Source organism: Zestomonas carbonaria (assembly GCF_904061905.1).
GTDB lineage: Bacteria > Pseudomonadota > Gammaproteobacteria > Pseudomonadales > Pseudomonadaceae > Aquipseudomonas > Aquipseudomonas carbonaria.
Genome location: NZ_CAJFCI010000025.1, coordinates 19,969 through 114,273, shown reverse-complemented (window position 1 = coordinate 114,273; position 94,305 = coordinate 19,969). Strand labels below are relative to the sequence as shown.

Annotated in this window: 77 protein-coding genes and 2 CRISPR repeat arrays; of the genes, 42 read left to right on the top strand and 35 right to left on the bottom strand. The window is 67.2% G+C overall.

Translation table 11 applies throughout. From position 1 onward, the window contains the following. Positions 1–275: 275 nt before the first annotated feature. Positions 276–1,901, bottom strand: a complete 1,626-nt coding sequence (locus tag PSEWESI4_RS05240) for an AMP-binding protein (RefSeq protein ID WP_187670129.1) — start codon at positions 1,899–1,901, stop codon at positions 276–278. A gap of 157 nt (positions 1,902–2,058) precedes the next feature. Between PSEWESI4_RS05240 and PSEWESI4_RS05235 the strand changes: the two genes are divergently transcribed. The 3 genes from PSEWESI4_RS05235 to PSEWESI4_RS05225 all read left to right on the top strand — a co-directional run bounded on the left by PSEWESI4_RS05235 (position 2,059) and on the right by PSEWESI4_RS05225 (position 4,926). Further along, on the top strand, positions 2,059–2,841 hold the full coding sequence (locus tag PSEWESI4_RS05235; protein ID WP_187670128.1) for an IclR family transcriptional regulator: 783 nt from the start codon (positions 2,059–2,061) through the stop codon (positions 2,839–2,841). 136 nt (positions 2,842–2,977) lie between these two features. Further along, positions 2,978–4,336: a spinster family MFS transporter gene (locus PSEWESI4_RS05230; protein ID WP_187670127.1), complete on the top strand. Its 1,359-nt coding sequence runs from the start codon at positions 2,978–2,980 to the stop codon at positions 4,334–4,336. A gap of 140 nt (positions 4,337–4,476) precedes the next feature. Continuing rightward, a complete protein-coding gene (locus PSEWESI4_RS05225; protein ID WP_187670126.1) occupies positions 4,477–4,926 on the top strand; it encodes an SRPBCC family protein in 450 nt (149 codons plus the stop codon). A 256-nt stretch (positions 4,927–5,182) separates the two neighbouring features. On the opposite strand, the gene PSEWESI4_RS05220 is transcribed toward PSEWESI4_RS05225, so the two are convergent. The 7 genes from PSEWESI4_RS05220 to PSEWESI4_RS05190 all read right to left on the bottom strand — a co-directional run bounded on the left by PSEWESI4_RS05220 (position 5,183) and on the right by PSEWESI4_RS05190 (position 17,115). Continuing rightward, the gene (locus tag PSEWESI4_RS05220; RefSeq protein WP_187670125.1) at positions 5,183–6,325 is read right to left on the bottom strand and encodes an acyl-CoA dehydrogenase family protein; all 1,143 of its coding nucleotides are present in this window, start codon (positions 6,323–6,325) and stop codon (positions 5,183–5,185) included. Between the two features lie 126 nt (positions 6,326–6,451). Beyond that, positions 6,452–7,648, bottom strand: a complete 1,197-nt coding sequence (locus PSEWESI4_RS05215; protein ID WP_187670124.1) for an acyl-CoA dehydrogenase family protein — start codon at positions 7,646–7,648, stop codon at positions 6,452–6,454. A 9-nt stretch (positions 7,649–7,657) separates the two neighbouring features. Beyond that, entirely contained in the window at positions 7,658–8,839 is a 1,182-nt protein-coding gene (locus tag PSEWESI4_RS05210) for an acetyl-CoA C-acyltransferase (protein ID WP_187670123.1), read from the bottom strand. Next, the gene (locus PSEWESI4_RS05205; protein WP_187670122.1) at positions 8,836–10,938 is read right to left on the bottom strand and encodes a 3-hydroxyacyl-CoA dehydrogenase NAD-binding domain-containing protein; all 2,103 of its coding nucleotides are present in this window, start codon (positions 10,936–10,938) and stop codon (positions 8,836–8,838) included. Before PSEWESI4_RS05205 ends, PSEWESI4_RS05210 begins: the two co-directional genes overlap by 4 nt. Before the next feature lie 272 nt (positions 10,939–11,210). Then, a complete protein-coding gene (locus tag PSEWESI4_RS05200; protein ID WP_187670121.1) occupies positions 11,211–13,781 on the bottom strand; it encodes a LuxR C-terminal-related transcriptional regulator in 2,571 nt (856 codons plus the stop codon). 111 nt (positions 13,782–13,892) lie between these two features. Continuing rightward, positions 13,893–15,257: a DUF1329 domain-containing protein gene (locus tag PSEWESI4_RS05195; protein WP_187670120.1), complete on the bottom strand. Its 1,365-nt coding sequence runs from the start codon at positions 15,255–15,257 to the stop codon at positions 13,893–13,895. Positions 15,258–15,282: 25 nt separating this feature from the next. Continuing rightward, entirely contained in the window at positions 15,283–17,115 is a 1,833-nt protein-coding gene (locus PSEWESI4_RS05190) for a DUF1302 domain-containing protein (RefSeq protein WP_187670119.1), read from the bottom strand. A gap of 258 nt (positions 17,116–17,373) precedes the next feature. Between PSEWESI4_RS05190 and PSEWESI4_RS05185 the strand changes: the two genes are divergently transcribed. Next, positions 17,374–18,261 carry a lysophospholipid acyltransferase gene (locus PSEWESI4_RS05185; protein ID WP_187670118.1) on the top strand — a complete coding sequence of 296 codons (888 nt, stop codon included), beginning with the start codon at positions 17,374–17,376 and terminating at the stop codon, positions 18,259–18,261. A 125-nt stretch (positions 18,262–18,386) separates the two neighbouring features. Then, a complete protein-coding gene (locus tag PSEWESI4_RS05180) occupies positions 18,387–18,677 on the top strand; it encodes a PilZ domain-containing protein (RefSeq protein WP_187670117.1) in 291 nt (96 codons plus the stop codon). On the opposite strand, the gene PSEWESI4_RS05175 is transcribed toward PSEWESI4_RS05180, so the two are convergent. The 5 genes from PSEWESI4_RS05175 to def form a co-directional block, all read right to left on the bottom strand. After that, the gene (locus PSEWESI4_RS05175) at positions 18,678–18,998 is read right to left on the bottom strand and encodes a tetratricopeptide repeat protein (protein WP_187670116.1); all 321 of its coding nucleotides are present in this window, start codon (positions 18,996–18,998) and stop codon (positions 18,678–18,680) included. Positions 18,999–19,143: 145 nt separating this feature from the next. Further along, positions 19,144–20,517 (bottom strand): Trk system potassium transporter TrkA, encoded by a 1,374-nt coding sequence (trkA, locus tag PSEWESI4_RS05170; protein ID WP_187670115.1) that lies wholly within the window; start codon positions 20,515–20,517, stop codon positions 19,144–19,146. A gap of 279 nt (positions 20,518–20,796) precedes the next feature. Beyond that, positions 20,797–22,110 (bottom strand): 16S rRNA (cytosine(967)-C(5))-methyltransferase RsmB, encoded by a 1,314-nt coding sequence (rsmB, locus tag PSEWESI4_RS05165; RefSeq protein ID WP_187670114.1) that lies wholly within the window; start codon positions 22,108–22,110, stop codon positions 20,797–20,799. Beyond that, positions 22,107–23,051 carry a methionyl-tRNA formyltransferase gene (gene fmt / locus PSEWESI4_RS05160; protein WP_187670113.1) on the bottom strand — a complete coding sequence of 315 codons (945 nt, stop codon included), beginning with the start codon at positions 23,049–23,051 and terminating at the stop codon, positions 22,107–22,109. The genes rsmB and fmt overlap by 4 nt, the downstream gene beginning before the upstream one ends. A gap of 58 nt (positions 23,052–23,109) precedes the next feature. Next, the gene (def, locus tag PSEWESI4_RS05155; RefSeq protein ID WP_187670112.1) at positions 23,110–23,616 is read right to left on the bottom strand and encodes a peptide deformylase; all 507 of its coding nucleotides are present in this window, start codon (positions 23,614–23,616) and stop codon (positions 23,110–23,112) included. A gap of 149 nt (positions 23,617–23,765) precedes the next feature. Between def and PSEWESI4_RS05150 the strand changes: the two genes are divergently transcribed. The 3 genes from PSEWESI4_RS05150 to PSEWESI4_RS05140 all read left to right on the top strand — a co-directional run bounded on the left by PSEWESI4_RS05150 (position 23,766) and on the right by PSEWESI4_RS05140 (position 26,633). Continuing rightward, positions 23,766–24,791 carry a LysM peptidoglycan-binding domain-containing protein gene (locus tag PSEWESI4_RS05150; protein WP_187670111.1) on the top strand — a complete coding sequence of 342 codons (1,026 nt, stop codon included), beginning with the start codon at positions 23,766–23,768 and terminating at the stop codon, positions 24,789–24,791. Between the two features lie 67 nt (positions 24,792–24,858). Beyond that, positions 24,859–25,965: a DNA-processing protein DprA gene (gene dprA, locus PSEWESI4_RS05145; protein WP_187670110.1), complete on the top strand. Its 1,107-nt coding sequence runs from the start codon at positions 24,859–24,861 to the stop codon at positions 25,963–25,965. A gap of 110 nt (positions 25,966–26,075) precedes the next feature. After that, positions 26,076–26,633, top strand: a complete 558-nt coding sequence (locus PSEWESI4_RS05140; RefSeq protein WP_187670109.1) for an L-threonylcarbamoyladenylate synthase — start codon at positions 26,076–26,078, stop codon at positions 26,631–26,633. Positions 26,634–27,067: 434 nt separating this feature from the next. Here PSEWESI4_RS05140 and PSEWESI4_RS05135 read toward each other — a convergent pair whose 3' ends face one another. Further along, the gene (locus PSEWESI4_RS05135) at positions 27,068–28,045 is read right to left on the bottom strand and encodes an NADPH:quinone reductase (protein ID WP_187670108.1); all 978 of its coding nucleotides are present in this window, start codon (positions 28,043–28,045) and stop codon (positions 27,068–27,070) included. Positions 28,046–28,173: 128 nt separating this feature from the next. Here PSEWESI4_RS05135 and hemF point away from each other — a divergent pair, with 128 nt between their 5' ends. The 3 genes from hemF to pbpG all read left to right on the top strand — a co-directional run bounded on the left by hemF (position 28,174) and on the right by pbpG (position 31,175). After that, entirely contained in the window at positions 28,174–29,100 is a 927-nt protein-coding gene (hemF, locus tag PSEWESI4_RS05130; RefSeq protein WP_187670107.1) for an oxygen-dependent coproporphyrinogen oxidase, read from the top strand. Between the two features lie 64 nt (positions 29,101–29,164). After that, positions 29,165–29,983: a shikimate dehydrogenase gene (gene aroE / locus PSEWESI4_RS05125; protein WP_187670106.1), complete on the top strand. Its 819-nt coding sequence runs from the start codon at positions 29,165–29,167 to the stop codon at positions 29,981–29,983. A gap of 271 nt (positions 29,984–30,254) precedes the next feature. Further along, positions 30,255–31,175 carry a D-alanyl-D-alanine endopeptidase gene (pbpG, locus tag PSEWESI4_RS05120; RefSeq protein ID WP_268960744.1) on the top strand — a complete coding sequence of 307 codons (921 nt, stop codon included), beginning with the start codon at positions 30,255–30,257 and terminating at the stop codon, positions 31,173–31,175. Positions 31,176–31,663: 488 nt separating this feature from the next. On the opposite strand, the gene PSEWESI4_RS05115 is transcribed toward pbpG, so the two are convergent. From PSEWESI4_RS05115 to betC, 7 genes are all read right to left on the bottom strand, one after another. Then, positions 31,664–33,016: a glutamine synthetase family protein gene (locus PSEWESI4_RS05115; protein ID WP_187670105.1), complete on the bottom strand. Its 1,353-nt coding sequence runs from the start codon at positions 33,014–33,016 to the stop codon at positions 31,664–31,666. 14 nt (positions 33,017–33,030) lie between these two features. Then, entirely contained in the window at positions 33,031–33,588 is a 558-nt protein-coding gene (locus PSEWESI4_RS05110; protein WP_187670104.1) for a helix-turn-helix domain-containing protein, read from the bottom strand. Positions 33,589–33,678: 90 nt separating this feature from the next. Continuing rightward, positions 33,679–34,968, bottom strand: a complete 1,290-nt coding sequence (locus PSEWESI4_RS05105; protein WP_187670103.1) for an NAD(P)/FAD-dependent oxidoreductase — start codon at positions 34,966–34,968, stop codon at positions 33,679–33,681. Positions 34,969–35,356: 388 nt separating this feature from the next. Next, positions 35,357–36,244 (bottom strand): LysR substrate-binding domain-containing protein, encoded by an 888-nt coding sequence (locus PSEWESI4_RS05100; protein WP_187670102.1) that lies wholly within the window; start codon positions 36,242–36,244, stop codon positions 35,357–35,359. A gap of 174 nt (positions 36,245–36,418) precedes the next feature. Next, positions 36,419–37,978 carry a SulP family inorganic anion transporter gene (locus PSEWESI4_RS05095; protein ID WP_187670101.1) on the bottom strand — a complete coding sequence of 520 codons (1,560 nt, stop codon included), beginning with the start codon at positions 37,976–37,978 and terminating at the stop codon, positions 36,419–36,421. 236 nt (positions 37,979–38,214) lie between these two features. Further along, positions 38,215–39,141 carry a choline ABC transporter substrate-binding protein gene (gene choX, locus PSEWESI4_RS05090; protein ID WP_408004275.1) on the bottom strand — a complete coding sequence of 309 codons (927 nt, stop codon included), beginning with the start codon at positions 39,139–39,141 and terminating at the stop codon, positions 38,215–38,217. A 25-nt stretch (positions 39,142–39,166) separates the two neighbouring features. Beyond that, positions 39,167–40,672 carry a choline-sulfatase gene (gene betC, locus PSEWESI4_RS05085; protein ID WP_187670100.1) on the bottom strand — a complete coding sequence of 502 codons (1,506 nt, stop codon included), beginning with the start codon at positions 40,670–40,672 and terminating at the stop codon, positions 39,167–39,169. Positions 40,673–40,783: 111 nt separating this feature from the next. Here betC and PSEWESI4_RS05080 point away from each other — a divergent pair, with 111 nt between their 5' ends. Both PSEWESI4_RS05080 and PSEWESI4_RS05075 read left to right on the top strand, forming a co-directional pair. Further along, complete coding sequence (locus PSEWESI4_RS05080; protein WP_187670099.1) at positions 40,784–41,737, top strand: choline sulfate utilization transcriptional regulator; 954 nt, start codon at positions 40,784–40,786, stop codon at positions 41,735–41,737. Beyond that, complete coding sequence (locus tag PSEWESI4_RS05075; protein WP_187670098.1) at positions 41,734–42,102, top strand: DOPA 4,5-dioxygenase family protein; 369 nt, start codon at positions 41,734–41,736, stop codon at positions 42,100–42,102. Before PSEWESI4_RS05080 ends, PSEWESI4_RS05075 begins: the two co-directional genes overlap by 4 nt. Positions 42,103–42,361: 259 nt before the next feature. Here the strand turns inward: PSEWESI4_RS05075 and PSEWESI4_RS05070 are convergent, their stop codons facing one another. Further along, a complete protein-coding gene (locus PSEWESI4_RS05070; protein ID WP_187670097.1) occupies positions 42,362–43,105 on the bottom strand; it encodes an SDR family oxidoreductase in 744 nt (247 codons plus the stop codon). Positions 43,106–43,168: 63 nt separating this feature from the next. Next, on the bottom strand, positions 43,169–44,272 hold the full coding sequence (locus PSEWESI4_RS05065; protein WP_187670096.1) for a TRAP transporter substrate-binding protein: 1,104 nt from the start codon (positions 44,270–44,272) through the stop codon (positions 43,169–43,171). A gap of 316 nt (positions 44,273–44,588) precedes the next feature. Between PSEWESI4_RS05065 and PSEWESI4_RS05060 the strand changes: the two genes are divergently transcribed. Further along, complete coding sequence (locus tag PSEWESI4_RS05060) at positions 44,589–45,128, top strand: TRAP transporter small permease subunit (protein WP_187670095.1); 540 nt, start codon at positions 44,589–44,591, stop codon at positions 45,126–45,128. Then, entirely contained in the window at positions 45,121–46,494 is a 1,374-nt protein-coding gene (locus PSEWESI4_RS05055; RefSeq protein WP_187670094.1) for a TRAP transporter large permease, read from the top strand. Before PSEWESI4_RS05060 ends, PSEWESI4_RS05055 begins: the two co-directional genes overlap by 8 nt. A gap of 54 nt (positions 46,495–46,548) precedes the next feature. Here PSEWESI4_RS05055 and PSEWESI4_RS05050 read toward each other — a convergent pair whose 3' ends face one another. The 3 genes from PSEWESI4_RS05050 to trpB all read right to left on the bottom strand — a co-directional run bounded on the left by PSEWESI4_RS05050 (position 46,549) and on the right by trpB (position 50,208). Continuing rightward, the gene (locus PSEWESI4_RS05050; RefSeq protein WP_187670093.1) at positions 46,549–47,961 is read right to left on the bottom strand and encodes a GGDEF domain-containing protein; all 1,413 of its coding nucleotides are present in this window, start codon (positions 47,959–47,961) and stop codon (positions 46,549–46,551) included. A gap of 229 nt (positions 47,962–48,190) precedes the next feature. After that, positions 48,191–49,000, bottom strand: coding sequence for a tryptophan synthase subunit alpha (trpA, locus tag PSEWESI4_RS05045; protein WP_187670092.1), 810 nt, complete (start codon positions 48,998–49,000; stop codon positions 48,191–48,193). Beyond that, the gene (gene trpB / locus PSEWESI4_RS05040) at positions 48,997–50,208 is read right to left on the bottom strand and encodes a tryptophan synthase subunit beta (protein WP_187670091.1); all 1,212 of its coding nucleotides are present in this window, start codon (positions 50,206–50,208) and stop codon (positions 48,997–48,999) included. The genes trpA and trpB overlap by 4 nt, the downstream gene beginning before the upstream one ends. Positions 50,209–50,363: 155 nt before the next feature. Between trpB and PSEWESI4_RS05035 the strand changes: the two genes are divergently transcribed. Next, the gene (locus tag PSEWESI4_RS05035) at positions 50,364–51,263 is read left to right on the top strand and encodes a LysR family transcriptional regulator (protein ID WP_187670090.1); all 900 of its coding nucleotides are present in this window, start codon (positions 50,364–50,366) and stop codon (positions 51,261–51,263) included. 257 nt (positions 51,264–51,520) lie between these two features. On the opposite strand, the gene PSEWESI4_RS05030 is transcribed toward PSEWESI4_RS05035, so the two are convergent. Beyond that, positions 51,521–51,844 (bottom strand): DUF883 family protein, encoded by a 324-nt coding sequence (locus PSEWESI4_RS05030; RefSeq protein ID WP_187670089.1) that lies wholly within the window; start codon positions 51,842–51,844, stop codon positions 51,521–51,523. Between the two features lie 148 nt (positions 51,845–51,992). Between PSEWESI4_RS05030 and PSEWESI4_RS05025 the strand changes: the two genes are divergently transcribed. The 3 genes from PSEWESI4_RS05025 to PSEWESI4_RS05015 all read left to right on the top strand — a co-directional run bounded on the left by PSEWESI4_RS05025 (position 51,993) and on the right by PSEWESI4_RS05015 (position 53,855). Next, the gene (locus PSEWESI4_RS05025; RefSeq protein WP_187670088.1) at positions 51,993–52,208 is read left to right on the top strand and encodes a dodecin; all 216 of its coding nucleotides are present in this window, start codon (positions 51,993–51,995) and stop codon (positions 52,206–52,208) included. Between the two features lie 125 nt (positions 52,209–52,333). Then, complete coding sequence (locus PSEWESI4_RS05020; protein WP_187670087.1) at positions 52,334–53,335, top strand: LLM class flavin-dependent oxidoreductase; 1,002 nt, start codon at positions 52,334–52,336, stop codon at positions 53,333–53,335. Positions 53,336–53,429: 94 nt separating this feature from the next. Continuing rightward, complete coding sequence (locus PSEWESI4_RS05015) at positions 53,430–53,855, top strand: OsmC family protein (protein WP_328821784.1); 426 nt, start codon at positions 53,430–53,432, stop codon at positions 53,853–53,855. A gap of 46 nt (positions 53,856–53,901) precedes the next feature. On the opposite strand, the gene PSEWESI4_RS05010 is transcribed toward PSEWESI4_RS05015, so the two are convergent. Then, on the bottom strand, positions 53,902–54,330 hold the full coding sequence (locus PSEWESI4_RS05010) for a PA0061/PA0062 family lipoprotein (RefSeq protein WP_187670085.1): 429 nt from the start codon (positions 54,328–54,330) through the stop codon (positions 53,902–53,904). Positions 54,331–54,531: 201 nt separating this feature from the next. Further along, on the bottom strand, positions 54,532–54,945 hold the full coding sequence (locus PSEWESI4_RS05005; protein WP_187670084.1) for a PA0061/PA0062 family lipoprotein: 414 nt from the start codon (positions 54,943–54,945) through the stop codon (positions 54,532–54,534). 94 nt (positions 54,946–55,039) lie between these two features. Here PSEWESI4_RS05005 and PSEWESI4_RS05000 point away from each other — a divergent pair, with 94 nt between their 5' ends. Together PSEWESI4_RS05000 and PSEWESI4_RS04995 are read left to right on the top strand one after the other, a co-directional pair. Continuing rightward, positions 55,040–56,134, top strand: a complete 1,095-nt coding sequence (locus PSEWESI4_RS05000) for an aminopeptidase (RefSeq protein ID WP_187670083.1) — start codon at positions 55,040–55,042, stop codon at positions 56,132–56,134. Positions 56,135–56,158: 24 nt separating this feature from the next. Further along, positions 56,159–56,392, top strand: a complete 234-nt coding sequence (locus PSEWESI4_RS04995; RefSeq protein ID WP_187670082.1) for a DUF1161 domain-containing protein — start codon at positions 56,159–56,161, stop codon at positions 56,390–56,392. Positions 56,393–56,741: 349 nt separating this feature from the next. Here the strand turns inward: PSEWESI4_RS04995 and PSEWESI4_RS04990 are convergent, their stop codons facing one another. Further along, the gene (locus tag PSEWESI4_RS04990) at positions 56,742–57,386 is read right to left on the bottom strand and encodes an HAD family hydrolase (RefSeq protein ID WP_187670081.1); all 645 of its coding nucleotides are present in this window, start codon (positions 57,384–57,386) and stop codon (positions 56,742–56,744) included. Between the two features lie 232 nt (positions 57,387–57,618). Here PSEWESI4_RS04990 and PSEWESI4_RS04985 point away from each other — a divergent pair, with 232 nt between their 5' ends. From PSEWESI4_RS04985 to cas3f, 8 genes are all read left to right on the top strand, one after another. Beyond that, the gene (locus tag PSEWESI4_RS04985; RefSeq protein ID WP_187670080.1) at positions 57,619–57,915 is read left to right on the top strand and encodes a DUF3649 domain-containing protein; all 297 of its coding nucleotides are present in this window, start codon (positions 57,619–57,621) and stop codon (positions 57,913–57,915) included. Further along, positions 57,912–59,552, top strand: coding sequence for a PepSY-associated TM helix domain-containing protein (locus PSEWESI4_RS04980; RefSeq protein ID WP_187670079.1), 1,641 nt, complete (start codon positions 57,912–57,914; stop codon positions 59,550–59,552). The genes PSEWESI4_RS04985 and PSEWESI4_RS04980 overlap by 4 nt, the downstream gene beginning before the upstream one ends. Further along, positions 59,552–59,887 (top strand): DUF3325 domain-containing protein, encoded by a 336-nt coding sequence (locus PSEWESI4_RS04975; protein WP_408004274.1) that lies wholly within the window; start codon positions 59,552–59,554, stop codon positions 59,885–59,887. Before PSEWESI4_RS04980 ends, PSEWESI4_RS04975 begins: the two co-directional genes overlap by 1 nt. A 22-nt stretch (positions 59,888–59,909) precedes the next feature. Continuing rightward, entirely contained in the window at positions 59,910–61,082 is a 1,173-nt protein-coding gene (locus PSEWESI4_RS04970) for an efflux RND transporter periplasmic adaptor subunit (protein WP_187670078.1), read from the top strand. Next, positions 61,079–63,031 carry an ABC transporter permease gene (locus PSEWESI4_RS04965; RefSeq protein ID WP_210768829.1) on the top strand — a complete coding sequence of 651 codons (1,953 nt, stop codon included), beginning with the start codon at positions 61,079–61,081 and terminating at the stop codon, positions 63,029–63,031. The genes PSEWESI4_RS04970 and PSEWESI4_RS04965 overlap by 4 nt, the downstream gene beginning before the upstream one ends. A gap of 173 nt (positions 63,032–63,204) precedes the next feature. Further along, entirely contained in the window at positions 63,205–64,620 is a 1,416-nt protein-coding gene (locus PSEWESI4_RS04960) for an efflux transporter outer membrane subunit (protein WP_328821778.1), read from the top strand. 34 nt (positions 64,621–64,654) lie between these two features. Next, positions 64,655–65,402: direct repeats of the CRISPR family, unit length 28 nt; unit sequence TTTCTTAGCTGCCTATACGGCAGTGAAG. 206 nt (positions 65,403–65,608) lie between these two features. Beyond that, positions 65,609–66,577, top strand: a complete 969-nt coding sequence (gene cas1f, locus PSEWESI4_RS04955) for a type I-F CRISPR-associated endonuclease Cas1f (RefSeq protein WP_187670076.1) — start codon at positions 65,609–65,611, stop codon at positions 66,575–66,577. Then, the gene (gene cas3f / locus PSEWESI4_RS04950) at positions 66,574–69,801 is read left to right on the top strand and encodes a type I-F CRISPR-associated helicase Cas3f (protein ID WP_187670075.1); all 3,228 of its coding nucleotides are present in this window, start codon (positions 66,574–66,576) and stop codon (positions 69,799–69,801) included. Before cas1f ends, cas3f begins: the two co-directional genes overlap by 4 nt. Before the next feature lie 195 nt (positions 69,802–69,996). Here cas3f and PSEWESI4_RS04945 read toward each other — a convergent pair whose 3' ends face one another. Next, complete coding sequence (locus PSEWESI4_RS04945; RefSeq protein ID WP_187670074.1) at positions 69,997–71,079, bottom strand: Fic family protein; 1,083 nt, start codon at positions 71,077–71,079, stop codon at positions 69,997–69,999. 279 nt (positions 71,080–71,358) lie between these two features. Between PSEWESI4_RS04945 and csy1 the strand changes: the two genes are divergently transcribed. Genes csy1 through cas6f form a run of 4 tightly spaced genes read left to right on the top strand, consistent with a single transcriptional unit; the run spans position 71,359 to position 75,225 of the window. After that, positions 71,359–72,678: a type I-F CRISPR-associated protein Csy1 gene (gene csy1, locus PSEWESI4_RS04940; protein WP_187670073.1), complete on the top strand. Its 1,320-nt coding sequence runs from the start codon at positions 71,359–71,361 to the stop codon at positions 72,676–72,678. After that, positions 72,665–73,615, top strand: coding sequence for a type I-F CRISPR-associated protein Csy2 (gene csy2 / locus PSEWESI4_RS04935; protein ID WP_187670072.1), 951 nt, complete (start codon positions 72,665–72,667; stop codon positions 73,613–73,615). Before csy1 ends, csy2 begins: the two co-directional genes overlap by 14 nt. A 12-nt stretch (positions 73,616–73,627) precedes the next feature. After that, positions 73,628–74,659, top strand: a complete 1,032-nt coding sequence (gene csy3 / locus PSEWESI4_RS04930) for a type I-F CRISPR-associated protein Csy3 (RefSeq protein ID WP_187670071.1) — start codon at positions 73,628–73,630, stop codon at positions 74,657–74,659. A 2-nt stretch (positions 74,660–74,661) separates the two neighbouring features. Beyond that, a complete protein-coding gene (gene cas6f, locus PSEWESI4_RS04925) occupies positions 74,662–75,225 on the top strand; it encodes a type I-F CRISPR-associated endoribonuclease Cas6/Csy4 (protein WP_187670070.1) in 564 nt (187 codons plus the stop codon). A gap of 130 nt (positions 75,226–75,355) precedes the next feature. Next, a CRISPR array of direct repeats spans positions 75,356–77,063; the repeat unit is 28 nt; unit sequence CTGCACTGCCGTATAGGCAGCTAAGAAA. Between the two features lie 30 nt (positions 77,064–77,093). Here the strand turns inward: cas6f and PSEWESI4_RS04920 are convergent. Then, positions 77,094–77,642, bottom strand: coding sequence for a gamma carbonic anhydrase family protein (locus PSEWESI4_RS04920; protein WP_187670069.1), 549 nt, complete (start codon positions 77,640–77,642; stop codon positions 77,094–77,096). Between the two features lie 102 nt (positions 77,643–77,744). Here PSEWESI4_RS04920 and prlC point away from each other — a divergent pair, with 102 nt between their 5' ends. From prlC to PSEWESI4_RS04905, 3 genes are all read left to right on the top strand, one after another. Then, positions 77,745–79,793: an oligopeptidase A gene (prlC, locus tag PSEWESI4_RS04915; protein WP_187670068.1), complete on the top strand. Its 2,049-nt coding sequence runs from the start codon at positions 77,745–77,747 to the stop codon at positions 79,791–79,793. Next, complete coding sequence (locus tag PSEWESI4_RS04910; RefSeq protein ID WP_187670067.1) at positions 79,790–80,056, top strand: YheV family putative zinc ribbon protein; 267 nt, start codon at positions 79,790–79,792, stop codon at positions 80,054–80,056. Before prlC ends, PSEWESI4_RS04910 begins: the two co-directional genes overlap by 4 nt. A gap of 318 nt (positions 80,057–80,374) precedes the next feature. After that, a complete protein-coding gene (locus tag PSEWESI4_RS04905; RefSeq protein WP_408004276.1) occupies positions 80,375–81,976 on the top strand; it encodes an inorganic phosphate transporter in 1,602 nt (533 codons plus the stop codon). Positions 81,977–82,130: 154 nt separating this feature from the next. Here the strand turns inward: PSEWESI4_RS04905 and PSEWESI4_RS04900 are convergent, their stop codons facing one another. Further along, positions 82,131–82,922 carry an AraC family transcriptional regulator gene (locus tag PSEWESI4_RS04900; protein WP_187670065.1) on the bottom strand — a complete coding sequence of 264 codons (792 nt, stop codon included), beginning with the start codon at positions 82,920–82,922 and terminating at the stop codon, positions 82,131–82,133. Between the two features lie 82 nt (positions 82,923–83,004). Between PSEWESI4_RS04900 and PSEWESI4_RS04895 the strand changes: the two genes are divergently transcribed. From PSEWESI4_RS04895 to PSEWESI4_RS04885, 3 genes are all read left to right on the top strand, one after another. After that, entirely contained in the window at positions 83,005–83,994 is a 990-nt protein-coding gene (locus PSEWESI4_RS04895; protein WP_187670064.1) for a bile acid:sodium symporter family protein, read from the top strand. A 165-nt stretch (positions 83,995–84,159) separates the two neighbouring features. Further along, positions 84,160–85,071 carry an SDR family oxidoreductase gene (locus tag PSEWESI4_RS04890; protein WP_187670063.1) on the top strand — a complete coding sequence of 304 codons (912 nt, stop codon included), beginning with the start codon at positions 84,160–84,162 and terminating at the stop codon, positions 85,069–85,071. A 102-nt stretch (positions 85,072–85,173) separates the two neighbouring features. Continuing rightward, positions 85,174–85,947, top strand: a complete 774-nt coding sequence (locus tag PSEWESI4_RS04885) for a crotonase/enoyl-CoA hydratase family protein (RefSeq protein WP_187670062.1) — start codon at positions 85,174–85,176, stop codon at positions 85,945–85,947. Between the two features lie 2 nt (positions 85,948–85,949). Here the strand turns inward: PSEWESI4_RS04885 and PSEWESI4_RS04880 are convergent, their stop codons facing one another. Together PSEWESI4_RS04880 and PSEWESI4_RS04875 are read right to left on the bottom strand one after the other, a co-directional pair. Beyond that, positions 85,950–86,261: a hypothetical protein gene (locus tag PSEWESI4_RS04880; RefSeq protein WP_187670061.1), complete on the bottom strand. Its 312-nt coding sequence runs from the start codon at positions 86,259–86,261 to the stop codon at positions 85,950–85,952. 553 nt (positions 86,262–86,814) lie between these two features. Continuing rightward, a complete protein-coding gene (locus PSEWESI4_RS04875; protein ID WP_187670060.1) occupies positions 86,815–87,384 on the bottom strand; it encodes a hypothetical protein in 570 nt (189 codons plus the stop codon). A 332-nt stretch (positions 87,385–87,716) separates the two neighbouring features. Here PSEWESI4_RS04875 and PSEWESI4_RS04870 point away from each other — a divergent pair, with 332 nt between their 5' ends. The 3 genes from PSEWESI4_RS04870 to PSEWESI4_RS25310 all read left to right on the top strand — a co-directional run bounded on the left by PSEWESI4_RS04870 (position 87,717) and on the right by PSEWESI4_RS25310 (position 93,641). Then, positions 87,717–89,510 carry a DUF1302 domain-containing protein gene (locus PSEWESI4_RS04870; protein ID WP_187670059.1) on the top strand — a complete coding sequence of 598 codons (1,794 nt, stop codon included), beginning with the start codon at positions 87,717–87,719 and terminating at the stop codon, positions 89,508–89,510. A gap of 14 nt (positions 89,511–89,524) precedes the next feature. Next, positions 89,525–90,898, top strand: coding sequence for a DUF1329 domain-containing protein (locus PSEWESI4_RS04865; RefSeq protein WP_187670058.1), 1,374 nt, complete (start codon positions 89,525–89,527; stop codon positions 90,896–90,898). A 145-nt stretch (positions 90,899–91,043) separates the two neighbouring features. After that, complete coding sequence (locus PSEWESI4_RS25310) at positions 91,044–93,641, top strand: LuxR C-terminal-related transcriptional regulator (protein WP_187670057.1); 2,598 nt, start codon at positions 91,044–91,046, stop codon at positions 93,639–93,641. The last annotated feature ends 664 nt before the right edge of the window (positions 93,642–94,305 follow it).

Below are 94,305 nucleotides of genomic sequence, written 5' to 3'. Positions count from 1 at the left end.
TCGTGCTGCTCCTGCAAGTTATCTACTGCTGAATAGGTTCAGATCCTGGATGGATGCCACGTCTCACCCGGACCAGTCCCCTCTCCCTCCGGGAGAGGGGAGTCATTTGCTCGATGCCTCGTGCTGCTCCTGCAAGCTATCTATTGCTGAATAGGTTCAGATCCTGAATGGATGCCACGTCTCACCCGGACCAGTCCCCTCTCCCTCCGGGAGAGGGTTAGGGTGAGGGACGGACTCAATAACAACGCTAAGCTCTCCCCTGGTCCCTCAACCATTCACCCCACCTCCGCCCGCGCCCTGTCACGCAGCTCGCGACGCAGCAGTTTCCCCACCGAGCTCTTCGGCAGGTCGTCGAGGACTTCTACGAAGCTCGGCACCTTGTAGCCGGTCAGGAACTGCCGGCAGTGGGCGATCAGCGCCTCGGCGTCGAGCGCGGTGTCCTTGAGGCTGACGTAGAGCTTCACCGCCTCGCCCTTGCGCGCGTCCGGCACGCCGATCGCCACGCATTCGCGCACGCCGGGGTGGCACATCACCGTGTCTTCGATCTCGTTGGGGTACACGTTGAAACCGGAGACCAGGATCATGTCCTTCTTGCGGTCGACGATCTTCACGAAGCCCTCGGCGTCGAGCACGGCGATGTCGCCGGTCTTCAGCCAGCCGTCGGCGGTCAGCGCCTGGGCGCTGTCTTCCGGGCGTTGCCAGTAGCCCTGCATCACCTGCGGGCCGCGCACCCACAGTTCGCCGGGCTGTTCCGGAGCCACGTCGTGGCCGTCGTCGTCGACGGTGCGCAGCTCGGTCTCGATCAGCGGCAGGCCGATGTAGCCGTCGCGGTGCGGGCTGATGCTGGTGGAGGTGGTGACCACCGGCGAGGTTTCGGTCAGGCCGAAGCCTTCGCGAATCGGCGCGCCGGTGAGTTGCTTCCAGCGCCGCGCCACTTCGTCGTTGAGCGCCGCGCCGCCGGCGGTCACCCATTTCAGGTGGGAGAAGTCCACCTCGCCGAAGCGAGGGTGGTTCATCAGGCCGACGAACAGGGTGTTGATGCCGGTCAGCAGGGTGAACGGGTGGCGCAGCATGGCCTCGATGATCTCGTCGAGGTTGCGGCCGTCGCGGATCAGCACCGTGTGCAGGCCCATGCCCACCGAGCCCAGGCAGTTCGTGGCGAAGGCCATGATGTGGTAGAGCGGCAGCGGGGCGATGCGCACGTCGGTGGCCGGCTCCAGCAGGCCCGGCTTACCGAACAGTTCGAGGGTCTGGATGATGTTGGCCAGCAGGTTGTAGTGGCTGAGCATGGCGCCCTTGGACACCCCGGTGGTGCCGCCGGTGTATTGCAGCAGCGCCAGGCGCTCCAGGCCCGCGACCGGCTCCACCGGCGGCAGTTCGGCACCGATGCGCAGCGCCTGCATGAAACGCTGGGTGCCGGGTTCATCGCCGTCGTATCGCGGGTTCTCCATATCGTCGACGCTGGTCAGCAGGATGTGCTCGATGGCGGTGTCGGCCTGTACGGCGCGTACCAGCGGCAGCAGGCGGTCGAGCACCAGGATCGCCCTGGCGCCGGAGTCGCGGAACTGGTGGCGGGCTTCGGCGGCGGTGTACTGCGGGTTGGTGTTGACCAGCACCAGCCCGGCCTGCAACGCGGCGAAGGTGGCGATCGGGTATTGCAGGGAGTTCGGCAGTTGCAGGGCCAGGCGGTCGCCGGGTTGCAGGCCCAGGCCATGGCGCAGGTAGCGGGCGAGGGCGTCGGCCTGGCGGGCCAGTTCGGCGAAGCTCAGGTGGCTGTCGCCGCAGGAAAAGGCCATCCGCTCGGGGTGGCTGGCACAGGCCCTGACCAGCAGGTCGTAGGTATTCTGGAAATCGTTGCGGGCCAGTTCGGAGGCTATGTAGCCCTGGTTGGAGGTCGCCATGCCATTTCTCCAGTCGGTTTGTTATTCTGCTGTGCGAAACTAACTACCGATATTAGAGGTTAGCCCCATATCCTGCAATCGACACCTGTCGGAGCGCTGCTCGACTCGACGCTATCTGCTATGGTGCGCACGCTCTCCCATGCCAGGCGGAACGTACATGAGCGACCTAGAAGACAACTCCACAGCGAAAGACCGTAAGTTCGTCGAGGCGCTGGCCCGCGGCCTGGACGTGCTGCGCGCCTTCACCCATGGCTCGGTGGTGCTGGGCAACCAGGACATCGCCAGGCTGACCGGGCTGCCCAAGCCCACCGTGTCGCGCATGACCTACACCCTGACCAAGCTCGGCTACCTCAGCTATGCGCCGCAACTGGAGAAGTACCAGCTCGACTCCGGCGTGCTCGCCCTGGGCTACGCCTACGTCTCCAACCTGCGCGTGCGCCAGTTGGCCAAGCCCTACATGGACGAGTTCGCCCGGCGCACCAACACCACGGTGGGACTGACCTGCCGCGACCGGCTGTCGATGATCTACGTGGAGAACTGCCGCCCGGCGGAGGTGACCACCCTGCGCATGGACGCCGGCGTGCGCCTGCCGCTGGCCACCACTGCCGCTGGCCGCGCCTACCTGGCGGCCACCCCGGTGCTGGCCCGGGAGCACCTGATGGCCGCGCTGGAAGCCAAGTACGCCGAGGCCTGGCCGGAGATGAAGGCGTCGCTGCAGGAGTCCTTCGCCGAGTACCAGGAGCACGGTTTCTGTTTCTCCCTGGGCGACTGGGACCGCAACGTGATCGCCGCCGGCGTGCCGCTGCGCCTGTCCGACGGCAACATCATGGCGCTGACCTGCGGCGGGCCGCAGTACCAGGTCAGCGAGGAAGACCTCAAGGGTTCGCTGGCGCAGCAGCTTGCCTCGCTGGCGCGGGACATCGAGAGCCTGGGGGTTTGATCTCGACAATGTTTCGCACAGCGGAACATAAGTAATAAATTTTGAAATATTAGGATCATTTTAACTTGATGCCTGAGTGGTTCTGGGGGAAAGTCGTGGCTCCGCGGCAGCGCCGCCCTCACCCGGAGCCATTCCAATGCATAACAACGGCTACCCTTCGAGTACCCGAGCCTGGCTGACGGTCGGCATCCTGATGCTGGCCTACGTGCTGTCCTTCATCGACCGGCAGATCCTCAACCTGCTGGTCGAACCGATCCGCCGCGACCTGGATATCACCGACACCCACATGAGCCTGCTCATGGGCCTGTCCTTCGCGCTGTTCTACACCATCTGCGGCATCCCCCTCGGGCGCCTGGCCGACCGCAAGAGCCGGCGCGGGCTGATCGCCATCGGCGTGCTGCTGTGGAGCCTGATGACCGCGCTGTGCGGCACGGCGAAGAATTTCTGGCAGTTCCTCACCTTCCGCATCGGCGTCGGCGTCGGCGAGGCGGCGCTGTCGCCCTCGGCCTACTCGCTGATCGCGGACAGCTTCCCGCCGCGCCTGCGCGCCACGGCGATGAGCGTCTATTCCATGGGCATCTACATCGGCTCGGGCCTGGCCTTCTTGCTCGGCGGGCTGGTGGTCAAGTTCGCCTCGGCCCAGGGCGACGTGACCCTGCCGCTGCTCGGCGAGGTTCGTCACTGGCAACTGATCTTCCTGATCCTCGGCGCCGCCGGCGCGCTGTTCACCCTGGTGCTGCTGGCGATCAAGGAACCGCAGCGGCAGGGCATCGGCGCCGGCGTCGAGGTGCCCCTGGCGGAAGTGGCCGGCTACCTCAAGGCCAACCGCCGCACCGTGCTGTGCCACAACTTCGGCTTCGCCTGCCTGGCCTTCGCCGCCTACGGCGGTTCCGCCTGGATTCCCACCTTCTTCATCCGCACCTACGGCTGGTCGGCCAGCGAGGTGGGCGTGCTCTACGGCGCGGTGGTGGCGCTGGCCGGCTCGCTGGGCATCGTGGCTGGCGGGCGCCTGTCCGACCTGCTGCACCGTCGCGGCTACCGCGATGCGCCGCTGCGCGTGGCGATCGTCTCGGCGGTCCTGACCCTGCCGCTCAACCTCGCCTACCTGGCGGCCACCGGCGAGCTGGCGCTGGGGCTGATCGCCCTGCACGTGTTCACCATCGCCATGCCCTTCGGCGTCGGCCCGGCGGCGATCCAGGAGATCATGCCCAACTCCATGCGCGGCCAGGCGTCGGCGATCTACCTGTTCATCATCACCCTGATCGGCCTTGGCGTCGGCCCCACCGCCGTGGCACTGGTCACCGACTTCGTGTTCGCCGACGACCTGGCGCTGCGCTACTCGCTGCTGATCGTCACCGGTGTGGCGCTGGTGGGCGCCATCGTGCTGCTGGGAATGGGCCTGAAGCACTACCGGGACAGCCTCGACCGCCTGCAGCAGTGGCGGCCGAAGGGTGCCGGCGAGGCATCGGTGGAAGCCGGACAGCAACCGGCGTGACGCCCGCTCCTCCCCTCGCCCGTTCTGGGGCGAGGGGAGGACCTGCGTGGATGGGCGATCGGGGCCGGTGTCGAAATCGCGCCCGCCCGTTCGACCATGGAGTGCCAGTCCCGGCATTCGTCAGTCGCAGGAGTTTCATCATGCCCAGCACCATTCGCCTTCACCGTGTTCTGCGCGCCGCGCCCGAGCGGGTCTACCGGGCCTTTCTCGACCCGGACGCCAAGGCCAAGTGGCTGCCGCCGCACGGCTTCACCGGCAAGGTCCATCACCTGGATGCCCGCGTCGGCGGCACCTACAAGATGTCGTTCAGCAATTTCAACACCGGTACCAGCCACGCCTTTTCCGGCACCTACCTGGAGCTGGTGGCGCATGAGCTGATTCGCTACACCGATGTCTTCGACGACCCGAACCTGCCCGGCACGATCCAGGTGACCGTCGCGCTCAAGGCGGTGTCCTGCGGGACCGAGCTCGACATCACCCAGGAGGGCGTGCCCGACGCCATTCCCGCCGAGGCCTGTTACCTGGGCTGGCAGGAGTCGTTGCTGCAATTGGCGCAGTTGGTCGAGCCGGAGATTCCGGACGGGGAGTGAGCGAAATCTCGCCGTGCCCATGCGGGCTCGCGATTCGTAGGTCGTAGGATGGGTTAGGCGCCAGGCATCGTTGTACTGGTCTTGGCTGGGATGTCTGGCGCCGTAACCCATCATCGGCATGTCCGGCGCCTCCCATGATGGGTTATGCGGCGCATCGAGTACGAGTGGGTGGACGGAATGGCGGCCGTGCGCCACTCAGCCATCCTACGCTCTACGATTCGGGAAGATGGCCGGGCTTGGCCGGCCGTTCTCCCGCTTATGCCACTTCGAGCAGGCTCGCATACACCTTCAGGTGATGATCGTCGTCGCCGAACTGGTGGCCGAGCATCACCAGGCGCTTGGCGTGGTGGGCGAGGACGTATTCCCAGGTCATGCCGATGCCGCCGTGCAACTGGATCGCCTGCTCGGCGATGAAGCGGCCGGCGCGGGTGCAGGTGAACTTGGCGTTGGCGAGGATGCGCGAACGCTCGGCGCTGTCCGGCTGGTCGGCGACGCAGGCGGCGAGGATGGCCATGGAGGTGGCCTGTTCCAGCTCGGTGCGCATGTCGACCATGCGGTGCTGGAGGACCTGGAACTTGCCGATCGGCGCGCCGAACTGCCTGCGGGTCTTCAGGTAGTCGAGGGTCAGGTCGCAGGCTTCCTGCATGTTGCCCAGCGACTCGGCGCACTGCGCGGCGATGGCGCGGCCCTGCTGGTAGCGGATCGCCGGCAGGGCGTTGCCGGGCTCGCCGAGCAACTGGTCGGCGGGCACGAAGACGCCGTCGAGGAACAGGTCGCAGGCCTTGGGACCGTCGATGTTCGGGTAGCTGCGGCGGCTGACGCCGGCGGCGCCGGGGTCGACCAGGAACAGGCTGATGCCGGCCTCGTCGCGGTCGGCACCGCCGGTGCGGGCGCTGACCAGGATGCGTCCGGCGCTGTGGCCGCCAATCACCACGGCCTTGCGGCCGGAGAGCTTCCAGCCGCCGTCCACCGCTTCGGCGCGGGTCCGCACGTCGTTCAGGTTGTAGTGGCTCTGCGGCTCTTCGAAGGCCACCGCCAACTGCACCTGGGCACTGGCCACGTCGCCGAGCAGGGCGTCCTTCTGCGCCGGGCTGCCGAGCTGTTCGAGCAGGCCGCCGGCGAAGATCACCGAGTGCAGGTAGGGCTCCAGGCACAGGCCGCGTCCCAGCTCGGTCATGATCAGCAGGGTTTCCACGCCGCTGCCGCCGAAGCCGCCGGCCTCCTCGCCGAACGGCACGGCGGTCAGGCCCAGCTCGCCGAGCTGCTGCCAGAATTCGGCCGAGTAGCCCAGCTCGGTCTTCGCGTGCTTTTCGCGCGCTTCGAAGCTGTAGGCGTCGCGCACCAGGCGCGCCGCGGTGTCTTGCAGCATCTGCTGCTCTTCGGTCAGTTTGAAGTCCATCGATGTCTCCTTGAGACTGGCCGCGTGCTGCGCGTCCAGGCTATCCGAATAGGGTGGCGATCTGGGTGGGGCCTACCGCAGGCCCTCCCCCGGCCCCTCTCCCACGAGTGGGAGAGGGAGCAGGCGTTACAGCTCGAGCATCATCTTGGAAACGATGTTTTTCTGGATTTCGTTGGAGCCGCCGAAGATCGACAGCTTGCGCAGGTTGAAGTACTGGCCGGCCAGCGCCGCGCTGTAGTCGGCGTGCAGCCACTCGCCGGCATGTTCCAGCTCCAGTTCTTCTTCGAGCAGCGGCAGGGCGTAGGGGCCGATGACCTTGCGCAGCAGGTTGCTGATCGCCTGGCGCACCTCGGTGCCCTTGACCTTGAGGATCGAGCTTTCGGTGCCCGGCACGCCGCCGTGGGCGGCCGCCGCGCAGATGCGCAGGGTGCTGATCTCGATGGCGCGCAGTTGCATCTCCACCTCGGCGATCTGCGCGCGCAGCAGCGGGTCGTCGAGCAGCGGTTTGCCGTCGCACAGTTCCCTGGCGGCGATGCGCTTGAGGTGGCGCAGCGCGGCCTTGGAGGCGCCGATGCCGGCCAGCCCGGTGCGCTCGTGGGTGAGCAGGTACTTGGCGCAGGTCCAGCCTTCGTTCTCGCGGCCGACCAGGTTCTCCACCGGTACGCGGACGTTGTCGAAGAACACCTCGTTGACCTCGTGGTCGCCGTCGAGGGTGATGATCGGCCGCACGCTGATGCCGGGCGTGTCCATGTCGATCAGCAGGAAGCTGATGCCGCGCTGCTGCTGCGCCTCGGGGTCGGTGCGCACCAGGCAGAAGATCATGTTGGCGTGCTGGCCGAGGGTGGTCCAGGTCTTCTGGCCATTGACCACGTAGTGGTCGCCGTCGCGCACCGCGCGGGTCTTCAGCGATGCCAGGTCGGAGCCGGCACCCGGCTCGGAGTAGCCCTGGCACCACCAGTCCTCGCCGGAGAGGATGCGCGGCAGGTAGTGGTCCTTCTGGGCCTGGGTGCCGAACTTGATGATCACCGGGGCGACCATGTTGACGCCGAACGGCACCAGGCGCGGGGCGCCGGCGGCGGCGCATTCCTCGTCGAAGATGTGCTTCTCGACGGCGCCCCATTCGGTGCCGCCGTATTCCACCGGCCAGCCCGGCGCGTACCAGCCCTTGGCGGCGAGGATCTTCTGCCAGCGCTGGTGGTCGTTTTTCTTCAGGCGCTTGCCGAGGCGCACCTTGGCAGCGATGTCGGCGGGCAGCTCGGCGGCCAGGAAGGCCCGGACTTCGTCACGGAAGGCCAGTTCTTCGGCGGTGTAGTCGATGTTCATGGGATGTCCTCAGGCGATTTCGAACAGGCCGGCGGCGCCCATGCCGCCAGCGATGCACATGGTCACGACGACATAGCGCACGCCACGGCGCCTGCCTTCGAGCAGCGCGTGGCCAACCAGGCGCGCGCCGGTCATGCCGTAGGGGTGGCCGATGGCGATGGAGCCGCCGTCGACGTTGAGTTTTTCGGGGTCGATGCCGAGGCGGTCGCGGCAGTGGATCACCTGCGAGGCGAACGCCTCGTTGAGCTCCCACAGGCCGATGTCGTCCACGCTCAGGCCGTGGCGCTTGAGCAACCTGGGCACCGCGAACACCGGGCCGATGCCCATCTCGTCGGGCTCGCAGCCGGCCACCGCGAAGCCCCGGAAGATGCCCAGCACCGGCAGGTCATGCCGCGTGGCGAGGCGCCCGTCGACCAGCACACAGGCGCTGGCGCCGTCGGATAGCTGGCTGGCGTTGCCGGCGGTGACGAAGTGGCCGGCGCCGCGCACCGGCTCCAGCGCGGCCAGGCCGGCGGGCGTGGTGTCGGCGCGGTTGCACTCGTCGCGTTCGAGGCGCACGCGCTCCTCGCTGAGCGCGCCGCTGTGCTTGTCCTTGACCAGCCGGACGGACTCCAGCGGCACGATCTCGGCATCGAAGCGCCCGGCGGCCTGGGCCGCGGCGGTGCGCCGCTGGCTCTCCAGGGCCAGTTCGTCCTGCACCTCGCGGCTGACGCCGTAGCGTCGGGCGACGATGTCGGCGGTGTCGATCATCGGCAGCCACAGGTCGGGCCTGGCCTGGAACAGCCCGGCCTCCTGGATGTGGTTCTGGTTGAGGCTCGGCTGCACCAGGCTGATCGACTCGACGCCGCCGGCGATCATCGCCGGGATGCCCTCGGCCCTGATCAGGTGCGCGGCCTGGGCGATGGCCTGCAGGCCCGAGCCGCAGAAGCGGTTGACCGTGGCGCCGGCGATGCCGATCGGCAGGCCGGCCTGGACCACCGCCAGGCGCGCGACGTTCTTGCCGGTGGCGCCTTCCGGCAGGCCGCAGCCGAGCACGCAGTCTTCGATCAGTGCCGGGTCGATCCCGGCACGGGCCACCGCGTGGCGCACCACGTGGCCGGCGAGCACGGCGCCGTGGGTGTTGTTGAAGGCACCGCGAAACGCCTTGCCGATCGGCGTGCGCGCGGTGGAGACGATCACGGCATCGGTCATTGGCCGGCCTCCCAGTCACTGAACTGGCGACCTTCGGCGGCCAGCCTTTCGAGCAGCGGCGCCGGCTGCCACCAGGCGCCGTGTTCGGCGTGGAATTCGCGGATACGGGCCAGCACCTTGTCCAGGCCGAGCTGGTCGGCGTGGAACATGGGGCCGCCACGGTGGGCAGGGAAACCGTAGCCGTTGAGGTAGATCAGGTCGATGTCGCTGGCGCGCTGGGCGATGCCCTCTTCGAGGATCTTCGCCCCTTCGTTGACCAGGGCGAAGAGGCAGCGCTCGACGATGTACCGGTCGTCCAGGCTGCGCCGGGCGATGCCGCGTTCGCGCGAAGCGGCCTCCAGCAGCGGCGCCAGCGCCGGGTTGGGCTGTGGTGTGCGCGAGCCTTCCGGGTAGCGGTAGAAACCGGCGCCGCTCTTCTGGCCGAGCAGGCCGGCTTCGCACAGCTTGTCGAGCACCCGTGGCAGCGGGAACTGCGGCGGCAGGCTCTGGCGCTGGCGGTTGCGGATCGCCAGGCCGATGTCCAGGCCGGACAGGTCGCGCATGGCGCAGGGCCCCATGGCCATGCCGAAGGCGCGCAGGGCGCCGTCCACCTGTTCCGGGGTGGCGCCCTCCTCCAGCAGGAACTCGGATTCGCGGCCGTACTGGAACACCATGCGGTTGCCGACGAAGCCGTCGCACACGCCGACCACCACGGCGACCTTCTTCAGGCGCTTGCCCAGGGCCATGGCGGTGGCCAGCACCGTGTCGGAGGTCTGCGCGCCGCGCACCACTTCCAGCAGGCGCATGACGTTGGCCGGGCTGAAGAAGTGCAGGCCGACCACGTCCTGCGGGCGCGCCGTGAAGGCGGCGATGGCGTCGAGGTCCAGCGAGGAGGTGTTGGAAGCGAGGATGGCGCCGGGTTTGCACACCGCGTCCAGACGCTCGAACACCTGGCGCTTGACCTCCAGGTTCTCGAACACCGCCTCGACCACCACATCCGCCTCGGCCAGCGCGGCGTAGTCGGTGACGCCGTCGAGCAGCGCCAGGCGCCGCGCCATGTCCGCCTCGGACAGGCTGCCGCGCTTGACGCTGGCGGCGTAGGTGTCGCGGGCGCGTTGCAGGGCACGCTCCAGGGCGGTCTGGTCGATCTCCAGCAGTTTCACCGGGATGCCGGCGTTGGCGAAGCACAGGGCGATGCCCACGCCCATGGTGCCGCCGCCGATCACCGCGGCGCTGGCGATGGCGCGGGTCGGGGTGTCCGCCGCCAGGCCGACGACCTTGCCGGCCTGGCGCTCGGCGAAGAAGGCATGTACCAGCGCCGCGCGCTGCGGCGAGGCCAGGCATTCCCGGAACAGCTCGCGCTCGCGCTCGAGGCCTTCGGCCAGCGGCAATTGCACGGCGGCCTCCAGCGCCGCCACGCAGCGCAGCGGCGAGAACAGGCCGGGCATGCGCTGGTGGATTTCCGCGCGCTTGGCGTCGAGCAGTGCCGCCGCCTCGCCGGCGTCGGCGACCGGCTGCTCGCCGCTGCGCCGCACGCCACGGCCCTCGGCCAGCAGGCGCTGGGCGAAGGCGCTGCCGGCCGCGAGCAGGTCGCCGTCGAACAGCTCGTCGAGGATGCCGTGCCGCTGTGCCTCGGTGGCGCTGATCGGAGCGCCGCCGACGATCATCTCCAGGGCCTTGGCCACCCCGGCCAGGCGCGGCAGGCGCTGGGTGCCGCCGGCGCCCGGCAGCAGGCCGAGCTTGACCTCCGGCAGGCCGACCCTGGCGTCGTTGCGGGCAATGCGGTAGTGGCAGGCCAGCGCGACTTCCAGGCCGCCGCCCAGGGCGCTGCCGTGGATCACCGCCACGCTGGGCTTGGCGCAGGCTTCGATGGCATTGACCACCTCGGGCAGGCTCGGCGCCTGCGGTGGCTTGCCGAACTCCTTGATATCGGCGCCGGCCATGAAGGTGCTTCCGGTACAGAGCAGCACCACGGCCTCGACCTGGGCGTCCGCCTCGGCGGCGCGGAAGGCTTCCAGCAGACCTTCGCGGACCGACTGGCCGAGGGCGTTGACCGGCGGATTGTTCACGGTAACCAGCGCCAGGTTGCCCCGTCGCTCGAAGAGTACGCTAGCTGACATCGCAATGTTCTCCTTGTTTTTCGGAAATATATTTCGCTGTGCGGAATATGTGAAGTGTTTTTGCGATGTCATGGCGAAAAGCGATGAACCGTTCGGATGAGAACGGAGATATGCCGGGAAACGGGGGTACCGGTTTCCTCTGACTGCCCCTCTCCCTCTGGGAGAGGGCTGGGGTGAGGGGCTGACGTGTCGCAGCAAGATGGAACCAGGATGGTTCACCGTCGATGGCACATCCGAAAAGTGCCTGCGCTCGACGACTTTTCGATCAGAACCTAGCTCAGCCAGCCCTGCGCCTTGGCATGAGCCACGGCCTGGGTGCGGCGTTCGACGCCGAGCTTGGCGTTGATGTGGCGGGCGTGGCTTTTCACCGTGTGCAGGGAGACGCACAACAGTTCGGCGATCTGCTGGTTGGACAGGCCCTGGGCGATCAGCTTCAGCACCGCCGCTTCGCGGCGGGTCAGCGGGGAGCGTTCCGGCGAGGGTTCGAGCAGGCTCAGGCAGCCCTGGCGCTCGGCCGGCGCCGGCAGGCGGGACTCCAGCCAGGCGCGCTGGCGGGCCAGCAGGCCGCGCAGCGGCGGCAGCAGGTTGAGCCGCTGCGCCTCGTCGAGCGCCTGGTCCAGCAGGCCGTTGGCCGTCTTGCTGCGCCCGGCGAGCAGCCGCGCTTCGGCCAGGACCAGCAGGCACTCGCAGGCCAGGCTGCGCAGGCCGGCTTCGCGGCATTCCCGTTCGAGCGCCTGCAAGGCGGTGGCCGCCTTGTCGATCTGGCCCAGGGCCAGATCGGCCTGGGCCAGGCCGAGCCGGTTGCGCAGCGGCAGGTCGTAGAAGCCGGAGGGCGCCAGCAGGTCGAACACCCGCAGGTTGTGGCTCACCTGCCGGAAGCATTCCCGGGCCTTGTCCGCTTCGCCCTGGTACAGCCAGAGCAGGCCCTGGACATGCTGTAGCGCCTCGCGATAGCGCACCTCCTGCACCTTCAGCCAGTGCATCTGCCGCTCGGCCTTGCGCAGCAGTTGCTGGGCGCGGTCGAACTCGCCGTTCTCGGCCGCCAGTTCGGCGAGCCCCAGGTAGGCGTACAGCAGGTAGGCATCCTGGCAGCGTTCGCCCTCCTCCAGGGCGGCACGCAGGGCATGACCGGCCTCGACGCTGGCGCCGCGCGCGGCCAGCAGCTTGCCGCGCAGCAACAGCAGGCGTACCAGCACCGGCCCGTGGCGGCCGTCCTCCTGCATGTCCTGCAGGGACTGCTCGACCTGGTCCAGGGCGCGCTCGCCCTCGCCCTGCATGGCCAGCAGGTGGACGCGTTCGAGGCTGAGCAGCGATTCGAAGGGCAGGTTGCCGCGCTGGCGGGCGAGGCGCAGGCCCTCGTGGTTGTAGTGCCGGGCGGCGTTCAGGTCGCTTTCCGCCAGGGCCTGCTGGGTCAGCATCTGGTAGCACAGCACCCGCTGCGTCCAGGCCGTCGGCGCGAGGATTTCGAGGGCTTCCAGGCTGTGCTGGCGGGCAGCGCGCTGGCCGAGCTGGCGCTGCAACACGCCCTGGATGCTCTGGTACTGGGCCAGCAACTGTTGCTGGCGGCGCGCGTCCGGCTGCGGCAGGAAGCGGGCGAGGTCATCGAGGCAGGTGTCCACTTCGTCGAGCCGCGCGCAGATGATCAGCGCCCAGGCTTGCAGGGTGATCAGTCGCGGGGTGCTGGTGAACAGGCCGGCCGGCAACTCGTCGCGCCAGGCCAGGAACTGCGCGCCGTTGCGGCTGAGCAACAGCATGTCCTCGCCATAGCGTTGCAGGTGGCTGGCCGCCACGTCCGGGCGCTCGGCGCGGAGCGCGTGCTCCACGGCTTCGCGCACCCGGCCCTGCTGGGAAAACCACTGGCAGGCCCGCTCGTGGGCGTGGAGCGGTTCGTGGGGGCCATGGAGCTGCTTGAGGATGGTCGCCAGCGGTCGCTCCAGGCGGAACCATTCGCCGTAGCCATCGAGGTCGTGGAGGAACAACTGGCGCTGGCGCAATTCGTCGAACAGCCGGGCGCCGCCCTCGTCCTCCAGCACCTGGGCGCACAGCGCGGCGCAGAACCTCGGCATGTAGGCCTGCAGGGTCAGCCCATGCCGCAGGGGGCCGGGCAGGTCGGCGAGCACTTCGCGGCTGACGTATTCCTGCAGTAGCGGCGGGCCGGCGGCCAGGCGCTCGGCGAGGTTCTGGGGGTCGCCCTGGAGCAGCAGCAGGCAGATGGCGGCCAGCCAGCCGTCGCTGTGTTCCAGCAGCAGCGCGCGTTGTTCGGCGGGTAGCTGTACCTGATGCTTGCCGAGCAGGGCGTCGAGCTCCTGCTGGTCGAGGGCCAGGTCGCGCGCGCCCAGTTCCAGCAGGTCGCCTTGCAGCAGCAGGCGCGGCAGGCTCCAGTCCGGGCGGCGGCGCCCGCCGATCCACCAGCGCAGGGTGTGCGGGGCGCGTTCGAGCAGGCGGCCGAGGCAGGCGTCCAGTTCGGCGCAGGGTTGCCGGGGATAATCGTCGAGGACGATCCACAACGGTTGTTCGAGATGGCCGAGCAGTTGGGCCAGCTCCATTTCGGGATCGCCGCCGCCGGGCTTCGCTTGCAGGGCGGCGGCCAGGCGCGCGAGCAGTTCGGCGGGCTCCAGCGGGTGGCCGAGCAGGTCGAGCCAGACCAGCCGGGTACCGGCCGGCACCCGGCGCACGCATTCGCCCAGCAGCACGCTCTTGCCGTAGCCGGCCGGGGCGCAGACCAGGGTCAGCCGGCATTCATGGCCGAGCAGCCGCTGGCTTAGCCGCGGCCGTGGCACATGGGCGGCCGGCAGGCGCGGCAGGGCGCTGGCTACGTGGATGCTGGGAACCTCGTTGGGCATGACGGCGACTCTTGGTTGGCGCTGCTCGGCTGGCCCGCATTATGCCCTCGGGGCGAATGAAAAAAAGGCGACCCCGTGGGGTCGCCCATGCACCAGAAGCAGCGTCTTGGCTCAGCGAACGCCGGCGTTGCGCAGGGCCGCGGGGGTGAAGTCCTTGATCGAGGCCGGTACGCCGAACTCGATGGAGCGTTTCTCCTCGTTCTTCAGGCCGGAAGCCACGTAGCGGCCGGCGAGCAGGTCGTAGAGCGCCTCGAAGGCGTTGGCCGGGGTTTCGACCGCATAGTTCTGCAGCAGCATGCTCTGGCCGACGCGCCACAACTGGCCGCGACCGTCGTAGTGCTCGGACACGGCGATCTGCCAGGAATCCTCGTCGATGAAGAAGCGGCGCTTGGCGTAGATGTTGCGCTCGCCGCTCTTCAGCGTGGCTTCCACTTCCCAGACGCGGTGCAGCTCGTAGCGTGCCAGGTCCTGGTTGGTGTGGCCGGCCTGGAGGATGTCGGCGTACTTCAACTGCGGCGAATCGAGGCGGTAGTTGTTGTAGGGGATGTACAGCTCGCGCTTGCCGACCAGCTTCCAGTCGTAGCGGTCCGGCGCGCCGTTGAACATGTCCAGGTTGTCCGAGGTGCGCAGGCCGTCGGCGGCGGTACCCGGGCCGTCGTAGGCGACCTGCGGGGCGCGACGCACGCGACGCTGGCCGGCGTTGTACAGCCAGGCCATGCGCGGTTCGGCCACCTGGTCGATGGAGTCGTGGACCAGCAGCACGTTGCCGGCCAGGCGCGCCGGCGCGGTGACCCGCTGCTTGAAGAACAGCAGCGCGTTGGCCGCCTTGTCCGCCGGCAGGTCGGCGATGCCCAGGGGGACGGCCACGTCTTCCTGGAAATGCACCGGCGTGAAGGAGCCGTTGGTCTGCGGCGTGGCCTGCACGGTGTTGCGCCGCTGGTTGCCGCCGCGATAGCGGGTCATGTGGTTCCACACCACTTCCAGGCCGTTCTGCGGGATCGGGAAGGGATAGTAGCGGCTGTCGGCGAAGCCCTTCAGGCCGTTGCCGCCATCCAGCAGGGTGGTCTTCACCGCGCTGATCTTCGCCGCCTCGTAGATCGCCTGCGGCACCGCCGCCGTACGGTGGGTGGTGTACACCGGCATCTTGTAGGTGTCCGGGTAGCGCTTGAACATCGCCACCTGGCCCGTGGACAGCTTGTCCTGGTGCTGGTCGAGGTTCTGCGCGGTGATGACGAACAGCGGTTGTTCGCCGGCGAACGGATCGCCGAGGAAGCCGCGCGGGTCCACCGCCGCCGCGCCCTTGCCGAGCCCGCCGGTCCAGGCCGGGATGCTGCCGTCGGCGTTGCCGGCCTTCTCGGCGCCCAGCGGGGTCAGGCTGGTGCCGAGCCTGGCGGCATCCTCCGGCGAGACCGCCGCGAGGACGCCGCCCGCCAGCAGGGACAGGGTGAGTGCGGTGATGAGCTTGTGTGCTTGCATGATGCTGGTTCTCCGTGGGCCCCGGTTAGAAGTTCACGCCGAAGCTGAGGGCGATGAAGTCGCGGTCGACCTGGGTGTTGTAATCGCCGCCGAAGAAGTCGGTGTAGGACAGGCTGGCGGTGTAGGTGTTGCGGTACTCGGCGTCGATGCCGAGGCTGATGGCCTTGGCGCCTTCGTTGAACACCGGGCCGTAGCCGTCCACGTCGTGGGACCAGGCGATGTTCGGCTTGAGGTTGATGCCGGCGATCACGTTGCTGTAGTCGAGGATGCCGCGCGCCCGGTAGCCCCAGGACGACGAGGTGAAGAACCCGTGGTAGCCGTACATCTGCGCCGCCAGCGCGTTGGAGGCCTGGGTGCCGTAGGGCGAGCCGTAGATGGAGTCGCGGCCGTAGCGCACCTTGTCCTGGCTTTCCAGGCCGCCGATGCGGGTGTAGCCGACCTCGCCCACCAGGGTCAGGCGCTCGGCGCCGAGGATCTGGTCGACGAAGTGGGTGAAGGTGGTCTGCGCCTGGGTGACTTCCTTGCGGTTGTAGCCACGGTGCTCGAAGCCGGCCAGGCCCTGGGCCGCCTGCAACCCCGCCAGGCCGCCGCCGGCCGCTTGCGCCGCCAGCGCCGGGCTGCCCAGCCTGGCGGTCATGTCGGTGGTGTTGATCTGTAGCGGCATGTTCGGCCGGTAGCTGATCTCGCCGCTCCACGCCGTGCCGGTGGGCAGCGTGGTGGAGAAGCTGAGGCCGTAGAGCTGGATGTCTTCGGGGTATTCGAGGAAGTAGCTGCCACGCCCGAGCAGGGTCGGCGAGATCAGCGCCGCCAGCGCCGCGGGGGCGGTCAGGGCCGTGGTGATGTCCGCCGCGTTGGCGTTCTTGTAGCTCACGTTCGGCGTGCGGCTGTGGTAGTTGATGAAGTAGGCGGCGTACTCGGTCTCGTCGCCCAGCCAGCGCAGCGCGGCGCCGAACTGGCCGGAGTCGCGCGCATCGCGGTCCGGCCCGCGCGGGACCAGCAGCCCTTCCCGCTCCAGGGTCACGCCACGGCCGGCGAGGATCGCCGCCCCCGGGCCGCCCATCAGCCGCTCGACGGTGCCGGCGTCGAGCACGTTGTAGTTGTTGTCGCAGCCATCGGCCGCCACGTCGTTGCTGGCGAAGAAGGTGCCGCAGTTGTCGATGACCGTCTGGTCCCACTCCAACTGGTAGAAGGCCTCGGCGGACAGGTTGTCGGTCAGGCTCTGTGCCAGGTAGAACATGTTGACCGGGATCAGCCCTTCCTTGATCTCCGCGCCGGGCCGGCGGAAGGCGGCGGCGTCCACCGGGTTGATCGAGTTGATGCTGTTGCCGATGAAGGTGCTCTCGCCCCAGCTCACCACCTGCTTGCCGAGGCGCACGGTGCCGGGCAGGTCGGCGATGGCGTAGTTGTGGTAGACGAAGGCGTCGAGCAGTTCATAGCCGGAAGACTTGGCGCCTTCCTTGCGGTTGTGGTCGTCGATGTCCTTGTGCAGGCGGCTCTCGTCCTTCAGCTCGAAGTCGTACCAGTACTTGCCGCGCACGAAGATGCCGGTGTCGCCGTACTTGAGCTCGAGGTCGTGGATGCCCTTGAAGATCTTCGAGAAGGTCTCGCCGCGCTTGAAGTTGAGGCGGCCGTCGTCGCCGGTCTGGGTGAAGCCGGTGCCGCCGTTGGCCGAGCCGATCAGGTCCCTGTCGGGCTTGGCGGTGGACCAACTGGCCCCCACCGACAGCGACGAGTCGAACTGACCTTCTATCTCCCCGATATTGAAGGTGATGGCCTGTGCCGGGGCCGTGGTCCCGAGGGCGACGGCCAGTGCGAGCGTGCGTGGCTGGAAGATTCCGGCCCCTGTTGTTGTTGTCATGAGGCTCTCCGTGTTAGCAGGATGCGTCGAGCAACCTACTCACGGAATGCAGGGCTGATAAGTGTTCAAAGGCGGGATTTACGATCTCCTCCCTAAGTATGATTTTTGACCTGTAATGCCCGTAATAGAGCGGTTATTGCGATCAGGAAAGCGCTCCGCGCGAACGGCGCCGGGAAGCCCGCAGCGTGACGCGGGATCAGCCCGGAGCGGCTCTCCCCGGTTACAATGCCGGCTTTGATCCCCTGCCTGGAGTCGTTCGTGGAAGAGTTCAAAGGCCGTCTGGTCGTCGGTTTCCTGCGTCTGTTCGCCCTGCTGCCCTGGCGTGCCGTGCAGGCTGTCGGCGCGGCGATCGGCTGGCTGATGTGGAAGCTGCCGAACCGTTCGCGCGAGGTGGCGCGAGTCAACCTGAGCAAGTGCTTCCCGGAGCTGGACGCCGCCGGCCTGGACCGGCTGCTGAAGCGGAGCCTGATGGACATCGGCAGGACCCTGACCGAAAGCGCCTGCGCGTGGATCTGGCCGGCGCAGAAATCCATCGACCTGATCCGCGAGGTCGAGGGGCTCGACGTGCTGCAAGCGGCGCTGGATTCCGGCAAGGGCGTGGTCGGCATCACCAGCCACCTGGGCAACTGGGAAGTGCTCAACCACTACTATTGCAGCCTGTGCAAGCCGATCATTTTCTACCGCCCGCCGAAGCTCAAGGCGGTCGACGAACTGCTCCAGAAGCAGCGCGTGCAGCTCGGCAACCGGGTCGCCCCGTCGACCAGGGAAGGCATCCTCAGCGTCATCAAGGAAGTGCGCAAGGGCGGCGCGGTGGGCATCCCCGCCGACCCCGAGCCGAGCGAGACCGCCGGCTTCTTCGTGCCCTTCCTCGGCACCCAGGCGCTGACCAGCAAGTTCGTCGCCGGCATGCTCGCCGGCGGCAAGGCCAACGGCGTGTTCATCCACGCCTTGCGCCTGGACGATGGCTCGGGCTTCAAGGTGATCTTCGAAGCGGCGCCGGAGGAGATGTACAGCAACGACGCCGAAACCTCGGTGGCGGCCATGAGCCGGGTGGTGGAGCGCTACGTGCGCACCTGGCCGAGCCAGTACATGTGGACCATGAAGCGCTTCAAGAAGCGCCCCGAGGGTGAGAAGCGCTGGTATTGATCCTTCGCGAGGGGTGATGGGTGCAACCCATCACCCCGGAACGAGGTTTTTTGCCGCGCGACGCTGGGCGAAAGCCGCTGTTTGCGCTATTAAAGGCCCCATCTCACTTTCCCGGGACCAGGCCCATGTCCAACCAGCGTCAGCATCCCCGTACGCCGATGAAATGCCGGATCAGGATCAGCCATCCGAGCTTCGGCGAGCTGGTCGCCCAGACCCGCGACCTGTCCGATGGCGGGGTCTATGTGCGGCATGTCGACCTGCTCGCCCTGCCGCTGGGCGCCGAGGTCACCGGGCAGGTCCAGGACCTGCCGATCGAGGCGCCGATCCTGCGCATGCGGGTGATGCGCGTGGACGCCGAAGGCGTGGGCCTGCGCTTCTGCAGCGAAGAGGACGAGCGCCGTTACGCCGCCGAGTGATCAGCCCGCCGGCGCGGCCTTGTCCAGTTTCCTGAGAAACACCGTCATTTCCTTCTCCGCCTGCTTGTCGCCGTGCGACTGGGCGGCGGCGATGCCCTGCTCCCAGGCCCGGCGTGCGCCGTCCAGGTCGCCCTGGCCCTGGCGTGCCTTGCCGAGCAGCTTCCAGGCGGCGGAGTACCCGGGATCCTGCTCGACGCAGCGTTGCAGGTGCTCGGCGGCGCGGGCGTAGTCCCGCTGGTCGAGATACCCCTTGCCCAGGCCGAAGCGCAGCAGGGCGTTGTCCACGCCCTTGGCGAGCATTTTTTCCAGTCCTTCGAGCATGCTTGCGTCTCCAATGTAGGGTGGATGTCGCTTTTTACATCCACCAACACGACGGTGGAAAACGCTGCGCGGTTTTCCACCCTACGGGGGCACCGCGAGCGGAGCCTGGTGGATGTGCTTCGCGACATCCACCCTACGGAATGGGTCAGAAGAAGGTCAGGCCGACCTGGAACAGCCGCTCGACGTCGCGGATGTACTTCTTGTCGACCAGGAACAGGATCACGTGGTCGCCGGGTTCGATCTGCGTGTCGTCGTGGGCGATCAGAACCTCCTCGTCGCGGATCACCGCGCCGATGGTGGTGCCCGGCGGCAGGGCGATGTCCTCGATCATGCGGCCGATCACCTTGCTCGACTTGGCATCGCCGTGGGCGATCACCTCGATGGCCTCGGCGGCACCCCGGCGCAGCGAGTGGGCGCTGACGATGTCGCCGCGCCGCACGTGGGTCAGCAGCGTGCCGATGGTGGCGAGCTGCGGGCTGATGGCGATATCGATGTTGCCGCCCTGCACCAGGTCGACGTAGGCCGGGTTGTTGATGATGCTCATCACCTTGCGCGCGCCGAGGCGCTTGGCCAGCAGCGAGGACATGATGTTGGCCTCGTCGTCGTTGGTCAGGGACAGGAAGATGTCGGCTTCGCTGATGCTCTCCTCGACCAGCAGGTCGCGGTCGGAGGCGCTGCCCTGCAGCACGATGGTGTTGTCCAGGGTGTCGGACAGGTAGCGGCAGCGCGCCGGGTTCATCTCGATGATCTTTACCTGGTAGCGGCTCTCGATGGCCTCGGCCAGGCGCTCGCCGATGTGCCCGCCGCCGGCGATGACGATGCGCTTGTAGCTGTCCTCGAGACGCCGCAGCTCGCTCATCACCGCGCGGATGTGCGCTTTCGCGGCGATGAAGAACACCTCGTCGTCGGCCTCGATCACCGTGTCGCCATGGGGCGCGATCGGCCGGTCGCGGCGGAAGATCGCCGCCACCCGGGCGTCGATGTTGGGCATGTGCTCGCGGATCTGGCGCAGTTGCTGGCCGACCAGCGGCCCGCCGTAGTAGGCCTTGACCGCCACCAGTTGCGCCTTGCCCTCGGCGAAGTCGATCACCTGCAGCGCGCCGGGGTATTCGATCAGCCGCTTGATGTAGTTGGTGACCACCTGCTCCGGGCTGATCAGCACGTCGACCGGGATCGCCTCGTTGCTGAACAGCCCGGCGCGGGTCAGGTAGGCCGACTCGCGCACCCGGGCGATCTTGGTCGGGGTGTGGAACAGGGTGTAGGCCACCTGGCAGGCGACCATGTTGGTCTCGTCGCTGTTGGTCACCGCCACCAGCATGTCGGCATCGTCGGCGCCGGCCTGGCGCAGCACGGTGGGGAACGAGGCGGGGCCCTGCACGGTGCGGATGTCCAGGCGGTCGCCGAGGTCGCGCAGGCGCTCGCCGTCGGTGTCCACCACGGTGATGTCGTTGGCCTCGCTGGCCAGGTGTTCGGCGAGGGTGCCGCCGACCTGTCCGGCGCCGAGGATGATGATCTTCACGGCAATGCTCCGTTAGGGTCTGTTTCCGTTTCGTTCGCGAACCGCGTTGCCGTGCAAAATCGCGCCAGGCTAGGCGCGGGACGCAGGCAATGGTGGTCCCTTGGCAAGTCCCGCAACAACGCATGGCGCGATTTTGCGCGCAACCTGCAGGGGCGGGCCAGTTTTTGCGCGGAACCAGGCGCGAGACGCGAAGTCTGGTCGCCCAAACGAGCCGTCGAGCAACAACGGTCCGCGCAAAAACTGGCGCCGTCGCGGCCGTGAACGAAACAGGAACAGACCCTATCCGCGAGGTCCCGCGGCGATCTTGATCAGCTTGGCATAGTAGAAGCCGTCGTGGCCGCCTTCCTGCGGCAGCAACTGGCGGCCGTGGGGCTGCTTGAGGCCGAAGCCGCCGACGATGTCCAGCTCGCGGGCGCCGGGGGTGCGGGCCAGGAAGGCGGCGATGGTCTCGCGGTTCTCGTCCGGCAGCACCGAGCAGGTGGCGTAGAGCAGCACGCCGCCGACCTCCAGGGTCGGCCACAGGGCGTCGAGCAGTTCGCCCTGCAACTGCGCCAGGGCGGGGATGTCGTCGGCCTGGCGGGTCAGCTTGATGTCCGGGTGGCGGCGGATCACCCCGGTGGCCGAGCACGGCGCGTCGAGGAGGATGCGCTGGAACGGCCGGCCATCCCACCAGGCGGCGGTATCGCGGGCGTCGGCGGCGATCAGGGTGGCGTCCAGGCCGAGGCGTTGCAGGTTGTCGCGCACGCGGGCCAGGCGTTTTTCCTCCAGCTCCACGGCGACCACTCCGGCCAGGCCCGGTTCGGCCTCCAGCAGGTGGCAGGTCTTGCCGCCGGGCGCGGCGCAGGCGTCCAGCACGCGCTGGCCGGGCGCCAGTTCGAGCAGGTCGGCGGCCAGTTGCGCGGCTTCGTCCTGCACGCTGACCCGGCCTTCGGCGAAGCCTGGCAGGCCGGTGACGTCGCAGGCCTCGGCGAGAACGATGCCGTCGCGGCTGAACGCGCAGGGACTGGCGGCGATGCCGGCCTGGGCCAGTTCGGCGAGGTAGGCGTCGCGCGTGCCGTGGCGGCGGTTGGCTCGCAGGATCAGCGGCGGGTGGGCGTTGTTGGCCGCGCAGATGGCTTCCCAGTGCTCCGGCCAGGCGGCCTTCAGGGCCTTCTGCAACCAGCGCGGATGGGCGGTGCGCGCCACCGGATCGCGCTCCAGCCCGGCGAACAGCGCTTCGCCTTCACGCTGGGCGCGGCGCAGCACAGCGTTGAGCAGGCCCTTGGCCCAGGGCTTCTTGAGTTTGTCGACGCAGCCCACGGTTTCGCCGATCGCCGCGTGAGCGGGAATGCGGGTGTGGAACAACTGGTAGAGGCCGACCAGCAGCAGTGCCTCGACGTCCTTGTCGGCGGCTTTGAACGGCTTCTGCAGCAGCTTCTCGGCCAGCAGCATCAGGCGCGGCTGCCAGCGCGCGGCGCCGAACGCCAGGTCCTGGGCCAGGGCGCGGTCGCGCGATTCGACCTTGTCGAGCTGCGGCGGCAGGCTGCCGCCCAGCGAAGCCTTGCCGGCCAGCACCGCGCCCAACGCACGGGTGGCGGCCAGACGCGGGTTCATCGGCCGAGCACCGTGCCGATGGCGAACTGCTCGCGGCGGCTGTTGAACAGGTCGGCGAAGGCCAGCGGCTTGCCGCCGGGCAATTGCAGGCGGGTCAGGCACAGCGCGCCTTCGCCGCAGGCCACGGTGAGACCGTCCTTGCCGGCGGCGAGGATCGTGCCCGGTATGCCGCTGCCCTTGCCCAGGCGGGCGCCGAGCACCTTGAGCGGTTCGCCGCCGAGCGTGCTGTGGGTGCCCGGCCAGGGTGTGAAGGCGCGGATGCGCCGTTCCAGCTCGGTGGCCGGCAGCGACCAGTCGAGGCGGCCTTCGTCCTTGCTCAGCTTGTGCGCGTAGGTGGCCTGCGCGTCGTCCTGCACCTCGCCCACCAGGGTGCCGGCGGCCAGTCCGTCGATGGCTGCCAGCACCGCCGGCGGGCCGAGTTCGGCCAGGCGGTCGTGCAGGCTGCCGCCGGTGTCGTCCGCGCCGATGGGCGTGGTCACCTTGAGCAGCATCGGCCCGGTATCCAGGCCGGCCTCCATCTGCATCACGGTGACGCCGCTCTCCGCGTCGCCCGCCTCCACCGCGCGCTGGATCGGCGCCGCGCCGCGCCAGCGCGGCAGCAGCGAGGCGTGGCTGTTGATGCAGCCGAGGCGCGGGATGTCGAGCACCGCCTGGGGCAGGATCAGCCCGTAGGCGACCACCACCAGCAGGTCCGGCGCCAGCGCCGCCAGCTCGGCCTGGGCCTCGGCATTGCGCAGGCTCGGCGGCTGGTGCACGGGAATGCCGTGCTGGACGGCGAGCTGCTTGACCGGGCTGGGCATCAGCTTCTGCCCGCGCCCGGCCGGGCGATCCGGCTGGGTGTAGACGGCGACGATGTCGTGAGGGCTGGCCAGCAGGGCCTCGAGATGGGCGGCGGCGAATTCCGGGGTGCCGGCGAAGACGATGCGCAATGACTCGGACATGGGGCAGGGTCACCAAAAGAAAAAGGCTTGCCGGGGCAAGCCTTTGGGAGAATCGGGATCAGGCGCGCAGGCGGTGCTGCTTTTCAAGCTTCTTCTTGATCCGGTCGCGCTTGAGGCTGGACAGGTAGTCGACGAACAGCTTGCCGTTGAGGTGGTCGCACTCGTGCTGGATGCACACCGCCAGCAGGCCTTCGGCGATTTCCTCGAAGGGCTTGCCGTCGCGGTCGAGGGCCTTGATGCGGACCTTCTGCGGACGGTCGACGTTCTCGTAGAAGCCGGGCACCGACAGGCAGCCTTCCTGGTACTGGTCCATTTCGTCGGTCAGCGATTCGAACTCGGGGTTGATGAAAACCCGCGGCTCGGACTTGTCTTCCGACAGGTCCATCACCACCACGCGCTTGTGCACGTTGACCTGGGTCGCCGCCAGGCCGATGCCGGGCGCGGCGTACATGGTCTCGAACATGTCGTCGATCAGTTTGCGGATCGAATCGTCGACCACTTCCACCGGTTTGGCGATGGTGCGCAGGCGCGGATCGGGAAATTCGAGGATGGTCAGTATCGCCATATGCGTTTGTGATGCACTTGTGGAATAAATTCAAAAACCGCTGCTAATATGCCGAAGCCATTAGAAAAAGGCTTCAGGCCGCGTCCCTCAAGGGTTTCGACGCGGCGCTAGGGTGCTTCGCGAAGACACATAATAAAGGGATTCAGCGCATGAGGAAAACACTACTCGCCCTGCTGCTCCTCGCCGCTGGCGGCGCGGCCCAGGCGGATGTGCAATTGAGGGAGGGGCACCCGGACCGCTATACGGTGGTCAAGGGCGATACCTTGTGGGACATCTCCGGCAAGTTCCTGCGCCAGCCCTGGAAATGGCCGGAAATCTGGCACGTCAATCCGCAGATCGAAAACCCGCACCTGATCTACCCGGGTGACGTGCTGTCGCTGGTCTACGTCGACGGCCAGCCGCGCCTGATGCTCGGCCGTGGCGAATCGCGCGGCACCATCAAGCTGTCACCGAAGGTGCGCAGCACGCCGATGGCCGAAGCCATCCCGACCATCCCGCTGGAAGCGATCAACAGCTTCCTGCTCAGCAACCGCATCGTCGACACCGTCGAAGCCTTCGAAGACCGCCCCTATGTGGTTGCCGGCAACGCCGAACGCGTGGTCAGCGGCGCGGGCGACCGTGTCTACGCCCGTGGCCTGCTGGAGCCGGGCGTGCCGGTGTACGGCATCTTCCGCCAGGGCCGTACCTACATCGATCCGGAAACCCAGGAATTCCTCGGCATCAACGCCGACGACATCGGCGGCGGCCAGGTGGTGGCCGAGGAAGGCGACATCGCCACCCTGGAACTGACCCGCTCGACCCAGGAGGTGCGCCTCGGCGACCGCCTGTTCCCCACCGAGGAACGCTCGATCAACTCCACCTTCATGCCCAGCGAACCGAGCAGCGAGATCAAGGGCCTGATCCTCGACGTGCCGCGCGGGGTCACCCAGATCGGCCAGTTCGACGTGGTGACCATCAACAAGGGCAAGCGTGACGGCATCGCCGAAGGCAACGTGCTGGCGGTGTACAAGACCGGCGAGACGGTGCGCGACCGGGTCACCGGTGACGCCGTGAAGATCCCCGACGAGCGCGCCGGCCTGCTGATGGTGTTCCGCGCCTACGACAAGCTCAGCTACGGCCTGGTGCTCAACGCCACCCGCCAGTTGGCGGTGCTCGACAAGGTGCGCAACCCCTGAGTTGGCGGCCTCCTCCGAACCCCCGCCTCGCGGGGGTTCTGCTTTTCAGTGATCAAGGATGATCAGCATGACCTCGACCATCGGTCCCGCCGAGCTGGAAGCCCGGCTGCGCCTGCACAGCCTCCCCGAACTCGGCCCCGCCCGCCTGCGCAGACTGATCGCCGCATTCGGCGACGCCGCCTCCGCCCTCAGCGCGCCGGCCAGCGCCTGGCGCGCGCTGGGCCTGCCCATGACTTGCAGCGATGCGCGGCGCAGCCCGGCGACCCGTGAGCGTGCCGCCGCCGCGCTGGCCTGGCTGGAAGCCCCCGGCCAGCACTTGCTGATGTGGGACGACCCGGGCTATCCGGCGCTGCTCGCCGAACTGGCCGACGCCCCGCCCCTGCTGTTCGTCATCGGCGATCCGGGCCTGCTCGAACGGCCGCAACTGGCCCTGGTCGGCAGCCGCCGCGCCTCGCGACCGGGGCTCGACAATGCCCGTGCTTTCTCCCGCAGCCTGGCCGGCGGCGGCTTCGTGATCACCAGCGGCCTGGCCCTGGGCATCGACGGCGCCGCCCACCAGGGCGCGCTGGAGGTGGGCGGCAAGACCGTGGCGGTGCTCGGCACCGGCCTGGAACGGATCTATCCGGCCCGGCATGCGGGGCTGGCGCTGGAGATTCGCGAACGCGGCGGTGCGCTGGTCTCCGAACTGCCCCTGGACTGCCCACCGCAGGCCGCCAACTTCCCGCGTCGCAACCGCATCATCAGCGGCCTTTCGCTGGGTGTGCTGGTGATCGAGGCCAGCCCGTCGAGCGGTTCGCTGATCACCGCCCGGCTGGCGACGGAACAGGGCCGCGAGGTCTACGCCCTGCCCGGCTCGATCCATCATCCGGGCGCGCGCGGCTGCCACCAGTTGATCCGCGAGGGAGCGATCCTGGTGGAAAGCGTCGAGCACATCCTCGACAGCCTGCGTGGCTGGCAGCGCGTGGCACCGGTTGCGGACGAGCCCCGGCACTCGACGCCGGACGAACATCCGCTGGTGGAACTGCTGCACGCCGCACCGGCGACCAGCGAGGCGCTGGCCGAGACCAGCGGCTGGCCGCTGCCGGAGGTGCTGGCGGCGCTCACCGAACTGGAGCTGGAGGGCCGGGTGGTCTGCGAGGGCGGCCGCTGGCTGGCCCGTGCCGGCGAATCATGAGTCCCGTAGGGTGGGCCGGGCGGCGCTCCGCTTCAGCCCACCAATTACCGGTACAGACCGATTTACGCATTGGGTAAACTGCGCGCCATCGCGGTCTAGGAGCAAGGCGAATGGTCAGCAGTTGGCGGGTACGGCAGGTGGCGCGGGTGGTGTGCAACGGCGGGGTGATCGCCTATCCCACCGAGGCCGTCTGGGGCCTGGGCTGCGACCCCTGGGACGAGGCCGCGGTGGCGCGCCTGCTGGCGCTCAAGGACCGCCCGGTCAGCAAGGGCCTGATCCTGGTGGCCGACGATATCGACCAGTTCGACTTCCTGCTCGACGACTTCCCCCCGGCCTGGCTGGACCGTCTCGCCAGCACCTGGCCGGGACCGAACACCTGGCTGGTGCCGCACCAGGGCCGCCTGCCGGAGTGGATCACCGGCGGCAGCGACAAGGTCGCCCTGCGGGTCAGCGACCACCCGCTGGTGCGCGAACTCTGTGCGCTGGTCGGCCCGCTGGTGTCGACCTCGGCCAACCCCAGTGGCCGCCCGTCGGCGCGCACCCGGCTGCGGATCGAACAGTACTTCCACGGCCAGCTCGACGCGGTGCTCGCCGGCGAACTGGGCGGCCGACGCAACCCCAGCCTGATCCGCGACCTGGTCACCGGCGACGTGATCCGGCCGTCGTAGCCCCCCAAAAAAGCTGGAAGCCGGGAAGAGCGGCTGGAGGCTGGAAGGCTGGACGAAAAGGCCGCTCGGCTTTTGTAGGGTGTGCCGTGCGCACCGTTTACCCTGGCGCCAGCAGAGTGCTTCACCGGAAACATGGATGTTGGCCCCGGATCGGTGCGCACGGCGCACCCTACGTGTTGGGCTCCCAGCCGAACCGTCATCCCCGCGAACGCAGGGACCCAGTAAACAGCCTCCCGGATTTCATCCGGGCTACTCGTTCGCTGTCGTAGGAGCCAGCTTGCTGGCGATGCTTTTGCGTTGCCGCTGATCGCGCGCATGGCGCGCTCCTACAGGTCGGCATCGAGGCCGTGTTCGTAGGATCGGCGGGGACGCCCAGTCCCATGGCCGCGAAAAAGCTTGACGCAGAAGGTGCATGGCCAGCCTCCGGCCTCCAGCTACGGCAACAGCACGGTCGACCCGGTCGTCTGCCGGCTGCTCAGTGCTTCCTGGGCCTTGGCCGCGTCGGCGAGTGGGTAGCGGCGGCCGATCTCCACCTGGATCTTGCCGGCGGCGATCAAGCCGAACAGTTCGTCGGCCATCGTCTGCAGGCGTTCCTGGCTGTTGGCGTAGCCGAACAGCGTCGGCCGGGTGACGTACAGCGAGCCTTTCTGCGCCAGTACGGCGAGGTTGACCCCGGAGACCGGCCCCGAGGCGTTGCCGAAGCTGACCAGCAGCCCGCGCGGCGCCACGCAGTCGAGGGAGATTTCCCAGGTGTCCTTGCCCACCGAGTCGTAGACCACCGGGCATTTCGCTCCCTCGGTCAGCTCCAGCACCCGCGCCGGCACGTCCTCGCGGCTGTAGTCGATGGTCGCCCAGGCGCCGTTGGCCTTGGCCAGCGCGGCTTTCTGCGGCGACGACACGGTGCCGATCAGCTTCACGCCCAGCGCGCGCGCCCACTGGCAGGCGAGCAGGCCGACACCGCCGGCGGCGGCGTGCCAGAGGATGGTCTGGCCGGGCTGCACCTCGTAGGTCTGGCGCAGCAGGTACTGCACGGTGAGACCCTTGAGCATCACCGCGGCGGCTTGTTCGAAATCGATGGCGTCCGGCAGCTTGACCAGGTGGCTGGCCGGCAGCACGTGCAGTTCGCTATAGGCGCCGAGCGGGCCGGTGGCGTAGGCCACGCGATCGCCGACCGCGAAGCCGGTCACCTCGCTGCCCACGGCCTCCACCTCGCCGGCACCCTCGGTGCCCAGCCCGGACGGCAGCGCCGGCGGCGCGTACAGGCCGCTGCGGTAGTAGGTGTCGATGAAGTTAAGGCCGATCGCCCGGTTGCGCACCCGCACTTCCTGCGGGCCGGGTTCGGCGGGCTGGTAGTCGAGGTATTCGAGCACCTCGGGGCCGCCGTGACGGGAAAACTGGATACGCTTGGCCATGCCGATTCCTCCAACTGCGAAGCCCTTCATCCAAGCCGTCGCACTGATCGCCGTCAAGTCTTGATCGCGTATGACGATGGTATGCTTGCGCCCTGTTTTTCGCCCCGTTCCTGCCGCAAGGTGATGCCGTGACCCTACCCGTCGAGGCCGTGAAGGCCTATCTGCTGGACCTGCAAGACCGCATCTGCAACGCCCTGGAAGCCGAGGACGGCCGCGCGAGCTTCGCCGAGGACGCCTGGCAGCGTCCGGCGGGCGGCGGCGGTCGCACGCGGGTGATCGAGAACGGCGCGCTGGTCGAGAAGGGCGGGGTCAACTTCTCCCATGTGTTCGGCGAAGGCCTGCCGCCGTCGGCCAGCGCCCACCGGCCGGAACTGGCCGGGCGCGGTTTCCAGGCGCTCGGCGTGTCGCTGGTGATCCACCCGGAGAACCCCCACGTGCCCACCTCGCACGCCAACGTGCGCTTCTTCATCGCCGAGAAGGAAGGCGAGGCGCCGGTCTGGTGGTTCGGCGGCGGCTTCGACCTGACCCCCTACTACGGCAACGAAGAAGACTGCGTGCACTGGCACAAGGTTGCCCGCGACGCCTGCGCGCCGTTCGGCGCCGACGTCTACCCGCGCTACAAGGAATGGTGCGACCGCTACTTCCACCTCAAGCATCGCGGCGAGCCGCGCGGCATCGGTGGGCTGTTCTTCGACGACCTCAACCAGTGGGACTTCGACACCAGCTTCGCCTTCATCCGCGCCATCGGCGACGCTTACCTGGAGGCCTACCTGCCGATCGTGCGCAAGCGCAAGAACACCCCCTTCACCGAGCAGCAGCGCGAGTTCCAGGCCTTCCGTCGCGGCCGCTACGTGGAGTTCAACCTGGTCTACGACCGAGGCACGCTGTTCGGCCTGCAATCCGGCGGGCGCACCGAATCGATCCTCATGTCGCTGCCGCCGCTGGTGCGCTGGGGCTACGACTGGAAGCCGGCGCCGGGCAGCGAGGAAGCGCGGCTGACCGAGTACTTCCTCAAGGATCGCGACTGGCTTGGGCAGGCGGAGCCTCAAGCCTGAAGCTGGAAGCTGGAAGAAAAAAGCTTCAAGCTTTCAGCTTCACGCTTTCAGCTCAGGAATACCCATGGACCGCTACGCCGTCTTCGGCAACCCCATCGGCCACAGCAAGTCGCCACTGATCCATCGGATGTTCGCCGAGCAGACCGGCCAGCAGCTCAGCTACGAGCCGATCCTCGCGCCGCTGGACGATTTTGCCGGCGTGGCCCGTGAATTCTTCCGCGACGGCCTGGGCGCCAACGTCACCGTGCCGTTCAAGGAAGATGCCTACCGGCTCTGCGACGAACTCACCGAGCGCGCCCGGCGCGCCGGCGCGGTGAACACCCTGAGCCGGCTGGACGGCGGCCGCCTGCGTGGCGACAACACCGACGGCGCCGGCCTGGTCCGCGACCTGAAGCACAACGCCGGCTTTCCCCTCGCCGGCCAGCGCATCCTGCTGCTCGGCGCCGGCGGCGCGGCGCGCGGGGTGATCGAGCCGCTGCTCGCCGAGCGCCCGGCATCGCTGGTGATCGCCAACCGCACGGTGGAAAAGGCCGAGGAACTGGCGCGGCTGTTCGCCGAGCTGGGCCCGGTGGCGGCCTGCGGCTTCGACTGGCTGGAGGAAGAGGTCGACCTGATCGTCAACGCCACTTCGGCGAGCCTCGCCGGCGAGTTGCCGCCGCTGGCGCCGAGCCTGATCCGTCCGGGCCACACGCGCTGCTACGACATGATGTACGGCAAGGAACCGACCGCCTTCAACCGCTGGGCCGCCGGGCTGGGCGCGGCGCAGACGGTGGATGGCCTGGGCATGCTGGTCGAGCAGGCCGCCGAGGCGTTCTTCGTCTGGCGCGGCGTGCGTCCTGATGGTGCGGCGGTGCTGGCCGAGCTGCGCCGGCAGTTGGCGTGAGGGGCTGAGGCTACGGACCTGGCTCCCGTAGGAGCGGCCCATGGCCGCGATTCGCGCGCATGGCGCGCTCCTACGGTTTGAGCCCCGAGATTCGCAGCCTGGATGAAGTCCGGGACGCGAGCTACTACTGGGCTCCCGCGCCCGCGGGAAGCCAATAAAACAACGCGAGAGCCTGGGCCAGGGGGCTGCATGCCCCGGCAGGCTTCCCTATACTTGCGCGATCCGGCACGGATGCTGTGGCTTCCTACTTTCCTGCCTGCGGACCGCCTTCGTGAACAGCTTTCGTCGCTCCATCGCCAGCCTGATGCTGGTCTGCTCAAGCCTCTTCCTCTCCGGCCACGCTGTCGCCGAAAAATCCACGCCCAAGCGCCAGGAGCTGGCCTCCGGCAGCGCCCTGCTGGTCGACCTGAAGACCAACCAGGTGCTCTACTCCAGCAACCCCGAACTGGTGGTGCCGATCGCCTCGGTGACCAAGCTGATGACCGCCATGGTGGTTCTCGACGCCAAGCTGCCGCTGGACCAGAAGCTGCCGGTGGTGATCAAGGACGTGGCGGAGATGCGCGGGGTGTTCTCGCGGGTGCGCATCGGCAGCGAGATCAGCCGCCGCGAGATGCTGCTGCTGACGTTGATGTCCTCGGAGAACCGCGCCGCCGCCAGTCTTGCCCACCACTATCCGGGCGGCGTGCCGGCCTTCGTCGCGGCGATGAACGCCAAGGCCCGCGCATTGGGCATGACCCATACCCGCTATGCCGAGCCCACCGGGCTGTCGGAGAACAACGTCTCCAACGCCGGCGACCTGGTCAAGCTGCTCAAGGCCACCCAGCAGTACCCGCTGATCGGCCAGTTCAGCACCACCTCGGAGAAGACCGTGGCGTTCCGGAAGCCCAACTACACGCTGGGTTTCCGCAACACCAACAACCTGGTGCGCAAGCCCGACTGGAGCATCCAGGCGAGCAAGACCGGCTTCACCAACAAGGCCGGCCATTGCCTGGTGATGCGCACCATGATGAATGGCAAGCCGGTGGCCTTCGTGGTGCTCGATGCCTTCGGCAAGTACACCCATATGGCCGACGCCACCCGCCTCAAGCGCTGGGTGGAGACCGGCAGGATCACCCCGGTGGCGCCAGCGGCGCTGGCCTACAAGCAGCAGAAGCAGGCCGAGCGCGCGCGGATGATGCAGGCGGTGCAGTAGGGCGGGGTTTTCATTGGATCCCCGCGTTCGCGGGGATGACGTGAATGCCTGCGTCATGGCCCGGATGCAATCCGGGGAATCGGCAAGCCGTGTCCCGGACTTTGTCCAGGCCACGAATCTCGGGGCTCAAACCGTAGGCGCGCGCCATGCGCGCGAATCGCGGCCATGGGCCGCTCCTACGGGGTAAGCCCTTCACAGTCCGTAGCCCAGATGCAATCCGGGAAAACCGGCAAGCCGTGTCCCGGACTTCGTCCAGGCTACGAATCTCGGGGCTCAAACCGTAGGCGCGCGCCATGCGCGCGAATCGCGGCCATGGGCCGCTCCTACGGGGTAAGCCCTTCACAGTCCGTAGCCCGGATGCAATCCGGGGGAAACCGGCAACCCGCGTCCCGGACTTCGTCCAGGCCACGAATCTCGGGGCTCCAACCGTAGGAGCGCGCCATGCGCGCGAATCGCGGCCATGGGCCGCTCCCATGGGGGTAAGCCCTTCACAGGAACCAGCGGTACTCCCGCGCGCTGACTTCGTTCATGAAGTCCAGGTGGTCGTGGCGTTTGTTCTCGCAGTAGACGAACACGAACTCGCCGCCGAGCTTCTCGCGCACCACCGGGTGCGATTCCATGGCCGCCACGGCGCCGAGCATGTCCTTGGGGAAGTCGATACCGCTGGTGCGATCCTCGTTGAGCGGGGCGATGGGCTCGCGGCGGCTGTCCAGGCCGTGTTCCATGCCGCTGAGGATGGCCGCCAGTACCAGGTAGGGGTTGGCGTCGGCGCCGGCCAGACGGTGTTCGATGCGCAGGTTGCGGCCGTCCGACTCGGGGATGCGGATGCACGCGTCGCGGTCCTCGAAGCCCCAGCTTGCGCGGCTCGCCGCGTTGACCATGGCGCCGTAGCGGCGATAGGCGTTGTGGTTGGCGGCGAAGATCGGCATGCAGTGCGGCAGCAGGTCCAGGCAGCCGGCCACGGCGTGGCGCAGCGGGCGCTGGCCGTCGGCGTCGAGCAGGTTGTTGCCCTGCCGGTCGTAGAGGCTGACGTGCACGTGCATGCCGCTGCCCGGCGCCTGCAGGTAGGGCTTGCTCATGAAGCTGGCCCGGTGGCCGTGCTTGAGCGCCACGCCGCGCGTGCTGCGGCAGAACAGCGCGGCCCAGTCGGCGGCGCGCAGGCCGTCGTCGCAGTGGGCGAAGTTGATCTCGAACTGGCCGGGGCCGAGCTCGGCGGTGATCACGTTGGCGTCCACGCCCTGCTCGCGGGACGCCTCGACGATTTCGTGGAGCACGTCGGAGAAGCGCGACAGGCGCTCGATGTGCATGTTCGGCTGGTCGTCCTCGTCGCCGGTCAGCGGGTCGCGGGGGAATTGCGGCAGGCCGTCCTTGAGGGCGCGGTCGAACAGGTAGAACTCCAGTTCGAAGGCCACCACCGGGCGGATGCCGCGTGCCTCCAGACGCTTGAGGACCCGGGCCAGCACTTCGCGGGGTTCGAATTCGATGGGCGCTTCGGTGCCGTCGGAGCTGATCAGCATCTGCCCCAGCGGCTGGTTTTCCCAGCGCACCGGCTTGAGGGTGCCGGGGATCAGCCGGCGCGGCGCGTCCGGGTCGCCGTCGTTGAAGCAGTAGTCGCCGATCGGGTGCAGGCCGCCCTGCGCGCCGAGCAGCACGCAGTTCTGCGGCAGCTTGAGCGGGCTGCCGGCGGCGACCTTCTCGAGCATCTCGACGGGGTAGCGCTTGCCATAGAAATGGCCGGGGATGTCCAGGCTGATCAGGTCGACGTAGCGCACCTCGGGGTGCGCGGCGCGGAAGGCGCGGACTTCGCTGAGCAGGTCGGGGAATCGGTTGGCGTTGGTCATGATGTCGTGCCGGATCACGTAAAGACCCAGAGCACCCTCGTTGGCTTGTCGGTGAGATTGGCGTAGCGGAATTTTGCGTGGGCCGGGAGCTGGAAGCTGTCGTTGGGGCCGAGGGTGGCCGGCTCGGCGTCCTCGCCGTACCAGACGGTCAGTTCTCCCTCGAGGACGAAGCCGCCCTGCTCCGAGCTGTCGTCCAGGTGTCCCTCGCCGCTGGTGGCGCCGGGTTCGAGAAAGCTTTCCAGCATGGAGAAGCCGGCCGACATGGTCGGCGAGACCAGCACGTCGGTGATGCCGCCGGCGTAGTACAGCGTGCGCCGCTCTCCGGGACGGGTCACCCAGCGCCGCTCGCGCGGCCGGCTGGGATTGTAGAAGTAGGTGGTCGGCACGCCGAGCGCTTCGCTGATCGCGGTGAGGTCGGCGACGGTGGGACGCGACAGGCCTCGCTCGACCTGGGAGAGAAAGCCCACCGAGCGGTCGATGCGTGCGGCCAGCTCGCCGAGGGTGACGTTCTTGTGCTTGCGCAGGTCGCGGATCAGGATCGCCAGACCTTCGATTTCTTCCTGCTGGTTCATCGGGTGTTCCTGTGTTGCGAGTGGTACAGGGGTACTTCGTTTTCCGGGTCGCCGCCCCGGCGGTGCGCACGGCGCACCCTACAAGAGCCGTCAGATGCTGTCGCGCAGCCGGTACCAGGCCTTGCCGGCCGCCTCCAGCGGTGCGCGCAGCAGGTCGCCGCCGGGGAAGCGCGGGTTGTCGATGGCCTGGTAGATGTCCAGCAGGCGCGAGTCGCCGAGGATGGTGTCGGCGACCGCCCGCGCGCCGGCCAGGGTCGGCAGCACGCCGTGGCCGGAGAAGCCTTGCAGCCAGTATTTCTGGCCGGTCCGGCCGATGTCCGGGGTGCGCCTCATGGTGCAGTCGATATGCCCGCCCCAGCCGTAGTCGATCTGCACGCCGCGCAGTTGCGGGAACACCCGTTCGAGGTTGGGACGGGTGGCCGCGGCGACGTCCTTGGGCAGGCCGCCCAGGTAGGTGCAGCCGCCGCCGAACAGCAGGCGGTGGTCCGGGGTCAGGCGGAAGTAGTCGGGGACGAACTGGTTGTCGATCACGCAACTGTTGCGCGGCAGCAGCGAGCGGGCCAGCTCCGGGTCGAGCGGCGCGGTGGCTACCTGGTAGGAGCCGACCGGCAGCAGGCGCGCGGACAGCGAGCGGTCGAGGCGGTCGACATAGGCGTTGCAGGCCAGCACCAGCACGTCGCCCTTCACTTCGCCCTTGTCGGTGCGGACGACGTAGCCCTCGCCGCTCTCGTGCCAGTCGAGCGCCTGGCTCTGTTCGTAGATCCGCCCGCCGGCCCGTTCGATGGCCCCGGCCAGGCCCTGGGCCAGCTTCAGCGGGTTGAGGTGGGCGGCTTCGGGATCGTAGAGGGCGGCCTGGTAGCGCGGGCTGGCGATCCACTCCGGCAGCTCGTCCTTGCCGATCAGGCGCATCACGTCGTAGCCCCATTTCTCCACGGCTTCTTCCTGGGCTTCCTGGAGCAGGCGCACGCGGCGCGGCAGCACGGCGGTCCACAGGCTGCCGACCCGGTAGTCGACGTCGAAGCCGTGGCGCTCGGGCAGCTCGCGCATTTCGGCGGCGGCCCAGCGCATGCTGTCCCACAGCTCGCGGGTGCGTTCGCGGCCCAGGGACTTTTCCAATGGCGGCATGTCGCAGGACCAGCCGAGCAACGCCTGCCCGCCGTTGCGCCCGGAGGCGGCCCAGGCGATGCGGCTGGCCTCCAGCAGGACCACGCGCTTGCCGGCCAGGGCCAGGCGCAGGCCGGTATGCAGGCCGCTGAAGCCGGCGCCGACGATCACCACGTCGCAGTCTTCGCGGCCTTGCTGGGTGGGGCGCAGCGGGATGGCGGCGGGAAAGGTGCCGGCGTAATAGCTGGCGACATGCTGGGCGGATTGCTTGAACATGGCGGCCTCGTGAAATTTTATTTATGTAATTTCATGAAAAAGTACACAATAAAATTCATGAAGCCAAGCTTGGTGGGTGGATTGGTGTTCGGCTGGGGTTTTGGGGGCGTTAGGGACCGGATTGTTGCTGGTAGGTGGACGAAGGGTGCGAAAGGTCGTGCAGGCCTGGCATTCAGCCCCTCACCCCAGCCCTCTCCCGAGGGGAGAGGGAGCAGATCGGAGTTGCGGTCATGGCACGGTGCTTATCGACACCTCGGACGGCCCCCTCTCCCTCCGGGAGAGGGCTGGGGTGAGGGGCGGAGCCGGGATCGATGACGAACTCTCCAGCCCCACAGCCCGTAGCCCGAGCCTTTTCGTCCAGCCTCCAAGCGCTCTTTTCGATAGCGCCCTAAGCCCGCAGGTGCTCGCTCAGGTAGTCGAGGAAGCAGGCGATCCGCGAGGCCAGCGCGGTGTTGCGGTAGTACACCGCGTGGATCGGCTGGCGCACTTCGACGCGATGTTCGGCCAGCACCTCGACCAGGTTGCCGCGCTCGCGGTCGGCGTCGGTCATGAAGTCCGACAGGCAGGCCAGCCCTTCGCCGGCCAGCGCCAGCAGGTGCACGGTGTCGCCGCTGGAGGCGCGGATCGACGGGGTGATGCGCCAGCGCTCGCCGAGGGCGTGGCGCAATGGCCAGTCGTTGAGGCTGTCCGGCTGGGTGAAGCCGATCAGGCTGTGCTCGGCCAGTTCCTCCACCATGCGCGGCGTGCCGTGGCGTTCCAGGTAGGCCGGGCTGGCCAGCACCCGGCGGCGGCTGTGACAGAGTGGTCGCGCGTGCAGGGTGGAATCGCCAAGCGGGCCGATGCGGATGGCCACGTCGGTGCGTTGTTCCAGCAGGTCGATGATCTGGTCGCTGCTGTGCAGTTCCAGTTCGATCTCCGGGTAGCGGGCGCGGAAGCCGCCGATCAGCGGCACGATCACGTGCAGCATGAACGGTGAGGCGGTGTTGACCCGCAGGCGCCCGGCCGGCTTCTGGCGGCGCACGCGCATCTGTTCCTCGGCGTCCTCGACGCTGGCGAGGATGCGCCGCGCCTGGGCGAGGAATGCCTCGCCCTCTTCGGTCAGCTCCAGGCGCCGGGTGGTGCGGCGCAGCAGGGTGACTTCCAGCTTGTCTTCCAGGCGGGCGAGCGCGCGGCTGACGCCCGAGGCGGTCTGCGCCAGGTGTTCGGCGGCGGCGCTGATCGAGCCGCTGTCGACCACCGTGGTGAAGGCCTGGAGTTCGTCGAGGGTGGTTTTCATGGGGCGGGTTCCGGGAGGCTTTGGGTGTGCTTTATTGGGTCCCCGCGAACGCGGGGACCCAAAAACAGCCGTTCCTGCATAAAAGCGATTCGTGATCGGCGGGCAAGTATTTCCACGCGAGAGTCGACTTTTCCGCATGAGTCTGGCGTGGACGAAGCGTGCCATCAAGTCGTCCTACCCTTCGATCACCAGGCGACTCTGCTCATCCTCCAGCTTGCGTAGTTCCCGCTCCACCTGCGGCCGGGCGCGGCGCAGCACCAGGCTGCGACCTTCCCCGTCGAGGCGCCGGGCTTCCTCGTGGAGCATGCTCACCCCGGCGTAGTCGATGAAGTTCACGTGATGGGCGTCCAGCACCAGGCGCCCGGCGCGGCTGCGCTGGATCAGCCGTTGCAGGTAGGGGCAGGCGCCGAAGAAGATCGATCCCTCGATGCGCAACACTTCGTCCTCGCCCTCCTTCGCTTGCAGCACCCGAGGCCGCGAGGTGCGCTTGAGGTAGAAGAACAGCGACGCCAGCACCCCGGCGTAGATGGCCGTCTGCAATTCCAGCAGCAGGGTGGCGGCGCAGGTCAGCGCCATCACCGCGAACTCCGCCCGGCTGACCCGCCAGAGCTGGCGGATGCCGCGCGTATCCAGCAGCCCCCAGCAGATCAGCAGGATGCTCGCCGCCATGGTCGGTAGCGGGATGTGGGCGATCAGGCGCGCGCCGAGCAGGGCGAAGAGCGCCACCCAGAGCGCCGAGAACACCCCGGCCAGGGGCGACCGGGCGCCGGCCTGGAGGTTCAGCGCGGAGCGGGTGAAGGAGCCCGCCGAGAGATAGCCGGAGAACCAGGCACCGATCATGTTGGACAGGCCCTGGCCACGGGTTTCCCGGTTGGCGTCCAGCATCTGCCCGGACTGGCTGGCCAGGGCGCGGGCAATGGACAGGCTGGTGACCATCCCGAGCAGGCCGCAGGCCACGGCCGAGGGCAGCAGGCGCAGGATGGTCTCGGCATCGAAGCGGATCGCGGCCAGGGGCGGCAGGCTGCCGCTGAACGGCGCCACCCGCTCGACCCCGGCGAAGACGCCGGGCAGCGCCGCCACCAGCAGGCTGCCGGCGACGATGCCGATCAGCAGCGCCGGCAGGCGCGGCCACAGGCTCCGTACCAGGACCGACAGGCCCAGGGTCAGGGCCGCCACCAGCAGCGAAGGCCAGTGCACCTCGCGCACGTGCCCGGCCAGTTGCAGCGTGGTCTGCCAGGCGGTGGCGCGGCCTTCCAGGTTGGCCAGGCCCAGCAGGTTGGGCACCTGGCCGAGGGCGATCACCAGCGCCGCGCCGAGGGTGAAGCCGAGCACCACCGACTGCGAGACGAAGTTGGCCAGGACGCCGAAGCGCAGCATCCCCAGCAGCCACTGGAAGGCGCCGGCGATGAAGGTGAGCAGCAGCACCAGGCCGATGTAGTCCTGGCTGCCGGGCAGGGCCAGCGGGCTGACGCTGGCGAACAGCACCACCGAGATGGCCGCCGTCGGCCCGCAGATCAGGTGCAGCGACGAGCCCCACAGGCAGGCGACGATCACCGGCACCACCGCCGCGTAGAGCCCGTACTCCGCCGGCAGCCCGGCGATCAGCGCGTAGGCGATGGATTGCGGCAGGGCGAGGATGGCGCCGGTCAGCCCCACCAGCGCATCGCGGCCGAGGCCGCGCGGGCGGGTGGCGGGGAGCCAGGCGAGGAAGGGGAAGAGGTCGGGGAGTTTCATTGGCCTGGTTGGTGACGCGTGGCTGGGTTAGGGATGGAGAAGAGGTTGGGGTCCGCCCCTCACCCCAGCTCTCTCCCGGAGGGAGAGGGGACCGTCCGAGGTATCGATAAACACCGTGCCATGACCGCAACTCCGATCTGCTCCCTCTCCCTTCGGGAGAGGGCTGGGGTGAGGGAGCGTGAGAGAGAACAACTCCATGTTAGGAGACGGATTTGCCCCAATAACACCCCTTGCCCTCAGAGCTTCGCCTTCACCGCCGCCGCCCCGTCCCCGCCATCGCGGGCGGTGACGCCTTCCAGCCAGCCGTCGATCGCCGCCGGGTTGGCCTTGAGCCAGTCCTTCACGGCCGCGTCGTTGCTGGCGTTGCCGTTGAGCACCTGGTTCATGATGGCGTTCTCCATGTCCTGGGTGAAGCGCAGGTTGGCCAGCAGCCTGGCCACGTTCGGGCACTGCTCGGCGTAGCCCTTGCGTGCCAGGGTGTTCACGCTGCCGCTTTCGCCGAAGTACTTCTCGCCGCCCTTGAGGTAGGCTATGTCGAACTGCACGTTCATCGGGTGCGGGGTCCAGCCGAGGAAGACCACGAACTGGTCGCGCTTCACCGCCCTACCCACCTGCACCAGCATCGCCTGTTCGCTGGACTCCACCAGTGTCCAGCCGCCGAGGCCGAATTCGTTGCCGGTGATCATCTGCCGGATCGATTCGTTGGCCGGCGCGCCGGAGCCGATACCGTAGATCTTGCGGTCGAACCGGTCGGCGAATCTTTCCAGGTCGGCGAAGGTCTTCACGCCGGCGTCATGGACGTAGCGCGGCACGGCCAGGGTGTACTCGGTGCCGCTGAGGTTCTGCGCCAGCTTGTCGACGCTGCCGGTGGCGACGAACTTGTCGTAGTTGCTCTGCTGGGCCGGCATCCAGTTGCCGAGGAAGGCGTCGATCTGCCCCTTGTGCAGGCCGGCGAAGATGATCGGCACCGCCAGGGTCGGGGTTTCGGTGCGGTAGCCCAGGCCGTTCAGGAGGAAGCGCGCCACGCCGTTGGTCACGGCGATGTCGCTCCAGCCCGGATCGCCCAGCTTCACGGTGGCGCAACGGGCGTCCTCGGCCTGGGTGTTGAACGCCAGGCCGGCCAGCAGCATGGCGCCGGCGAGCACTGCATTGATCGTCTTCATGCCATGGTTCCTCGCAAGAGTGGGGTCAGGGTCGGGGGAAGCGCGCGCGGCGCTCCAGGTCGTCCAGGTCGATGTGATTGCGCATGTACTGCTGGCTGGCGTCCACGAAGGGCTGGTGGTCCCAGCTCTTCAGCCTGCCGTGTCGCAGGGCGTCGGCGACGAAGCGGCGGCGGCGCTGGCTGGCCAGGGTGGCCTGGTGGATGGCCGGGATGTTCCAGCGCGCGCGGGCTTCAGCCAGGAAGGCGTCCAGCAGCGCCCGATGGTCGGCGGAACCGGCCAGGTTTTCCAGTTCCTGCGGGTCGTTGGCAAGGTCGAACAGCAGGCAGGGGTCCTGTTCCGAGTAGATGAATTTCCAGGGGCCGCGGCGGATCATCATCAGCGGGCTGGCGGTGCCTTCGGCCATGTATTCGCCCAGCACCTCGTCATGGCCGCCGCTGCCTTGCAGGTGCGGCAGCAGGGAGCGGCCGTCCAGCGGCAGGCTGGCGTCCAGCTCGCCGCCGGCCAGCTCCACCAGGGTGGGCAATAGGTCGACCGTGGACACCGACTGGCCGACCCGCCGCGCCTGGAAGCGGCCGGGGGCGTGGACCAGCAGCGGCACGCGGGCGGCCATCTCGAACCAGTGCATCTTGTACCAGAGGCCGCGCTCGCCAAGCATGTCGCCGTGGTCGCCGGAGAACACGACGATGGTGTCCTGCGCCAGGCCGCAGTCCGCCAGGGTCTTGAGCAGGCGGCCGACCTGTTCGTCGACGTAGCTGCAGGCGCCGTAGTAGGCGCGTCGCGCATCGCGGATCTTGTGCTCGGGCAGCGGCTTGCCCCAGAGGTCGATGACCTTCAGCAGGCGCTGGGCGTGCGGGTCCTGCTCGGCGTCGGCGAGGTGCACGCGGGGCAGCTCGATGTCTTCCTCGCGGTACAGGTTCCAGTATTCCTCGGGGATGGTGTAGGGGTCGTGGGGATGGGTCAGCGACACGGTCAGGCAGAAGGGCTGGCCGGTGTCTTCGCGCACGTGGTCGTAGAGGTACTGGCGGGCCTTGAACACCACCTCCTCGTCGAAATCCAGTTGGTTGGTGCGCACGCAGGGCCCGGCCTGCAGCACCGAGGACATGTTGTGGTACCAGCTCGGACGCACGTCCGGCTCGTCCCAGTTCACCGCCCAGCCGTAGTCGGCCGGGTAGATGTCGCTGGTCAGGCGTTCCTCGTAGCCGTGCAACTGGTCCGGGCCGCAGAAGTGCATCTTGCCGGACAGCGCGGTGCGGTAGCCCAGGCGGCGCAGGTGGTGGGCGTAGGTGGGCACGTCGGCGGGGAAGTCGGCGGCGTTGTCGTAGGCACCGATCTTCGATGGCAACTGGCCGCTCACCAGGGTGAAGCGCGACGGGGCGCAGAGCGGGCTGTTGCAGTAGGCCGATTCGAACAGCACACCCTCGGCGGCGAGGCGCGCCAGGTTCGGCACCTTGATCGGCGACGGCGCGTAGAAAGGCAGCAGCGGCGCGGCCATCTGGTCGGCCATGATGAAGAGGATGTTGGGGCGTTTCATCGTTCGCTTATCCATACCGTCGAATTATGCGAGAGTGCTGTCAGCGATGATTGCGCCAGCAGACTCCTCGGTAAACCGCACGACGGAACATGACTCGGATAAGCGAATCTTATGGCAGAACCGCAACCTGAACTCTCCCTGGACCTGCTGCGGGTATTCGAATCCGCCGCCCGCCACCTGAGTTTCACCGCCGCCGCAGTGGAGCTGGGCACCACCCAGCCGGCGGTGAGCCAGCAGATCCAGCGCCTGGAGAAACAACTGGCGACCCGCCTGTTCGACCGCGTGTATCGCGGTATCGAACTGACCGACAGCGGCCGCCTGCTGTTCGGCCATGTGCAGGAGGGGCTGCAAGCCATCAGTGCCGGCCTGGAAGCCATCGGCTCGCAGCCGCAGCACGAGGTGTTGCAGGTGGCGACCGACTTCGCCTTCGCCGCCTACTGGCTGATGCCGCGCCTGCACCGCTTCCACGAAGCGCACCCGGATATCGACGTCAGCATCGTCACCAGCGATCGCACCATGAACATGCTGCGCCCGGACGTGGACATCGCCATCGCCTTTGGCGACGGCCGCTTCAAGCGCGGCGAGGCTTTGCTGCTGTTCCGCGAGGAGGTCTTCCCCATCTGTAGCCCGCGCCTGCTGGCCGGGCGCGGCGGCCCGTTGCCGGCGGCCGCCCTCGCGGAGCTGCCGCTGCTGCACCTCAAGCCCGAGGTGCGGACCCGCTGGTTCGACTGGAACGCGTTGTTCCGTGCGCTGGGCATCGTGCAGCCGCCGGGCCCGGGCACACTGCGCTTCGACAACTACACCCTGCTGATCCAGGCCGCCATCGCCGGCCAGGGCGTGGCCATCGGCTGGCGCTACCTGGTCGATGACCTGGTCGACCAGGGCCTGCTGGTGCGCGTGCTGGACACCAGCGTCAGCTCGGATTTCGGCTATTACCTGGTACAGCCCGAGCGCAAGCGCCGCGCGCGGCTGATGCAGTGCTTCGTCGACTGGCTGCAACGGGAGCTGGGCGACGAGGCCCGCCAGGCCCAGCTCATCAAGCATCGGGAAGGAATCGCCTTATGAACCTGACCCCCACTCCCCGGATCAAGGGCTTCCACGCCCATGTCTACTTCGATGCGGACACCATCGACCAGGCTCGCGCGCTCTGCGAGGAAGCGGCCCGGCGCTTTCCGCTGAAGATGGGCCGCGTCCACGAAAAGTCCGTCGGCCCGCACCCCGACTGGAGCTGCCAACTGGCCTTCAAGCCGGAATTGTTCGGCGAGCTGGTTCCCTGGCTGGCGCTGCACCGCAACGGCCTGGTGGTGCTGGTGCACCCCATCACCGGCAGCGACCTGCGCGACCACCGCGACTATCCCATGTGGATGGGCGCGATGCGGCCGCTGGATCTGTCCTGCCTGTCGGATGGGGCGGTGGAGTATGACGTGTAGGGGGTGGGTGCTGGTTGTTGGGTCCGCCCCTCACCCCAGCCCTCTCCCGGGGGGGAGGGAGCTACTCCGTGGTGTCGGTCAGGTATCGTGCTGTGCCAAATCTTTCCGGCTGCTCGGAAGCAAAGCTCGAACGCCAAACTACCAAACCACACCGAACAGTCCCCTCTCCCCCTGGGAGAGGGTTAGGGTGAGGGAACGCGGCTGCGCCCAGTCCCCGAACTTACCCCCGAACGAAAGCCCACCCTACGGGGAGCGGCGTTCAGCGGCCGCCAGCAATATCGACCAGCGCCCCGGTGGTGTACGAGGCCTTGTCATCGAGCAGCCAGAGGATCGCTTCGGCGACTTCCTCGGCGCGTCCGGCGCGGCCCAGTGGGGTGGTCTTGCCGAGGCGTTCGGCGCGGTCCGGCTGGCCGCCGCTGGCGTGGATCTCGGTGTCGATCAGTCCCGGTCGCACGGCGTTGACCCGCACGCCCTCGCCGCCCAGCTCCTTGGCCAGGCCCCGGGTCAGCACGTCCAGCGCGCCCTTGGCGCCGGCGTAGTCGACGTATTCGAAAGGCGCGCCCAGGCTGGCCGCCACCGACGACACCACGACCATCGCCCCGCCCTGCCCGCCCCGGCTCTTCGCCATGCGCCGGGCGCCTTCGCGGGCGGTCAGGTAGCTGCCCAGCACGTTGACCCGGAACATCCGCTCCAGCCGTTCGCCGGACATGTCCATGAGCGGCAGCGGCGGTGCGACGATACCGGCGTTGACCACCAGCCCGCGCAATGGGCCGAGCGCTTCCGCTTCCTCGAAAATACGCAGCACGTCGGCTTCGATACTGACGTCGCCCTGCAAGGTGATGGCGCTGCCGCCGGCCTGGGCGATCTCGGCGACCACGGCGTCCGCCGCGGCCTGGTCGTTACGGTAGTTGACGCCCACCGCCCAGCCGCGCGCGGCGGCCAGCAAGGCGGTGGCGCGGCCGATGCCGCGACTGGCGCCGGTTATCAGGAGGGTTCGGCTCATGGGCTTGGCTCCGATGACGTGTCACGCCGCGCGGTGCGCGCCAGCCCATGGCCGGCGCGGGGTTCAGGCGCGGATGTTGTAGATCAGCTTCTCGTTTTCCTCGGCGTAGGCGCGCATGCGGGCCAGGTAGGCCTTCTGCTGCTGCCAGACCTTGTTGGCCATCGGGTCGGCCGCGGCGCTGGTCTCGACCACTTCGGCGGCCACTTCGCGCAGGCGATCGAGCACCGCGTCGGGCAGCCGGCGCACGTCGACGCCCTCGCTCTTTAGCTTCTCCATCGCTTCCATGTTGCGCGCGTTGTAGTCGTCGAGCATATCGCCGTTCACGTCGCGGGCGGCGGCGCGGACGATCGCCTTGAGGTCGTCCGGCAGGCTGTCCCAGGCCTTCTGGTGGACGGTCAGTTCGAAGGTCACGTTGGGCTCCTGCCAGCCCGGCGTGTAGTAGTACTTGGAAGCCTTGTGCAGGCCGAGGGCGAGGTCGTTGTAGGGGCCGATCCATTCGGTGGCGTCGATGGCGCCGGTCTGCAGGGCGGTGAAGATTTCCCCGGCCGGCAGGTTGACCACGGTGCCGCCCATCTTGGTCAGCACTTCGCCGCCGAGGCCCGGGGTACGCATCTTCAGGCCCTTGAAGTCGTCGACCGAGTTGATTTCCTTGTTGAACCAGCCGGCGGTCTGCACGCCGGTGGCGCCGCAGGCGAACGGCACGACGTTGAACGGCTTGTAGGCCTCCTCCCAGAGCTGCATGCCGCCGCCGTAGTGCAGCCAGGCGTTCATTTCCTGGGCGTTCGGGCCGAACGGCAGGGCGCAGAAGAATTGCGCCGCCGGCACCTTGCCCTTCCAGTAGTAGGGCGCGCCGTGGCCCATCTCGGCGGTGCCGCGCGAGACCGCGTCGAATACTTCGAGGGCCGGGACCAGTTCGCCGGCGGCATACACCTTGACCTTCAGGCGGCCGGCGCTCATCTCGTTGACCAGCCTGGCGAAGCGCTCGGCACCGACGCCGACGCCGGGGAAGTTCTTCGGCCAGGAGGTGACCATCTTCCAGGAGAAGGTCTGGGCCTTGGCGGTGCCTTCCGGCTGGCCGCTGGCGGCCTGTTTTTCATCCTTGCAGCCGGCGAGGGCGGTGGCTGCAAGGCCCACGCCGGCCGCGGCGAGAATGTCTCGACGTTTCATGGGGGTGCTCCTTTTGTTGTTGTTGTCGGATAGCGCATAAGAACCTGTCCATGATCTGCTGCGTGTCGGCTGGACGGCGTTGAAACAGGTCTCGGAATGCTCGTTTACAGCCATGAACCCGAAGGTTCCTCGGCCATGTTCGCCACCGTTTATCTCCAGCCCGCACGATCATGGACGGATTCTAAGGGATAACCCGATTTGCCCCGTCTAGGTTAGTCGCTACAACTAAAGTCGTAGGTTGATTGCGGCTGCAGAGCGTTGCTGGTCAGAATCGCGCCTGCGACCTGCCAATAATCACAACAAAAGGATCTGCCCCATGTCGGACTCCCCTCCCGCCTTGCTGCGGCTGAGCCGGGCCATCGATGCGCTGAACGCGTATTTCGGCCGGCTCTGCGCCTGGCTCACCCTGTTCATGGTCATGGCCACCGCGGCGGTGGTGGTGATGCGCTACGGTTTCGGCATCGGCGCCATCGCCCTGCAGGAGTCGGTGATGTACGCCCACGCCCTGGTGTTCATGGGCGCCGCCGCCTGGGCCCTGCAACGCAACGCCCACGTGCGGGTGGACATCTTCCACCAGCGTTTCAGCGGTCGCCGCCAGGCGCTGGTGGAGGTGCTCGGCACCCTGCTGTTCCTCATCCCGGTGTGCCTGTTCCTCGGCTGGAGCAGTTGGGACTACGTGGCCAACTCCTGGGCCACGCGGGAGGTGTCCAGCGAAACGGGCGGGCTGAAATACGTCTACCTGCAGAAGAGCATCATCTTGGTGCTGGTCGTCAGCCTGCTCCTGCAAGGCATCTCCGAACTGATCAAGGCCGGCTTCCTGATGGCCGGGCGGCTGCCGGAGGTGAAGCATGGCTGAGTTCATGGCGATCCTGCTGTTCGTCTGCATCTGCCTGACGCTGATGGCCGGTTATCCGGTGGCCTTCACCCTGGGCGGCGTTTCCCTGCTGTTCGCTGGTATCGGCATCCTCACCGGGACCTTCGACGCCAGCTACCTCAGCGCCGTGCCCAACCGGCTGTTCGGCATCATGAACAACCAGACCATGCTGGCCGTGCCGCTGTTCGTGTTCATGGGCGTGATGCTGGAGAAATCGAAGATCGCCGAGGACCTGCTGGAGTCCATGTCGCGGCTGTTCGGCCGGCTGCGCGGCGGCCTGGTGATCTCGGTGTGCCTGGTCGGCGCGCTGCTCGCCGCGAGCACCGGGATCGTCGGCGCCACGGTGGTGACCATGGGCCTGCTGGCCCTGCCGACCCTGCTGCGGCGCGGCTACGACCCGGCGGTGGCCACCGGCACCCTGGCCGCTACCGGCACCCTCGGGCAGATCATCCCGCCGTCGATCGTGCTGGTGCTGCTCGGCGACGTGATGTCCACCGCCTACCAGCAGGCGCAGTTGAAGATGGGCATCTTCTCGCCGAAGACCGTGTCGGTCGGCGACCTGTTCATCGGCGCGCTGTTGCCCGGCCTGCTGCTGGTCGGCCTGTACATCATCTATCTGATCATCGTCACCTTCGTGCAGCCGCAGAAGATGCCGGCCATCCCCAAGGAAGAGCTGGGCCAGGTGGAATGGGGCAAGCTGCTCGGCGCCCTGGTGCCGCCGCTGGGGCTGATCGTCGCGGTGCTCGGCTCGATCCTCCTCGGCTACGCCACGCCCACCGAGGCCGCCGCCATCGGCGCGGTCGGCGCCACGCTGCTGGCGCTGGCCAAGGGGCAACTGAACCTGAAGCAGTTGCGCGACGTCACCCACGGCACCACGGACATCACCTGCATGGTGTTCCTGATCCTGATCGGCGCCTCGCTGTTCTCCCTGGTGTTCCGTGGCTTCGGCGGCGAAGGGCTGATCGAGGAAGTCTTCCACTCCCTCCCCGGCGGCGTGGTCGGTGCTTTCTTCGTGGTGATGCTGGTGATCTTCCTGCTCGGCTTCATCCTCGACTTCATCGAGATCATCTTCGTCGTGGTGCCGATCATCGGCCCGATCCTGCTGGCCATGGGGCTGGACCCGGTGTGGCTGGGGGTGATGATCGCGCTGAACCTGCAGACCTCCTTCCTCACCCCGCCGCTCGGCTTCTCGCTGTTCTACCTGCGCGGCGTCACGCCCCGCACGGTGTCCACCGGCACCATGTATCGCGGGGTGGTCCCGTTCATCTGCATCCAGTTGCTGATGCTGGTGATCGCCTACTTCTGGCCGTCGCTGATCACCTGGTTGCCGAGCCAGGTGTATGGTTGATGGCGCTTGTTTCTGGACCCCCGCGTTCGCGGGGACCCAGAAAACAACGCGCGCCTACAGGTTTTCCTCGGCCGCCATCACCCGGTTGCGGCCCTGCGCCTTGGCCCGGTAGAGGGCCACGTCGGCGCGCGACAGCATCTGCTCGAGGGGGATGTCGTCTTCCTGGTCGGTGAGGGCGACGCCGATGCTGACGGTGATGTGCAGGCTGTTGCCTTCGGTCACCGGGAATTCCAGGCGCTCGACCAGCGAGCGCAGCCGTTCGGCGATGTGCAGCGCCTCCGTGCGGGTGGCGCCGGGCAGCACCACGACGAACTCCTCGCCGCCCAGCCGGCCGAACAGCTCGCCCTGGCGCAGTTGCTGCCGCAACTGGTTGGCGAACTCCCTGAGCACCTGGTCGCCCATGGCGTGGCCGTGGGTGTCGTTGATCGCCTTGAAGTGGTCGATGTCGATCATCAGCAGGGCCAGCGGCGCGGAGTTCCGCTGCTGGCGGCGACGCTCCATCAGCGCGGAGGTCTGCTGGGTCAGCGCGCTGCGCTCCAGGGCGCCGGTGAGGGTGTCATGGTTGGCGCGGTGCTCCAGTCGCGCCAGCAACTGCCGGTTCAACGCGATGGTGATGGCCACCACCAGCGGGCCCATGACCAGCATGGAGATGCCCAGCCGGGCGGACATCAGCGCGCCGACCCCGGCGCTGCTGTGCGGCACCCCGTAGTACACCAGGTCGCCGGCGACCACGATGATCTCCGCCAGGCCGGTGAGCATGGTCAGCACGGCCAGGGTGAACAGCCGGTAGGCCAGGGCGCACCAGAGCAGCGCGGGAACCGGGAAGGCCAGCGCGCCGGGGCCGCCGATGGCCAGGCCGGCCAGGAGCGAAGCCAGCAGCGCGAGCATCGGCCGCACGTCGGCGTGGGCGAAGTCGTGGCGGCCCGGCCTGCGGAAAGGCGGCGCGGTGAGCAGGGCCGGGAGGATCAGCAGGCAGGTGGAGAACTGTTCGCTGAACCAGGCCAGCCAGGTGGTCTGCAAGGTGCCGTCGAACCAGCGGGCGCCGTTCATCAGGCAGGCCAGCGAGGCCGCGACCGCGGCGCCGGCGGCACAGGCGATGAGCAGGTGGAGGAGCGCCTGCGGGGTTTCCAGGCGCAGTTGCGGCACCGGCCGGCGCATCATCAGGTGCCAGCCGGTGAGCAGCAGGCCCATGTTGCAGGCGTTCAGCCACAGCGCCGGCAGCCAGGTGTTGCCGCTGCCGAGGTCGACGGCGAGCATCCCGGCATAGATGGTCAGCCAGCCGGCCGGCGTGGCCCTGTGTGGCTGCCTGAGCAGCAGGCCGAGGAGAATGGCGTTGACCGGCCAGAACAGCGATAGCGATTCGATGGGGCGGGTGAGGACGCCGAGCAGCGTCAGGCCCAGGGTCAGTACGAACAACCCGGCGAGCGGAAGGAGTCGGTGGAAGCGGTGTTGCATCCTTGCGGCCATGAAGAATCCTGCCAGACGAGCGCGCGATGCGCGGGGCGCAGGCCGGGTCCGGCATGGAAATCACCTGGCAAGCTGCACGTGTGCGTCAGGTTCTGCAAGGCAGGGTGGGCTTGTCAATCGCTTATGGTCATCCGTCTGACCACCGGCATGGTGCCGCTCGACGTGAGGCGAAAGCGTAGGGTGGGCGGAAGCGGAGAGCTGCCCGGCCCACCCCACAGGCATCCTGCGGTTATTTCCGTGCGCCACGCACGCCATCGGCGAGCTGGCGGCAGAGGTCGAGGACGCCGTCCACCGCCTGGGCCGGGGTTTCGGCTTTGGCGATCTGGTCGACCAGCGCCGAGCCCACCACCACGCCGTCGGCCAGGCGGGCGATGTTCGCCGCGTGTTCCGGGCTGCGGATGCCGAAGCCGATGGCGACCGGCAGCGTGGTGTGCCGGCGCAGGCGCGCCACGGCTTGCTCGACGTGTTCCAGGGTCGCTGCGCCCGCACCGGTGACGCCGGCCACGGAGACGTAGTAGACGAAGCCCGAGCTGCCTTCGAGCACGGTCGGCAGGCGCCGGTCGTCGGTGGTCGGCGTGGTCAGGCGGATGAAGTCCAGGCCGGCGGCCTGGGCCGGTTCGCAGAGGTCTTCGTTGTGCTCCGGCGGCAGGTCGACCACGATCAGGCCGTCGACGCCGGCGGCCTTGGCGTCGGCGATGAAGCGGCCGACACCGTAGTAGTGGATCGGGTTGAAGTAGCCCATCAGCACCAGCGGCGTGGTGCTGTCGCCGTTGCGGAAGTCGCGGACCATCTGCAGGGTCTTGGCGAGGGTCTGCTTGCCGTTCAGGGCGCGGATGTTGGCGAGCTGGATCGCCGGGCCGTCGGCCATCGGGTCGGTGAACGGCATGCCCAGCTCGATCACGTCGGCGCCGGCATCCGGCAGGCCCTTGAGGATCCGCAGCGAGGTGTCGTAGTCCGGGTCGCCAGAGGTGACGAAGGTCACCAGGGCGGCGCGGTTCTGCTGTTTCAGTTCGGCGAAGCGGGTTTGCAGGCGGCTCATGCGTTGGCCTCCTTCTCTTGCATGTGGTGCATGACGGTCTGCATGTCCTTGTCGCCGCGGCCGGACAGGTTGATCACCATCAGGTGGTCCTTGGGCAGCCTGGGCGCGCGCTTGAAGGCTTCGGCCAGGGCGTGGGACGACTCCAGGGCCGGGATGATGCCTTCCAGGCGGCAGCAGGTGTGGAAGGCTTCCAGGGCCTCGTGGTCGGTGATCGAGGTGTACTCGACGCGGCCGATGTCGTGCAGCCAGGCGTGTTCCGGGCCGATGCCGGGATAGTCCAGGCCCGCCGAGATCGAGTGGGCGTCGATGATCTGGCCGTCCTCGTCCTGCAGCAGGAAGGTGCGGTTGCCGTGCAGCACGCCGGGGACGCCGCCGTTCAGGCTGGCCGCGTGCTTGCCGGTCTCGATGCCATGGCCGGCGGCTTCGACGCCGATGATCTGCACGGATTCATCGTCGAGGAACGGATGGAACAGGCCCATGGCGTTGGAGCCGCCGCCGATGCAGGCGATCAGCGAGTCCGGCAGGCGTCCTTCCTTCTCGGCGAGCTGCTCGCGGGTTTCCTTGCCGATCACCGCCTGGAAGTCGCGCACCAGTTGCGGATAGGGGTGCGGACCGGCGACGGTGCCGATCAGGTAGAAGGTGCTGTCGACGTTGGTCACCCAGTCGCGCAGCGCCTCGTTCATGGCGTCCTTGAGGGTGCCGGTGCCGGCGGTGACCGGGATCACCTCGGCGCCCAGCAGCTTCATGCGGAAGACGTTGGCCTGCTGGCGGTCGATGTCGGTGGTGCCCATGTAGACCACGCACTGCATGCCGAAGCGCGCGGCCACGGTGGCGGTGGCCACGCCGTGCATGCCGGCGCCGGTCTCGGCGATGATGCGCTGCTTGCCCATGCGCTTGGCCAGGAGGATCTGGCCGATGCAGTTGTTGATCTTGTGCGCGCCGGTGTGGTTCAGCTCTTCGCGCTTGAGGTAGATCTTCGCGCCGCCGAAGTGCTCGGTCAGGCGCTCGGCGAAGTACAGCGGGCTCGGACGGCCGACGTAGTCGCGCTGGAAATAGGCGAGTTCCTGGATGAATTCCGGGTCGTCCTTGGCCTTCTCGTACTCGGCTGCCAGGTCATGGATCAGCGGCATCAGGGTCTCGGCGACGTATTGGCCGCCGAAGGTGCCGAACAGGCCCTTGGCGTCGGGACCGGTGCGCAATGTGGTCATGGTGGGCTCCTGTCGTGTCGTGGCGTAGGAGCGCCCCATGGGCGCGATTCGCGGGCATGGCCCGCTCCTACAGTCTGTGCTGAGGATACGGCTGTGGCGGCTGGCAGAAAAGCGATAAGATCGCCCTTACCTGTCAGAAAAACTCACGGATCGCCATGGCCCACGATCTCCCCCCGCTGAACGCCCTGCGCGCCTTCGAGGCCGCCGCCCGGTTACTCAGCATCAGCAAGGCCGCCGGGGAGCTGCACGTCACCCACGGCGCGGTGAGCCGGCAGATCCGTGCCCTGGAGGAACACCTCGGGGTGAACCTGTTCGACAAGGACGGACGCGGCGTAAAACTCACCGATGCCGGCCAGCGCCTGCGCGATGCCAGCGGCGAGGCCTTCGAGCGGCTGCGCACGGTCTGCGCGGAACTCAGGCAGGGCCGCGCCGACGCGCCATTCGTGCTTGGCTGCCCGGGCAGCCTGCTGGCGCGCTGGTTCATCCCGCGCCTGGACAGGCTCAACCGCGACCTGCCCGACCTGCGCCTGCAACTCTCCGCCAGCGAGGGCGACCTCGACCCACGCCGCGCCGGGCTGGATGCGACCCTGTGGTTCGCCGAGCCGCCCTGGCCGGCGGACATGCAGGTTCACGAACTCGGTGTGGAACGCATCGGCCCGGTGTTCAGCCCGCGCCATGCGCGCGCCGCCGAACTGCGCCACGCGCCGGCCTCGATCCTGCTCAGCGAACCGTTGCTGCACACCGCCTCGCGCCCGCAAGCCTGGCCGCAATGGGTGCGCGGCAACGGCCTGGACCCGGCCAGCCTGCAGCTCGGCCAGGGCTTCGAGCACCTCTACTACCTGCTGGAAGCGGCGGTCGCCGGCCTCGGCGTGGCCATCGCCCCGGAGCCGCTGGTGGCCGACGACCTGCAAGCGGGTCGCCTGCTGGCGCCCTGGGGCTTCGTCGAAACCCCCGCCCGCCTGGCCCTGTGGGTGCCCGAGCGTAGCCGCGACGGACGTGCCGAGCGGCTGGCGCGATGGCTGATGCGGGAGTTGGCGGGGGCTGGCCGTGAGTGAAGCCCGAGCGGCTTGTACGGATGAGATGCGTTATGCCGTAGGGTGGAACGCGCCTCATCGTTCCACCAAGGGTGCTGCGGACAGGTAGCGCCGAGTGGTGGAAAACGCTTCGCGGTTTTCCACCCTTGCTGCTCCAGCGGGCTGCGGGATTGGCGGCAGCCCGCTCGCGCGGATCGTTCTTCCGATGGTCCGGCCAAACCGTCGGCAAGGTGCGTTCGGTGAGGCCGGCTTCCAGCACGCCGTGGAGCCCGCCCGGCTCAGTCCCGATGACTGCTGTAGTACAGGTAGCCGAGCAGCCCGACCACGCCTAGCACCAGGCCGGCGGTGGCCAGCGGGTGTTCGCGGCTGTAGTCGCGGGTGGCGATGCCGGCCCTGTAGGTCTTGTCCTTCACCTCGTCGTAGGCCTCGCCGAGCAACTGGCGCGAATGCGCCAGGGCGCGTTCGGCGTTGTGGCGGATGGCCCCCAGCGAACGCTTCGATTCGTCGCTGGCGCCTTCCTTGAGCTGCTCCAGGCTGGCGAGCAGGCTCTGGATCTCGGCTTCCAGGCCGTGCAGGGATTGCTTGCGGGAAAACAGGGTCATCGGGTTGTCCTCCTCTTTCTGTGGCCGTGAAGGTTCCGACTGCGCCGAGCCGGGAAAGTGCGACTAGGCTGAAATTCAGGCGCGGCTTCCTGTCTGGCTCCACCCGGGGTCGCGTTGTCGCGGGCACCACCTTCAAGGAGAACACGCCATGTCCGATCACCACACGTACAAGAAGATCGAGCTGGTCGGCTCGTCGAAGACCAGCATAGAAGATGCCATCAACAACGCCCTGACCGAGGCGGCGAAAAGCCTCAAGCTGATGGAATGGTTCGAGGTCGTCGACACCCGCGGACATATCGTCAACGGTGCCGTGGCGCACTATCAGGTCACCATCAAGGTCGGTTTCCGCATCGTCGAGAGCTGAGTGCCGTGGTGCGGCACGGGAGCGGTTCCTGGCCGCTCCCGGAGTGCGGGTGAAGGCTTTTTCCCGGACGCGGGTTGTCTGCCGGCGCTTCGTCCCCACATAGGGAAGACGACCCAGGAGGCCCCATGACCCGCTTGTCAGACATCCGCATCTCCACCCTCGATCTCGCCCCGATACGCGCCGACGGCGGCCCCGGCCAGGCGCTGCGCAACTCCCTGGAACTCGCCCGGCACGTCGAACGGCTCGGCTACACGCGCTTCTGGGTGGCCGAGCACCACAACATGGACGGCATCGCCAGCTCCGCCACCGCCGTGCTGATCGGCTACCTGGCCGCCGGCACCTCGACCATCCGCGTCGGCGCCGGCGGGGTGATGCTGCCCAACCACGCGCCGCTGGTGATCGCCGAACAGTTCGGCACCCTGGAAACGCTCTATCCCGGCCGCATCGACCTCGGCCTCGGCCGCGCCCCTGGCGCCGACCAGTACACCGCCCATGCCCTGCGCCGCGACCGTGCCGGCAGCGCCGACGACTTCCCCGCCGACGTCGAGGAAATGCAGCGCTATTTCGGCCCGCGCACGCCCGACCAGCGGGTGATCGCCATGCCTGGCACGGGCACCGGGGTGCCGATCTGGATTCTCGGTTCCAGCCTGTTCGGCGCCCAACTGGCGGGCATGAAGGGCCTGCCGTTCGCCTTCGCCTCGCACTTCGCGCCACGCATGCTGCACGAGGCGATCCGCGTCTATCGCAACCACTTCACCCCGTCCGCGGTGCTCGACAAGCCCTATGTGATGCTTGGCGTGCCGCTGCTCGCCGCCGACAGCGACGAACGCGCCGAATACCTGGCCACTTCGGCCTACCAGCGCATCCTCGCCCTGATCCGTGGCCAGAGCCTGGTGCAGCGCCCGCCGGTGGAAAGCATGGAAGGCCTGTGGCTGCCCCACGAGCGCCAGGCGGTCGGCGACTTCTTCGGCCTGGCGGTGATCGGCGGCCCGGAGAAGGTCCGCGCGCGCCTGGAGGTGCTGCTGGAGCAGACCAACGCCGACGAGCTGATCTTCACCAGCGACATGTACGACTTCGCCGATCGGCTGCGTTCCTACGAGATTCTTGCGGAGCTGCACCGGGGCTGATGCTGGCCAGGTGACCGATGGCCGGTGCGAACTCGCCTGCTCTGCGCTTTTCTGAAACTGAACACCCGTGGAAAGAAGGAGGAGCGTAATGGAAATCACCAAACACGCGTCGGCCCACTGGCAGGGTGGGCTCAAGGACGGCAGGGGCAGCCTGTCCACCGAGAGCGGTGTGCTCAGCGACACGGCCTACGGCTTTCGGGCCCGTTTCGAGGGCCAGCCGGGCACCAACCCCGAGGAACTGATCGGCGCCGCCCATGCCGGCTGTTTTTCCATGGCCCTGGCGATGCAACTGGGGCTGGCCGGGATGACCGCCGAACGCATCGACACCAAGGCTGAAGTGACCCTGGAACAGGACGAAGGCGGCTTCACCATCACCGCCGTGCACCTGTCGCTGCAGGCGCACATCCCCGGCGCCGACCGCGCCGCCTTCGAAAGCGCGGTGGAAGCGGCGAAGACCGGTTGCCCGGTGTCCCGGCTGCTCAATGCCGAGATCACCCTGGAGGCTTCCCTGGAAAGCTGATTATCCGGGGCGGCCGGCAGGATGGGCTTCAGCCCACCAAAGGGGATCAATACGGCCCGCAGCGCAGCACCTCGCCACGGGCGAGCACCTGGCGCTGCTCGCCGTACAGCCAGGCCTGGGCCTTGGCCGCCAGCGGGCGGGCTTCCAGGCGGTAGCGCTGGCCGGCGGCGAAGCCGTCGTAGCGCACGCGCAGGTAGCAGGTCACCGAGCCCGGCGAACCGCTCGGCTCCATGCCGCCGCCACCGCCCATGCGTTCGTACTGGAAGCGCACGTCCAGTTCATGGGCGCCGGGGCTGACCTGGAAGAAGCGCCCATCGCTCAGGCGCTGGCCGTCCAGGCGGCTGGCGGAGATGGTGTGGCTGGGCTGCTGGGTGGCCAGCTCGACCCACGCCTGCTGCGGATCGGCCGGCGGCAGGCTGCTGCTGGCGCAGGCAGCGAGGCTGAGGGTGAACAGGGAAAGCAGAAACGGACGCATGGCGAATCTCGATACTGGCAAGCGATCCTTTAAGCATAGTGATGCGGGGTGGAAAACTGCGAAGCGTTTTATCTGGGCGGCTGGTCTCGCTCCTACATTGTTCAGTGGATTCCCGCGTTCGTGGGAATGACGGTTGAACGCCGGAGTTTCCTCCTCGTCATCCCCGCGAACGCGGGGAACCAGAAACCCCGAGACAACCCATCAGAACTCGCCGCAACGTCCTTCTCGCCCCTTCGCCAGCACCTGGTTCTGCGCATCGTAGAGCTTGGCCCAGGCGCGGAAACCGATATTGCCGGCGACCAGCCGGTAGCGCTCGCCGGCGGCGAAGTCGGCGTATTCGAGGCGCACCTGGCAGTTGCGCGGCATGGCCTCGCTGTCCGGGCCGATGTCGCTGCCGGCCACGGCGAACAGCAGGCGCGCCTGCAACGCGTGGCGGCCGGGCGGCACCTGGAAGAAGCGGTCGTCGTCCAGTGGCTTGTCGTCCACTTCGTCGGCGCGCAGTTCGCTGGCCGGGTTGGTGTGCAGGTCGATCCAGGCCTGGCTGGGGTCGTGCGGCGGCAGCAACGAGCAGCCACCGAGCGAGATCAGGCCGGCGAAAAGAAGCGGGGTGCGCATGCGGTGCTCCAGGTCTTCAGGCAGACAGACGGTGGCGGGATGCAGTAGTGTCGCTGGCTCCGGCGACTCCCCATCAACCTGTACCCGGCCCGCCATGAGTTTCTTGTCCAGCACTCTCGACCGCGTCCTGTCCCGCTGGGTTCCCTTGCTGTTGGCCGGGGCGCTGAGCGGTTGCGCGAGCCTGTCCTACTACGACCAGTTGGTCGACGGCCAGCTCGACCTGCTGCGGCGCAGCGAGCCGGTGGAGGCGATCCTCGCCGACGAGTCCCGCGACCCCGAGCTGCGCCGCCGCCTGGCCCTGGCGCAGGAGGCGCGCACCTTCGCCAGCGCCGAGCTGGGCCTGCCGGACAATCGCAGCTACCGCATCTACGCCGAGCTGGACCGCCCCTACGTGGTGTGGAACCTGTTCGCCACGCCGGAACTGTCGCTGACCCCGCTGACCCACTGCTTCCCCATCGCCGGCTGCGTCGCCTACCGCGGCTACTACAGCCAGAGCGGCGCGCGCGGCGCGGCGGCGCTGCTCCAGCAGGATGGCTGGGACACCTACGTCGCCGGCATCGAGGCCTACTCGACCCTCGGCTGGTTCGACGATCCGCTGCTCAGCAGCATGCTGCGCTGGGACGACGAGCGCCTTGCCGCGCTGATCTTCCACGAGCTGGCCCACCAGCGCCTGTACGTCGCCGACGACACCGCCTTCAGCGAATCCTTCGCCAGCTTCGTCGAGCGCGAGGGCGCCCGGCAGTGGCGCGCGGCGCGTGGCCTGCCTCCCGCCGATGGCCGCGCCGAACGGATGCGCGAACAGTTCACCGCCCTGATCCTGGCCAGCCGCGAGCGCCTGCAAGCGCTCTACGCCAGCGACCTGGACGACGCCGCCAAGCGCGCCGGCAAGGCCGCCGAGTTCGAGCGCCTGCGCACGGAATACCGGCAACTGCGCGACACCGAGTGGCAGGGCGACCGCCGCTACGACGCCTGGATCAACGCCCCGCTGAACAACGCCCGCCTGCTGCCGTTCGGCCTCTACGAGCAGTGGCTGAGCGCCTTCGCCGCGCTGTATCGTCAGGCGGGCGACTGGGCGACCTTCTATGCGCGTGCCGCGACACTCGGCAAATTGCCGCCGGCCGAGCGCGAGCGGGCCCTGCGCGCCTTGCAAGGCGAGAACCCGGCGCTGCCGGAGACAGTCAACCCATGAGTGATTCACAACCGGAGGTGAGCGATGAATAGATGGATGGCGGTCGCCCTGCTCGGCCTGCTGGCCGGCGGCGCCGTGGCGGCACCCAAGCCGTGCGAGGAACTGAAGGCCGAGATCGAGGTGAAGATCCAGGCCGCCGGGGTGACCAGCTACACCCTGGAAATCGTGCCCAACGACGAGGTCGAGGACCCCAACATGGTGGTCGGTAGCTGCGACGGCGGGACCAAGAAGATCATTTACCAGAAGAACGGTAACTGAGTAGGGGAGGCCTGTACCCGTGGGATGGGTATTGCCGCTCCGCTCCTCGACCCATCCTGCTTGTCTGCTTTGGGGGCGGGGTGGAGGAGTTGGAGGGAGATTCCGCCCCTCACCCCAGCCCTCTCCCGAGGGGAGAGGGAGCCCGTCCTGCGTCTTGGCTCTGCCTCTGAGCGGCCTCGAAGGATTGCTCCAGATGATGGAGCGGCACGATGCCTGGTCGACGCCACCGTACCAGTCCCCTCTCCCTCCGGGAGAGGGCTGGGGTGAGGGGCGGGCCCGACCAACCACGCCAATCTATCGTACTCACCGAAAGGCTTGCGGCGCCGATCTTCCCGGTGCGCATGGCGCACTACGCGAAGGCTCGCCGCAGTTCGTCCAGCGTGGCGAAGTGATAGGTCGGAGCCTCGGCCGCCAGTTCCTCATGGCTGCCGAAGCCATAGCCGACCGCCGCGCAATCCAGCCCGTTGCGCCGCGCGCCGATCAGGTCGTGCTTGCGGTCGCCGATCATCAGCGCGCTTTCCGGCGCCAGGCCCTCTTCGGCGAGCAGGTGGGCGATCAGCTCGACCTTGTCGGTGCGCGTGCCGTCCAGCTCACTGCCGTAGATCACCTTGAAATGCCGGTCGAAGCCGAAGTGCCGGGCGATCTCGCGGGCGAACACCGCTGGCTTGCTGGTCGCGATGTACAGCGTGCGGCCCTGTCCGGCGAGCCGTTCGAGCAGGTTCGGCACGCCGTCGAACAGGCGGTTCTCGTACAGCCCGGTGACCTTGAAGCGTTCGCGGTAGTGGTTCACCGCCTGCCAGGCGGTGGCCTCGTCGAAGCCGTAGCTGGCCATGAAGCATTGCAGCAGCGGCGGGCCGATGAAGTGCTCGAGCCGGGCCAGGTCCGGCTCGTCGATGCCCAGTCTGGCGAGGGCGAACTGCACCGAGCGGGTGATGCCCTCGCGCGGGTCGGTGAGGGTGCCGTCGAGGTCGAAGAGGATGTGCTGGTAGTGCATGGGGATGATTGCGCGGTGAAAGCCAGGGGCAAGCATATCAGGGCATTCGATGCGCTTCTCCGGCGGTCGGCCGTGGCCTGAAACAATCTGTTGCAGATCATCGACGAACGGGGTGCGGGTTTTGCCGTGCTCATCCGTCATGGACATATGAGGCACGGCGTTTCCAGTGCGCGTCTGCCGCGCACCCTCTTCCGCCGGCCGTTCTTCCGCCTATCGCAATGACAGTCTGTCCATGAAATCTGTTGCTTCCTCCCGCGGGCCCGCGCTCGCCCTGCTGTCGCGCAGCGCGGCGGCGATCCTCGGCGGCTATGCGTTGACCTCGGCGCTCGTGGTGTTCCTCGGCGCGATCATTCCCCTGCCCAAGGGGCAGGCGGTGCTGGCCGGGTCGCTGGCCAGCTTCGCCATCTACACCGTGGCGATCGTCTGGGTATTCGCCGTCAGGGACCTCAAGCGCGTCTGGCTCGGCCTGCTGCTGCCGGCCGTGCTGTTCGCCGGGCTCGGCTGGCTGCTGGGGAGGGTGCTGGCATGAGCCAGGCGGAACAGAAGGAGGGCCTGCGCCAGGCTATGGCCTGGCTGCACACCTGGGGCGGGCTGTGGGCCTGCTGGGTGCTGTTCGTCATCTTCCTCACCGGTACCCTCGGGGTGTTCGACGATCCGATCACCCGCTGGATGAAGCCGCACCTGCCGCAGGCGCAGGCGGTCACCGGTCTCGACGATAGCGTCGACCGCCCGCAGGCGGTGCGCCTGGGCCAGGCCTGGCTCGCCGAGCATGCGCCGCGCGGGCATTTCTGGGGCATCGGCCTGCCCAACGATACCGACAAGGCGATCCGCCTGTTCTGGGAAGACGAGCACGAGCAGTTCCAGCAGAAGCGCCTCGACCCGCTCACCGGCCAGCCGCTGGCCAATGCCGAGGAGCGCGACAGCGAGGGCGGCCACCACTTCGTGCACATGCACTTCGAGTTCCACGCCGGCACCGCCGGTATCTGGCTGGTCGGCTTCTTCACCATGGCCATGCTGGTGGCGCTGGTCAGCGGGATCATCATCCACAAGCGCATCTTCAAGGACTTCTTCACCTTCCGCCCCGGCAAGGGCCAGCGGAGCTGGCTGGATGCCCACAACGCGCTGTCGGTGCTGAGCCTGCCGTTCCAGTTGATGATCGCCTACACCGGCCTGGCGACCTTCTACGCGCTATACATGCCGCTCGGCATCGCCGCGCACTACGACAGCCCCGAAGCCTATTTCGCCGACCTGCTGACCCAGCCCGAGCACCGCCCGGAAACCGGCATCGCGGCCCCGGTCACCGCGCTGGACGAACTGCTGGTGCGCAGCGAGGCGCAATTGCAGCGGCCGGTGAGTTTCGTCAGCGTCGAGCACCCCGGCGACAGCAGCGCGGCGGCGGTGCTGTTCGGCCGCTTCATCGAGAAGGAAGGCCAGTACACCCTGCTCGGCGATGGCGCGGGGCGGGTGTTCTTCGACGCGGTGAGCGGCGAGCAGCGGGACATCCAGATACCCGGCGAGCGGCGTGGCGGTGCGGCGCAGGACGTGCAGTCGGTGATGCGCAACCTGCACTTCGCGGCGTTCGGCGGCGACGCGATCCGCTGGCTGTACTTCGTCTGCGGCCTGGCCGGCGCGGCGATGCTGGCCACCGGCGCGATCCTCTTCATGGTCAAGCGCCGGCAGCGTGCGCTGGGCGAGTTCGGCGCGCAGACCGAGCGTGTCTACCGGGTCATCGAAGTGCTCAACATCGGCAGCATCGCCGGCCTGGCGCTGGCCTGCGTGGCGTTCTTCTGGGCCAACCGGCTGATCCCGGTGGGCATCGAGCAGCGGCCGGAATGGGAGATCGGCGCCTTCTTCGCGGTCTGGGCACTGACCTGCCTGCATGCCGCGCTGCGCCCGGCGACCACGGCCTGGATCGAGCAACTGCTGGCCATCGCGCTGCTCTGCCTGCTGCTGCCGCTGCTCAACTGGGGGACGGTCGGCGAGCAGTTCGTCATCTACCTGCTGCGCGGCGACGGCCAGCGCGCCGGGGTCGAGCTGGTCGCCATCGGGTTCGGCCTGCTCAGCCTGCTGGCGGCGCGGCGGGTGTGGGTCAAGGCCAGCCGGCCGGCGCCTGCGAAACGCCCCCGGCGCAGCGCCGCCCGTGCACTCGAAGTGGAGGCGCACTGATGCTGCCCGTCGTCGCGATTCCATTGGCACTGGCCCTCTCCTACGCCGGCATGGCCGGCCTGTGCCTGGGCATGGACCGCCACCACGTGCAGGTCTGGCCGCGCAAGTCGCGCGCTCGCCAGCGCCTGCTGCGCCTGGCCGGCTGGCTGCTGCTGGCCGCCGCCCTGTGGCCGTGCCTGCGCGCCTGGGGCGGCGCGGTGGGGACGGTGGTCTGGTGCGGCGTGCTAACCGCCGGCGCGCTGGCGCTGGTCCTGCTGCTGCCCTATCGCCCGCGCCTGGCCGCCTGGCTGGCGGCGTTCTCGACCCTGGGGGCACTGCCGCTGCTTGCCCTGTGATGCCGACAAGGATGTACCCCGCATGAGTTTCGATCTCCGTTCCAAGGGGCGCTGGCTGCTGTTGACGCTGGTGCCGATGCTGCTGCTGCTCGGCGCCTGGTGGTGGCAGGGCGACGCCGCGCCGGATTACCTCACCGTGCCGGTCGCGCGCGGCGACGTGGAAGCCACCGTGGTGGCCATCGGCACCCTGCAGCCGCGCGAGTCGGTGGATGTCGGCGCGCAGGTCTCCGGCCAGGTGCTGCGCCTGCACGTGCAGCCCGGCGACAAGGTGGAGAAGGGCCAGTTGCTCGCCGAGATCGACGCCAGCCTCCACGAGGCCACGGTGGAAGCCGACCGCGCGGCGCTCGCCGGCCTGCGCGCGCAACTGGCCGACCAGCAGGCGCAGCTCGACCTGGCGCGCCAGCAGCACCAGCGCCAGTTGCGCCTGGCCCGCGACGAGGCGACCCGCGAGGAAGACGTGCAGGTCGCCATCGCCGCCTGGAAGTCCGCCCAGGCGCGCCTCGAACAGTTGCGCGCGCAGATCGCCGAGAGCCAGGCGCGGCTGCGCGGCAACGAGGCGCTGCTCGGCTACACCCGCCTCTACGCGCCGATCGCCGGCACCGTGCTGGGCGTCGACGTCAAGCAGGGCCAGACCCTCAACGCCACCTACCAGACGCCGACGGTGATGCGCATCGCCGACCTCAGCGCGATGACCGCCTGGACCAAGGTGTCCGAAGCCGATATCCGCCAGCTCGCGCCGGGGATGCCGCTGTACTTCACCACCCTCGGCGGCGACGGCCGGCGCTGGCACGCCAAGGTCCGCCAGGTGCTGCCGGCGCCGCCGGTGACCCCGGCCAATGGCGGCGAGGAAGGCGCGGCGGCCCAGGCGACGCAGGCGGTGCAGTACACCGTGCTGTTCGACGTGGCCAACGACGACGGCGCGTTGATGCCGCAGATGACCGCCCAGGTGGTGTTCATCACCGCCGCCGTGCACGACGTGCTCACCGCGCCGCTGGAGGCGCTCGACCCGGTGGCCGGCGAGGCCGGGCTGTTCACCACCCGCGTGCTGGACGCCAAGGGTCGGCCGCAGGGCCGCGAAGTGCGGGTCGGGGCGCGCAATCGCCAGCTCGTCGAGGTGCTCGATGGCCTGGCCGAGGGCGATCGCCTGGTCACCGGTGAGGTGGCGCAGACTTCGGCGGTGAGGTTCCAGTGGTGAGCGAAAGCCCCGCGCTGATCGAGCTGGAGGGTATCCGCCGGCGCTACGGTGGCGAGGACGGCAGCCCCGAAGTGGAAGTCCTGCGGGGCGTGTCGCTGCGCATCCAGGCTGGCGAGTTTGTCGCCATCGTCGGCGCCTCCGGCTCCGGCAAATCGACGCTGATGAACATCCTCGGCTGCCTCGACCGGCCGAGCGCCGGCCGCTATCGCTTCGCCAGCCGCGACGTCGCCGGCTTCGACGCCGACCAGTTGGCCTGGCTGCGCCGCGAGGCGTTCGGCTTCGTGTTCCAGGGCTATCACCTGATCGCCACCGAGTCGGCGCGCGAGAACGTCGAGATCCCCGCCCTGTACGCCGGCCTGCCCGCCGAGCGGCGCCGCGAGCGGGCGGTCGCCCTGTTGCAGCGCCTGGGTCTCGGCGAACGGCTCGATCATCGCCCCAACCAGCTTTCCGGCGGCCAGCAGCAACGGGTGTCGATCGCCCGCGCGCTGATGAACGGCGGCCGCATCATCCTCGCCGACGAGCCCACCGGCGCGCTGGACTCGCACAGCGGCAAGGAAGTGATGGCGCTGCTCAACGAACTGGCCGACGCCGGCCACACGGTGATCCTGATCACCCACGACCGCGACGTGGCGGCGCAGGCGCGGCGGGTCATCGAGATCCGCGACGGCGAAGTGGTGAGCGATTCCGGCAGCCAGGTCCCGGCCAGGGCGCTGCCGTCGCCGGACCTCGCCGAGGCCGGCCGCGACCACGGCGTATCGCCCTGGAGCGAGCTCGGCGAGGTGGCGCGTTCGGCCTGGCGGGTGATGTGGCAGAACCGCTTCCGCACCGCGCTGACCCTGCTCGGCATCGTCATCGGCGTGGCGTCGGTGATCGTCATGCTCGCCGTCGGCCTCGGCACCAAGGACCGGGTGGTGGCGCGGATGGCCTCCATGGGCGCCACCATCATGTACCTGAGCGGCCGCCAGCCGCCCGAAGGCGGGCCGGCCGGCGTGGTGACCCTGGAAGACCTCGACGCGGTGGCCGGGCTGCCGGAAGTCCGCGCCGCCATGCCGGTGATCGGCGACCCGGCGATGGTGCGCTACGGCAACGTCGCCCGCTCGGTCTACACCTTCTCCAGCAGCGAAGAAATGCCGCGCATCCACCACTGGCCGGTCGCCGTGGGCCGTTTCTTCAGTGCCGCCGAGGACAAGGCGATGGCGCCCGTGGTGGTGCTCGGCCACAAGGCCCGCGAACAGTTCTTCCCCGGCATCGCCAACCCGCTCGGCCTGCAACTGCTGATCAAGGACTCGCCGTTCGAAGTCATCGGCGTGATGAGCGAGAAGGGCGCGGACTCCGGCGCCGAAGACTACGACGAGATGGTCTTCATCCCCTATCGCGCCGGCCGGGTACGCGTGTTCCAGGCGCTGACCCATCCGGACTACTCGGTGATCGACGCCGCCTCGTCGAGCCAGGTGCTCGCCGCCGAGGCGGCGATCCGCGAACTCCTCGAAACCCGCCACGGCCGCCAGGACTTCGGCATCGGCAACGCCGCTGCCAAGCTGCTGGCCGAGGCGGAGACCCAGGACAGCATGACCCTGATGCTCGGCCTGATCGCCGCGGTGTCGCTGCTGGTCGGCGGCATCGGCGTGATGAACGTGATGCTGATGACCGTGCGCGAGCGCACCCGCGAGATCGGCATCCGCATGGCCACCGGCGCGCGCCGCCGCGACATCCTCCACCAGTTCCTCGGCGAGGCACTGCTGGTCACCGTCACCGGCGGCAGCGCCGGCGTGCTGCTCGGCATCGTTGCCGGCCTGCTGCTGGTCGCCAGCGGCGTACCGCTGGTGTTTTCCCTCAGCGCCATGCTGATCGCCTTCACCAGCGCCGCCGCCACCGGCCTGCTGTTCGGCTGGCTGCCAGCCAGGACCGCCGCCGCGCTCGACCCGGTGGTGGCGTTGTCGATGGAGTAGCGCGAGCGATGTTGGCGACAACTCGGACCGCTCCCTCTCCCATTCATGGGAGAGGGCTGGGGAGAGGGTCATGCGTTCCTATGACACGCAGGTTGACTCTTCGCACGCACCGCTCTTCCCTCTCCTTCCTCCTCTCCCATGAGCGCGAGAAGAGAGCCAACGGACGCCACACCATGGCCATGAAACCCGCACTCCCCCTGCTGCTGCTCCTGGCCCTGGCCGCCTGCTCCCGTCATCAGCCTGCGCCGGACGAGCTGCCCGAAACCCCGGCGCAGTGGCGCCACGCCAACGCCCTGCCCGCCCAGGAAATCGACTCCACCTGGTGGCGAGCCTTCGGCAGCGACGAGCTGGACCGCCTGGTCGCCCAGTCTTTCGCGCAGAGTCCCGACCTGGCCGCCGCCGTCGCTCGGGTGCGCCAGGCCGAAGCCAGCGCGCGACTGGCCGGCGCGCCGCTGCTGCCGAGGCTCGACGGCAACCTCGGCGCCAGTCGAGCAGGCCGTCTCGGTGGTGATGCCGACACCGCCGGCAACCGCTACGAAGGCGGCCTGGCGGCCAGCTACGAAGTCGACCTGTGGGGTCGCCTGCGCGCCGGGCGCGACAGCGCCGAACTGGCCCTGCGCGCCAGCCGCTTCGACCGCGACGCCCTGCACGTCACCCTCGGCGCCGGGGTGGCGAACACCTGGTTGCAGACGGTCGGTCTCGGCGAACGCCGGCGCATCGCCGAACTCAACCTGGCCAACGCCGAACGCGTCCTGGCGACCGTCGAAGCACGCTGGCGCGCCGGTGCCGCCATTGCCCTCGAACTGGCCCAGCAACGCGGCGTGGTGGCCACCCAGCGACGCCTGCTCGCCGACCTGGGCCAGCAACTGGAAGACAGCCGAACCGCCCTGGCCTTGCTGCTTGGCGCAAGCGTCACCGAACTGAGGATGCACGCCGCCGACCTGGACGCCCTGCGGGTGCCGAGCCTCGGCGCCGGGCTGCCCAGCGAACTGCTCGGCCGCCGTCCCGACCTGGCCCGTGCCGAAGCCAACCTGGCCGCCGCCGATGCCGACGTCGAAGCCGCCCGCGCCGCCCTGTTGCCGCGCCTCGACCTGACGGCCAGGGCCGGTGGCGGCAGCGGCAGCCTGTCGCGCGTGTTCGCCGATCCGGTCTACTCGCTGGCGGCGGCGCTCGCCGCACCGATCTTCGACGGCGGCCGCCTGGCCGCCGACCGCGACATCGCCATCGCCCGCCGCGAGGAATTGCTCGCCGACTACCGTGGCGCCATCGTCACCGCCTTCGCCGACGTGGAAACGGCACTCAACGCCCTGGCCGGCAGCGCCGCCAAACTGGCCGCCCAGCGCGAAGCGCTGGCCCAGGCCGAACTGGCCTTCCGCCTCGCCGAATCCCGCTACCGCGCCGGCGCGGAAACCCTGCTCACCCTGCTCGACGCCCAACGCACCCTCTACGCTGCCCAGGACGAAGCGGCACAACTCCAGCTCGAACGCCTGCAAGCCAGCGTCGGCCTGTATCGGGCGCTGGGCGGCGGTTGGCGGGCGGAGCAATGGCTTGGGCGTCAGGAAGTAGAGGAGCTGCCTGTGCGGCAGTGAAGCCAACAACGCCTACAGCATGAACTTCGATGATTTTCTTAGCTGCCTACATGGCAGTGAAGACGGTGCTGTAGCCGGGCACCGGCACCGGGTCTTTCTTAGCTGCCTATACGGCAGTGAAGCAGACCTGCACGTCTAAGAAGACCACCGAGAATTTCTTAGCTGCCTATACGGCAGTGAAGCGCGACCGGAGTCGTCACCGACACTATCGCCGTTTCTTAGCTGCCTATACGGCAGTGAAGGATGCCTGCTGGGCGTTGGGCTACCAGTTAGTTTTCTTAGCTGCCTATACGGCAGTGAAGGCTCGCTGTGAGTTGGGCCGTCGACGCAGGGATTTCTTAGCTGCCTATACGGCAGTGAAGGTTGGTCGCCATCACATCTCCAGTTGATCGTTTTTCTTAGCTGCCTATACGGCAGTGAAGATCAGCGGCGAGGGCTTCATGCCGCCGGGCCTTTTCTTAGCTGCCTATACGGCAGTGAAGGCGGTAGCGGCGCTGACGCTCGGCATTGCTGATTTCTTAGCTGCCTATACGGCAGTGAAGTTCATTGCCAATCAGCTCGGCCACAGCGTCGATTTCTTAGCTGCCTATACGGCAGTGAAGATCCTCTGGCTGACCGCCTGGGGATTCGGTGTTTTCTTAGCTGCCTATACGGCAGTGAAGGGGTTTGATCTGGCGACGCTCGTCCGCTCGAATTTCTTAGCTGCCTATACGGCAGTGAAGCTTCTCAGGCATCCACCCTGCTGTATCGATGTTTTCTTAGCTGCCTATACGGCAGTGAAGTAGAGACAATACCCGCCAACTCTTTGCTTTCAAAGGCCCATCTTCTTTCTCCTTGGAAAAACCCTTTTTCTGGGAGAATCTGTAACTATTTGATTTTAAAGGACTCTGAAAGACTTCAGAAAAAAGGGTTATCAGCGCTGCATGGTGCGTTTCCATATTTCCGCTGTGAAGGCCAGAATGCCTCCATGATTTCGCGGAGAGCTTCCATGGATGACCTCAGCCCTTCCGACCTCAAGTCGATCCTCCATTCCAAGCGCGCCAACATCTACTACCTGCAACACTGCCGGGTGTTGGTCAATGGCGGGCGGGTGGAGTACGTCACCGATGCCGGCAAGCAGTCGCTGTACTGGAACATCCCCATCGCCAACACCACGACGATCCTGCTCGGCACCGGTACCTCGGTTACCCAGGCGGCCATGCGCGAGTTGGCCAAGGCAGGTGTGTTGGTGGGTTTCTGTGGCGGAGGCGGAACGCCGCTGTTCTCGGCCAACGAGGTGGATGTGGAGGTGGCCTGGTTCTCGCCGCAGAGTGAATACCGGCCCACCGAGTATCTACAGCACTGGGTGCGCTTCTGGTTCGACGATGACCTGCGGCTGGAGGCGGCGAAGCGCTTCCAGGGGGCACGGCTGGAGCGCATTCGCCAGGGCTGGCTGCACAACCGGCCATTGCGCGACGCTGGCTTCGCGGTGGACGGCGACGTCTTGCAGCAGGCGTTGGAGCAATCCCTGCGCAATCTGCAATCAGTCCCCGACAACACCGCCCTGCTCGCCGAAGAGGCTCGACTGAGCAAGCGTCTGTTCAAGCTCGCCGCTCAGGCCAGCGGCTATGGCGAGTTCGTTCGTGCCAAGGGTGGTTCGGGCGGCGACCCGGCCAACCGCTTCCTCGACCACGGCAACTACCTGGCCTATGGCCTGGGCGCCACGGCTACCTGGGTGCTGGGTATCCCCCATGGCCTGGCGGTGCTGCATGGCAAGACGAGGCGAGGTGGACTGGTGTTCGACGTGGCTGACCTGGTCAAGGACGCCACCATCCTGCCCCAGGCCTTCGTCTCCGCCGTACGCGGTGACGAGGAGCAGGAGTTCCGCCAGGCCTGCATCGACAACCTGACCCGTAGCGAATCACTGGATTTCATGATCGACACCCTCAAGGCGGTGGCCGAGAGTGTCGGTCGATGAATGTCCTGCTGATCAGCCAGTGCGACAAGCGAGCCCTGGTGGAGTCGCGGCGCATTCTCGACCAGTTCGCCGAGCGCCGTGGCGAGCGCACCTGGCAGACGCCCATCACCCAGGCCGGCCTGGACAGCCTGCGCAAGCTGTTGAAGAAGAGCGCCCGGCGCAACACCGCGGTGGCCTGTCACTGGATACGCGGTCGTGACCACAGTGAACTGCTGTGGATAGTCGGTGACGCCAGCCGCTTCAACGAGCAGGGCGCGGTACCCACCAACACCACCCGCCGCGATGTGCTGCGCCGGGATGACGAGAACGATTGGCACACTGGCGAAGACATCCGCCTGCTGGCGCAGATGGCGGCGTTGTTCCACGACATCGGCAAGGCCAACGCCGTCTTCCAGGCCAAACTGCGGGGGGAGGGGCCGATCCGCGACGCCTTCCGCCACGAGTGGGTGTCGCTGCGCCTGTTCGAGGCTTTCGTCGGTGTCGGCAACGGCGATATCGACTGGTTGCAACGCCTGGCGGAGGGTGCAGAAAACCCCGATACCGAGTGGCTGGCCCGACTGGTTCGCGACGACCGACCGAGCCAGCCGGGACCGTTCAAGCAAGGCCGTCTGCCGCCCTTGGCCCAGGCTGTGGGTTGGCTGGTGCTCAGTCACCACCGCCTGCCCATCATGGAAGGGACCAATGCCCAGGGGCTGCAATATCTGCCTGTACCAATCACTGCTGATTGGAACGACGCCCGACGTGATGCGGGCAGCGCCGAGCAGGCTGCCTGCTGGACCTTCGCGCCGGGACACCTGCCTTTCGCCAGCGCAGCCTGGCGACGCAAGGTGGCCACCTGCGCCGCCGCCCTTCTGGCCCGTCCCGGCCTGTTGCAACGCGCCCCGCGTCTGCTCGCCGATCCCTACGTGATGCACCTGTCGCGCATGGTGCTGATGCTCGCCGACCACCATTACTCCAGCCTGGATGCCAACCCCAGGCTGGGCGACCCGGCTTATCCCGTCCATGCCAATACCGACCGTGAGGGCCTCAAGCAGCGTCTGGACGAGCACCTGCTTGGCGTCGCCCGCGAGTCCCGCCGATTGATGGGTGTCCTGCCGCGCCTGTCGCGCAGTCTGCCGCGTATCGCCCGCCATAAAGGCTTCAAGCGACGCAGCGACGATCCGCGCTTCCGCTGGCAGGACAAAGCCTTCGACCTGGCGGTCAGCCTGCGTGAGCACTCCGCACGCCAAGGTTTCTTCGGCATCAACCTGGCCTCCACCGGCTGCGGCAAGACCCTGGCCAACGGCCGCATCCTCTATGCCCTGGCCGATCCACAGCAAGGCGCGCGTTTCACCATTGCCCTAGGCCTGCGTACCTTGACCTTGCAGACCGGGCAGGCCTACCGTGAGCGGCTTGGCCTTGGCGAGGACGACCTGGCCGTGCTGGTAGGCGGCGGCGCCGTGCGCCAGTTATTCGAACTGGGCCAGGAGCGGGTGCGCGGCAGCGAATCCAGCGAAGCCCTGCTACCGGACGACAGCCACGTTCACTACGAGAGTGGCCTGGCGGACGGCCCGCTGAAGGCCTGGCTGGAGCGCGATCCGGCTGTGCACAAGCTGGTGACTGCGCCGGTACTGGCCTGCACCCTCGACCACTTGATCTCCGCCACCGAAAGCCTGCGCGGCGGCAAGCAGATCGCCCCCATGTTGCGCTTGCTGACCTCCGACCTGGTGCTGGACGAGCCGGACGACTTCGACCTGGCCGACCTGCCGGCCCTGAGCCGCCTGGTGCACTGGGCCGGCATGCTCGGCAGCCGTGTGCTGCTCTCCTCGGCCACCTTGCCGCCGGCCCTGGTGCAAGGATTGTTCGAGGCTTACCGGGCAGGGCGCGCCTTGTTCCAGGCCAATCGCGGTGAGCCAGGTATACCTCTGGAGATTCGCTGCGCCTGGTTCGACGAGTTCGGCTGTGAGGAGGGCCGGCATGGAGAGCCGGATGGCTTCGCCGCGGCCCATGACGCGTTCATCCGTCGGCGTCTGGGTCACCTGGCGACAGAGGACGTCCGTCGCCGTGCCCGTCTGGTTCCGCTGGCGGTTTCCGGCGGCGACCGCCAGGCAATCTGCCAGGAGTTGGCCGGGCAACTGCCGGACTGGATGCTGCAATTGCACCGGGCCCACCACTCGACTGCACCCGATGGTCGGCGGATAAGCGTCGGTCTGTTGCGCCTGGCCAATATCGAACCGCTGATCGAGCTGGCCCAGGCACTGTTTGCCCAAGGTGGGCCGGAAGGTACGCGCCTGCACTTGTGCGTCTATCACTCGCGCCATCCGCTGGTCCTGCGCTCGGCCATCGAGCGACAACTGGATGGTCTGCTCAGGCGCCACGATCCGCAGGCGTTGTTCAACCACCCGTTGGTGCGCACGGCCTTGGCCGAACACCCGGAAGCGGACCAGGTGTTTGTCGTGCTCGCCTCTCCGGTGGCCGAGGTGGGGCGCGACCATGACTACGACTGGGCTGTGGTGGAACCCTCGTCGATGCGCTCGATCATCCAGTTGGCCGGGCGCATTCGTCGCCATCGGCCCGGCACCTGCACGGGGCCGAACCTGTACCTGCTGGCGCGTAACCTCCGGGCTCTGCAAGGCCAGGCGGTGGCCTTCGAGAAACCCGGCTTCGAGTGCAAGGAATGGCACCTGGCGAGCCACGATCTGCACGACCTGCTGCGTGAGGAGGAATGGATGACGATAGATGCCGCGCCACGCATCGTCGCCAGAGAAACGCTGCAACCCGCCACCAGCCTTGTCGACCTGGAGCATGCCCGCTTGCGAGCGCTGATGCTCGGCGAGGGCAACGCAGCCACCCGCTTCGGCGTGCCGCATTGGTGGCAGACCCTGGCTCCGTTGTCCGGCATCCTTCAGATCGAACAGCGTTTCCGTAAGAGTTCCTTGCAACAGACCTACTCTCTGCTGCCAGCGGTGGACGATGAAGAGTACCTGCTGTTCCACCGTGATAACGGGGACGGGGAGTGGACGGCCGTCGGCAACCTGCTGGGTGAGTTGTCCCTGGCATTGGGTCCGCGAGTGCAAAGCTGGGGTGCTGGCGACTACCTGGACGAGTTGGCCATCCTGGCCGAACGCTTCGACCTGTCGTTGCCTGCCTGCGCCAAGCGCTTCGGCCAGGTTCAGCTCGATGAGCGTGACAGTACCCAGGGCTGGGACTGGCATCCGTTGCTGGGCTTCAAGAGGCGGCGCTGAATCCTTACGGTCGTGAGGATTTCCACAAGATCTGGTTGGCCTATTGCGAAATCCTCATGACCGTGAGGATTCTCTGTAGCTGAATGTAGACATGAAAAAAATCTCGGAAAATCTTTACACGTCCGCAGAACATGAAAAGAAATTCGAATTTCTTTTGCATGTCGGATTGGTCGTATCAAAAAAGTACCGAAATCTTTACTCGTAGCTGGCTGCATTTGACAGTAGGTCGAACAGCGCATCGTTGAGAAAGAAATTCTCCTTGCCGACCCGATGCTTGCTTAGGAGCTTCAGGGCGACCAGCTCGTCGAGGTATTTCGTTGCCGTTGGACGGCTGACACCCAGCTCGTTCTGTACGAACTCCACCTTGGTGTAAGGGTGCCAGAACAGGTTGTTGAGCAGTTCCTGGCTGTAGAGCTTGGGTCGTTCTGTGCGCAACCAGTCCTTGTAGTCCTGCATCAGTTCCTTGATGCCGTATACCAGTCGGATCGTCTGCAGTGCCGTCTGCTCGACCGCCTCAAGCATGAACAAGAGCCAGGGTTCCCACTTTCCTTGCTCCCGAACGGCCTGGAGTTGCACGTAGTAATCGGCCTTGTGCTGGTTGATGTAGCGCGACAGGTACAGTACGGGGCTACCCAGCAGATTTTTCTGCACCAGATACAGCACGTTGACGATGCGACCAGTACGACCGTTACCATCGTAGAAGGGATGGATGCTCTCAAACTGGTGGTGGATCACCGCCATGCGTACCAAGGGGTCCCAGTCGCAGAGCGTGTCGTCGTTGATGAAACGCTCCAGGTTGTCCATCAGTGCAATGATTTGGTCAGGATGCTGAGGCGGAATGTATACGACCTCACCGGTTTGCTGGTTCTTGAGCTGCGTTCCGGGAAGACGCCGAAACCCCGCGTCGTTTTCCTCAATGGTGGCCTGGATGCGCAGAATGTCTGCATTGGTCAGCAGGCCTGTGCGCTTGACCTGATCGAAGCCGTCTTTCAGAGCTCCGGCATAGTTGTGTACCTCCTTGGCTGCGACACTGACGAAGTGCCGGGCGACACTGTCGCTGCGGTAGAGGTCGTCATGGGTGGTAATGATGTTTTCGATGGCGGAGCTGTCTTTGGCTTCCTGTAGCGCCAGAGTGTTGATCAGGATGTGCTGGTTCGGCACGCTGTCCACCACGCCTTTCAGCTCGGCCAGCGCCTGGTGAGCACGGGCTAGTTTTTTCAGCACTGCGCGGGTTTCCACGTCCTCGGAAAGGGGTAGTTGCGGCGGCGAATAGTCCATTTCCAGTCCTGTTTGCTACTCGAGGGCTGCCTGCACGGCAGTGAAGAATGAGCTCTAAAGAGCAAATCACTATTTCTGAGCTGCCTGCACGGCAGTCAAAGGTGACTCGGTACCTGCCAAAGGAAGGCAGAAAAAAAAGCGATTAGCAAGGTTTCTTAATTAATCCTAGTGCTTTGTACTTTTCAGTTTTTGAGAGCTATAAAAGTTACGTCTATGCTCAAAAGCTTATGCCTTGCCATCACTCTGGCATCACGATCTTTTCGCCCTACAGGAGGTTTTATGGCGATTGCGCTATCAGAGGACGCAGCATCACTGCGCGACCTGATCCACACCTTCATCCACTCCCGCCTGCAAACCAAGCTGGACAAGCTCAAGCCCGACGAGCACGACAAGCGCCAGCAACTGATCGACGACCATCGGCCACACAACTGGCTGGCCGATGCGGCGCGGCGGGTCGGGCAGATCCAGCTCGCCACCCATACCCTCAAACCCATCCATCCCGATGCCCGCGGTAGCAACCTGCATGCGCCTCCCCAGCCGCAGGAGCTGCCTGGTCTGGTCTCCAGCCATTGCCTGGGTGAACGTTGGGACGACGATGTGGTGGGCAATGCCGCCGCTCTGGACGTGTTCAAGCTTCTCAAGCTGGAGCATGCGGGTCAGACGCTGCTGCAACGTTTGCTGGAGCACGACCCGGCGGCTCTCGCGGCGCTGGACGACGATACCGAGGTGGCCGCTCAATGGCGCGCTGCTTTCGCAACAATCACCACGAGTCGGGGCGCGCCAGCATCCCATACCCTGGCCAAGCAGGTGTATTTCCCCCTGCCCGATGGCGGCTATCACCTGCTGGCGCCGCTGTTCCCCACCAGCCTGGCGCATAGGGTGCAGGCTCGAATGCGCGATGATCGTTATGGCGAGCTGGCCAGGATTGCACGCGAGGCCCGGCGCAAGGGTGAACCATTCTCCCAGGGCTATTGCGAATACCCGAACCTGGCCATCCAGAAATTCGGTGGTACCAAGCCGCAGAACATCAGCCAGCTCAACAGTGAGCGCTATGGCGAGAACTGGCTGCTGGCCGCCCTGCCGCCGCAGTGGCAAAACCTCGAGCTACGCTCGCCGCTGCGCAGCGACTCCGTTTTCGACTTCCTGTTCCGCCAGAACCGCGATCTGCGTAACAGGGTGGCGGAGCTGAAGCATTTCCTGGTGACCACCGACCACAACAACTGGGCCATCCGCCGCAAGCGCGCACGCCTGCTGGGCGATATCGCCGATGAGTTTCACCAGTACGCCGCGCGTTTGCTCGACGCCAACCGCAGCCGTGAACTGGCCGCCGGCTGGAGCGCGCATGCCGACTGCCGGCTGGACGACAGCGAAAGGCATTGGCTCGATCCGCTACGAACGTTGCACGACGACTCTTTCAAGAGCACGCACTTGTGGCGCGACTGGCCGGAGCAGGCCAGCCGGCGCTTCGGCAACTGGCTCAATCGTGTCCTCGATCACGACAAGCTGCGCCTGAGCGAAGTCGAGGCCGACCATTGGCACGGCGTGCTGCGCGACGAACTGAAGATGTTCAAGGAGGTGCTCGAAGATGCACGCGCCTGAAGCCCTGCTCCTGCTGCCGCGCCTGCGCGTGCAGAATGCCAACGCCATCTCCGGCCCGCTGAGCTGGGGCTTCCCGGCGGTGACGGCCTTCACCGGTTTCGTCCACGCACTGCAACGCAAGCTGGGCGAGGAGATGGATATCAATCTGGATGGTGTGGCCATCGTCTGCCATCGCTTCGAGGCTCAGACTTCGCAGCCGGCCGGCAAGCGTACGCGGGTGTTCAACCTGACCCGCAACCCGGTGGGCAAGGACGGCGCCACCGCCGCCATCGTCGAAGAGGGCCGCATCCATCTGGATATCAGTCTGTTGGTCGGTGTCCACGGTAGCGCGCTGTACAGTGGAGAAGACCTGCAGACCATCGCCGAGCATGCCTGGGACCTGGCCTGCGGTATGCGCCTGGCGGGTGGCAGTGTCTTGCCGCCGACCTGGGCACTGAATGGGTGCAACAGACCACGCCTGGAGCTCTGGCCAGGTACGGCGGATGCTGAACATCACCTGAGCCGCAAGCTGGCTGCGTGCCTGTTGCCGGGCTTCGCCCTGATCCCGAGGCAGGATCTGCTGGCCAGCCACACCGCCGCGTTGCGCGAATGCGATGCCGGCCTTGACGAGCTGGACGCGCTGCTCGACCTGTCGCGACTGAATGTCGACCCGCCCGGCGAAGACATCGGCTGGCACATTCGCCACAGGGCTGGCTGGCTGGTGCCGATTCCGGTCGGCTATCGATCGCTATCGGCCCATGCGCCCGGCAGCGTACGCAACGCCCGAGACCGCACGACGCCGTTCCACTTCGTCGAAAGCCTCTACAGCCTTGGCGAATGGCGCAGCCCGCATCGCTTCTCCGATATCCGAGAGCTGCTCTGGTACCACCAGGCCGAGCCCGATGCTGGCCTGTATCGCTGCACCACGCCTTTTCTCGCCACAGACTCCATTGCATAAGGACATACGAACATGGCCAAGAACACCGAACTGACCACCGCCTCCGTACTCGCTTTCGAGCGCAAGCTCGACCCTTCCGACGCGTTGCTGTTTTCCGGCAAGTGGGCCGATCTCGACAAGCCCGCGTCCTGGCAGCCGATCGCCGTAGAAACCAAATCGGTACGCGGCACCATCTCCAACCGACTGAAGACCAAGGATCGCGACCCGGCCAAGCTGGATGCCTCTATCCAGGCGCCCAACCTGCAGACCGTCGACGTGGCCAACCTGCCCAGCGACGCCGACACTCTCAAGGTGCGCTTCACCCTGCGCGTGCTCGGCGGCGCCGGAACGCCTTCGGCCTGCAACGACGCCGCCTATCAGGGCAAGCTGCTGGCCACCGTCGGCCAATATGTGGAGTCCCAGGGCTTCGCCGAGCTGGGCAAGCGCTATGCCTCCAACCTGGCCAATGGCCGTTTCCTCTGGCGCAACCGGGTCGGCGCGGAGCGTATCGAGGTACGCATCAACCACCTGCGTAACGGCGAAGCGGTACAGAGCTGGATGTTCGACAGTCTGGCCTTGTCGTTGCGCGAGTTTTCCAGCGACAAGGGCATCGATGCGCTCGGTGCCCTGATCGCCGAAGGGTTGGCCGGCAAAGGCCATGTATTGCTGGAAGTGGTTGCCTTCGTGCGTATTGGCGACGGCCAGGAAGTCTTCCCCTCCCAGGAGCTGATCCTCGACAAAGGTGACAAGAAGGGCCAGAAGAGCAAGACGCTCTACCACGTGCGCGGTGTCGCGGCCATCCACTCGCAGAAGCTCGGCAACGCCCTGCGCACCATCGACACCTGGTACCCCGACGAGGACGGCCTCGGCCCCATCGCCGTGGAGCCCTACGGCTCGGTCACCTCCCAGGGCAAGGCCTACCGTCAGCCCAAGGACAAGATGGATTTCTACACGCTGCTGGACAACTGGGTGCTCAAGGATGAAACGCCGCCCGTCGAGCAGCAGCACTACGTGATCGCCAACCTGATCCGAGGTGGCGTGTTCGGTGCCGCCGAGGAGAAATAGCCATGGACCACTACCTCGACTTGTGGCTGCGGCCCGACCCTGAATTCCCCGCCACACAACTGATGGGCGCACTGTTCGCCAAGCTGCACCGGGGTTTGGGGCAACTGGGACGTCACGACATAGGCATCAGCTTCCCGGACGTGGAAAACGCCAGCCATGGCCTGGGTGGGCGTCTGCGCCTGCATGGCAGTGCCGAAGCCCTGGACCGTCTGCTGGCGCTGAACTGGCTGAGTGGCATGCGCGACCATGTGCAGCTCGGCGATCTGGCGCCGATACCCGACCAGGTGGCCTGGCGATGCGTCAGTCGGGTGCAGGTGGACAGCAACCCGGACCGCGCTCGTCGACGGCTGATAAAGCGCCATGGCATCAGTGAGGAAGAGGCCCGCAGACGCATCCCCGACAGCGCTGCCAAACGCTGCGATCTTCCGTTCGTCACCCTGCGCAGCAACGGTAATGGCCACAACTTCCGACTGTTCATCCGCCATGGCCCATTGCTTGACGCTCCCAGTCCTGGCCAGTTTGGTAACTACGGTCTGAGCGCCACCACCACGATTCCCTGGTTCTGACCCTCTTTTCAGAACCCATCCGGGGCCCTTGTAAAATCAATGACTTGCAAGAGCCCCCAGAAAAAGGGTGAAAACCGGGGAAATCCTCATTTCTTTTTGAAAGTCAGTGAGTTGGTTCGTAGAGTGTCTACTGCACTGCCGTATAGGCAGCTAAGAAATCCACCACCGCCCCCGCCGGCCTCGGCGGCATCTGCACTGCCGTATAGGCAGCTAAGAAAGTTTCCTGCTGGCCCTCCAGGGCGATCAGGGTCTGCACTGCCGTATAGGCAGCTAAGAAAATCGACGTGGCCGACGCGGACATCATCCGTGCCTGCACTGCCGTATAGGCAGCTAAGAAAGTGACGCTGTAGCCGGTGCAGAACGGGGCCTGCTGCACTGCCGTATAGGCAGCTAAGAAATTCTCCCGGTACTCCATGACGTCCTTGGTCGTCTGCACTGCCGTATAGGCAGCTAAGAAAATGAGGGGTTGCCAGGGGCGGGTAAAAGCTATCTGCACTGCCGTATAGGCAGCTAAGAAAAGCGAGGCTCCCACGGCCAAGCAAGGTCAACCCTGCACTGCCGTATAGGCAGCTAAGAAAGTCAAGGACCTGGAACAGCTTGCCCCACTGTACTGCACTGCCGTATAGGCAGCTAAGAAATGCCGACCGACCGCACCTGGTTCGTCTTCGAGCTGCACTGCCGTATAGGCAGCTAAGAAAAGCAGCTCGCGCGGTACGGTGATAGTGGTCATCTGCACTGCCGTATAGGCAGCTAAGAAAATTACTGCCCAGCTCGGCCAGGCAGCCGAGGACTGCACTGCCGTATAGGCAGCTAAGAAATTTAGGCCTGTCCGTCTTCCACAAGCCTGTACCTGCACTGCCGTATAGGCAGCTAAGAAATGTCGGGCAGCCAGGCGCTGGGCAACCATCCCCTGCACTGCCGTATAGGCAGCTAAGAAAACCGCGCGATATCATCCGCGAACTCTGCTGCGCTGCACTGCCGTATAGGCAGCTAAGAAAAGAGGCGGTCAGGTAGTGCAGAGAATCCGTACCTGCACTGCCGTATAGGCAGCTAAGAAAAGATCCACAGGTCGGTGGAAAGAGGCTGGAATCTGCACTGCCGTATAGGCAGCTAAGAAACTCGACAAATTCAGCGAGTCCGGCGGCCTGCTCTGCACTGCCGTATAGGCAGCTAAGAAATTTCCATGTGAATCGGATGCGGAGCGACCTTCCTGCACTGCCGTATAGGCAGCTAAGAAAAAGAAAATGGAGGCGCAACTCCGCCTCGCCACCTGCACTGCCGTATAGGCAGCTAAGAAATGAGGAAAATCAATGCCTTACACCCTCTACGGCTGCACTGCCGTATAGGCAGCTAAGAAAACGTTCACCGATGCCAACGGGGCTCAGGAGGTCTGCACTGCCGTATAGGCAGCTAAGAAATTGGTGAAAGGGTCCACGACCTTTTTCGCCACCTGCACTGCCGTATAGGCAGCTAAGAAATCGTCGGGGTCAGGCTGACGAATGGTGATACCCTGCACTGCCGTATAGGCAGCTAAGAAAAGGGCGTGCGCTGCAAGCGTGTCGGCCCGGGTCTGCACTGCCGTATAGGCAGCTAAGAAATGCTCCACGGAAACATCATCGACCTCGCTCTCCTGCACTGCCGTATAGGCAGCTAAGAAAGGAAGGCCTTCAGGGTATTGCTGCATTACGGCCTGCACTGCCGTATAGGCAGCTAAGAAACGTCACAGCCATCCGGACGTCATAATCGTTACCTGCACTGCCGTATAGGCAGCTAAGAAAGAGATCCTGCGCGAGCAGCACACGCCGGGCGACTTCACTGCCGTACAGGCAGCTCAGAATTTACCTGCCGCCCAGGTAGAACCAACCGCACTACTCCGCCAGGTCATACCCCTCGGCCAGGTGCAGTTCCTTGAGCTTCACGTAGTTCTCCGCGCTGTAGGCGAAGAAGGCGCGTTCCTTGTCGGTCAGCGGCCGCGCCTGCTTCACCGGGCTGCCGACGTAGAGGAAGCCGCTTTCCAGGCGCTTGCCGGGCGGGACCAGGCTGCCGGCGCCGATCACCACTTCGTCCTCGACCACCGCGCCGTCCATGACGATGCTGCCCATGCCGACCAGGATGCGGCTGCCCAGGGTGCAGCCGTGCAGGGTCACCTTGTGGCCGATGGTGACTTCGTCGCCGATGGTCAGCGGGTAGCCGTCCGGGTTGAAGGGGCCGGCGTGGGTGATGTGCAGCACGCTGCCGTCCTGCACGCTGGTGCGTTTTCCGATCCTGATCCGGTGCATATCGCCGCGGATCACCGCCAGGGGCCACACCGAGCTGTCTTCGCCCAGTTCGACGTCGCCGATCACCACGGCGCTGGTGTCGACGAACACCCGCTCACCGAGTTGCGGGGCCATGCCCCGGTACTTGCGAATCGCCACGATAGTCTCCTTCAAGCTGCGGTGAGCGCCGATTGTAATTAAGATGACGGTCATGCGGGCCGCGCGAGCGGCCGACCTTCGTTCCGAATCCAGGTGAATGCCGTGACCGCCAGCAATCCTCTCCTGCAGAACTTCGACCTGCCGCCCTATTCCCTGATCAAGCCCGAGCATGTCGAGCCGGCCATCGACACCATTCTCGCCGAAAGCCGCGTGGCCATCGCCAGGCTGCTCGCCGAGCAGCCGGCCACGCCGAGCTGGGACGCGCTGGTGCAGCCGCTCGACGAGCTGGGCGCGCGTCTTGGCCGCGCCTGGGGCCCGGTCAGCCACCTCAACGCCGTGTGCAACAACCCCGAGCTGCGCGCCGCCTACGAGGCCTGCCTGTCCAAGCTGTCCGAATACTGGACCGAGCTGGGGCAGAACCGCGCGCTGTTCGACGCCTACGAGGCGCTGGCGGAGAGTCCTTCGGCGGAAGGTTTCGAGGTGGCGCAGAAGACCATCCTCGAACACGCCCTGCGCGACTTCCGACTGTCCGGCATCGATCTGCCGGAAGCTGAGCAGAAGCGCTACGGCGAGATCCAGATGAAGCTCTCCGAGCTGACCAGCAGGTTCTCCAACCAGTTGCTCGACGCCACCCAGGCGTGGACCAAGCACGTCGTCGACGAAGCGCAACTGGCCGGCCTGACCGACTCGGCCAAGGCGCAGATGAAGCAGGCCGCCGGAGCCAAGGGGCTGGACGGCTGGCTGATCAGCCTGGAATTCCCCAGCTACTACGCGGTGATGACCTACGCCGACGACCGCGCCCTGCGCGAGGAGGTCTACACCGCCTACAGCACCCGCGCCTCCGACCAGGGCCCGAACGCCGGCCAGCACGACAACGGCCCGCTGATGGAGCAGATCCTCGACCTGCGCCAGGAGCTGGCACGGCTGCTCGGCTTCGGCAATTACGCCGAGCTGTCCCTGGCCACCAAGATGGCCGAGTCCACCGACCAGGTGCTCGGTTTCCTGCATGACCTGGCCCGCCGCAGCAAGCCGTTCGCCCAGCGCGACCTGGACGAGCTCAGGGCCTTCGCCGCCGAGCAGGGCCTCAACGACTTGCAGAGCTGGGACGTTGGCTACTACAGCGAGAAGCTGCGCCAGCAGCGCTACAGCATCTCCCAGGAGCAGGTGCGCGCCTGGTTCCCGGTCGACAAGGTGCTCTCCGGCCTGTTCTCCATCGTCGAGCGCCTGTACGGCATCCAGATCGTCGAGCTCGAGGATTTCGACACCTGGCACCCGGACGTGCGCCTGTTCGAGATTCAGGAGAACGGCCAGCGCGTCGGGCGCTTCTTCTTCGACCTCTACGCCCGCGCCAACAAGCGCGGCGGCGCCTGGATGGACGGCGCCCGCGACAAGCGCCGCTCGGCTCAGGGCGAGGTGATCAGCCCGGTGGCCAACCTGGTCTGCAACTTCACCCCGGCGGTGAACGGCAAGCCGGCGCTGCTGACCCATGACGAAGTCACCACCCTGTTCCACGAGTTCGGCCACGGCCTGCACCACCTGCTGACCCGCGTCGAGCATGCCGGTGCGTCGGGCATCAACGGCGTGGCCTGGGACGCGGTCGAGCTGCCTAGCCAGTTCATGGAGAACTGGTGCTGGGAGCCGGAAGGCCTGGCGCTGATCTCCGGCCACTATGAGACGGGCGAACCGCTGCCCCAGGACCTGCTGGACAAGATGCTCGCCGCGAAGAACTTCCAGTCCGGGCTGATGATGGTGCGCCAACTGGAGTTCTCGCTGTTCGACTTCGAGCTGCATACCACCCACGGCGACAGCCGCGGTGTCTACGACGTGCTCGGCGCGGTGCGCGACGAGGTGGCGGTGCTGGTGCCGCCGGCCTGGAACCGTTTCGCCAACAGCTTCGCGCACATCTTCGCCGGCGGTTACGCGGCCGGTTACTACAGCTACAAGTGGGCCGAGGTGCTGTCCGCCGATGCCTTCTCGCGCTTCGAGGAGGAGGGTGTGCTCAACCCGGCCACCGGCCGCGCCTTCCGCGAGGCGATCCTGGCCCGTGGCGGTTCGCAGGAGCCGATGCTGCTGTTCGTCGACTTCCGTGGCCGCGAGCCGAGCATCGACGCCCTGCTGCGCCATTCCGGGCTCAGCGAGGAGGCGGCATGAGTGAGCCGAAGAAGCGTTTCATCGCCGGTGCCGTGTGCCCTGCGTGCAGCGAGCAGGACAAGATCCAGATGTGGGACGAGGACGGCGTGCCGCACCGCCAGTGCGTGGCCTGCGGCTACGCCGACACCCTCGACGCGCGCGGCAACTCGGTGCCCAAGGAGTTGCCGACGCGGGTCAACGTCAGCGCGCTGAAGAAGCCGGCCGATCCCAAGGTGCAGGCCGTGCAGTTCTTCCCCAATCCGAAGCTGAAGAAGCCGGAGTGAGTCCGTAGGGGCGATGGTCTTGTGGCATGGCCTCGAATGGTTCTGGTGGGCTGAAGCCCACCCTACGGCGTCCACGCTCCCGCGTGCGCGGGAGTGACGAAGTGGCTAGGGAGGTTTCGTAGCCCGATCGTCATCCCCGCGAACGCGGGGACCCAGTAAACGGCACATTTCCGATTCCGGCAGGGCGCACTAGGCTGTTCGTAGGGTGCGCCGCGCGCACCGGATAAGGAGAGCCCGCCGTGAGCCGCCGCCACCTGCCGCACGCCAGCCCTGCCGGAGAGGGCGGTCGTGCTTGATCGCTACCATTTCGTCGAAGCCCTGCGTGCCGCGCGCCTGCCCCAATCGCCGATCAGCCCCATCCTGCGCGAACGGGCCGGTCCCAGGGGCCGGCTGCTGTTCTTCAGCCTGCTCGGCGGCGCCCTGCTGTTCACCTTCGCCAGCCTGTTCCTCGACCTGCGCGCCAGTGGCGCCGAACTGCGCCTCGGGCTGCCGCTGGTGGTGCTCGGCGTGGCGCTGCTGATCGCCCTGGGCTTCGAGTTCATCAACGGCTTCCACGACACCGCCAACGCGGTGGCCACGGTGATCTACACCAACGCCCTGCGGCCCAGCGTGGCGGTGATCTGGTCGGGCTTCTGCAACTTCCTCGGCGTGCTGTTCTCCAGCGGCGCGGTGGCCTTCGCCATCGTCGCCCTGCTGCCGCCGGACCTGATGCTCAAGGTCAGCACCAGCGCCGGGCTGGCGATGATCTTCGCCCTGCTGATCGCCGCCATCATCTGGAACCTCGGCACCTGGTGGCTGGGGTTGCCGGTGTCCTCGTCGCACACCCTGATCGGCTCGATCGTCGGCGTCGGGCTCGCCCATGGCCTGATGGTCGGCTACCTGGATTTCGCCCACGGCGACTGGGGGCCGTTGCTCACCGTCTGCTACGCGCTGCTGCTCTCGCCGCTGGTCGGCTTCGTCGGCGCCGCGTTGCTGTTGCTGGCGCTCAGGCTGGCCCTGCGCAACCGCAACCAGGCGCTGTTCCGCGCGCCGGAGGGGCGCACGCCGCCGCCCTGGTGGATTCGCGGGCTGCTGATCGTCACCTGTTCCGGGGTCTCCTTCGCCCACGGCTCCAACGACGGCCAGAAGGGCATCGGCCTGATCATGCTGATCCTGGTCGGCACCGTGCCGGTGGCGTTCGCCCTCGACCGCGCCCAGTCGGTGGAGCAGACCCGCCAACTGATCGCCCTGGCCGAGAGCAGCCAGCAAGCGCTGCGCCGCATCGCGCCCCAGGCGCTGGTGGACGACCCGCGCGAGGTGCTGGCCGCCTACCAGCTCCGCCAGACCGACGAGCCGCAGTTGCTGCCGGCGCTGGCCGCGTTGTTCGGTGAGATCGGCCACGAACTGCGCACCCACAACAGCCTCGCCGAAGTGCCGAACGAACGCGCCCTGGTGCTGCGCAACGACCTGTACCTGGGCGCGGCGACCATTCGCCTGCTCGACGACAGCCAGCCGGCGCTGCCCCTGGAGACCTGGAGCGCCTTGCAGGAATTGCGTGTGCGCAGCGACGCCACCACCCAGTTCATCCCGCTGTGGGTCAAGGGCGCGGTGGCGCTGGCCCTCGGCCTGGGCACCCTGGTGGGCTGGCGGCGGATCGTCGCCACGGTCGGCGAGGGGATCGGCAGGGCGCCGATGACCTACGCCCAGGGCGCTTCCGCGCAACTGATGGCGATGCTCACCATCGGCGCGGCGGACGGCTTCGGCCTGCCGGTATCGACCACCCAGGTGCTCTCCTCCGGCGTGGCCGGGACCATGATGGCCAACGGCAGCGGCCTGCAACTGGCGACCATCCGCAACATGCTGCTGGCCTGGGTGCTGACCCTGCCGGCGGCCATCGGCCTGGCGGCCGGGTTGTACTGGTCGTTCACCATGCTCTTGTAGGGTGCGCCGCGCGCACCGTCTGCCGAGGGCGTGCAGGGCGTTCCGCCAGAAGGAAAAGTGTTGCTCCTGGATCGGTGCACGCGGCGCACTCTACGGTTGTGCTTTGCGAAGAGCCGATTGTGTAGGACGGGCTTCAGCCCGCCAAGCGTTGTGGTCAGGGCCGGAAGAACTCGCTCGGCGTGCAGCCGAACTGCTGGCGGAAGGCGGCGATGAAGGCGGAGGTGGAGTCGTAGCCGCAGGCCAGGGCGACGTCGGTGACCCGTTCGCCGCGTTCCAGCGGGGTCAGCGCGCCGAGCAGGCGCAGGCGTTGGCGCCAGGCGCGGAAGCTGAGGCCGGTGTCGCGCAGGAACAGGCGGCTGAGGGTCTTTTCCGAGACGCCCAGGCGGTCGCTCCACTGGGCCAGGGTTTCCTGCCGTTCCGGGCGTTCCTGCAAGCGGCGGCAGAGGTCCTGGAGGCGTTCGTCGACGGGCAGCGGCAGCATCAGGTCGACCTCCGGCGCGGCGCGCAACTGGTCGAGCAGGACCTGCACCAGGCGGCCGTCCGACCCATCCTCGGCATATTCCACCGGTAACACGCTGAATGCGCTGATCAGCTCGCGCAGCAGCGGGCTGACCTGTAGCACCCGGCAGCCGAGCGGCGCCCAGTCGACCGCCGAGCAGTCGATGTACAGGCTGCGCATTTCGGTGCGCGGCGCGCTCGATACCCGGTGCGGCAACCCCGCCGGCACCCATACCGCGCGCTGCGGCGGGGCGATGAAGCGGCCGGCGTCGGTATGCACTTCGAGCACGCCGGCGATGGCGTAGGAGAGCTGCACCCAGGGGTGGCTGTGGCGATAGGTGAGGGCGCGGTTGGGCAGCGACTCGACGCGCCCGTAGACCGGCCTCGGCAGGCTGGCCAGCCCGGGGATGCTGCGGCGGAAGGGTCGGCTCTGTCCTTTTCGCGACATTGGCGGGCTCTTTGGCGTTAGTCGGTAATTCCAGGTCAAGGTAGTGTCTGCCCCATTCGCTCTGCAAGCCCGAGATACCGCCATGAGCCGCCCCCGTTTCCTGCCCGACAACTTCACCCTGACCCTGCTCGCGGTGATCCTCGTCGCCACCCTGCTGCCCTGCGAGGGCCAGGTCGCGGTGGCCTTCGACTGGATCACCAACCTGGCCATCGCCCTGTTGTTCTTCCTCCACGGCGCCAAGCTGTCGCGCCACGCGGTGATCGCCGGCGCCACCCACTGGCGCCTGCACCTGCTGGTGTTCGCCTGCACCTTCGTGCTCTTCCCGGCCCTTGGCCTGGCCCTCAAGCCCGTGCTGGCGCCGTTGGTGACCCCCGAGCTGTACCTCGGCGTGCTCTACTTGTGCGCCCTGCCGGCCACCGTGCAGTCGGCCATCGCCTTCACCTCGCTGGCGCGCGGCAACATCCCGGCGGCGATCTGCAGCGCGGCGGCGTCCAGCATGCTGGGCATCTTCCTCACTCCGTTGCTGGTCGCCCTGCTGCTCGGCGTGCAGGGCGAAAGCGGCTCGACCCTGGATGCGATCGGCAAGATCACCCTGCAACTGCTGGTGCCTTTCATCGCCGGGCAGATCGCGCGGCGCTGGCTGGCCTACTGGGTCGACCGCAACAAGCACTGGCTGAAGTTCGTCGACCAGGGTTCGATCCTGCTGGTGGTCTACACCGCCTTCAGCGCGGCGGTGGTCCAGGGCCTCTGGCATCAGGTGCCGCTGCCGGCGCTGCTCGGCCTGGTGGCGGTCTGCTGCATCCTGCTCGCCCTGGTGCTGGTGCTCACCCGCTTCCTCGGCAAGCGCCTGGGCTTCGACACGGCGGACCAGATCACCATCGTCTTCTGCGGCTCGAAGAAGAGCCTGGCCACCGGCGTGCCCATGGCCCAGGTGCTGTTCGCCAGCAGCGCCATCGGCATGCTGATCCTGCCGCTGATGATCTTCCACCAGATCCAGTTGATGGTCTGCGCGGTGCTCGCCGAGCGCTACGCCAAGCGCTCGGAGGAGCCGGCCGGCGCGGTGGCGGATTAGGCTTACGGCACGTACCTGTAGGAGCGTGCGTCTGGATGCCGGGCAGGAGCCGTCGTCATCGCGACATCTTATCGGCCTTCATTCAGGCGGGGCGCGGTTGCTTGTGGGGCGGCGGGAGCTGGCTGACACTCGGGGCCTTTCCAATCTGCCCCCAGGAGTTCGCCCATGTCTGATGCCATCCGCTTCGAAGACAAAGTCGTCATCGTCACCGGCGCCGGGGGCGGCCTCGGTCGCGCCCACGCGCTGCTGTTCGCCAAGCATGGCGCCAAGGTGGTGGTCAACGACCTGGGCGGCAGCACCCACGGCGAAGGCGCCAACGCCTCGGCGGCCGACAAGGTGGTGGCGGAGATCCGCGAGGCCGGCGGCACCGCGGTGGCCAACCACGACTCGGTGACCGACGGCGACAAGATCGTGCAGACCGCCCTGGACACCTTCGGCCGCATCGACGTGGTGGTGAACAACGCCGGCATCCTGCGCGACAAGACCTTCCACAAGATGGAAGACGCCGACTGGGACCTGGTCTACAAGGTCCACGTCGAAGGCGCCTACAAGGTGACCCGTGCCGCCTGGCCGCACCTGCGCGAGCAGAACTTCGGCCGGGTGATCTTCACCTCGTCCACCTCCGGCATCTACGGCAACTTCGGCCAGAGCAACTACGGCATGGCCAAGCTCGGCCTCTACGGCCTGACCCGCACCCTGGCCATCGAGGGCCGCAAGAACAACATCCTGGTCAACGCCATCGCCCCGACCGGCGGCACCCGGATGACCGAAGGGCTGATCCCGCCGCAGGTGTTCGAGCAGCTCAAGCCCGAGCTGGTCAGCCCGCTGGTGGTGTACCTGGGTAGTGCCACCTGCCAGGAAACCTCCGGTCTGTTCGAGGTCGGCGGCGGCTGGATCGGCAAGGTGCGCTGGGAGCGCAGCCTGGGCGCCGGTTTCGATCCCAAGGCTGGTTTCAGCCCGGAAGACGTGGCCGCCCAGTGGCAGCAGATCTGCGATTTCGACGGCGCGGCGCACCCGGCGGACAACGTCGAGGCGCTCAAGGAAATGATGGCGAATCTGCAAAAGTACGCCCTCTGATCCGCCAGGTGGGCTGATTTCCAGCCCCCGGGGACTTAACGTGGAAGGCCGGCAGCGATGCCGGCCTTTTTGCGTTTGGCAGTCCAGCCCAAGGAGATCGAGATGAGCGTCATCGTCGAGAAGAACGGCCCGGTCACCACCCTGGTCATCGACCGTCCGCAAGTGCGCAACGCCGTCGATCGCCCGACCGCCGAAGCCCTGGCCGCCGCGCTGCGGGCTTTCGAGGCGGACGAGGAGGCGCGGGTGGCGGTGCTCACCGGGGCGGGCGGCACCTTCTGCGCCGGCGCCGACCTCGGCGCGGTGGCGACCGACGCCACCCGCGCCAATCGCCTGGAAGTCGATGGCGACGGGCCGATGGGACCGAGCCGCATGCAGCTCGCCAAGCCGTTGATCGCCGCCATCGAAGGCCATGCAGTGGCCGGCGGACTGGAGCTGGTGCTGCTCGCCGACCTGCGGGTGATGGCCGAGGACGCGGTGCTCGGCGTGTTCTGCCGGCGCTTTGGCGTACCGCTGATCGACGGCGGCACCGTGCGCCTGCCGCGCATCGTCGGCCAGGGCCGGGCGCTCGACCTGATCCTCACCGGTCGCCCGGTGCAGGCCGAGGAAGCGCTGGCCATGGGGCTGGTCAACCGCGTGGTGGCCAAGGGCGCGGCGCGCGAGGCGGCCGAAGCCCTGGCACGGGAAATCGCCGCCTTCCCGCAGCGCTGCATGCTGGCCGACCGGGCCAGCGCCCATGCCCAGTGGGATTTGCCGTTCGACGAGGCCCTGGCCAACGAATTCCGTGGCGGCATGGCGGTGATCGAAAGCGGAGAAACCCAGGCCGGCGCCCGCCGCTTCAAGAGTGGAGAGGGACGTCACGGCAGCTTCGGGGAGTGAATTCAGGGACGAGCATCGATGGGTAGAGAGCCTGGCGGGCGGGGAGGATTGATGCCGTCAGGAGCGGCCGGGCTGCCGATGTAGCGGCCGCAAGGCGGGTAGGTCACCGTGCCGTCTGGATGCCGGACGTAGGGAAGGTAAGCGAGGCGGCCATCCGTCGAGCGCTGGACACAGAACATGCCGACATAGAGTCTGCTCACCCAGTCGTTGAGCCGGTCGCCTCGCCGTAGCCCGAAGCTGTAAGTCTTGCCTTCTTCGAGAGGAGTGATTTCCCCTATTTGTTGATAGCCATCGATTGGTTTGCCAAAAACCACACATTCTCCAGGGCGGAGTATCGTGGATTGGGCGCCGGGTATCTTTTCGATGGCCCATTGATGCGGTAATCCGCCTACTTGTCGAGAATCCTCGATAACGTCTGCGGACTCCAACTTTATGCTTTCGCTTTCATCTGTTGGGAGGCAACCGGCGGGCGCATCTAGCATTTGCTCTATGTCCAGTTGTTTTGCACCTAGAGAGGTGGCCGCCGAATCCCCTATGAATATGCAGGGGACTAGTAGAGAGATAATTACACTCCATGCTCTCATGTAAATATCCTGATCATTTGGGGAGGTGTATTTTGTCTCTTGGGCTGGATAGAAAGGGTGACATGATTTTTCGCAGCAACTCTTTATCCATGTTTGGAGTGAAAGCCCTGCTCGGTCTTTGTAGAACGCAAATCATGTAATAGTCAGACATGATGTGCCCTTGCTGTTCCATGTTGAAATCGCTCAGGCGACTCTCCGGTGCCAGGTTGTAGGCATAGGCAGAGGGACCGCGGCTACTGACGGTAAGGCCGTGCCACTTGACGCTGTAGCCCATCTGGTACTGTCAGACATGCGCCATTTCGTGCATGAATAGGGCTCTGGCTTCGTCGGACTCCGTGAAATCCTCACGATACAGAGCCGTGGGATAGTACATATTCCCATTGGGCGTAACGGCGGTGTTTTCATCCTGCAGGCCCATGAACAACCACCAGCCGCCGTGGCGCACCTTCACCCTGGCGTAGTCCACTCCGCCCCCGAATACCGTGCGCGCCATGGTGATTTCATTGGCGGTGAGGGCGCGGTTCTTCCCCTCTGGCAGCGCCACCCTGGTGACGGAGGTGCCGACGGCGGTGTCGCTGGTCGTGGCGATGGTGTTGCTTGAGGAGTTGACGTAAATCCGGTCGGTAGCGAGATGGTCGGCGTCCGTGGCGCAGCAGGCCAGGGACCGGGCGGCTGGTGGCGGCGTCAGGGTCACCGCCAGGATGGTGTAGGGCACATGGCCGGCGGGCTCGTCGTCCGGGCCCAGGAGCCGCAACTGTTCGTCGTAGGCTGGCGTGGACGGCCTTTCCGGCGGTTGTGGCGGTTTGGTCCGCCTGCAGGTTAGGCAATCCGGATTTCCGCATGACCATGACATGGCGCTCCACCTCCCTCGTCACCTGGCTTCGATGACCTTTTAAGTGGGCGCTCTTGGGTGGCGAAATAAGGCCTTTCCGAAACACCGGCGGCGCTGGGGCCCGGCTTCGAATAACGGGCTGTAAATCCCAATGCCACGGGTTTTCCCGCCTCTGTGTAGAAACTTCCCGCCACCCAGGCCGAAGGTCCGGCGGCTGCCTCCAGACGTGAGAAAAAACGGCGAATTAATCCTTTCGAGCGACACGGGGAAAATCCGCCGTTCGTGCGCTTATCCGCTCCAGCGGCTCTGGGTAGGGTGTTCCAAGGGTCTGTTCGACCAACAAGGAGCGCCAAATGACAAGAACAACAAGGCCCGCCGTCTTCCTGCCGAAAATCCTGGCGATCGCCGTCGCCTCCGGGCTCGGCGCCCAGGCACAGGCGGTGAACTTCACCATCGGCGAGATCGAGGGGCAGTTCGATTCGTCCCTGTCGGTGGGGGCTAGCTGGAGCACTGCCAAGCAGGACAAGGACCTGATCGGCATGGCCAACGGTGGTAACGGCTTCACCCAGACCAACGACGATGGCCGCCTGAACTTCAAGCGCGGCGAGACCTTCTCGAAGATCTTCAAGGGTATCCACGACCTCGAGCTGCGCTACGGCGACTTCGGTCTCTTCACCCGTGGCAAGTACTGGTACGACTTCGAGCTGAAGGACGAGAGCCGCCTGCACAAGGACATCAGCGACCACAATCGCAAGGAAGGCGCCAAGTCGTCCGGCGCCGAACTGCTCGATGCCTTCGTCTACTACAACTACGCCCTCGCCGAGCAGCCGGGCTCCGTGCGCCTCGGCAAGCAGGTGGTGAGCTGGGGCGAGAGCACCTTCATCCAGAACGGCATCAACGCCATCAACCCGATCGACGTGGCCGCCTTCCGCCGTCCCGGCGCGGAGATCAAGGAGGGCCTGATCCCGGTCAACATGTTCTACGTGCAGCAGAGCCTGACCGAGAACCTGTCCGCCGAAGCCTTCTACCAACTGGAGTGGGACCAGACCGTCATCGACAACTGCGGCACCTTCTTCTCCGGCGCCGACGTGGCCGCCGACGGCTGCGTCGACAACTACAATATCCTCGACCCCGCCACCATCAATTCGCTGCTGCCCTTCCAGTCCGCACTGGCCAGCATTGGCGTCAACGTCGAGCCGGAGGGCCTGCTGGTACCGCGCGGCCCCGACCGCGATGCGCGCGATTCCGGCCAGTACGGCCTGACCCTGCGCTGGCTGGGCGACGAGACCGAGTACGGCGCGTACCTGATCAACTACCACAGCCGCACGCCGATCGTGAGCTACAAGAACGCCGGCGTGGCGGACCTGTTCAACGCCCTGACCCTGGCCGGCGGCGCCCTGGCCCAGCCGATCCTGCTCGGGCGCGGCAGCTACTTCCTCGAATACCCCGAGGACATCCGCCTCTATGGCCTGAGCTTCTCCACCACGCTGCCCACCGGCACCGCCTGGAGCGGCGAGATCAGCTACCGGCCGAACATGCCGCTGCAACTCAACACCAGCGACCTGACCCCGCTGCTGGCCACCAGCGTGGCCGAAGGCTTCGCCACCGGCGGCGTCGCCGGGGCGCTGGCCCAGGCTGGGGCCGAGCACCAGGGCTACGTCCGCAAGGAAGTCACCCAGGTGCAGACCACCTTCACCCACTTCTTCGACCAGGTCATGGGCGCCAGCCGCTTCACCGTGGTGGGCGAAGTCGGCCTCACCCGCGTCAGCGGCATGAGCGACGAACTCGGCAAGCGCTACGGCCGCGACGCCGTGTTCGGCCTGCCGGAGAACCCGCTGGCCCAGGAACGCTACGGCTCCCACGGCTTCTTCACCTCGTCGTCCTGGGGCTACCGGGCGCGCGGCATCTGGGATTACCCGGACGTGTTCGCCGGGGTGAACCTCAAGCCGAACGTCGCCTGGTCCCATGACGTGTCCGGCTACGGCCCGGTGTTCAACGAGGGTTCCAAGGCCATCAGCGTCGGCCTGGACGCCGACTACCTGAACACCTACACCGCCAGCCTGTCCTACACCAATTTCTTCGGTGGCGACTACAACACCACGACCGACCGCGACTTCATCGCGCTCAGCTTCGGCGTGAACTTCTAAGGGCGGAGAACACCATGATCATTCGCAATACCCTGCTGCAATGCGGCGTCCTGGCCCTTGGTCTGTTGAGCGCCAACGTGATGGCGGCGGTTTCCGCCGACCAGGTGGCCAAGCTCGGCACCAGCCTGACCCCGCTGGGCGCCGAGAAGGCCGGCAACGCCGACGGCACCATTCCCGAGTGGACCGGCGGCCTGCCGACCAATGCCGCGTCGGTGGATTCGCGCGGCTTCCTCGGCGATCCGTTCCCCGGCGACCAGCCGCTGTTCACCATCACCGCGCAGAACCTCGACCAGTACAAGGACAAGCTGTCCGAAGGCCAGTTGGCGATGTTCAAGCGCTACCCGGACACCTACAAGATGCCGGTGTACACCACTCGCCGCTCCGCCGTGGTGCCCAAGGCGATCCAGGACGCGGCGAAGATCAGCGCGCAGAGGACCGAGCTGATCGAGGGCGGCAACGGCCTGAAGAACTTCAACGACAGCCGCTACTACGCCTTCCCGATCCCGCAGAACGGCCTGGAAGTGGTGTGGAACCACATCACCCGCTATCGCGGCGGCAACCTGCGGCGCACCATCGTCCAGGCCGCACCGCAGGCCAACGGCGCCTACAGCCTGGTCAACTTCGAGGACGAAGTGTCGTTCCCCAACAACATGGCCGACCTGCCGGCGGCCAAGGCGGAGAACGCCCTGCTGTTCTTCAAGCAGCGGGTCACCGCGCCGGCGCGCCTGGCCGGCAACGTGCTGCTGGTCCACGACTCCCTGGACCAGGTCAAGGAACCGCGCATGGCGTGGATCTACAACGCCGGCCAGCGTCGCGTACGGCGTGCCCCGCAGGTCGCCTACGACGGTCCCGGCACCGCCGCCGACGGCCTGCGCACCTCCGACAACTTCGATATGTTCAACGGTGCGCCGGACCGCTACGACTGGAAACTGGTCGGCAAGCGCGAGCTGTACATCCCGTACAACAACTTCCGCGTCGCCATGCCGACGGTGAAATACACCGACATCCTCAAGGTCGGCCACACCAACCAGGACCTGGCGCGCTACGAGCTGCACCGCGTCTGGGAAGTGGAAGCCACGCTGAAGAGTGGCGAGCGCAACATCTACGCCAAGCGCCGCTTCTTCATCGACGAGGATTCCTGGCAGATCGCCGTGTCCGAGCACTACGACGGTCGCGGCCAGCTCTGGCGGGTCGGCCAGGCCATGCTGGTGCAGCAGTTCCAGGTGGAAGTGCCGGTGTATGCCTTCGAAGCGCTGTACGACATCATTTCCGGCCGCTACCTGGCGATCGGCATGAACAATGAGGAAAAGCGCTCCGTCGAGTTCGGCATCAAGACCTCGGCCTCCGACTACACTCCGGCCGCACTGCGCACCGCTGGCGTGCGCTGATCCGGAAGGTCGTGAAGCGCCAGGCCCGGTGGGGGCCTGGCGCCCGCTTTTCCTTATTCCTGCATATTCATACTTAGGGGTGATGCAGCAGGCCCCTTCCTGGTGCGGCTAAGATCGATGGATCGCCTGCACAGGAAGAGCCGTAATGACCAGGCAAGCCAGTGTTCGAGTCCTCGATAGTCGACCGGCATTCTCCCAGCCATTGCCGCGCCTGCCCGCCAACCATGTGCCGCGTCCACGCCTGAGCCGGGTGCTGCGCGACAGTGCTTGCCGGCTGACGCTGATCAGCGCGCCGGCGGGGTTCGGCAAGAGCGTGCTGCTGGCAGAGTGCGCGCGCCAGGTTCCGAGCGGCACCCGGCTGGTCTGGCTCGACCTGCTCGGCCGTCCGCTCACCCCGGCCGAACTGCTCGGCCGGCTGTCGGCCGTCCTGCAGCGACCGCTCGAATCCGGCGACCCGCAGACCCTGCTGGGCAACCTGCTCAGCAGCATCGACCAGCCGCTGTGGATCGTTCTCGACGACTACCCCCGGCAGCCCTGCCCGGAACTGGACGACTGCCTGGACCGCCTGCTCGAACAGACCCCGGCCAGCCTGCGTTGGTGGATCGGCGGCCGCCGCCGGCCGTCCTGGAACCTGCCGCGCCTGCTGCTGCAAGGCGACCTGCTGGAAGTGGACGCCCAGGCCCTGGCCTTCAACGAAGACGAGCTGCGGGGCCTGCTGGGCGATCAGCACCCGGACGTGCACGGCGAACTGGTGGCCCGCCTGCTGCACGACTGCGAAGGCTGGCCGGCCGGCATCTGCCTGCTGCTGTTCAAGACCGACGCGACCGGCCTGCGCGAGCGCCTGGCGGCCGGCTCGACGCTGCTCGAGGACTATATCGAGCGCGAGGTGCTGCGCGATCTTCCCCCTGCGCTGGTCCAGCACCTGCGGGTGCTGGCGCATATCCCGCGCTTCTCCGCCGAACTCTGCGGGCAACTGCTGGACGAAGACGGCAACGCACTGCTCGATGAACTGCTTGGCCGCCAACTGTTCCTGCGTGGCCTGGACAGCGCCGGCCAGTGGTTCCGGCTATGGCGGCCGCTGGCGCTGATCCTCAGGCGCCAGTCCGGCGGCCAGCCGATCCAGGCGCACCTGCGGGCCTGCCGCTGGTTCTTCCTGCACGGCGATCCGCGCGAGGCGGTCGAACACGCGCTGTGGGCGGAGCAGCCGGAGGTGGCGGCCAGCTATCTTCAGCGCTTCGGCCAGGAACAACTGCTGGTCGGGCACAGCGTCACCCAGTTCCTGCAATGGCGCGCCGAGCTGCCGGCCTACCTGTTCGCCAGCACGCCGCGACTGATCTTCCTGCTCGGCTGGGCGCTGGTGACCTGCGGCCGCTTCGACGAAGTGGACGACGTCCTGGCCGACCTGAGCCGCTTCCTGCCTCAGGCCGATGCCCGTCGCCAGCGCCAGTTGCTGGCCCACTGGCAGGCGCTGCAAGGCATGCTGATGCGCCAGCGTGGCCTGCCCGGCGCCCGCCAGCATTGCCGGGAGGCGCTGGCGGGGCTGAGCGAGTCGGCCTGGTCGCAGCGCGTGCTCTGCTACCAGGCGCTGGCCCAGCAGGCCATGGCGCAGACCGAACTGGACGAAGCGCAACGCTGCTGCGAAGAGGGCCTGTTCCAGGCGCGGCACAGCGGCAGCCTGATCTACGAGGGGCTGCTGAACGTCGAGCGCATTCACCTGCACGGCATGCGTGGCGAATTTGCCCTCGGGGTGGAACTGGCCGAGCAGACCATCGGGCAGGTCTCCACCGCGCTGCGCCATGGTCCGGTCATCGGCCGCCTGCACATGCTGCGGGGCGCCATGCTGGCCGCCCAGGGCCGGTACGAGGAGGCCGGCAACGCCTACCGGCGCGGCATGCGCGAGGCGGAGCGCTGCGAGGACGCTTACCGCCTGTTCGGCTACTTCGGGCTGATCGAACTGGTCGCCGACCAGGGCGACTTCACCCAGGCCCTCAACCTGCTCCAGGAGGCGGAGCGGGTCATGCAGTGGCAGCACGTGCCGGAAGAGCGTTACCACGCGGTGCTGCAACTGGCCGGCGGCCTGCTGCACCTGCGCCGGGGAGAGCCGCGGCAGGCCCGCGAACTGTTCCAGGCGCTGCTGGAGCGCTATCGGCAACGCGGCCTGCTGGCGCCGTCCAGCTTCTACTGCCTGATGCTCCGCGCGCGCTTCGGCCTGGCCCTGTGCGACCTGCGCCTGGGTCGCCTGGGCGCCGCCCAGGAGGCCCTGCTGGCGCTGCGCGACGAAAGCCTGGTCGCCGGCCATGCGCCGCTGGTCTGCGAATGCCGCTTCGCCCTGGCCGAAGCGATGCTCACCGCCGGCCGGGCGTATCAGGCCGAACTCGAATTGCGCCGCGCCCTGGGCGAGGCGCAGCGCATGCGGCTGTTGCGCCCGCTGCAAGCCTTCTTCCGGCTGCATCCCGAACTGGTGCTGCGCCTGGCCAGCCCGGCCCAGCGCGAGAGCCTGCAACTGCTGCAACAGGCGCACGAGGAAGAACTGCCCCGCGACGACAACTCGCCGCTCAGCTCGCGCGAACTGGCGGTGCTGGCGCTGATCGCCCAGGGGCTGTCCAACCAGGAGATCGCCGAGCGGCTGTTCATCTCCCTGCACACGGTGAAGACCCACGCCCGGCGCATCCACAGCAAGCTCAAGGTCGAGCGCCGCACCCAGGCGGTGGCCCAGGCCAAGGCGCTGGGGCTGCTCGACTGACGCCCATTCCCGCATCGACGTAGCCCGGATGCAATCCGGGAATGCCGGCGCCTCCGCGTCCCCGGACTGTATCCGGACTACGGACGGCCAGGCGGCGCGATCGACTCCCCTCTCCCATTCATGGGAGAGGGGCCGGGGGAGAGGGGCGTGATTTCGGGCTGCGTCCTCGTCAGCCCTCTCCCCACGCGGGTGCCAGAAAGTGAAATCGCGCGCATGGCGCGCTCCTACGGTTGGAGCCCCGAGATTCGTGGCCTGGACGAAGTCCGGGACGCGGGTTGCCGGTTTTCCCGGATTGCATCCGGGCTACGGACTGTGAAGGGCTTACCCCGTAGGAGCGGCCCATGGCCGCGATTCGCGCGCATGGCGCGCTCCTACGTCGACGTAGCCCGGATGAAATCCGTGACAATAGGCTTCTCCGGATTGCATCCGGGCTGCGAACGGCCAGGCGGCACGATCGACTCCCCTCTCCCATTCATGGGAGAGGGGCTGGGGGAGAGGGATGTGATTTCGGGCAGCGTCCTCGTCAGCCCTCTCCCCACGCGGGTGCCAGAAAGTGAAATCGCGGGCATGGCGCGCTCCTACGGTTGGAGCCCCGAGATTCGTGGCCTGGACGAAGTCCGGGACGCGGGTTGCCGGTTTTCCCGGATTGCATCCGGGCTACGGA

What these genes read in the sequence shown, in the direction of transcription:
- PSEWESI4_RS25310 (WP_187670057.1), top strand. Translation starts at nt 91,044, where the DNA reads ATGACCAGGCAAGCCAGTGTTCGAGTCCTCGATAGTCGACCGGCATTC.
- PSEWESI4_RS05230 (WP_187670127.1), top strand. Translation starts at nt 2,978, where the DNA reads ATGCATAACAACGGCTACCCTTCGAGTACCCGAGCCTGGCTGACGGTC.
- trpB (WP_187670091.1), bottom strand. Translation starts at nt 50,208, where the DNA reads ATGACCACATTGCGCACCGGTCCCGACGCCAAGGGCCTGTTCGGCACC.
- PSEWESI4_RS04865 (WP_187670058.1), top strand. Translation starts at nt 89,525, where the DNA reads ATGATCATTCGCAATACCCTGCTGCAATGCGGCGTCCTGGCCCTTGGT.
- PSEWESI4_RS04895 (WP_187670064.1), top strand. Translation starts at nt 83,005, where the DNA reads ATGAGCCGCCCCCGTTTCCTGCCCGACAACTTCACCCTGACCCTGCTC.
- PSEWESI4_RS04875 (WP_187670060.1), bottom strand. Translation starts at nt 87,384, where the DNA reads ATGTCATGGTCATGCGGAAATCCGGATTGCCTAACCTGCAGGCGGACC.
- PSEWESI4_RS04960 (WP_328821778.1), top strand. Translation starts at nt 63,205, where the DNA reads ATGGCCATGAAACCCGCACTCCCCCTGCTGCTGCTCCTGGCCCTGGCC.
- PSEWESI4_RS05100 (WP_187670102.1), bottom strand. Translation starts at nt 36,244, where the DNA reads ATGAAAACCACCCTCGACGAACTCCAGGCCTTCACCACGGTGGTCGAC.
- choX (WP_408004275.1), bottom strand. Translation starts at nt 39,141, where the DNA reads ATGAAGACGATCAATGCAGTGCTCGCCGGCGCCATGCTGCTGGCCGGC.
- PSEWESI4_RS05010 (WP_187670085.1), bottom strand. Translation starts at nt 54,330, where the DNA reads ATGCGTCCGTTTCTGCTTTCCCTGTTCACCCTCAGCCTCGCTGCCTGC.
- PSEWESI4_RS05215 (WP_187670124.1), bottom strand. Translation starts at nt 7,648, where the DNA reads ATGAACATCGACTACACCGCCGAAGAACTGGCCTTCCGTGACGAAGTC.
- PSEWESI4_RS05025 (WP_187670088.1), top strand. Translation starts at nt 51,993, where the DNA reads ATGTCCGATCACCACACGTACAAGAAGATCGAGCTGGTCGGCTCGTCG.
- betC (WP_187670100.1), bottom strand. Translation starts at nt 40,672, where the DNA reads ATGAAACGCCCCAACATCCTCTTCATCATGGCCGACCAGATGGCCGCG.
- PSEWESI4_RS04985 (WP_187670080.1), top strand. Translation starts at nt 57,619, where the DNA reads ATGAAATCTGTTGCTTCCTCCCGCGGGCCCGCGCTCGCCCTGCTGTCG.
- PSEWESI4_RS04900 (WP_187670065.1), bottom strand. Translation starts at nt 82,922, where the DNA reads ATGTCGCGAAAAGGACAGAGCCGACCCTTCCGCCGCAGCATCCCCGGG.
- PSEWESI4_RS05070 (WP_187670097.1), bottom strand. Translation starts at nt 43,105, where the DNA reads ATGAGCCGAACCCTCCTGATAACCGGCGCCAGTCGCGGCATCGGCCGC.
- PSEWESI4_RS05140 (WP_187670109.1), top strand. Translation starts at nt 26,076, where the DNA reads ATGGTCAGCAGTTGGCGGGTACGGCAGGTGGCGCGGGTGGTGTGCAAC.
- trpA (WP_187670092.1), bottom strand. Translation starts at nt 49,000, where the DNA reads ATGAGCCGCCTGCAAACCCGCTTCGCCGAACTGAAACAGCAGAACCGC.
- PSEWESI4_RS05220 (WP_187670125.1), bottom strand. Translation starts at nt 6,325, where the DNA reads ATGGACTTCAAACTGACCGAAGAGCAGCAGATGCTGCAAGACACCGCG.
- PSEWESI4_RS05055 (WP_187670094.1), top strand. Translation starts at nt 45,121, where the DNA reads ATGGCTGAGTTCATGGCGATCCTGCTGTTCGTCTGCATCTGCCTGACG.
- PSEWESI4_RS04910 (WP_187670067.1), top strand. Translation starts at nt 79,790, where the DNA reads ATGAGTGAGCCGAAGAAGCGTTTCATCGCCGGTGCCGTGTGCCCTGCG.
- PSEWESI4_RS05030 (WP_187670089.1), bottom strand. Translation starts at nt 51,844, where the DNA reads ATGACCCTGTTTTCCCGCAAGCAATCCCTGCACGGCCTGGAAGCCGAG.
- PSEWESI4_RS04975 (WP_408004274.1), top strand. Translation starts at nt 59,552, where the DNA reads ATGCTGCCCGTCGTCGCGATTCCATTGGCACTGGCCCTCTCCTACGCC.
- PSEWESI4_RS05050 (WP_187670093.1), bottom strand. Translation starts at nt 47,961, where the DNA reads ATGGCCGCAAGGATGCAACACCGCTTCCACCGACTCCTTCCGCTCGCC.
- PSEWESI4_RS04945 (WP_187670074.1), bottom strand. Translation starts at nt 71,079, where the DNA reads ATGGACTATTCGCCGCCGCAACTACCCCTTTCCGAGGACGTGGAAACC.
- def (WP_187670112.1), bottom strand. Translation starts at nt 23,616, where the DNA reads ATGGCGATACTGACCATCCTCGAATTTCCCGATCCGCGCCTGCGCACC.
- csy2 (WP_187670072.1), top strand. Translation starts at nt 72,665, where the DNA reads ATGCACGCGCCTGAAGCCCTGCTCCTGCTGCCGCGCCTGCGCGTGCAG.
- csy1 (WP_187670073.1), top strand. Translation starts at nt 71,359, where the DNA reads ATGGCGATTGCGCTATCAGAGGACGCAGCATCACTGCGCGACCTGATC.
- PSEWESI4_RS05225 (WP_187670126.1), top strand. Translation starts at nt 4,477, where the DNA reads ATGCCCAGCACCATTCGCCTTCACCGTGTTCTGCGCGCCGCGCCCGAG.
- PSEWESI4_RS05195 (WP_187670120.1), bottom strand. Translation starts at nt 15,257, where the DNA reads ATGCAAGCACACAAGCTCATCACCGCACTCACCCTGTCCCTGCTGGCG.
- PSEWESI4_RS05110 (WP_187670104.1), bottom strand. Translation starts at nt 33,588, where the DNA reads ATGAACCAGCAGGAAGAAATCGAAGGTCTGGCGATCCTGATCCGCGAC.
- PSEWESI4_RS05000 (WP_187670083.1), top strand. Translation starts at nt 55,040, where the DNA reads ATGAGTTTCTTGTCCAGCACTCTCGACCGCGTCCTGTCCCGCTGGGTT.
- PSEWESI4_RS05005 (WP_187670084.1), bottom strand. Translation starts at nt 54,945, where the DNA reads ATGCGCACCCCGCTTCTTTTCGCCGGCCTGATCTCGCTCGGTGGCTGC.
- aroE (WP_187670106.1), top strand. Translation starts at nt 29,165, where the DNA reads ATGGACCGCTACGCCGTCTTCGGCAACCCCATCGGCCACAGCAAGTCG.
- PSEWESI4_RS05235 (WP_187670128.1), top strand. Translation starts at nt 2,059, where the DNA reads ATGAGCGACCTAGAAGACAACTCCACAGCGAAAGACCGTAAGTTCGTC.
- PSEWESI4_RS04970 (WP_187670078.1), top strand. Translation starts at nt 59,910, where the DNA reads ATGAGTTTCGATCTCCGTTCCAAGGGGCGCTGGCTGCTGTTGACGCTG.
- PSEWESI4_RS05175 (WP_187670116.1), bottom strand. Translation starts at nt 18,998, where the DNA reads ATGCTCGAAGGACTGGAAAAAATGCTCGCCAAGGGCGTGGACAACGCC.
- PSEWESI4_RS05080 (WP_187670099.1), top strand. Translation starts at nt 40,784, where the DNA reads ATGGCAGAACCGCAACCTGAACTCTCCCTGGACCTGCTGCGGGTATTC.
- PSEWESI4_RS05035 (WP_187670090.1), top strand. Translation starts at nt 50,364, where the DNA reads ATGGCCCACGATCTCCCCCCGCTGAACGCCCTGCGCGCCTTCGAGGCC.
- PSEWESI4_RS05075 (WP_187670098.1), top strand. Translation starts at nt 41,734, where the DNA reads ATGAACCTGACCCCCACTCCCCGGATCAAGGGCTTCCACGCCCATGTC.
- PSEWESI4_RS05200 (WP_187670121.1), bottom strand. Translation starts at nt 13,781, where the DNA reads ATGCCCAACGAGGTTCCCAGCATCCACGTAGCCAGCGCCCTGCCGCGC.
- rsmB (WP_187670114.1), bottom strand. Translation starts at nt 22,110, where the DNA reads ATGAACCCGCGTCTGGCCGCCACCCGTGCGTTGGGCGCGGTGCTGGCC.
- PSEWESI4_RS05190 (WP_187670119.1), bottom strand. Translation starts at nt 17,115, where the DNA reads ATGACAACAACAACAGGGGCCGGAATCTTCCAGCCACGCACGCTCGCA.
- PSEWESI4_RS05205 (WP_187670122.1), bottom strand. Translation starts at nt 10,938, where the DNA reads ATGTCAGCTAGCGTACTCTTCGAGCGACGGGGCAACCTGGCGCTGGTT.
- PSEWESI4_RS05095 (WP_187670101.1), bottom strand. Translation starts at nt 37,978, where the DNA reads ATGAAACTCCCCGACCTCTTCCCCTTCCTCGCCTGGCTCCCCGCCACC.
- csy3 (WP_187670071.1), top strand. Translation starts at nt 73,628, where the DNA reads ATGGCCAAGAACACCGAACTGACCACCGCCTCCGTACTCGCTTTCGAG.
- PSEWESI4_RS05135 (WP_187670108.1), bottom strand. Translation starts at nt 28,045, where the DNA reads ATGGCCAAGCGTATCCAGTTTTCCCGTCACGGCGGCCCCGAGGTGCTC.
- dprA (WP_187670110.1), top strand. Translation starts at nt 24,859, where the DNA reads ATGACCTCGACCATCGGTCCCGCCGAGCTGGAAGCCCGGCTGCGCCTG.
- cas3f (WP_187670075.1), top strand. Translation starts at nt 66,574, where the DNA reads ATGAATGTCCTGCTGATCAGCCAGTGCGACAAGCGAGCCCTGGTGGAG.
- PSEWESI4_RS04980 (WP_187670079.1), top strand. Translation starts at nt 57,912, where the DNA reads ATGAGCCAGGCGGAACAGAAGGAGGGCCTGCGCCAGGCTATGGCCTGG.
- PSEWESI4_RS05210 (WP_187670123.1), bottom strand. Translation starts at nt 8,839, where the DNA reads ATGACCGATGCCGTGATCGTCTCCACCGCGCGCACGCCGATCGGCAAG.
- PSEWESI4_RS04870 (WP_187670059.1), top strand. Translation starts at nt 87,717, where the DNA reads ATGACAAGAACAACAAGGCCCGCCGTCTTCCTGCCGAAAATCCTGGCG.
- PSEWESI4_RS04990 (WP_187670081.1), bottom strand. Translation starts at nt 57,386, where the DNA reads ATGCACTACCAGCACATCCTCTTCGACCTCGACGGCACCCTCACCGAC.
- PSEWESI4_RS05180 (WP_187670117.1), top strand. Translation starts at nt 18,387, where the DNA reads ATGTCCAACCAGCGTCAGCATCCCCGTACGCCGATGAAATGCCGGATC.
- PSEWESI4_RS05105 (WP_187670103.1), bottom strand. Translation starts at nt 34,968, where the DNA reads ATGTTCAAGCAATCCGCCCAGCATGTCGCCAGCTATTACGCCGGCACC.
- PSEWESI4_RS05240 (WP_187670129.1), bottom strand. Translation starts at nt 1,901, where the DNA reads ATGGCGACCTCCAACCAGGGCTACATAGCCTCCGAACTGGCCCGCAAC.
- PSEWESI4_RS05115 (WP_187670105.1), bottom strand. Translation starts at nt 33,016, where the DNA reads ATGACCAACGCCAACCGATTCCCCGACCTGCTCAGCGAAGTCCGCGCC.
- PSEWESI4_RS05150 (WP_187670111.1), top strand. Translation starts at nt 23,766, where the DNA reads ATGAGGAAAACACTACTCGCCCTGCTGCTCCTCGCCGCTGGCGGCGCG.
- PSEWESI4_RS04890 (WP_187670063.1), top strand. Translation starts at nt 84,160, where the DNA reads ATGTCTGATGCCATCCGCTTCGAAGACAAAGTCGTCATCGTCACCGGC.
- fmt (WP_187670113.1), bottom strand. Translation starts at nt 23,051, where the DNA reads ATGTCCGAGTCATTGCGCATCGTCTTCGCCGGCACCCCGGAATTCGCC.
- PSEWESI4_RS05020 (WP_187670087.1), top strand. Translation starts at nt 52,334, where the DNA reads ATGACCCGCTTGTCAGACATCCGCATCTCCACCCTCGATCTCGCCCCG.
- PSEWESI4_RS05065 (WP_187670096.1), bottom strand. Translation starts at nt 44,272, where the DNA reads ATGAAACGTCGAGACATTCTCGCCGCGGCCGGCGTGGGCCTTGCAGCC.
- PSEWESI4_RS04995 (WP_187670082.1), top strand. Translation starts at nt 56,159, where the DNA reads ATGAATAGATGGATGGCGGTCGCCCTGCTCGGCCTGCTGGCCGGCGGC.
- cas1f (WP_187670076.1), top strand. Translation starts at nt 65,609, where the DNA reads ATGGATGACCTCAGCCCTTCCGACCTCAAGTCGATCCTCCATTCCAAG.
- cas6f (WP_187670070.1), top strand. Translation starts at nt 74,662, where the DNA reads ATGGACCACTACCTCGACTTGTGGCTGCGGCCCGACCCTGAATTCCCC.
- PSEWESI4_RS04885 (WP_187670062.1), top strand. Translation starts at nt 85,174, where the DNA reads ATGAGCGTCATCGTCGAGAAGAACGGCCCGGTCACCACCCTGGTCATC.
- PSEWESI4_RS05060 (WP_187670095.1), top strand. Translation starts at nt 44,589, where the DNA reads ATGTCGGACTCCCCTCCCGCCTTGCTGCGGCTGAGCCGGGCCATCGAT.